102 protein-coding genes and 1 tRNA gene (1 of these 103 cut by a window edge) are annotated in these 114,751 nt (G+C 66.4%); 52 read left to right on the top strand and 51 right to left on the bottom strand.

All coding sequences use genetic code 11. The features are described 5' to 3' along the window. The 4 genes from VGV37_RS24140 to VGV37_RS24125 all read left to right on the top strand — a co-directional run. Positions 1-105 carry the 3' end of a cell division protein gene (locus VGV37_RS24140; RefSeq protein ID WP_326882341.1) on the top strand. The gene continues 789 nt to the left of window position 1, outside the view, so only the last 105 of its 894 coding nucleotides appear in the window; its start codon lies beyond the left edge, outside the window; its stop codon occupies positions 103-105. Beyond that, the gene (locus tag VGV37_RS24135) at positions 102-734 is read left to right on the top strand and encodes a YdcF family protein (RefSeq protein ID WP_326882340.1); all 633 of its coding nucleotides are present in this window, start codon (positions 102-104) and stop codon (positions 732-734) included. Before VGV37_RS24140 ends, VGV37_RS24135 begins: the two co-directional genes overlap by 4 nt. Further along, on the top strand, positions 731-1,492 hold the full coding sequence (locus VGV37_RS24130) for a lysophospholipid acyltransferase family protein (RefSeq protein ID WP_326882339.1): 762 nt from the start codon (positions 731-733) through the stop codon (positions 1,490-1,492). Before VGV37_RS24135 ends, VGV37_RS24130 begins: the two co-directional genes overlap by 4 nt. Before the next feature lie 226 nt (positions 1,493-1,718). Further along, positions 1,719-4,037 (top strand): adenosylcobalamin-dependent ribonucleoside-diphosphate reductase, encoded by a 2,319-nt coding sequence (locus VGV37_RS24125; RefSeq protein ID WP_326882338.1) that lies wholly within the window; start codon positions 1,719-1,721, stop codon positions 4,035-4,037. 39 nt (positions 4,038-4,076) lie between these two features. Here VGV37_RS24125 and VGV37_RS24120 read toward each other — a convergent pair whose 3' ends face one another. The 8 genes from VGV37_RS24120 to VGV37_RS24085 all read right to left on the bottom strand — a co-directional run bounded on the left by VGV37_RS24120 (position 4,077) and on the right by VGV37_RS24085 (position 10,750). Continuing rightward, positions 4,077-4,622, bottom strand: a complete 546-nt coding sequence (locus tag VGV37_RS24120; protein WP_326882337.1) for a cytochrome b — start codon at positions 4,620-4,622, stop codon at positions 4,077-4,079. Then, positions 4,619-5,629, bottom strand: a complete 1,011-nt coding sequence (locus tag VGV37_RS24115; protein WP_326882336.1) for a catalase family peroxidase — start codon at positions 5,627-5,629, stop codon at positions 4,619-4,621. The genes VGV37_RS24120 and VGV37_RS24115 overlap by 4 nt, the downstream gene beginning before the upstream one ends. A gap of 185 nt (positions 5,630-5,814) precedes the next feature. Further along, a complete protein-coding gene (locus tag VGV37_RS24110) occupies positions 5,815-6,486 on the bottom strand; it encodes an amino acid ABC transporter permease (RefSeq protein ID WP_326882335.1) in 672 nt (223 codons plus the stop codon). Continuing rightward, the gene (locus VGV37_RS24105; protein WP_326882334.1) at positions 6,479-7,141 is read right to left on the bottom strand and encodes an amino acid ABC transporter permease; all 663 of its coding nucleotides are present in this window, start codon (positions 7,139-7,141) and stop codon (positions 6,479-6,481) included. Before VGV37_RS24105 ends, VGV37_RS24110 begins: the two co-directional genes overlap by 8 nt. After that, complete coding sequence (locus VGV37_RS24100; protein WP_326882333.1) at positions 7,141-7,947, bottom strand: transporter substrate-binding domain-containing protein; 807 nt, start codon at positions 7,945-7,947, stop codon at positions 7,141-7,143. Before VGV37_RS24100 ends, VGV37_RS24105 begins: the two co-directional genes overlap by 1 nt. Further along, positions 7,944-9,098, bottom strand: coding sequence for a pyridoxal phosphate-dependent aminotransferase (locus VGV37_RS24095; RefSeq protein ID WP_326882332.1), 1,155 nt, complete (start codon positions 9,096-9,098; stop codon positions 7,944-7,946). Before VGV37_RS24095 ends, VGV37_RS24100 begins: the two co-directional genes overlap by 4 nt. A gap of 63 nt (positions 9,099-9,161) precedes the next feature. Then, complete coding sequence (locus VGV37_RS24090) at positions 9,162-10,031, bottom strand: ABC transporter substrate-binding protein (RefSeq protein ID WP_326882331.1); 870 nt, start codon at positions 10,029-10,031, stop codon at positions 9,162-9,164. Then, positions 10,028-10,750: a PIG-L deacetylase family protein gene (locus tag VGV37_RS24085; RefSeq protein ID WP_326882330.1), complete on the bottom strand. Its 723-nt coding sequence runs from the start codon at positions 10,748-10,750 to the stop codon at positions 10,028-10,030. The genes VGV37_RS24090 and VGV37_RS24085 overlap by 4 nt, the downstream gene beginning before the upstream one ends. A 207-nt stretch (positions 10,751-10,957) precedes the next feature. On the opposite strand from VGV37_RS24085, the gene VGV37_RS24080 reads away from it, so the two are divergent. The 6 genes from VGV37_RS24080 (at position 10,958) to VGV37_RS24055 (ending at position 18,863) form a co-directional block, all read left to right on the top strand. After that, complete coding sequence (locus VGV37_RS24080; protein ID WP_326882329.1) at positions 10,958-11,173, top strand: hypothetical protein; 216 nt, start codon at positions 10,958-10,960, stop codon at positions 11,171-11,173. Between the two features lie 271 nt (positions 11,174-11,444). Next, a complete protein-coding gene (locus VGV37_RS24075) occupies positions 11,445-12,080 on the top strand; it encodes a TetR/AcrR family transcriptional regulator (RefSeq protein WP_326882328.1) in 636 nt (211 codons plus the stop codon). A gap of 112 nt (positions 12,081-12,192) precedes the next feature. Next, the gene (locus VGV37_RS24070; RefSeq protein ID WP_326882327.1) at positions 12,193-14,178 is read left to right on the top strand and encodes a DUF1302 domain-containing protein; all 1,986 of its coding nucleotides are present in this window, start codon (positions 12,193-12,195) and stop codon (positions 14,176-14,178) included. 29 nt (positions 14,179-14,207) lie between these two features. Further along, positions 14,208-15,548, top strand: coding sequence for a DUF1329 domain-containing protein (locus tag VGV37_RS24065; RefSeq protein WP_326882326.1), 1,341 nt, complete (start codon positions 14,208-14,210; stop codon positions 15,546-15,548). After that, positions 15,538-16,518 carry a WD40/YVTN/BNR-like repeat-containing protein gene (locus tag VGV37_RS24060; protein ID WP_326882325.1) on the top strand — a complete coding sequence of 327 codons (981 nt, stop codon included), beginning with the start codon at positions 15,538-15,540 and terminating at the stop codon, positions 16,516-16,518. Before VGV37_RS24065 ends, VGV37_RS24060 begins: the two co-directional genes overlap by 11 nt. After that, complete coding sequence (locus VGV37_RS24055; RefSeq protein WP_326882380.1) at positions 16,518-18,863, top strand: efflux RND transporter permease subunit; 2,346 nt, start codon at positions 16,518-16,520, stop codon at positions 18,861-18,863. Before VGV37_RS24060 ends, VGV37_RS24055 begins: the two co-directional genes overlap by 1 nt. On the opposite strand, the gene VGV37_RS24050 is transcribed toward VGV37_RS24055, so the two are convergent. Then, positions 18,864-19,946: a hypothetical protein gene (locus tag VGV37_RS24050; RefSeq protein WP_326882324.1), complete on the bottom strand. Its 1,083-nt coding sequence runs from the start codon at positions 19,944-19,946 to the stop codon at positions 18,864-18,866. Between the two features lie 151 nt (positions 19,947-20,097). Here VGV37_RS24050 and VGV37_RS24045 point away from each other — a divergent pair, with 151 nt between their 5' ends. Continuing rightward, positions 20,098-21,141: a phytanoyl-CoA dioxygenase family protein gene (locus tag VGV37_RS24045; RefSeq protein ID WP_326882323.1), complete on the top strand. Its 1,044-nt coding sequence runs from the start codon at positions 20,098-20,100 to the stop codon at positions 21,139-21,141. A 32-nt stretch (positions 21,142-21,173) separates the two neighbouring features. Further along, a complete protein-coding gene (locus VGV37_RS24040) occupies positions 21,174-22,388 on the top strand; it encodes an acyltransferase (protein WP_326882322.1) in 1,215 nt (404 codons plus the stop codon). 7 nt (positions 22,389-22,395) lie between these two features. Here VGV37_RS24040 and VGV37_RS24035 read toward each other — a convergent pair whose 3' ends face one another. Further along, complete coding sequence (locus VGV37_RS24035; RefSeq protein WP_326882321.1) at positions 22,396-23,271, bottom strand: class I SAM-dependent methyltransferase; 876 nt, start codon at positions 23,269-23,271, stop codon at positions 22,396-22,398. Between the two features lie 9 nt (positions 23,272-23,280). Beyond that, on the bottom strand, positions 23,281-25,683 hold the full coding sequence (locus VGV37_RS24030) for a CmcI family methyltransferase (RefSeq protein ID WP_326882320.1): 2,403 nt from the start codon (positions 25,681-25,683) through the stop codon (positions 23,281-23,283). Positions 25,684-25,989: 306 nt separating this feature from the next. Here VGV37_RS24030 and VGV37_RS24025 point away from each other — a divergent pair, with 306 nt between their 5' ends. Beyond that, the gene (locus VGV37_RS24025) at positions 25,990-28,197 is read left to right on the top strand and encodes a glycosyltransferase (RefSeq protein WP_326882319.1); all 2,208 of its coding nucleotides are present in this window, start codon (positions 25,990-25,992) and stop codon (positions 28,195-28,197) included. Positions 28,198-28,206: 9 nt separating this feature from the next. Here VGV37_RS24025 and VGV37_RS24020 read toward each other — a convergent pair whose 3' ends face one another. Together VGV37_RS24020 and VGV37_RS24015 are read right to left on the bottom strand one after the other, a co-directional pair. Then, the gene (locus tag VGV37_RS24020; protein WP_326882318.1) at positions 28,207-29,172 is read right to left on the bottom strand and encodes a hypothetical protein; all 966 of its coding nucleotides are present in this window, start codon (positions 29,170-29,172) and stop codon (positions 28,207-28,209) included. Positions 29,173-29,459: 287 nt separating this feature from the next. Then, positions 29,460-30,443 carry a GDP-mannose 4,6-dehydratase gene (locus tag VGV37_RS24015; protein ID WP_326882317.1) on the bottom strand — a complete coding sequence of 328 codons (984 nt, stop codon included), beginning with the start codon at positions 30,441-30,443 and terminating at the stop codon, positions 29,460-29,462. 255 nt (positions 30,444-30,698) lie between these two features. Here VGV37_RS24015 and VGV37_RS24010 point away from each other — a divergent pair, with 255 nt between their 5' ends. From VGV37_RS24010 to VGV37_RS24000, 3 genes are read left to right on the top strand one after another with little or no spacing between them, the layout of a single operon-like run. Then, positions 30,699-30,989, top strand: a complete 291-nt coding sequence (locus VGV37_RS24010; protein WP_326882316.1) for a hypothetical protein — start codon at positions 30,699-30,701, stop codon at positions 30,987-30,989. Then, on the top strand, positions 30,986-31,834 hold the full coding sequence (locus VGV37_RS24005) for an ABC transporter permease (RefSeq protein WP_326882315.1): 849 nt from the start codon (positions 30,986-30,988) through the stop codon (positions 31,832-31,834). The genes VGV37_RS24010 and VGV37_RS24005 overlap by 4 nt, the downstream gene beginning before the upstream one ends. A gap of 6 nt (positions 31,835-31,840) precedes the next feature. Beyond that, complete coding sequence (locus VGV37_RS24000) at positions 31,841-32,593, top strand: ABC transporter ATP-binding protein (RefSeq protein WP_326882314.1); 753 nt, start codon at positions 31,841-31,843, stop codon at positions 32,591-32,593. 36 nt (positions 32,594-32,629) lie between these two features. Here VGV37_RS24000 and VGV37_RS23995 read toward each other — a convergent pair whose 3' ends face one another. From VGV37_RS23995 to VGV37_RS23985, 3 genes are all read right to left on the bottom strand, one after another. Next, positions 32,630-33,403 (bottom strand): SapC family protein, encoded by a 774-nt coding sequence (locus VGV37_RS23995; RefSeq protein ID WP_326882313.1) that lies wholly within the window; start codon positions 33,401-33,403, stop codon positions 32,630-32,632. Between the two features lie 73 nt (positions 33,404-33,476). Beyond that, on the bottom strand, positions 33,477-34,079 hold the full coding sequence (locus VGV37_RS23990) for a gamma-glutamylcyclotransferase (RefSeq protein ID WP_326882312.1): 603 nt from the start codon (positions 34,077-34,079) through the stop codon (positions 33,477-33,479). Continuing rightward, positions 34,079-34,981: a DMT family transporter gene (locus VGV37_RS23985; RefSeq protein WP_326882311.1), complete on the bottom strand. Its 903-nt coding sequence runs from the start codon at positions 34,979-34,981 to the stop codon at positions 34,079-34,081. The genes VGV37_RS23990 and VGV37_RS23985 overlap by 1 nt, the downstream gene beginning before the upstream one ends. A gap of 202 nt (positions 34,982-35,183) precedes the next feature. On the opposite strand from VGV37_RS23985, the gene VGV37_RS23980 reads away from it, so the two are divergent. Next, the gene (locus VGV37_RS23980) at positions 35,184-36,323 is read left to right on the top strand and encodes a patatin-like phospholipase family protein (RefSeq protein ID WP_326882310.1); all 1,140 of its coding nucleotides are present in this window, start codon (positions 35,184-35,186) and stop codon (positions 36,321-36,323) included. Positions 36,324-36,416: 93 nt separating this feature from the next. After that, entirely contained in the window at positions 36,417-37,427 is a 1,011-nt protein-coding gene (locus VGV37_RS23975; RefSeq protein WP_326882309.1) for a DUF2125 domain-containing protein, read from the top strand. Positions 37,428-37,439: 12 nt separating this feature from the next. Here VGV37_RS23975 and VGV37_RS23970 read toward each other — a convergent pair whose 3' ends face one another. From VGV37_RS23970 to VGV37_RS23960, 3 genes are read right to left on the bottom strand one after another with little or no spacing between them, the layout of a single operon-like run. Further along, positions 37,440-38,324: a prephenate/arogenate dehydrogenase family protein gene (locus VGV37_RS23970; protein WP_326882308.1), complete on the bottom strand. Its 885-nt coding sequence runs from the start codon at positions 38,322-38,324 to the stop codon at positions 37,440-37,442. Continuing rightward, positions 38,321-39,415: a histidinol-phosphate transaminase gene (gene hisC / locus VGV37_RS23965; protein ID WP_414638089.1), complete on the bottom strand. Its 1,095-nt coding sequence runs from the start codon at positions 39,413-39,415 to the stop codon at positions 38,321-38,323. The genes VGV37_RS23970 and hisC overlap by 4 nt, the downstream gene beginning before the upstream one ends. 58 nt (positions 39,416-39,473) lie before the next feature. Next, the gene (locus VGV37_RS23960; protein ID WP_326882306.1) at positions 39,474-40,328 is read right to left on the bottom strand and encodes a chorismate mutase; all 855 of its coding nucleotides are present in this window, start codon (positions 40,326-40,328) and stop codon (positions 39,474-39,476) included. A gap of 257 nt (positions 40,329-40,585) precedes the next feature. On the opposite strand from VGV37_RS23960, the gene metX reads away from it, so the two are divergent. Continuing rightward, positions 40,586-41,740: a homoserine O-acetyltransferase MetX gene (gene metX / locus VGV37_RS23955; protein WP_326882379.1), complete on the top strand. Its 1,155-nt coding sequence runs from the start codon at positions 40,586-40,588 to the stop codon at positions 41,738-41,740. A 44-nt stretch (positions 41,741-41,784) separates the two neighbouring features. Further along, positions 41,785-42,357 (top strand): methionine biosynthesis protein MetW, encoded by a 573-nt coding sequence (gene metW / locus VGV37_RS23950; RefSeq protein WP_414638088.1) that lies wholly within the window; start codon positions 41,785-41,787, stop codon positions 42,355-42,357. Between the two features lie 7 nt (positions 42,358-42,364). Here the strand turns inward: metW and VGV37_RS23945 are convergent, their stop codons facing one another. Beyond that, entirely contained in the window at positions 42,365-43,333 is a 969-nt protein-coding gene (locus tag VGV37_RS23945; RefSeq protein WP_326882304.1) for a DUF3298 domain-containing protein, read from the bottom strand. 14 nt (positions 43,334-43,347) lie between these two features. Then, entirely contained in the window at positions 43,348-44,067 is a 720-nt protein-coding gene (locus VGV37_RS23940) for a class I SAM-dependent methyltransferase (RefSeq protein WP_326882303.1), read from the bottom strand. Between the two features lie 99 nt (positions 44,068-44,166). Between VGV37_RS23940 and gloB the strand changes: the two genes are divergently transcribed. From gloB to VGV37_RS23895, 9 genes are all read left to right on the top strand, one after another. Then, on the top strand, positions 44,167-44,934 hold the full coding sequence (gloB, locus tag VGV37_RS23935) for a hydroxyacylglutathione hydrolase (protein ID WP_326882302.1): 768 nt from the start codon (positions 44,167-44,169) through the stop codon (positions 44,932-44,934). A gap of 23 nt (positions 44,935-44,957) precedes the next feature. Then, positions 44,958-45,563: a glutathione S-transferase gene (locus tag VGV37_RS23930; protein ID WP_326882301.1), complete on the top strand. Its 606-nt coding sequence runs from the start codon at positions 44,958-44,960 to the stop codon at positions 45,561-45,563. Continuing rightward, a complete protein-coding gene (locus tag VGV37_RS23925) occupies positions 45,560-45,997 on the top strand; it encodes a cupin domain-containing protein (RefSeq protein WP_326882300.1) in 438 nt (145 codons plus the stop codon). The genes VGV37_RS23930 and VGV37_RS23925 overlap by 4 nt, the downstream gene beginning before the upstream one ends. A gap of 73 nt (positions 45,998-46,070) precedes the next feature. Then, complete coding sequence (locus VGV37_RS23920) at positions 46,071-46,268, top strand: DUF1059 domain-containing protein (RefSeq protein WP_326882299.1); 198 nt, start codon at positions 46,071-46,073, stop codon at positions 46,266-46,268. A gap of 212 nt (positions 46,269-46,480) precedes the next feature. Continuing rightward, on the top strand, positions 46,481-46,684 hold the full coding sequence (gene rpmI, locus VGV37_RS23915; protein WP_326882298.1) for a 50S ribosomal protein L35: 204 nt from the start codon (positions 46,481-46,483) through the stop codon (positions 46,682-46,684). Positions 46,685-46,688: 4 nt separating this feature from the next. Next, positions 46,689-47,069, top strand: a complete 381-nt coding sequence (gene rplT / locus VGV37_RS23910) for a 50S ribosomal protein L20 (protein WP_326882297.1) — start codon at positions 46,689-46,691, stop codon at positions 47,067-47,069. A 187-nt stretch (positions 47,070-47,256) separates the two neighbouring features. After that, positions 47,257-48,351 (top strand): phenylalanine--tRNA ligase subunit alpha, encoded by a 1,095-nt coding sequence (gene pheS, locus VGV37_RS23905; protein WP_326882296.1) that lies wholly within the window; start codon positions 47,257-47,259, stop codon positions 48,349-48,351. Next, a complete protein-coding gene (pheT, locus tag VGV37_RS23900; RefSeq protein ID WP_326882295.1) occupies positions 48,348-50,756 on the top strand; it encodes a phenylalanine--tRNA ligase subunit beta in 2,409 nt (802 codons plus the stop codon). Before pheS ends, pheT begins: the two co-directional genes overlap by 4 nt. A gap of 131 nt (positions 50,757-50,887) precedes the next feature. Beyond that, a complete protein-coding gene (locus tag VGV37_RS23895; protein WP_326882294.1) occupies positions 50,888-52,972 on the top strand; it encodes a HAMP domain-containing methyl-accepting chemotaxis protein in 2,085 nt (694 codons plus the stop codon). 10 nt (positions 52,973-52,982) lie between these two features. Here VGV37_RS23895 and VGV37_RS23890 read toward each other — a convergent pair whose 3' ends face one another. Then, positions 52,983-53,879, bottom strand: coding sequence for an EamA family transporter (locus tag VGV37_RS23890; RefSeq protein WP_326882293.1), 897 nt, complete (start codon positions 53,877-53,879; stop codon positions 52,983-52,985). 237 nt (positions 53,880-54,116) lie between these two features. Here VGV37_RS23890 and VGV37_RS23885 point away from each other — a divergent pair, with 237 nt between their 5' ends. The 9 genes from VGV37_RS23885 to VGV37_RS23845 all read left to right on the top strand — a co-directional run bounded on the left by VGV37_RS23885 (position 54,117) and on the right by VGV37_RS23845 (position 62,342). After that, positions 54,117-54,896, top strand: coding sequence for a transporter substrate-binding domain-containing protein (locus VGV37_RS23885; RefSeq protein WP_326882292.1), 780 nt, complete (start codon positions 54,117-54,119; stop codon positions 54,894-54,896). 97 nt (positions 54,897-54,993) lie between these two features. Next, entirely contained in the window at positions 54,994-55,644 is a 651-nt protein-coding gene (locus tag VGV37_RS23880) for an ABC transporter permease subunit (RefSeq protein ID WP_326882291.1), read from the top strand. Further along, a complete protein-coding gene (locus VGV37_RS23875; protein ID WP_326882290.1) occupies positions 55,644-56,417 on the top strand; it encodes an ABC transporter permease subunit in 774 nt (257 codons plus the stop codon). Before VGV37_RS23880 ends, VGV37_RS23875 begins: the two co-directional genes overlap by 1 nt. A 124-nt stretch (positions 56,418-56,541) precedes the next feature. Continuing rightward, a complete protein-coding gene (locus tag VGV37_RS23870; RefSeq protein WP_326882289.1) occupies positions 56,542-57,306 on the top strand; it encodes a class II glutamine amidotransferase in 765 nt (254 codons plus the stop codon). 10 nt (positions 57,307-57,316) lie between these two features. Then, positions 57,317-58,105 (top strand): hypothetical protein, encoded by a 789-nt coding sequence (locus VGV37_RS23865; RefSeq protein WP_326882288.1) that lies wholly within the window; start codon positions 57,317-57,319, stop codon positions 58,103-58,105. 269 nt (positions 58,106-58,374) lie between these two features. After that, entirely contained in the window at positions 58,375-60,177 is a 1,803-nt protein-coding gene (gene lepA / locus VGV37_RS23860; RefSeq protein WP_326882286.1) for a translation elongation factor 4, read from the top strand. A 31-nt stretch (positions 60,178-60,208) separates the two neighbouring features. Then, complete coding sequence (locus VGV37_RS23855) at positions 60,209-61,174, top strand: GlxA family transcriptional regulator (RefSeq protein ID WP_326882285.1); 966 nt, start codon at positions 60,209-60,211, stop codon at positions 61,172-61,174. A gap of 109 nt (positions 61,175-61,283) precedes the next feature. Then, positions 61,284-61,925, top strand: coding sequence for an HD domain-containing protein (locus VGV37_RS23850; protein WP_326882284.1), 642 nt, complete (start codon positions 61,284-61,286; stop codon positions 61,923-61,925). Positions 61,926-61,991: 66 nt separating this feature from the next. Beyond that, positions 61,992-62,342, top strand: coding sequence for a hypothetical protein (locus tag VGV37_RS23845; protein WP_326882283.1), 351 nt, complete (start codon positions 61,992-61,994; stop codon positions 62,340-62,342). Between the two features lie 181 nt (positions 62,343-62,523). On the opposite strand, the gene VGV37_RS23840 is transcribed toward VGV37_RS23845, so the two are convergent. Together VGV37_RS23840 and VGV37_RS23835 are read right to left on the bottom strand one after the other, a co-directional pair. Beyond that, positions 62,524-63,180, bottom strand: coding sequence for a glutathione S-transferase family protein (locus tag VGV37_RS23840; protein ID WP_326882282.1), 657 nt, complete (start codon positions 63,178-63,180; stop codon positions 62,524-62,526). 73 nt (positions 63,181-63,253) lie between these two features. After that, positions 63,254-63,820 carry a hypothetical protein gene (locus tag VGV37_RS23835; protein ID WP_326882281.1) on the bottom strand — a complete coding sequence of 189 codons (567 nt, stop codon included), beginning with the start codon at positions 63,818-63,820 and terminating at the stop codon, positions 63,254-63,256. A gap of 141 nt (positions 63,821-63,961) precedes the next feature. On the opposite strand from VGV37_RS23835, the gene VGV37_RS23830 reads away from it, so the two are divergent. Next, positions 63,962-66,334 carry a mechanosensitive ion channel domain-containing protein gene (locus VGV37_RS23830; RefSeq protein ID WP_326882280.1) on the top strand — a complete coding sequence of 791 codons (2,373 nt, stop codon included), beginning with the start codon at positions 63,962-63,964 and terminating at the stop codon, positions 66,332-66,334. Between the two features lie 3 nt (positions 66,335-66,337). Here the strand turns inward: VGV37_RS23830 and VGV37_RS23825 are convergent, their stop codons facing one another. Further along, complete coding sequence (locus VGV37_RS23825; protein ID WP_326882279.1) at positions 66,338-66,943, bottom strand: regulatory protein RecX; 606 nt, start codon at positions 66,941-66,943, stop codon at positions 66,338-66,340. 100 nt (positions 66,944-67,043) lie between these two features. Here VGV37_RS23825 and VGV37_RS23820 point away from each other — a divergent pair, with 100 nt between their 5' ends. The 7 genes from VGV37_RS23820 (at position 67,044) to VGV37_RS23790 (ending at position 73,610) form a co-directional block, all read left to right on the top strand. After that, positions 67,044-67,847 carry an ABC transporter permease gene (locus tag VGV37_RS23820; RefSeq protein WP_326882278.1) on the top strand — a complete coding sequence of 268 codons (804 nt, stop codon included), beginning with the start codon at positions 67,044-67,046 and terminating at the stop codon, positions 67,845-67,847. A gap of 109 nt (positions 67,848-67,956) precedes the next feature. After that, the gene (locus tag VGV37_RS23815; RefSeq protein ID WP_326882277.1) at positions 67,957-68,487 is read left to right on the top strand and encodes a sigma-70 family RNA polymerase sigma factor; all 531 of its coding nucleotides are present in this window, start codon (positions 67,957-67,959) and stop codon (positions 68,485-68,487) included. Next, positions 68,484-69,311 carry an anti-sigma factor gene (locus tag VGV37_RS23810; RefSeq protein ID WP_326882276.1) on the top strand — a complete coding sequence of 276 codons (828 nt, stop codon included), beginning with the start codon at positions 68,484-68,486 and terminating at the stop codon, positions 69,309-69,311. Before VGV37_RS23815 ends, VGV37_RS23810 begins: the two co-directional genes overlap by 4 nt. A 478-nt stretch (positions 69,312-69,789) precedes the next feature. Continuing rightward, complete coding sequence (locus tag VGV37_RS23805; protein ID WP_326882275.1) at positions 69,790-70,962, top strand: aspartate aminotransferase family protein; 1,173 nt, start codon at positions 69,790-69,792, stop codon at positions 70,960-70,962. A gap of 2 nt (positions 70,963-70,964) precedes the next feature. After that, positions 70,965-71,879 carry an ornithine carbamoyltransferase gene (gene argF, locus VGV37_RS23800; protein WP_326882274.1) on the top strand — a complete coding sequence of 305 codons (915 nt, stop codon included), beginning with the start codon at positions 70,965-70,967 and terminating at the stop codon, positions 71,877-71,879. Positions 71,880-71,915: 36 nt separating this feature from the next. Beyond that, entirely contained in the window at positions 71,916-72,845 is a 930-nt protein-coding gene (locus tag VGV37_RS23795) for an Hsp33 family molecular chaperone (RefSeq protein ID WP_326882273.1), read from the top strand. A gap of 117 nt (positions 72,846-72,962) precedes the next feature. Then, positions 72,963-73,610 carry a glutathione S-transferase family protein gene (locus tag VGV37_RS23790; RefSeq protein ID WP_326882272.1) on the top strand — a complete coding sequence of 216 codons (648 nt, stop codon included), beginning with the start codon at positions 72,963-72,965 and terminating at the stop codon, positions 73,608-73,610. A gap of 52 nt (positions 73,611-73,662) precedes the next feature. Here the strand turns inward: VGV37_RS23790 and VGV37_RS23785 are convergent, their stop codons facing one another. Genes VGV37_RS23785 through VGV37_RS23770 form a run of 4 tightly spaced genes read right to left on the bottom strand, consistent with a single transcriptional unit; the run spans position 73,663 to position 82,602 of the window. Next, the gene (locus VGV37_RS23785) at positions 73,663-75,084 is read right to left on the bottom strand and encodes an efflux transporter outer membrane subunit (protein ID WP_326882271.1); all 1,422 of its coding nucleotides are present in this window, start codon (positions 75,082-75,084) and stop codon (positions 73,663-73,665) included. Next, positions 75,081-78,341: an efflux RND transporter permease subunit gene (locus tag VGV37_RS23780; RefSeq protein WP_326882270.1), complete on the bottom strand. Its 3,261-nt coding sequence runs from the start codon at positions 78,339-78,341 to the stop codon at positions 75,081-75,083. The genes VGV37_RS23785 and VGV37_RS23780 overlap by 4 nt, the downstream gene beginning before the upstream one ends. Continuing rightward, entirely contained in the window at positions 78,338-81,448 is a 3,111-nt protein-coding gene (locus tag VGV37_RS23775) for an MdtB/MuxB family multidrug efflux RND transporter permease subunit (RefSeq protein ID WP_326882269.1), read from the bottom strand. Before VGV37_RS23775 ends, VGV37_RS23780 begins: the two co-directional genes overlap by 4 nt. Then, entirely contained in the window at positions 81,445-82,602 is a 1,158-nt protein-coding gene (locus tag VGV37_RS23770) for an efflux RND transporter periplasmic adaptor subunit (protein ID WP_326882268.1), read from the bottom strand. The genes VGV37_RS23775 and VGV37_RS23770 overlap by 4 nt, the downstream gene beginning before the upstream one ends. A 449-nt stretch (positions 82,603-83,051) precedes the next feature. On the opposite strand from VGV37_RS23770, the gene VGV37_RS23765 reads away from it, so the two are divergent. Together VGV37_RS23765 and VGV37_RS23760 are read left to right on the top strand one after the other, a co-directional pair. Further along, entirely contained in the window at positions 83,052-83,648 is a 597-nt protein-coding gene (locus tag VGV37_RS23765) for a hypothetical protein (RefSeq protein WP_326882267.1), read from the top strand. 31 nt (positions 83,649-83,679) lie between these two features. After that, positions 83,680-84,108 (top strand): hypothetical protein, encoded by a 429-nt coding sequence (locus VGV37_RS23760; protein WP_326882266.1) that lies wholly within the window; start codon positions 83,680-83,682, stop codon positions 84,106-84,108. A 1-nt stretch (position 84,109) separates the two neighbouring features. Here VGV37_RS23760 and VGV37_RS23755 read toward each other — a convergent pair whose 3' ends face one another. The 6 genes from VGV37_RS23755 to apaG form a co-directional block, all read right to left on the bottom strand. After that, on the bottom strand, positions 84,110-85,045 hold the full coding sequence (locus tag VGV37_RS23755) for an SMP-30/gluconolactonase/LRE family protein (protein WP_326882265.1): 936 nt from the start codon (positions 85,043-85,045) through the stop codon (positions 84,110-84,112). 190 nt (positions 85,046-85,235) lie between these two features. Continuing rightward, the gene (locus tag VGV37_RS23750; RefSeq protein ID WP_326882264.1) at positions 85,236-85,916 is read right to left on the bottom strand and encodes a MarC family protein; all 681 of its coding nucleotides are present in this window, start codon (positions 85,914-85,916) and stop codon (positions 85,236-85,238) included. Positions 85,917-86,012: 96 nt separating this feature from the next. Further along, complete coding sequence (gene ada, locus VGV37_RS23745) at positions 86,013-87,110, bottom strand: bifunctional DNA-binding transcriptional regulator/O6-methylguanine-DNA methyltransferase Ada (RefSeq protein WP_326882263.1); 1,098 nt, start codon at positions 87,108-87,110, stop codon at positions 86,013-86,015. A 108-nt stretch (positions 87,111-87,218) separates the two neighbouring features. After that, entirely contained in the window at positions 87,219-88,382 is a 1,164-nt protein-coding gene (gene argE / locus VGV37_RS23740) for an acetylornithine deacetylase (RefSeq protein ID WP_326882261.1), read from the bottom strand. Continuing rightward, positions 88,382-88,987, bottom strand: coding sequence for a GTP cyclohydrolase I FolE (gene folE / locus VGV37_RS23735; protein WP_326882260.1), 606 nt, complete (start codon positions 88,985-88,987; stop codon positions 88,382-88,384). The genes argE and folE overlap by 1 nt, the downstream gene beginning before the upstream one ends. 76 nt (positions 88,988-89,063) lie before the next feature. Next, entirely contained in the window at positions 89,064-89,456 is a 393-nt protein-coding gene (apaG, locus tag VGV37_RS23730; protein ID WP_326882259.1) for a Co2+/Mg2+ efflux protein ApaG, read from the bottom strand. A 259-nt stretch (positions 89,457-89,715) separates the two neighbouring features. On the opposite strand from apaG, the gene VGV37_RS23725 reads away from it, so the two are divergent. Then, positions 89,716-89,789, top strand: a tRNA-Gly gene (locus tag VGV37_RS23725). A 103-nt stretch (positions 89,790-89,892) separates the two neighbouring features. Here VGV37_RS23725 and VGV37_RS23720 read toward each other — a convergent pair. Continuing rightward, positions 89,893-91,755 (bottom strand): ATP-binding protein, encoded by a 1,863-nt coding sequence (locus VGV37_RS23720; protein WP_326882258.1) that lies wholly within the window; start codon positions 91,753-91,755, stop codon positions 89,893-89,895. Between the two features lie 644 nt (positions 91,756-92,399). Between VGV37_RS23720 and VGV37_RS23715 the strand changes: the two genes are divergently transcribed. Then, the gene (locus tag VGV37_RS23715; RefSeq protein WP_326882257.1) at positions 92,400-94,730 is read left to right on the top strand and encodes a response regulator; all 2,331 of its coding nucleotides are present in this window, start codon (positions 92,400-92,402) and stop codon (positions 94,728-94,730) included. A 341-nt stretch (positions 94,731-95,071) separates the two neighbouring features. Here VGV37_RS23715 and VGV37_RS23710 read toward each other — a convergent pair whose 3' ends face one another. The 4 genes from VGV37_RS23710 to VGV37_RS23695 all read right to left on the bottom strand — a co-directional run bounded on the left by VGV37_RS23710 (position 95,072) and on the right by VGV37_RS23695 (position 101,053). Next, positions 95,072-96,541 (bottom strand): hypothetical protein, encoded by a 1,470-nt coding sequence (locus VGV37_RS23710; protein WP_326882256.1) that lies wholly within the window; start codon positions 96,539-96,541, stop codon positions 95,072-95,074. 372 nt (positions 96,542-96,913) lie between these two features. Continuing rightward, entirely contained in the window at positions 96,914-98,506 is a 1,593-nt protein-coding gene (locus VGV37_RS23705; protein ID WP_326882255.1) for a long-chain-fatty-acid--CoA ligase, read from the bottom strand. Between the two features lie 28 nt (positions 98,507-98,534). After that, entirely contained in the window at positions 98,535-99,416 is an 882-nt protein-coding gene (locus tag VGV37_RS23700) for a MaoC/PaaZ C-terminal domain-containing protein (RefSeq protein ID WP_326882254.1), read from the bottom strand. Further along, a complete protein-coding gene (locus VGV37_RS23695; RefSeq protein WP_326882253.1) occupies positions 99,407-101,053 on the bottom strand; it encodes a class I adenylate-forming enzyme family protein in 1,647 nt (548 codons plus the stop codon). The genes VGV37_RS23700 and VGV37_RS23695 overlap by 10 nt, the downstream gene beginning before the upstream one ends. A 186-nt stretch (positions 101,054-101,239) precedes the next feature. Here VGV37_RS23695 and VGV37_RS23690 point away from each other — a divergent pair, with 186 nt between their 5' ends. Continuing rightward, positions 101,240-101,863 carry a 2-hydroxychromene-2-carboxylate isomerase gene (locus tag VGV37_RS23690; RefSeq protein WP_326882252.1) on the top strand — a complete coding sequence of 208 codons (624 nt, stop codon included), beginning with the start codon at positions 101,240-101,242 and terminating at the stop codon, positions 101,861-101,863. A 1-nt stretch (position 101,864) separates the two neighbouring features. On the opposite strand, the gene VGV37_RS23685 is transcribed toward VGV37_RS23690, so the two are convergent. After that, positions 101,865-102,695 (bottom strand): enoyl-CoA hydratase/isomerase family protein, encoded by an 831-nt coding sequence (locus VGV37_RS23685; RefSeq protein WP_326882251.1) that lies wholly within the window; start codon positions 102,693-102,695, stop codon positions 101,865-101,867. Positions 102,696-102,846: 151 nt separating this feature from the next. On the opposite strand from VGV37_RS23685, the gene VGV37_RS23680 reads away from it, so the two are divergent. Then, positions 102,847-103,770 (top strand): nitronate monooxygenase, encoded by a 924-nt coding sequence (locus VGV37_RS23680; protein WP_326882250.1) that lies wholly within the window; start codon positions 102,847-102,849, stop codon positions 103,768-103,770. Here the strand turns inward: VGV37_RS23680 and VGV37_RS23675 are convergent. The 10 genes from VGV37_RS23675 to VGV37_RS23630 all read right to left on the bottom strand — a co-directional run. Next, complete coding sequence (locus VGV37_RS23675) at positions 103,767-104,519, bottom strand: TetR/AcrR family transcriptional regulator (RefSeq protein WP_326882249.1); 753 nt, start codon at positions 104,517-104,519, stop codon at positions 103,767-103,769. The genes VGV37_RS23680 and VGV37_RS23675 overlap by 4 nt on opposite strands. An 81-nt stretch (positions 104,520-104,600) precedes the next feature. Beyond that, positions 104,601-106,208 carry an acyl-CoA carboxylase subunit beta gene (locus VGV37_RS23670; RefSeq protein WP_326882248.1) on the bottom strand — a complete coding sequence of 536 codons (1,608 nt, stop codon included), beginning with the start codon at positions 106,206-106,208 and terminating at the stop codon, positions 104,601-104,603. 2 nt (positions 106,209-106,210) lie between these two features. Then, the gene (locus VGV37_RS23665; protein ID WP_326882247.1) at positions 106,211-106,714 is read right to left on the bottom strand and encodes an acetyl-CoA carboxylase biotin carboxyl carrier protein subunit; all 504 of its coding nucleotides are present in this window, start codon (positions 106,712-106,714) and stop codon (positions 106,211-106,213) included. A 9-nt stretch (positions 106,715-106,723) separates the two neighbouring features. Next, positions 106,724-108,202 (bottom strand): acetyl-CoA carboxylase biotin carboxylase subunit, encoded by a 1,479-nt coding sequence (locus tag VGV37_RS23660; RefSeq protein ID WP_326882246.1) that lies wholly within the window; start codon positions 108,200-108,202, stop codon positions 106,724-106,726. Between the two features lie 60 nt (positions 108,203-108,262). Further along, positions 108,263-109,447 (bottom strand): ABC transporter substrate-binding protein, encoded by a 1,185-nt coding sequence (locus VGV37_RS23655; protein ID WP_326882245.1) that lies wholly within the window; start codon positions 109,445-109,447, stop codon positions 108,263-108,265. A gap of 68 nt (positions 109,448-109,515) precedes the next feature. Then, positions 109,516-110,562, bottom strand: a complete 1,047-nt coding sequence (locus VGV37_RS23650) for a branched-chain amino acid ABC transporter permease (RefSeq protein WP_326882244.1) — start codon at positions 110,560-110,562, stop codon at positions 109,516-109,518. Position 110,563: 1 nt separating this feature from the next. After that, positions 110,564-111,436, bottom strand: a complete 873-nt coding sequence (locus VGV37_RS23645) for a branched-chain amino acid ABC transporter permease (protein ID WP_326882243.1) — start codon at positions 111,434-111,436, stop codon at positions 110,564-110,566. Further along, the gene (locus VGV37_RS23640) at positions 111,436-113,289 is read right to left on the bottom strand and encodes an AMP-dependent synthetase/ligase (protein ID WP_326882242.1); all 1,854 of its coding nucleotides are present in this window, start codon (positions 113,287-113,289) and stop codon (positions 111,436-111,438) included. The genes VGV37_RS23645 and VGV37_RS23640 overlap by 1 nt, the downstream gene beginning before the upstream one ends. Beyond that, the gene (locus tag VGV37_RS23635; RefSeq protein WP_326882241.1) at positions 113,286-114,065 is read right to left on the bottom strand and encodes an ABC transporter ATP-binding protein; all 780 of its coding nucleotides are present in this window, start codon (positions 114,063-114,065) and stop codon (positions 113,286-113,288) included. The genes VGV37_RS23640 and VGV37_RS23635 overlap by 4 nt, the downstream gene beginning before the upstream one ends. Next, positions 114,062-114,751, bottom strand: a 690-nt coding sequence (locus VGV37_RS23630; RefSeq protein WP_326882240.1) for an ABC transporter ATP-binding protein, incomplete at its 5' end; no start/stop codon positions are given. The genes VGV37_RS23635 and VGV37_RS23630, both read right to left, overlap by 4 nt.

Below are 114,751 nucleotides of genomic sequence, written 5' to 3'. Positions count from 1 at the left end.
CTCCTAGGCTGGATCGCGATCCTGGCGCTGCCCCTCGCCATGGGATTGGTCGGTCTGGTGACGGCGCGACGGACGGTGCTGCGCACGCTCGGGCGGATGCCGTGAGGCGGCTGATCCGCCGCTTGCTGCGTTCCCTGGCCCAGGCGATCGGCGCCGTCGTGCTGCTGACGGCCATCTGGGCCGGCGGTCTCGCCTGGTTCGCGGCCGGGATCGACACGCCGATCGAGGATGCGACCAGCCCGACCGACGCGATCGTGGTGCTGACCGGCGGCAGCCAGCGCATCGACGAGGGGTTTCGCCTGCTGGTCGATGGCAAGGCCAAGAAGCTGTTCGTGTCCGGCGTCCATGAAGGCGTCGACATGTCCGAGGTGCTGAAGACCTCGCCGCAGACGCCCCACTGGGTCGAATGCTGCGTCGTGCTGGGCCATTCGGCCGACAGCACCGCCGGCAATGCGCTGGAAACCGCCGACTGGCTGCGCGCGGAGCATTACAGCTCGATCCGACTGGTGACGGCGGGCTACCACATGCGCCGCAGCCTGCTGGAGTTTCGCCGGCTGCTGCCACCCGACATCACGATCATTCCCCATCCGGTGTTTCCGGAGGCCGTCGCCCCCGGCCGCTTCTGGTTTTCGCGCGCGGGCGCTGGCGTGATCGTCGTCGAATATGTGAAATACCTGGGCGCGCTCGTGCGTCCGTATTTCGTTCCCAAACCCACGGTATCCTCCTCGCCATGAAAGCGCTTCGAGCCCTGGTCTACAACATCGGCTTCTTCGGCGGCTCCGGCCTGCTGATGACGCTCGCCTTGCCGCTGCTGGTGTTTCCGCGACGCTGGACCAACGGGCTCGCCCATCTGTGGACCTGGCTGATGTTCACCTGGCTGAGGCTCGTGGTCGGTCTCGACTACGAGGTGCGGGGCCGGGAAAACCTGCCGGCCGGACCGGCGATTCTGGCGATGAAGCATCAGTCGGCCTGGGACACGCTTGCGATCTTCGTGCTGTTCGACGACCCGGCCGTGGTGCTGAAGCGCGAGCTGTGGCTGATCCCGGTGTTCGGCTGGTTCCTGCGCAAGCACGGCACCATCGCCATCGATCGCGACGGCAAGGCCGCCGCCCTGAAAAAGCTGCTGGCGGATGCCGAGGTGGCGAAGGCTGCCGGCCGGCCGATCGCGATCTTCCCGGAAGGAACGCGCGGTCCGGTCGGCACCAAGTTGCCCTACCAGGCCGGCGTCGCGGCACTCTATACACAGCTGAAAGTCCCGATGGTGCCGATCGCGCTCAATTCCGGCCTCTACTGGGGACGGCGGGCATTCATGAAGCGGTCGGGCACGGTGCTGGTCCAGATCCTGCCGGCGATCCCACCGGGGCTCGACCGGCGTAAGATGATGGCGCGGCTGGAGCAGGACATCGAAACGACGACGAACGCGCTGCTGGTCGAGGGCGGCTGGGAAAAGCCTGTGGAAAACTCTGTGGATCAGTTGGCGTCCAACCGCTGAATGGCTTGGGAAGACTACGGAATCGGCCTGACCAGTTTACCGCTGCGCGCCGGGTGTAAGACGATCGATGCCGAACCGGCGGGCCGGCCCCGGATGCCGAGCCGATAGCAGGTTGATGTCGATGCCCGGCAAGGTTGACCGGCCGCAACCGGGCGGGAATGGCCGGTTTATCATAGACTGCGGCTGCGGCGGCTGCTTGCCGTCCACCGCGTGAGGAGTTGAGGCCATGGTCGATATCGCCGCCATCTCCCAGCAGATCTGGGACATGAAGTACCGGTTCAAGACGCCGGAAGGCGAGCCTGTGGATAAAACCATCGAGGACACGTGGCGACGCATCGCCCGTGCGGTGGCGACTGTGGAAAAACAGCCGGAGGTTTGGGAAGAACCCTTCTATCGCGCGCTCGAAGACTTTCAATTCCTGCCCGCCGGGCGGATCGTGGCCGGCGCCGGGACCGAGCGGACTGTGACGCTGTTCAACTGCTTCGTGATGGGCACGATCCCCGACGACATGGGCGGGATCTTCGACCAGCTGCGCGAGGCGGCGCTGACCATGCAGCAGGGCGGCGGCATCGGCTACGACTTCTCGACCATCCGTCCCAAGGGCGCGCGGGTGAAGGGTGTCGGCGCCGATGCTTCGGGTCCGCTGTCGTTCATGGACGTGTGGGATGCCATGTGTCGGACCATCATGAGCGCCGGCTATCGGCGCGGCGCCATGATGGCGACCCTGCGCTGCGACCATCCGGACATCGAGGCCTTCATCGAGGCCAAGCGCGAGCCGGGGCGCCTGCGCATGTTCAACCTGTCGGTGCTGGCGACCGATCCGTTCATGGCGGCGGTCAAGGCCGACGGCCCCTGGGACCTGACCTTCGGCGGCACGGTCTTCCGCACCGTCCGGGCTCGTGAGCTGTGGGACCGGATCATGCAGGCGACCTACGACTATGCCGAGCCGGGGGTGATCTTCATCGACCGGATCAACCGCCGGAACAACCTCGGCTATTGCGAGACGATTGCGGCGACCAACCCGTGCGGCGAGCAGCCGCTGCCGCCCTATGGCGCCTGCCTGCTGGGCTCGATCAACCTGGCCTCGCTGGTCCGGACCCCGTTCGAGCCCGGCGCCGCACTCGACCTGGACCGGCTGGGCGAACTCGTCCCGCTCGCCGTGCGGATGATGGACAATGTGGTCGACGTCTCGCGCTTTCCGCTCGACGCGCAGGCGGCCGAGGCCCGGGCCAAGCGCCGGATCGGCCTGGGTGTCACCGGGCTGGCCGACGCGCTCATCATGTGCGGCGAGCGCTATGGCTCGCCCGCCGCGGTGGCACTCACCGAGCGCTGGATGGCGGCACTGCGCCGTGCCGCCTATGCCGCCTCGATCGACCTGGCGAAGGAGAAGGGCGCCTTTCCCCTGTTCGACCGCGACGCCTACCTGGCCGGCGAATCGATCGGTGAGCTCGATGCCGACATCCGGGCCGGCATTGCCGAGCACGGCATCCGCAATGCGCTGCTGACCTCGATCGCGCCGACCGGCACGATCTCGCTGATGGCCGACAATGTCTCGTCAGGGCTGGAGCCGGTGTTCAGCTTCCGCTACACGCGCACGGTGCTGATGCGCGACGGCACCCGCAAGGACGAGGAGGTGAGCGATCATGCCTATCGCCGGTTCCGCGCCCTCAAGGGCGACGACGCGCCGCTGCCAGACTGGTTCGTCGATGCGCAGAGCCTGACGCCGGACGACCACGTCGTCATGCAGGCGGCCGTGCAGAAATATATCGACAGCTCGATCTCGAAGACGATCAACGTGCCGGCCGATATCGCGTTCGCGACGTTCAAGGGCGTCTATCTCAAGGCCTACGACCTCGGTTGCAAGGGCTGCACGACCTATCGGCCGAACGAGGTGACCGGCTCGGTCCTGTCGGTGCGCGCGCAGAGCGAGCCCGCGGCCGAGCCGATGGAAGCGGTCAAGCCCGTGGCGGGCGTTGCCGAGCAGGCGGCGCGGCGGGTCGAAAGCGGCGACGTGATCCAGCTGATGGAGCCGCTGTCGCGCCCCGACGCGCTGCAGGGCCAGACCTATAAGCTGCGCTGGCCGGAAAGCGACCACGCGATCTACATCACGATCAACGACGTGATGCAGGACGGAAGGCGGCGGCCGTTCGAGGTGTTCATCAATTCCAAGAACATGGACCATTACGCCTGGACCGTCGGCCTGACGCGCATGATCTCGGCCGTGTTCCGCCGCGGCGGCGACGTCAGCTTCGTGGTCGAGGAATTGAAGGCCGTGTTCGACCCGCGGGGCGGCGCCTGGATGGACGGCCGCTACGTGCCCTCGCTCTTGGCTGCGATCGGGGACGTCATCGCCCGCCACCTGGTCGAAACCGGCTTCACCGCCGGCGAACCCGACGACCTGCCGATCCCCCAGCGCCAAGTGGCCATCCCCGGCGAAGGTGCCGCCCCCCGCCTCGCCCAATGCCCGAAATGCGGCGTTGCGGCCCTGGTGCGGCAGGAGGGGTGCGCGCAATGCACGAATTGCGGATATTCGAAGTGTGGGTGATCCATGACGCGCTTTTGGGCGCGAGCGCCTGGCCGCGGGTTAGTCGTTAGTCGATCCCGGTGCCATCGTGTCGAACACACCATCGCGCCGGACCAAAGCATGAAACAGGGCCGCCGCGACATGCAGCAGGATCAACGCGAAGAACGCGAAGGCCAGGTAAAAATGCGCGTCCCAGAGCAGGGCGTGCAGGCTGTCGCTGTGCGGCAGGATCGCCGGCAGGTGCCAACTGCCGAAGAGCACGATCGGATAGCCGGCGGCCGACAGCATGCCCCAACCGATCAGGGGCATGCCGATCATCAGGAGATAGAAGGCAAAGTGGGACAGATAGGCCGCAAGTTTCATCGGTTCGGGCAGATCGGCCGGCAGTGCAGGCGCACCGTGGCGCAGACGTAGCACCAAGCGGATCAGCACCAGCACCAGAATGGCGATGCCGAGCGGCCGATGCAGCGAAATCAGCGTCAGGTGGATCGGCGCAATGGTGGACACCATGCCGACGCCGATGAACAGCATCGCCAGGATGCAGGCTGCCATGAGCCAGTGCAGCACGCGCTGCGCCGGGGTGAAGCGACGGCGGATCGCGGTCATGGCTTGGCTCCCGTGGCGGCGCGGGGATAGTCGGCGGCTTCCGCGGTGCGGCGGTCGAACGATTTCGCGTAGGTGGCAGAGCGGGCGGCGGGAAACGGATCATCCGATGTGCGCATGCCGGCAGGCAGGACGGTCGGATCGAAGTTGATGTCTCGACAGGGGCCGTCGCTCTCGGCCTCGATCTTTTGCACCGTCAGCGTGCCGACTTCGGTCGTGGGCCGGTCGTCCGGCCAGGCCTTGCTCGGGTCGGCGGTCGGATCGCCCGACCTGGCGGGCGTCACGACCATCGTCCAGCGCTGTGGTGCGCTGCCGACCCGTTCGACGATCTCCTTTTCGAGAAAATCGGGATCGCGCTTCGCCAGATCCTCGGGCGGCACGGCAACCGGCTGGGCTACCGGCAGCAACGACCAGCGCACGACATGGTCGGCACCGGCGCTATCGACGAAGACGAAGCTGTCGATGCTGTTGAAGCGCTCCTCGGCATAGCTGCCGGTCCAGGGCGCCGTTTTAGCCCAAGCGCCGAACGTGCCGATCTCCGGATGCGCCGCGGCAAAATTCTTCATCGCGTCCGGCGCCTTGCTCGCCGACGCGGTCAGCAGCTCGTAGAAAGCTTGAGGGGTGGCGACCGGGAAGAACGGCAGGTCGATGGTGGCGCTGCGCCACTCCTGCCCGTCAGGCGTCGAAATCTGCAGGCCCAGGCCGCGCACGCGGACGGTCGCGTCGGCTGCGACCGGACTGGGAGTGGCGAGATTGAAGCGGCCCAGCACCGGATATTGGCCCTTGGCAAGTACCGTGGCCTTCGAGAGGGCGGATCCGGCGCCGTTCGCCTCGAACACGCCGGTGAAGCAGATGCCTTTGGCGTGATTGCGCCGATGACCGAGCGCCGGGCCGCCGGGCGGCGCCAAGGCATCCACCAGCTTGTCGGGGGTGACGCGTTGCGGCGAAAACCAGCCTGCCGTGTAGGCGAATGCCGCGGCGCCGGCGCCGATGATGGCGGCAATCAACACCAGCGATCCTAAGGCGGGCCGCGCAGGCGATCCGGGCTGGGGCATTCGAACCTCACTGCTTGGGAGACAAAGCCCGGACGAGCCTATCATCTGCGTGCCGAAAAGTACCAGGCTTCGCACCCGTCCATCAGCTTGACCGTCGATGGAGGGCGGCTTTCGCCTCGACCGCCGAACGGGGTGAGAACTCAACCCTTCGGCGACAATCCCACGACCCCCGGCACCAGCCGCACCTGCGCCCATCGCCCGAGCATCGAAATACTCAGGCACACCACCAGGTAAACCACCGCCGCGATGCCCAGCAGCGGCAGGGGCTGAAACACCCGGCCGTTGACCAGCAGCACGCTGCCGGTCAGTTCCGTGGCACCCAACGCCGAGGCGACCGACGTGTATTTGAACATGCGCACGTATTGGCCGAACAGGGCCGGCACGGCGATGCGGGCGCCGAGCGGCACGACGATCAGGCGGATCACCTGGAGCCGCGTCAGCCCGAGCGCGGCGCCGCCTTCGAGCAGGGTGCGCGGCACGGAATGCAGGCCGGTCAGCATGTCCTGAGCCGCGTAGGCGGCCAGGAACACGACGAAGCCGACCAGGGCGGCGGCCGAAGCGGTGGTGTGGTAGCCGAACAGCGCCGGCAGCGCGAAATAGCACAGCAGCAGCACGACCAGCAGCGGCGTGCCGCGGATGAACCAGATATAGGCGGCACAGGCACGGCCGAGGACCGGGACGTCCAGATAGCGCAACAAGGCCACCGGCATCGCCAGGATCGTGCCGAAGAGCGCGGTCCATCCGGCGAGTGCCAGGGTGGCGCGCAACCCGGCCAGCAGGAACGGCGCGTTGCGCACCAGCAGATCACCCATGGCTGCGCTCGCCCACCGTTGGCACCAGTCGCAGGATCAGGTGGCTGCTGATCGTGACCAGCAGCAGGTACAACACCGTGATGGTGGCATAGACCTCGAAGGTCCGGAACGTGTCGGCGTCGATCGCGCCGGCCTCGTAGGCGAGTTCGCCCACGGCGACGACCGAGGCCAGCGAAGAATCCTTGACCAGTTGCGAGCTGAGGCTGGCCAAGGACGGCGCGATGGCGCGGAACGCCTGGGGATAGATCACCTTGCGCAGGATCGTCCAGCGCCGAAGGCCGAGGGCGGCGGCCGCTTCCGACTGCTGCGCCGGCACGCCGGTGAGGCCGGTGCGGAACAGCTCGGCCGCGTAGGCGCCCGAATAGATCGACAGACCCAGCGCCGCGCATAGGAAGGCCGGCAGCTGGATCGCGGAAAAGCCCAGGAACCACAGATAGATGTGCAACAGCAGCGGCACGTTGCGCACGCCTTCGACATAGAGCACCGCAAACACGCGCAGCGGCCGGGCGCGCGCGGCGCCGGCCGTGCCGACCGCCATGCCGATCGCGAGCGCGCCCAACAGCCCGACGATCGACAGCGCGATCGTGATCGCGAGACCGCTCAAAACCTGGTCGCGATGGTGCCAGATCGGATTCCAGTCGAACCGATAGCCCATTACTGCGGATACACTTCGATCGGCTCCGACGGTGCGCCGCCGAACCAGGTCTGGTACAGCTTGGCATAGGCGCCGGACGCCCACAGGTCCTGCAGCGTCGCGTTCACCGCGTCGCGCATCGCCCAGTCGCCATGGCGCATGCCGACGCCGAACGGCTCCTTGCTCAGCAGCCCGCCGACGATCTTGAAGCCGTCGTTGTTCTTGGCGAAGCCCTCGAGGATCGACAGGCTGCCGGTCAGCGCGTCGGCCCGGCCCTGGGCCAGTGCCAGCCAGGCGGCGTCATAGTCGCGGAACGCCGTCACGTTCGCCTTGGGGGCAAGCGCGGCGATGTTCTTGGCGAGCGTGGTGCCCTGCTGCACCGCCACCCGCTTGCCGTCCAGCCCGTCGACGCCGGTGATGGCGCTTGCCTTCGGCACCAGCAGGGTTTGGCCGCCGGTGTAGTAGTCCTCGCTGAAGTCGATGGTGTGCTCGCGTTCGCGCGTGTGGGTCATCGAGGCCGCGACCACGTCGACATTGCCGCTCAGCAGCAGCGGGATGCGCGTGACCGAGGTGACGCGCACGAACTCGATCGGCACGCCGATCGTGGCGGCCACCGCGCGCAGGATATCGAGGTCGAAGCCGGCCGGCTCGTTCGACTCGTTCAGGAAACCGAATGGCGGCGTGTCCATCTTGACGCCGGCCAGCAGCTTGCCGCGCGCCTTGACCGCCGCGACCGAATCCGGCACGTCGTCGGCCCGGGCGAAGACCGGCCACAGGACGAACGCGGGCGCGAGGCTGGCGAGCGTCAGAAAATACCGGCGTTTCATCGGGACGCTCCCTCCTGCTGGGCCAGGCGCTGGATCCGGTCCATGGCCTCGACGAGATCGGCATCGCTGGTCGACAGCGACAGGCGGACATGCCCGGCCCCGGCGGCCCCGAAGGCCGAGCCCGGAACGCTGGCGACGTCGAGCGCATCGAGCCAGCGCGCCGACACCGCGGCATCGGCCGGGCCTACGGCGGGAAAGACGTAGAAGCCGGCGGTCGGCGCCACGCAAGTGACGCCCGGGATGGCGTCGAGGCGGGCGGCCGCCAAGGTCTGGCGCGCCCGGAACATCTCGCGATATTGCGGCACCAGCTCGTCATAGAGCGAGAGCGCCACCTCTCCGGCCTGCTGGACGAAGCCCGGCACGCAATAGACCGAATGCTGCATGAAGCGCTGGAACGACTTGATCAGCCCGCCTGGCACCGCGAGCGAGCCCAGCCGCCAGCCGGTCATGCCGAAAGTCTTCGAAAAGCTGTCGACCACCAGGGTGCGCGCCGATCCCTCGGGCGTCGCCTGCGGCGCGCAGAACCGGCCCTCATGCAGCAGGTCGGAATAGACCTGGTCGAACACGATCCACAGATTGTGCCGCTCGGCCAAGGCCACGACAGCTGCGATCTCGTCCTGCGGCAGCACGCGGCCGGTCGGGTTGACCGGCGAATTGAGGATGATCGCGACCGTGCGGGGCGTGATCGCGGCGGCCAGCTGGTCGATGTCGATCCGGTCCAGCATGGCGAGCGGCACCGGCACGCCGCCGCACAGCTGGATGCAGGGGCCATAGCTGACCCAGCCCGGTTCCGGCACCAGCACCTCGTCGCCGGCCGAAACGACCGCCATGAGCGCGGCGAGCAGGGCGAACTTGCCGCCGGGCGTGATCAGGATGTCGGTCGGGGCATAGGACGCCCCGGTACGCAGCAGCTCGCGCGCCGCCACCGCGTCGCGTAAAGCCGGGTTGCCGTTGGAAGAGACATAATGCGTGTCGCCGTCGCGCAGCGCCTTGGTCGCGGCATCGACGATCCGGGGGTCGGTCGCGATGTTCGGGTCGCCGCTCGACAGGCCGATGATCTTGCGGCCGGCGGCGCGGGCGGCGCGGACCCGTTCGGTCATCTCGACCGTGGCGGAGGCTTTGAGGTTGGTGACGCGCGGTGCGAGGCGCATCGCGGGGGCCGGTCCGGAATCATTCAAGGCAGGTCACTTTCGATAAAGCCGCAAAACGTTCGTTCAAGCCGTGGGAGGGCCGGGCCACAGCGCCTCCGCCGACACTGTTTCCGGCAGCAGCCCCTGTGCCATGCAATAGCGGGCGGCAAGGGTCCAGGAAGGGGCGACCGCGGCGTAGCCGATCGGTGGAGCCGGGCTGCCGCCCGGGTCTGCCGCATCCCGCGAGCGTTCGAACAGCCGGACCAGCTCGGCGATCAGCGCCGGATCCTCCTCGGCCAGGCTGCGGCGCACCACGACCAGGTGGTTGACCGGCATGAAGCCATGGGTGGCGCGGAATCGGGCCGCCGCGGCGGTCGGGTCGGCAAACAGGGTGCGGAACGCGGGATCGTCGGGCACATCGTTGCCGACGATCGCGGCATCGAGCGTACCGTCCCTTAGCATGTCGAGCAGGTTGGCCCCCGGCGGCGCCCGTTCGGCCCAGGGCGGATCGCCATATTCGGCGACATGGGCCTCTTCGAACGTCGTCCAGCGGGATGCTGCCGGATCCAGGCCATCGCCGTCGGCCAGGATGCCGCGCAGCCACATCGCCGTGGTCTGGCCATAGGCGCGCACGCCGATCCGGCGCCCGACCAGGTCGGCCGGGTCGCGCATGTCGCTGTCGGTCCGGCACAAGAGCGCGCCTTCCTGAAAGCGTGCGGCGACGGCGACCGGCAGCACGGTGATGGGCTTGCCATAGGCCAGGGCCTGCAGCGCCGTCGCGATGGCCATTTCCGCGACGTCGAAGCGCTGCTGGCGCACCATCGGTGCGAAGGCCCGGCTGATCGGGGTGATCTCCGCGAACTCGAATGCGATCGAGGGTGACGAGACCTCGCCGTCGCGCAGCGCCGCCGTGTGGCGGTAGCGGCCGAGCGCCGCGGTGAGCGTCCGGGTCACGCCAGACTCTCGACGACGTGGGGGAATACCGCCTCGTAGCCTTCGCCATAGGTGATCTTCTTGTCGGAATTGCGGGCCGCCTGCGCGCCGCGCTGCCGGGCGACGCGCTCGTAATATTCCCAGAGATGCTCCTGGCCGGCCATGCACTCGATCGCGGCGCGCTTCTTGTCCCAGACCGGGGTGATGTCCAGCAGCATGTCGGGCTTCCAGTCGCATTGCTCCGGCTGATGCGGCTCGAACAGGAATACCGGCGGCGCGCCCAGGACCTTCTGCCCCGGGTTATGGCCATGGGCCTGCGCCACGATGCGGGCGTGCTGGGCGAATTCGGTCGTGGCCGGATGATCGTGGTTATAGATGTCCTGGTGCGAATGGGTCAGGACGAAGGCCGGGCGGATGGCGCGGTAGACGTCGACCAGGCGGAACAACGACTCCTGAGTCAGGGTCAGCGGATAGTCGCCCAGGTCCCAGAACTGGATGTCGGCGGCGCCCAGCGCTTGGGCCGCCCTCTCGGCCTCCTTGCGGCGGTCGGTCTTGACCCGGTCCAGCGTCATGCCGGGCAGGCGCCATAATTTGGCGGATTCTCCGCGTTCGCCGTAGGACAGGCAGATCACGGTCACGGCGAGGCCACGTTCGGCGTGAAGCGCTATCGCGCCGCCGGCCCGCCAGACGAAATCGGCGGAATGGGCGCTGACCACCAGGGCGGTGCCGGCTTCGGTCATGATGGTCTCCTGAAGAACGACTTTCCGAGCCCCCGACTATCGATGAGGACCGGCATGCCTGTCGTATCGTTTCTTCCGGCCCACCTATAGCCCCCGGCTATAGGTGGCATGGACACCAGACGAAGTGCCGCGCCGATGGCACCCAGATCAGAGTATCGATTGTTCTCGATATGTTCTATAATGGGTGATCTGGGCAGGAGAGGTGAAATGGACGGGCACGACATCCTGGGTGGCATTCTGGCCGTGAAGGCTGCGGTCGATACGTTACGCACCTTGGGTACCCTGCCGTTCGGCCGGAAAGGCAACCCGGGCATGATGCCGGTCTTCCGGCTGGTGGTCCGGCCGGCGGGCCAGGTGGATCGGTTCCGGGCCCCGCTGTCGGAACCGTCTCGCGGCGTTCGCATCGAGCCGAAGTTCCTCTAACCGATCAAATCTTACGCTCTTGAAAATGCGGCAGACGGCAGCGTGCGCGGCATGAAGGCCGCCATCGCCGATTGCTTCGACTGGCGAGCGGGCGCTTCTTTCATTTTGCGCTGCACAAATATTCGCGAAGAATTCGCCTGGAATCAGCAGTAACTTGAGAAGGCCGCAAGTTTCTGTTGCGTAAAAGCGCAATGGAAGCTTGCTGCCTTCTTGACAGCCGGATTCCGCGTGTCACTCTAGACCGACCAGTCGGTTTTTTGGGTTGATCCGCGTGTCGAAACTCGTCAGGCCACCACAGGAGAGAAGCCGCCAGACCCGCGATCTGCTGGTCGATGCGACGCTCGACTGCCTGCAGGAGTTCGGTTTTCATGGCGCCAGCCTGTCGCGGATCCTGGAGCGGGCCGGCGTGTCGAAGGGCACCTGGGCGCATCATTTCGCGACCCGCAACGAACTGATCGCGGCCGCGGCGGAAGTGATGATCGCCGAGACGCGACGGGCGGCGGACGAATTCGCGGCGGCCGAACGGCATCATGATCCGGTGCTGATCGAGAAGATCTGGCAGAAATTCTACCAGAGCCGCTACCGCGACGTGCTGTTCGAACTGACGGTCGCCTGCCGGACCGAGGCGGATCTGCGCGGCCGTCTGGGACCGGTGTTCGCCGGCCTGATCGGCGGCATCCAGGAGGCCTGGCGCGGCAGCGGCGACGATGCCGCCCAGGACATGGCGGCAAATATCGCCACGCTGACGGTCTACATGCTGCGCGGCATGGCGGTGCAGGACATGCTGGCCGGCGATCCGACCGGGGGCGCCACCTTGCGGCGCCTGTGGTCGGACCTGATGCAGCCATTCATGAGCGCAGGGGCGGGCGGAAAGATCGCACCGATGAAACGGGCGGTCGACGGCTGACCCGAGGATGAAGGACGGCGCACGGCTTCACGAGAGAGCCGGTGTCGGGACGATGAGGGTTCTTGCGACAAAACATTGGGCGCGGGCAACGCGTTCGACAGGGGGGGATGAGATGGCAAGACGTCGGCAGGATTTTGCAATCCGTGGACTGCTGGTCGGGGCGAGCGCGTCCGCGCTGCTGTGGGCGGCAGGTCCGGCACACGCGACGGATTTCACGCTCGGCGGTTGGGAGGGCAGCTTCGACACGACCGTGTCGATCGGCGTGCTCGACCGCGTGCAGGGCCGCAACCCCGACCTGATCGGGCGGGCCAACGGCGGCCGTGCGGCGAGTACCAACCAGGATAACGGCGATCTCAACTACGGCACCGGTCCAGTATCGGCGCCGTTGCGGGCGACCGAGGAACTGAAGCTCGACAAGAACGACTTCGGCTTCTTCGCGCGGGCGACGGAGTTCGTCGATTTCATCAACTACGACGCGCACAATACCGATTTCATGCCGCTGTCCCACCAGGCCGTCGACCAGGCCGGCTTCGGCGGCCGCCTGCTCGACGCCTACGGCTATGGGCACTTCGACCTGTTCGACCATCGCGTCGATGCGCGTATCGGCCGGATGGCGCTGAACTGGGGTGAGAGCACCTTCATCCCGGGCGGCATCAATGCCTTCAACCCGTTCGACGTGACCGCGCTGCGCTCGCCGGGATCGGAGCTGCGCGAGGCGATCCTGCCGATCCCGGTCACGGATTTCTCGACGCAGATCACCAAGGACCTGTCGATCGAAGCCTATTACCAGTGGCAGTGGCAGAAGACCGACATCGATCCGAATGGCACCTATTTCTCGACCCAGGACCTGGTTTCGCCCGGCAGCAACTACGTGACGCTGAACGGCGACACGTTCGCCGATCGGCGCTTCGCGGCCGACCAGCCGCTCATTCCCGGCTTCGTCAACCTGCCGGGCAATCTGGTGGCACCGCGCAGCAGGGACCACGAGCCGACCAACTGGAACCAGTATGGCGTGGCGCTGCGCTACACCGCGCCCTGGCTCAATGCCACGGAATTCGGCTTCTACTACATCCAGGCCGCCAGCAATCTGCCGATCCTGAATTTCCAGTCGGGTTCGCAGGCCGCAAGCCTCGCGGGCGTGAACAAGGGTGTGGCCGCGGTCGTGGGCGGCGTCGTCAAGGCGCTGGCGAGCGACCCGGCGCTCGTCGGACCGATCCTGGCCAACCAGGCGTCGATCGCCGGCGCCTATGCGATCCAGGGCGCCGGTGCCGCGGCGAACTACTACGCGAGCTATCCGCAGACCATCAAGACGCCGGCCGTCAGCTTCAGCACGCAGATCGGCGACTGGTCGTTCCAGGGCGAATACAGCTACAAGCTCGACGTTCCGCTGCAAATCAACTTCGCCGACGTGCTGCAGGCCGGCCTGGCGCCGACTTTCGTCGACCTTGGCAAGGCATCGGGCTCGGTGGCGACCCTGAACGCCATCCTGGCCGGGCTCAATACCAATGCGCTGATCAAGCGCGCCGGCGGCATCACCGCCGCGAACTACACCAAGTTCTATAGCTACAACTGGCAGGGCTACGAGAACCACGACGTCCAGCAGCTGCAGTTCACCGGCACCAAGGTGATGGGCCCGCATCTGGGCGCCGATCAGCTGGTGTTCGTGGGCGAGGTCGGTGCCGACTACGTGCCGGGGCTGGAGAGCCACGAGGCCCTGCCGTACAACGGGCCGAACACGCCGGTCAGCGGCAACCCGAACTATCCGAACACGGCGGCGCAGGACGTTCAGGTCGGCGGCTTCCCGACCAAGTTCTCCTGGGGCTATCGCTTGCGCGTCAGCGCCGACTATCTGGCGGCGATCGGGCCGGTCAACCTGACCCCGTCGCTGTCCTTCGCCCAGGACATCAACGGCATCTCGCCCGGTCCCGGTCCCGGCAATTTCATCGCGGGACGCAAGGCGGTTGGTCTCGCCCTGACGGCGACCTACCAGAACGCCTGGGCGGCCGAGGTGTCCTACACGAACTACTTCGGCGGCAAGGGCCAGGATCTGCTGACCGATCGCGACTTCTTGGCGCTCAACGTCAAATATTCATTCTAAGAATAATAATCCCAAGGGAGGGCCGGTCGATGACCTGGGCTTTGAAGACCTACCGTACGGCATTGCTGGCGTCGGCGCTGTTCATCGCCGCGCCGGCGATGGCGCAGACTGCCGCCGATCTCGGCAAGACGCTGACGCCGATGGGCGCCATCAAGGCGGGCAACGCCGACAAGACGATCCCGGCCTATGAGGGTGGCATCGCAACGCCGCCGGCCGGCTACAAGCCGGGCGACCATCTGGCCGATCCGTTCGCGGCCGAGAAGCCGCTTGCCAAGATCAACGCCGCCAACATGGCGCAATATGCCGACAAGCTGACCGAAGGCCAGAAGGCGATGCTGGCGCGCTATCCGGACTTCTTCCTGAACGTCTACCCGACCCACCGCACGGCGGCGATGCCGAAGGTGATCGAGGACGCGGCCATTGCGAACGCGTCCAGCGCCAAGCTGACGCCCGATGGCAATGGCGTCGAAGGGGCGAAGCGCGGCGTGCCCTTCCCGATCCCCAAGAGCGGGCTCGAGGCGATCTGGAACCATCTGCTGCACTTCACGGGCTTCGCCTCGCACCGCACGGTCCTGCAGGTCAACCCGACCGAGGGCGGCGATTACACGCCGATCACCATCGAGGAAAAGATCCTGTCCGCCTATGCCTCGGGTCTGGATACCGGCAATATCCAGACCTTCTTCGAACAGGCGGTGACCGGTCCGGCCCGCCTCGCCGGCGAAGTGCTGCTGGTCCATGACACCATCAACCAGGTCGCCGAGCCGCGCCAGGCCTGGACCTACAATCCCGGTCAGCGCCGGGTCCGTCGCGCGCCCAACGTTGCCTACGACAATCCCGGCACGGCATCGGACGGCTTGCGGACCAACGACCAGTTCGGTTTGTTCAACGGCTCGCCCGACCGCTACGACTGGAAGCTGATCGGCCGCAAGGAACTCTACGTTCCCTACAATGACTACAAGCTCGCCTCGGACACGACGAAGAGCGCCGATGCGATCAAGCCGAAGTTTCTCAATCCCGACCTGCTGCGCTTCGAACTGCATCGTGTCTGGGTCGTGGAAGCGACCTTGAAGCCTGGTGTCAGTCACCTCTACGCCAAACGCGTGTTCTATCTCGACGAGGATACCTGGCGAGCCGTCACGTCCGACAGCTACGACCAGCGCGGCCAGCTGTGGCGCGTCGGTGACAGCTACGGCATCGAGTACTGGCAAGTCCCGGCCTCCGATAGTGCCGTCGATTCGATCTACGATCTCCAGTCCGGCCGATATACCGCCATCGGCTTCAATAACGAATCTGCCCCGATCGATTTTTCCGTCAAATACACTCCGGAAGATTTCACTCCGGAAACGCTCAGGAATGCTGGTGTTCGCTAATCTTTTCAAAGGGGCGTCACTGGTTGCGGTACTCCTCCTCGGTTGCGGCGCTGCCGCGGCCGAGGATCATCCGCCAATTCCGGCGGAAATCGTGCCGCTCGCCGCCCAGAGCCTGCTGCTGGGCGTCGCCCGTGCCGGCTCGGCCCTGGTCGCGGTCGGCGAGCACGGTATCATCCTGCTTTCTCACGACGACGGCACGAGCTGGGTTCAGCAGCCCAGCCCGGTCGACGTGTTGCTGACCGCCGTCAGCTTTGCGGGCGACAAGCACGGTCTCGTGGTCGGTCATGACGGCACGGTGCTCCGGACCAACGACGGCGGCCAGCATTGGCAATTGATCGAACGCGACCTCGATGCCGGACCATTGCTGACCGTGGCGCTGGCGTCCGACGGGCTTCACGGCGTCGCCGGGGGTGCCTATGGACTGCTGCTGGTGACTGCGGATGGCGGGGCGAGTTGGCAGCCGGCCAAGCTGCCCGACGCGGACGATGACGGCGCCGATTCCCATCTCTATGCGGCCGCGATTGCAGCGGCAGACCGTTGGGTCGTGGTCGGGGAGGCGGGCCGCATCCTCGTCAGCGGTGACCAGGGCACGACCTGGCGGGTCGTGAAGGCGTCCTATGCCGGATCCTTCTTCGGGATCACGGCCAAATCGGCCGACGATTGGCTGGTTTTCGGATTGGAAGGCAAGATGCTCGAGACGGCGGACGCCGGCGCCACCTGGCGGCCGATCGAGACCGGCCAGAGTTCCGGCCTGACCTCGGCGGCGCTGCTCGAAGACGGCCGCCTGATTGCGGTCGGGCTCAATGGTACGATCCTGGTCGAAGACGGCGCGGGCGGCCATTTCCTGCCGCGGCATCTGAAGACGCCGACGGCGCTGACCGCCGTGCTACCGGTCGACGGTGTCGCGGTGCTGCTGGGCGAGCGGGGCGCGAGCCGGCTCGACGCGGCGACGCTGCGGGCCGCACCGTGATGGCCAGGGCCTTCATTCCCCGCCTGGGCGACGCGTTGTTCGCCTATCGCCGGACCCTGCTGATCCTGTTCGCGCTCGTGACCCTCGGCCTCGGCTGGGCCGCGTCGGGGCTCCGGATCGACGCGTCGTTCGACAAGACGCTGCCGCAATCCCATCCCTACATGGCGACCTTCAAGCAGTATCAACAGCAGTTCGGCGGCGCCAACCGCATCCTGATCGCGCTGCATTCGAAAAGCGGCTCGATCCTCACGCCCGAATTCCTCGACGTGCTGAAGAAGGCGACCGAGGAGACCTATTTCGTGCCCGGCGTCGACCGGTCGCGGGTCACCTCGATCTTCACGCCGAACGTCCGCTTCATCGAGATCGTGCGCGACGGTTTCGCCGGCGGCAACGTCGTGTCGGGCACGTTCAAGGCCACCCCCGAAGGCATCGAGGAGGTCCGCAAGAACATCCTGAAGTCGGGCCAATTGGGCCGGTTGGTTTCGGCCGATTTCTCGAGCGCCATGATCTCGGCCGAGCTGGTCGAGCGCGACCCGGCGACGGGCGAGCGGCCGGACGTGTTCAAGGTCGCGGCCGAGCTCGAGAAGAACCTGCGCGGCAAATACGACGGGCCCGTTGCAGACGTCCATATCCTGGGCTTTCCCAAGGTTATGGGCGACATTGCGGATGCGGCCGGCGGCGTGCTGAAGTTCTTCGGCCTGGCCTTCCTCATCACCGCCGGCATCGTGACGCTCTATGGCCGGTCCCTGGCACTGACCGTGACCCTGCTCGGCGTCTCGGTCGTCACCGTGATCTGGCAGCTGGGGCTGCTCGTCCTGCTGGGTTTCGGCATCGACCCGCTGTCGATCCTGGTGCCGTTCCTGGTCTTCGCCATCGCGATCAGCCATGGCGTGCAGAACATCGGCACCTTGACCCAGGAAATGGCGAAGGGCCATGGCGTCAAGGCGGCGAGCCTCGCCGGGTTCAACCGGCTGCTGATCCCCGGGGTGGGCGCGCTGGTGGCCGATGCGCTGGGTTTCCTCACCATCACGCTCATCGACGTGCCGTCGATCCGTGAGCTGTCGATCGCGGCCAGTCTCGGCATGGTGCTGATCATCGTCACCCACCTGTTCATGTTGCCGCTGCTCATGAGCCTGCTGCCGCTCGGACCCGAATACAGCCAGCGCATGGCGAAGACCTATGGGCGGCTCGACGGCGTCTGGCGCGCGATCGCCGTGCTGGCGACCCCCAAGGGCGCCATTCCGGCGGTGGCGATCGCCGTGGCCGTGTTCGGCTTCGCCTCGATCGAGGCCAAGCACCGCGCGGTCGGCGACCTCGACGCCGGGGTGCCGGAGCTGTGGGGCGACAGCCGCTACAACAAGGACGCAGCCTTCATCACGCGGACCTTCGCCATCGGCGTCGACATCATCCAGGTCATCGCCGAAGGGCCGAAGAACGGCTGCGTCGACCATGACGTGGTCGAGACGATCGACCGCTTCGACTGGCACATGCGGAACGTTGCCGGCGTGCGCTCGACCCTGTCGCTGCCGACCGCCATGAAGATCGTCAATGCCGGATGGAACGAAGGCAATCCGAAATGGCGCGAGCTGCCGCGCGACAGCCGGGTGCTGGTGCGCGCCTCGGCGCCGATCGAGACCTCGACCGGCCTCCTGAACGACGATTGCTCGGTCATGCCGATCATCATGTTCACGGTCGACCATAAATCCCAGACGATCGACCGGGTAACCACCGAGGCGGAGGCCTGGTTCAAGGCGCATCCGTCGCCCAAGGTCACGTTCCGGCTGGCGACCGGCAACGTCGGCGTGATGGCGGCAACCAACCAGACGGTGCGTGCGGCCGAGACGCCGATGCTGCTCTACGTCTACGGCGTCGTGCTGGCGGCTTGCCTGGTGATGTTCCGCGGGCTGGCACCGTCGATCTGCGTGATCATCCCGCTCGTGCTCGTCTCGGTGCTGACCGACGCGATCATGGCCATGCTGGGCATCGGCCTGAAGACCTCGACCCTGCCGGTCGCGGCGCTCGGAGTCGGCATCGGCGTCGACTATGGCATGTACATGTTCAGCCGGCTCAATTCCCACCTGGGCGGCGGCCGCAGCTTCGCCGAGGCCTATTTGCAGACGCTGCGCGAGACCGGCAGCTCGATCCTGCTGACCGGGCTGACGCTCGCGGCCGGCACCTGCACCTGGATCCTGTCCGGCCTGCGCTTCCAGGCCGACATGGGCCTGCTGCTGACCTTCGTCTTCGTGGCGAACATGCTGGGGGCGGTGCTGCTGTCACCGGCGATCGCCGGTCTGATCGATCGCGTGCGACCGTTCCATCGGGTCGAGGGTGTGATCGGGCACTGACTAGCCGTCGAACGACAGCAATCCGCGGGACCGGGCAGCGGCGGCTGCTTCCGGGTATCGTCGGATGAAATCGGGCGCGCTTACGCGATCTGCGAAGGCTTGGCGGATCTCCGGCGGGATCCGGCCGAACGCGGGCAGGAACGGCCGGTCCGGCACAGTACCTGTGTCCTGCGGAATGAAGGTAAATCCGGTCCGTCGGCCGATCGCTTCGATGTCGCGATTATAGAGCGCCGCGAGTTCCTTGGCCTGGGCCGGTGTCAGGTATTGCACTTTCGGATCGAACGCCGGCCGTGCCGTCAGGCAATCCTCGAACACTTGGCGCAGCGGTTGGGCGATGGCCCAACCGGCTTCGCTCCAAGGCTCCTCCAGGTTCCGGACGATCAGCGCGCGCAGCAACTCGATCGTCGACCAATGGGGCGCCTGGTTGCTGGCGGGCGCCGACTTGCCCAGCCTGGGATCCAGGCCCATGGCGGCGAGGCAGTCTGGAACGAGCCCAGCCCAGCCCGCTCCCCGGCCATCGATCGAGCGGACGCGGACCCGGTCCCAGCCCAGGCCCTCGCCCCAGGCTTCCAGGTAGGGCCATGCCGAGATGCGCGGACGGACCCAATCGAAATAGCTGTCGAAATCGCGCAGGCTCTCGCCGTTGCGCACGTCCTGGGCATAGCTCGAGCAGGTCCAGGCGTCGTAGGGCCGGATATAGGCGATGACCCGCACGTCCAGCCCCTTGAGCCCGGCGACCATGCTCTCGGTATATTCGCGCGGCCAGCCGAACATGAATTCGTTGGAAACCAGGATGGCCGCATCGGGATGGGCGCGCGCAAAGGCCGCGAGCTCGTCCTGGTGGCCGAAGCCCACGATGCCGGGTACGCTGTCCTTCATGTGCCCGAACAGGGCGTAGCGTACGCCGCCTGCTGCCAACGCCGCGCGATGGTCGCGGAAGAAGTCCTGCAACGTAGTCGAGCCGACCTTGTTGCGGCCGATGTGCAGATAGATCCTCGCCGCCGCCGGTGGCCGCCCGACGATGCGGCGACCCCAAGCAGCGGCGCGGGCGAGGGCGCCATTCGCGCGATATGCGAGACTCACGCTTGTTGTCCTATCGGGCGTCGATCCGGCCCATTCTAGAAAGGCGATCGGGCGGTGGCCAGGAGATCCGCAGCGCTTTGCGCTTGACTATCCCGGCCGCGGCTCCAGCATGTCCCTCGTATTTTCGCATCCGGCAGGAGCAGGCCCGGCAATGTCGCTTTCCCCGATCGACACGACATCGACCGACGTGTCGGTCATCCTCGATCAGGCCCGGTCGATGGTGGCAGAAGGCGCGATCCTGCGGGCGGTGGACTGGGTGACGAAGGCCAATCGCACCTTGCGGGCACCGGAACTGGAACGCCAGCTCGTCACCTGGCGAACCGCGGCTTTCGCGGCGCTCGATGCCGCGCGCCCGCGCGTGGTTTGGCCCCCCGAATATGCCGATCCCTTTCCCGGTCATCCAGGCCTGCCGCAGGTCGAGGCCGAGGCGCTGACGGCCGAGATCCTGGGTGGCGCCATCCTGCACCATGGCGCCCTCTGGGTGCGCGGGCTGGCCTCGGCGGGCGAGGCCGAACGGTTGCGTCAGGACATCGACCGGGCGTTTGCGGCACGCGATGCCTTCCATGCCGGGGCTCCGCTCGACGAGACGAACCCCTGGTACGCCCAGGCGGTCACCGAGGAAACGCTCGCATCGCGCCGCGGTTGGGTCGAAAGCGGCGGCGGTGCCTGGACGGCGGATTCGCCCCGGGTGCTGTTCGATCTGGTCGAGCTGTTCAACGGCAAGGGCATTGTCGACGTGATCGCGGGCGTGCTCGGCGAACGGCCGGCCCTGTCGATCGGAAAATCCACTCTGCGCCGCGTCCCGTGTACGACGAATACCGACTGGCATCAGGATGGCTCGTTTCTCGGACCGTCGGTGCGGACGGTCAATGTCTGGCTCAGCCTGTCCGATTGCGGCGAGGATGCGCCGGGGCTGGATGTCGTGGCCCGGCGATTGCCCTATGTCGTGCAATGCGGATCCCACGGCGCCTATTTCGACTGGTCGGTCGGGCCGGGCATGGTCGGGATCCTGGAACAGGGCGGGGCCGAGGTCGTCAGCCCGGTGTTTGCCGCCGGCGACGCCCTGTTGTTCGATCAACTGATGCTGCATCGGACCGGCGTCCGTCCCGGCATGACCAAGAGCCGCTGGGCCGTCGAAAGCTGGTTCTTCGCGCCGTCCAGCTTTCCGATGGAACAGGCGCCGATCGTCGTTTGATCGAGCAAATGGAAAGGACTAGGATAACGCGGATGCACGCGAGCCGTCGAATTTCCGATATCGAATGCCTGCGCGGCGTCGCTGTGATCTTCGTCATTCTCTTCCATGCGCGGAACAGCTTGTTCCCGTGGAAGATTCCGGCCTGGGATCACATCTTCGACAATTATTTCAGCCTGTGGCCGGGCGTGGATCTGTTCTTCGCGATTTCCGGCTTCGTGATCGCCCGCACCCTGTTGCCGAGCCTGCGTCAATGCGAAAGCTCGCTGGAATTCGTCCGCGCCGTGCTGGTCTTCTGGGTGCGTCGGGTCTGGCGGCTGCTGCCGTCGGCCTGGCTATGGCTGCTCATCATGTTGGCGGGGTCTGCGGCTTTCAACCGATCGGGCGTGTTCGACACGTTCCATGCCAATTTCGAATCGACCATTGCCGGCATGCTGAGCATCGCGAACGTCCGGTTCGCCGCCGGCTTCAAGCAGTTCGGCTATGGTGTCAGCACCCACTATTGGAGCCTGTCGCTGGAGGAGCAGTTCTACCTGGTCCTGCCGCTCCTGGTCTTCCTGTCGCGCCGCTGGCTGGCCGTTGCGGTGCTGGCGATCACGTTCGGGGTCTTCCTGTTGCCGCAGACCACGCTGCTGATGACCTTCCGCGTCCATGCAATTCTGGTGGGCGTCCTGCTCGCCATTTTCAGCGAGCAGGCGGCTCATGCCCTGTTCGAGCCGGTCGTACTGCGAAGTCATCGCGCTCTCGGCTTGGTCGCTCTCGTGGTGCTTCTGGGCTTCATCAGTTCGCTGGCGGTGTTCGGACAGTTGATCGTATCCCACAACGTCGATGTCATCGCCGTGCTCTGCGGGGCGCTGGTCCTGATCGCGTCCTATGACCGGGATTATCTGTTCCCCTACCCGGTGCTGCAGCGGGTGCTCGGATGGATCGGCAGCCGGTCCTATGCGCTCTATCTGGTCCACCTGTTCGCGTTCGTCGTCACGCGCGAGTTCTGGTTCCGGACGGTGCCTGCCGGGACGGTGTTCACCTCGACCTACACGCTGAGATTCGTCGCGACCGGATTGTTCCTGCTCGTGGCGCTGGCCGAACTCAACTATCGCTTCGTCGAACGGCCTCTGCGCAAATACGGCAAGGATGCAGCCGCCCGGCTGGCGCGGCGGCCGCTGTTCGGGATGCCGGCGGCGACGGGGCAGGATGCGACCGTGTCGGCCGACATGCTCATCGAACGGGAAGCGCCGGCCGCGCCGTAAGGCCGGTTCAGTCGACCGGGCTGGACCGGCGGGCACCGTCCAGTTCCTGCTGCAACTCGACGATCAGCGCGCGGGCGCGCATCAGTGCCTCGGTCTTCCGCGTCAGATTGGCCTGCATCGTCGCAAGCTCGGCCCGTACGGTCATGCCGTCCCGTTCCAGCTGGACGCAGGTCTCCATCAAGGCGGTTCCGGAAAAGAACCCGTCGATGACCGCCTGGAGCGCGGGGGTCATCCGAACGTCCGGCGCCAGGATGCCGAGACCGTTGAAGAATGGCAGCTGGTAGAGCGCCATCGGCACGCCGGAACTGGCCTTGAAGTCCTCGACCGCGGTCAGGACGCCATTGCACGGGCCGCCCTCGTGCAAGGCATTGGCGAAATGGCCGTTGAGGCCGGTATCGATCAGGGCCGATCGACCGGGAAGCATGCCCCGATAGGCATAGGGATGCCGGTCGGCCTCGAGCAGGCTCGTCGGCGCGTAATACATGTCGCGGCGGGCATAGGGCCAGGCGACGTCGTGGAACAGCACGACGGGGGGCGGAGTCCCGGTCTCTGCCGCGCGAATGAAGATCAGGGCCAACTCGTTATAGACCGTGTGCCAATTGTGGTCGCCGTCCAGCAGGACCAGATCGGCCGGTGCCACGAGCGGCAGGGCCTCCACGCTCTTCAGCGGGTGATAGGCGTGCTCTTCGGAATAGGCCGCTCGCACATCGTGCAGCGCCGGGTGCGGTGCCGGATCGATGATGTCGATCCGGCAGCCGGTCTCGCGGCAATAGGCCAGGAGATGGCGTGTGTTCCAGCCGAATTCCGCGCCGACCTCGATGATCCGCCGGGGTGCCAGCGTTTCGACGATCGGCTTGATGTGGCGTGCCCAAAATCGATGCATGTCGTGTTCTCACCGAACGGTCGAAGCGTCGAACGCATCGGCGTCGTGGCTGGTTGAGGCGAAATCTCCGATGCGCTGCAGGAAGCCCAGCGGACAGGTGGTGATCAGATGCGGCGTCCAGGTCTCGTCGATCGCGAACGGCGCTTGCTCGGTGAGGGTGCGTAGGGCTTTCGCGTACCAGTTCTTGGAATAGCCTAGCCAGGGCTGACCGAAGACCGAGCCCAGGAACACCAGGTAGGATCGGGGCGAAACGAAACGCGCGTAGGTCCGCAGTGCCGCGATCGGGAAATGGTCGCCGGCGCTGGGCTGAAACAGCACGAGCACGCGCTCGGCGGCGCCCAGGGCGCGGTCGATGGCGGCGAGCGTCTCGGGGGTGCCCGCCGCGCCGACGATGGGCCGCACGGTCGCGGGGAGGTGCTCCGCCGGCGATACCTCGTCGCCGACGCCGACGATCCGGCTCAGGGGCAGGTCGGCGAGGCGCAGGGCCGCATCGGCCAGATGCAGCACGCCCGGCTCGACATTGACCGTCACGATCCGGTCCGGCCGTTGCTGATGGATGATTTCCTGAATTGCCAGGACGTCGGACGGCGCCAGCGAGAGCTCATGGCCGAGCCATCGGGTCGTGCGGTTCAGCCCGCATTCGGCATAGGTCGAGCGCAGATAGTCGACTGCCATGTCGCCCAGATGGAGCGGCGGCGATCCCGGTCGGACCCGCTCGGTGATCCCCATGCGGGCCGGAGACAGGGGCCGGTGGCGAGCGATGACGCCGGTGATGACGCGATGCTGACCACGGAACCGGATATCCTGCTCCTTCACTCCCGAGAACATCTGCCCTTGGATCTGGGCGTAATTGTTCTCGTACATCCGGACGCGACGGTCTTTCTCGTCCCCGGAAACGTTGGTCGTCGTGCCGCCGTGGAACTGGTGGAACGACGCTTCCCCCAGCAGCGCCACGACCGGCTCGTCGACCGCGGCGACCGCCCGCTTGAACAGATCGAGATTGGCATAGCCGGCGCCGGGCTCGCCGAACGCCTCATTCATGCCGCCGATCCGCTGATAGACCGTGCGCGGCAGGAACAGGCAATTGCTCTCGATGATGCCGTTGAACCAATGGTACGGGCTTTCCCAGACCGGCGTCCCGATCCTGAACAGCCTGTACCCGTCGATCGGCCAGCCGATCTTGTCGAACAGCGTGTCTTCCTGGGACGTCGTATAGCCGACCGACGCCAGCCAGCGCTGGTCGCCGCCGACGAACCATTGCCGCAGCGCGATGACCGCATCCGGCGTCTCTTCGACGGCGTCCCAGACTTCGCGGAAGACCCCCGGAGTCAGCAGATGCGCCCCGTCGATCATGATGGCGACATAGCGCCCTTTGGCCTCCGCCGCGGCCTGGTTGAGCGCGCGACAGGGCGACGGCAGGGTCTCGACCGGTCGGATCAGGCGGAATTCCGGTCCGAAGCTCTCGACCCAGTCGGCTTCGAGCGGTGGCGAGGATCCGTTGTCGATACACAGCACTTCATAGGGCAGGTCGCCGATGCCGCGTTGGTAGTCGCGGGTAAGCGAGGTCAGCGTGCGCGCGGCCTCGCGGCGCATGTTGTAGAAATTCACGATGATCGTGAACAGGGGCTCGGCGGGGGCCGGCCGCCGCAAGGGGCGACTGCGTGCCGCGCGGCTGTCTTCGTCGACATCGGGCCGCGGACGCGGCAGCTCCGGCCCCCGCTCGCGTGCGGGAAATCGCAGCGACAAGGGTTCGGACAGGATCGAGGCATCGCCCAGCCGCAGGTCGATCGTATGCGGTTCGCCGTCCTCGAGCGCCTGCGGGAAGTGCGCATCGAACCCCCAGCGCCCATCGCCCTGGTGCAATTCCTCGAGATCGGTTCGCCAGATGTCGGCGATGAAGCTGCCGACCAGGCGCTCCCCCTCCCACAGGTCGATCTTGACCGGATCGGACGGGTGTTCCGGATGAAATACCCAGCCGAAGATCAGGTCGGGTCCGAAACGGTCGAGATAGCCGGTCACGCCGGCAGCACCACCCAGGCGCGCGGACAGGGGCGTGGCGTCGCGCCCGCCCGGCGGATCGGAAGGCGGCGCCTGAACGGCCTGATCGACGGTGAGTGCGCCGTTGGGCAGAAGATCACCATCTTTTGCCCGGACCATGAGATCGATCTGGCCCGCCGCCTCGAGCGCGAGCGGAATGATAAAGCCGCAGGGGCCTTTCCCGGCGCTGATCAAGTCTGCGCGCATCATGTCGGCGACGCCGCGCCCGACCACGGTATCGCCGATCAGGACCTCGATCTCGACCGGTTGGTCCCGATCCTCCGGTCGCCAGGCCCAGCCTTGGATCTCGCCCTGAAGATAGCCGTCGACCCAGCCTTCCACGCTGTCTGGCGAACCGGCTTTTTTTTCAGTCATCGATCAACACCTGCTGGGCCGTGACGGTGACGGTCCAGGCCGTCCTCTCGCTTGGAACCGGCATAGCACATGGGTGAACGAGCTTCCGCGAAATTCCGGGAAACTGGCCGGCGGTGCCGCCCCTGGCCTGACGCCGACGGCGGAAATATTCGAGACTGGCCGGCGCCTGAGCAACCTCGCAAAACTTCAGCAACTATTCCGTCTCCGGCAGTCTTCGTCCGGTGTCGTCGTTTACGCGAACAAGCGCCCACTCTATACAAGGCGAGACGGGCGGCATGGCGGAGAAGACGACTTATAATGGTATCGATGGAGATTCAGGCTGAGCATTTCGCGCGCCCGGTGCCGCCCGCGAGTGCCGAGCGATCGGTGCTGATCGCCATTCCTTTCTATAAGAACGAGTTGCTGGTCGAATCGGTCGTAGGTTCGCTCATCGCCTGCAGCGCGGATGTCGCCGCGATCCGGGCCGAAGTGATCTTCTATGATGATTCGCCGGACTACCTGCCGCTCGCGGCAGCGCTCGACGCGATGGTGCCGCGGGCAGCGGCGATGTTCCCGTGCCGCCTCGTCCGCAACCCCGTCAACCTCGGTTTCGTGAAGACCATGAATCGGGCGATCGCGGAAGCGGTCGAGCGCCGTTGCGATCTGCTGCTGCTGAATTCCGATACCATCGTCACGCCCGGCGCCTTGACGGAGATGGTCCGGATCGCGGCGTTCGATCCGATGATCGGCTTCGTCAGTCCGCGCTCGAACAACGCCACCCTGACCACGCTGCCGGTTCCGCCTGCCCGACTGGAAGACGCGCCCGATGCTGCCCGCGAGGCCTACGCGGCGCTCGCGGCCCGGCTGCCGGCCTTCAGCTATGCTCCGACCGCTGTCGGGTTCTGCATGTTGGTCCGCTGGGCCATCCTCGCCGAGTTCGGCGGGTTCGACGAAATCTACGGCCATGGTTACAACGAGGAAAACGACCTCGTCATGCGGGCCAGCCGTTGCGGCTATCGCGTTGCCCTGGCGAACAAGGCGTTCGTCTGGCACGAAAGCGAGCGCTCCTTCAGCAGTGCCGGTGTGACCAAAGCCGAGTGGGAGCCGGTCAACCGCGCGATCCTCGACACGCGCTATCCAGAATATGGCGCCTATACCGGCGCGCATTTCCATGCGCCGGAAACGTTGGCCGAAACGCTGCTCGGCACCTTGACGCCGGACCGGGCGGGGCGGCTCGACCTGGCGTTCGATTTCTCCACTTTCGGGCCGCAGCACAATGGAACCTATCAGGCCGGCAAGCAGTTGCTGCAGGCTGCGGTCGCGGCGTGGGCCGATCGGTTCAAGATCCATGTGCTGTGTTCGCAGGAAACCCATGATTTCCACGGCTATGGCGGGCTCGGCGCCGTGCATTGCGATCCTCACGGGCCGGAACGCTTTGCCGTCATCTTCCGGGTCGGCCAGCCGTATGATTGGGAGACCATCCAGCGGCTTGTGATCAAGGGTGCCGTGCTCGGCATCTACATGCTCGACACGATTTCCATCGATTGCACCCAGCTGACGTCGCCCCACCTCTACAATCTCTGGCAATTCGCGCTCACCCATACCGACGTGATGGTGGCGCTGAGCCGGCAGACCAGCGAGCAACTGAGCCACCGCTTCCGGATTCCGGATCATGTCGTCCAGGTCCAGTCGCTGCTGTCCCTGAATGTGGCGGACTATCGCCTGACGGATTGCGCACGTGTTTCCGGACGCCATCCGGGTTCGCCACCGATGCTCCTCGTCATCGGCAACCATTTCCCGCACAAATATACCGCCCCTACGGCGAACGCGCTGGCCGCGGCTTTTCCGGATCGGTCGATCGTGGCACTCGGGCAGATCAAGTCGGTCGCCCATGCCAAGGCCGATCCCCTGGCGCCGCACGGGCTGGACGATCTGGAAAACCTGACCGGTGTCGTCGTGGGAACGCTCAGCGAGGCGGAGCTCGCGGCGTACTATGCCGATGCCGACGCGATCGTCTTCCCGTCCCACTACGAAGGATTCGGGATCCCGGTCCTGAACTCTCTCGCAGCGCGCCGCCCGCTCTATGTGCGTCGACTGCCGGTGTTCGAGGAATTGTGGGACAGCCAGGATCGCACGCCCAACATCCATTTCTACGAAACCACCACCGATCTGATCCAGCAATTGCGGACGATTGCCCGGTGGGACGATTCGGTGCCGTTGCCTGCGCCGGACAACGGGGCCGACCGATCTGCCCGGGAGATCCGCGCCGGGTTGGAAGCGGCCCTTCGGCAAATCGACTATCAGCGCATCGTCGACCGGCTTCGCGCAATCCAGTTTCCGGGGCAGCTCGGGGTCCGAGCGCCTCAGGCGTCCGGGGCGGCGGCGAACACGGCGGCGGCCTTCGCGGCGCATTTCCTGGCCGTCCGGGTCGAGCATGTCGCGCGGATGCTGTTCGATCGACCGCTGCTGTTCGCGGCAGCCCGGCTGGTCGCCCGCATCCTGCGTGCCGGGTTCCGCGCGCTGCGCCGCGTCTGAACGGAGGTCTCAGGACGCGCCGGTCGTCGCAAGATTGCGCAGGCGGGCGGCGGCGGCGCGTCGAAGCCGTCGCAGCAGGGCGTGGGCCAGCGCAGCTGCGCGGGCCTCTCCAGCCTCTTCGGAGGGGGCGGCACTTTGTTCGGCGCGCAACGCCTGGTGCAGAGCGTCGTTGCGATAGGTCGCCTGGACAAGCGCCTGGCGCAGGGCGATGCCGTCGATCTCGAGCGCGACACGCGCTGCCTCGAGTTCGACCGCAAGGGCCATCGCCGATCGTCCGAGCGCAAGGATGGACAGGATCGACTGCAGTGCAGGCTCGGCCGGGCCGCCGGTCGGCCGCAGCAGCGTCAAGCCATGGAACATCGGCAGATGGCTCATCGCGAAGAGGCCCGGCCGATCGCCGAGGAAATCCTCGAGCGCGGTCAGGACGCCGCTCTGGGCTTCGTTCTCCGCTGCCGCGTTGAAGCGATCGCAGAAGATCCCGTGCTGGGCAGACAAAGTGCTGCTACCCGGGACGATGCCGGCCCGCTCGTAGGCTTGGCGAAAATGTTCCGGAATGGCGCTCGGCTCGTCATAGGAATCGCGACGGCCGTAGGGCCAGCCGGTCTGGGTCACCAGGACGGTCGGGAACGGCCGGTTGCCGCCTCGAGCCTGCCGTTCCACGGCGGTCAGCAGACCGTGGACGTTGTACCAGTTGGGATCGTCGTCGATCAGGATCAACTCGGGCGTGGCCAGCAGCGGCACCACGTCCCGTCCGCGGGCCGGATGCACGACGAGGCGATCGCCGGCGTCGCGCCGGGCCGCCGCAACGTCGAAGGCAGGATCGAGGGCGGCGACATGAACCGTGGCACCGATCCGGATGGCCGCTTCGATCAGCTTCCGCGTGGCATGCTCGTCCTTGGCACCGATCTGCAGGATGGTGCGGGGGCGAAGCGCATCGATCACGGGCGCGGTCACGCGGTCCCAGAAATGAATCATCGGGCCGCTCTCATCGTCCGCAGGTGGTGGGAATGGCAGAATGGCATGAAGAAAATACTCGGTGGACGGCATGGGACTGTCAATCGACACGGCTGCCCATCCGCCCCTTCCAAAGAGATATCCGGCTCCGCGACGGGACACATGCCGGGCGGGTGCTTGTCTGGACCCGGCGCCGGCCGCAGGCTTCGCCGACGGCCTGGCAGATCCGACGGAAGTGCGCGCGCGTGCCGGGTCGGTGGCGGTGGGCGCGTTGCTCCACGAGCTGCCTCATCGATGTCGTCCGACGGCTAGCGGATTTGCAGGCTGCGGCGAATGAGCTCTGCCTCGACCAGCTTGTCCACCAGGTCGGGCATTTTCGTCGTCGCGGCCCAGCCGAGCAATCGCTTGGCTTTGGATGGATCGCCAACGCTGCGCGAGATGTCCGACGGGCGCATGAAGGCGGAGTCGCTTTCGACATGCTTGGTCCAGTCGAGGCCGAAACAGCGGAAGGCCGTATCGACGAAATCCTGCAGCTTGTAGGCGACGCCGGTGGCGATGACGAAATCTTCCGGCGTGTCTTGCTTCAGCATCCGCGCCATAGCATCCACATAATCCGGAGCCCAGCCCCAGTCCCGCGTCAGGTCGAGCGCGCCCAGCGTCAGCGTGTCGGTCCGGCGTTCCGCGATGTCGGCCGCGCCCTGGATGATCTTCTGGGTCACGTAACGGGTCGGACGCAGGGGCGACTCGTGATTGAACAACAGGCCCGAGCAGGCGAACAGGTCGTAAGCTTCGCGATAGTTGGCGACGGCCCAGAAAGACGCGGCCTTGCCGACGGCATAGGGGCTGCGCGGGTGAAAAGGGGTTCTCTCGTTGGCCGGCACCTCGGTATTGCCGAAACATTCGCTGGAAGACGCACTGTAGAAACGCGTTTCGAGCCCGAGGAAGCGGATCGCCTCCAGAATGTTGATCGTGCCGTGCATGATGCTGTCGATCGTCTCGACCGGCTGCTGAAACGACAGGCCGACGGAAGATTGTGCCGCGAGATTGAAGATTTCGGACGGACGCACGTTCTGCACCGTCTGCGCAACGCTGCGGAATTCCGACAGCGTCGCGGAATGCAGCCGAACCTGGTCGAGGATGCCGAGGGCGCGCAGACCGGAAAAGGAACTGCCGTCGGCATCGCGGGAGGTGCCGTGAACCTCGTAGCCTTGATCGATGAGCAATTTTGCCAGATAGGCGCCGTCCTGCCCGGAAACGCCGAACGCCAGGGCGGTGCGGGATGCCGGCTTCATGATGGGCGCGCCCGCTCGCCGGGCAGAAACGCGAATCGTTCGATCAATTGTCCTCCCCGCCGGCTGGGCGCCGATCGATCCTCCAGGCGAGCATAGCCGAATTGCGCAGTCGGGAAAGACTTTGACGGTGCATTGCCGCGGGTTGTGCCATGCGACCGCTTGCTGCGGGCATGTCCGGAGCAGCTGGAAAAGACGGGGTCGCTTGCGGATTTTCCCGTTGAGCTTGATTGCGGAAGCCGATGGTGCCGGCGGGCCATGCAGTTGGGCAAACGGGTGATCGCGACCGGATGGTTCGGCAATCTGGATTTCATGAACCGCGACAATTCGATGCTGATCGATTATTCACTGGTGCCGGCCTGCGATCCGCAACAGACCTATGACTATCGTGATATGGATCGGCGGATCCGTCGATCGAACATGCGGCCGGGCGCATCGCCCGACAGTTCAGCCGCGACGTCTGGCCCGGGTTCGGTGGCTGGAGCATCACGAGGAGCGGGCGCGGGGAATATGAGCGGCATGATGATGGTGGAGTGGTTTTGCCGGTGACCGGTTTCGATCTAGCCGATGCGCCGTCCGTACGGCAGGTGTCTCTGGGGCGGCCGCTGCCGCGCGCCACCTTGGCCTTTCGGGATATCGTCAGCGGGTTGGTGCACTGGTGGCTGTGGGGCCTCGTCGCCTGGTGCGACATCAAACAGCGCTATCGGGGTTCCGTACTCGGGCCGTTCTGGCTGACGCTTAGTACCGCCATCATGATCGGCAGCCTGGGGATGCTCTATTCCCGGCTCTTCAAGATGGATATCGAGACCTATCTGCCCTATCTCTCGCTCGGGATCCTGACCTGGGGACTGGTCTCTGCCCTGCTGACGGAATCCTGCACAGCCTTCATCGCGGCTGAGCACGTGATCAAGCAGATCCGCATGCCGCTCACCGTTCATCTCTATCGGGTGATCGCGCGCAACCTGATCGTGTTCGGCCATAATCTCGTCGTGTTCCTCGTCGTCGCCGTCTGGTTCCGGGTGACGGTCGACTGGGCCGATCTCATGGTCCTGCCCGGCATGCTGCTGCTGCTGCTCGCGATGGTGCCGGCCGGCCTGATTCTGGCGGCGGTCTGTGCGCGCTTCCGCGACGTGCCGCCAGTCGTCGCCAGTCTGCTGCAGGTCATTTTCTTCATGACACCGATCATGTGGCGCCCCGACCTGCTCGGCGAGAACATCGCGCTGGCGCTCTACAATCCGTTCAATTGCTTCATCGATCTCGTCCGCGCGCCATTGCTGGGCGAATGGGCGTCGGGAACCTCCTGGGCCATGGCGCTCGGCGTCACCGCGCTGTCCTGGCTGATCGCCTTTCCGTTCTTTGCCCGCTTCCGCGCGCGCATAGCCTACTGGGTGTAAGGTTTCTTGACTGCGATCCGACTCCGCGACGTCTCCGTCGATTTCCCTGTCTACCAAGGCGGCAGCCGGTCGCTGAAGAAGACCCTGATGCGCGCGGGCGCCGGCGGGCGGATTCTGGCCGACGCCAGCCATCGCCTGGTGGTCCATGCGCTGGACAGCATCAACCTCGATATCGAGGAAGGCGACCGGGTGGCGCTCATCGGTCCGAACGGGGCCGGCAAGACAACGCTGCTGCGCGTGCTGGCCGGCACGTTCGAGCCCAGCGTCGGCCTGGTTCAGGTCGACGGCAAGGTGGCGCCGCTGTTCGATTCGGCGCTGGGCCTCAATCACGACGCCACCGGTTATGAAAACATCATCCTGCGCGGCGTCTACATGGGAATGGCGCCCAAGGAAATGGCCGGCAAGCTCGATGAGATCGCCGCCTTCACGGAACTGGGCGATTATCTGCGCATGCCGATCCGCAGCTATTCATCGGGCATGCTGATGCGGCTCGCGTTCGGCGTCGCGACCTGCGTCCATCCGGAGATTCTGCTGATGGACGAATGGCTGCTGGCCGGCGACGCCTATTTTCTGGAAAAGGCGCGGCACCGGCTGGCGAGCTTCGTGTCGGGATCGAAAATCCTGGTCCTGGCATCCCATTCCGAGCTGATCGTTCGGGAATGGTGCAACAAGGCCTTGTTCCTGGAGCGCGGCCAGGTCCGACTGTTCGGGGCGGTCGACGACGTCCTTGCGGCCTATGCCGAGAGCGCACATGCCTGAAACGGGCCCGTCCCGAACGGGCCTCGTTTCTCGGATCTAGGCTTTCGCGGCCGCTTCGGCGGCGCGGCGCTCGCTCTCCAGGTCGCCGAGCATGGACCAGGAATCCATCGATTGCAGGTACTGGAACATCGGCAGGATCCAGCCCTCCTTGCGCCAGCGCAGGAAGATGTTGTTGGCGGCCTCATCGATCTTCCCCGGCGACAGGGTGAGGAAATTGTCGACCCGGAACTTGCTGCCGTCCTGCAGCGTCAACTCGACACCGCGCGCCTCCACCATCTTGTGCTCCGCCAGCATCTTGCCGAAAGCGATCGTCCGAATCATGCCGGCCCGGAATGTCTGGGTCAGTTCGATGATCCGGTTGAGGACCGGCGTAGGCTTGCCGTCGGCGAACAAGGCTTCGCCCGTATCGCCCAGGCACTTGGCACCCGGATCGACCACGAGCGAGATCTCGTCGGAATCCTTGGAGATCGGCAGCAGGATGAACGGATAGGTGTGGATGGCACCCGGAATATAGGTCCGATTGCGCCACTGGTTGTCGGCACCCACCATCAGGTTGGTGCCTTCGCGCAGTCCCAAGACGGCGAAGGGCATCGGAATGGCGCCGCTGCTGAAGATGATCGGGTATTGCCGGGCAACGTAGCGGAACTCGGAAATCGTGATCGGGACCAGGTGCGCGCGCGCCGCGAACTCGAAACCGCTGTTCGTATCGAGTTTCAGGTTGGCGTGAATCTCCCGGTCGAACGTCATCAGCTTGTTGAAGAACATCGGCCGTGTCGACTGGCCGTCCGTGTTCTGCGTCTGCTCCGTCATCCCTTGGCGTCCCCACCCTGTCCTGCTCCACCCGGCGGGAGCGTGGGGCAGATTGCGCAGACGGCGGTGGCAGTCAACAGGGGAATTGCGGATCGGGCCGGCAAGCGAGGGCGACGACGGCTTCGCCGAGTGCCGTCAGCCCGGGATCCTGGATGCCGAGCTCGGTCAGGCGGGCCAGCGTGCGCGCCAGATAGTCCCGATTCGTGCCGCGCTGGCCCTCTGCCGTGGCGATGCGTCGGGCCGCCTGTTCGACCGAGAGCGCGCCGGCATAGGCCTCGTGCTCCAGGTCGGCGACGAAGGTCAGCGCGCGGATCGTCCGTCCATCGTCCAGCCGTGCGACCACCCGCTGCGGTGCGTAGCCGTCCGCCAGGGTCATCTCGCGACGCCAGAGATAGTCGAGGATCGAGGCCTTGTGCCGCGCTTCCGCCCTGATGGCGAGGCCGCGGCATCGACCGCCCGGCTGCAGCCCGACCACCAGCCCCGGCCGCACCGGCGAGCCGCGATGCCCGTGCGAGCGCACGCAGAAGGCACGGCTGTATCCTTCGATCTCTGCCGGTACGATCGCGTCGTGCGGGAAGCCTGGGTCCCACATCAGCGAGCCGTAGCCGAACACCCATAGATCGCCGTCCGGAACCGGCAAGGCGGGCGGGGCCGCGGCGTGTTCGGACCAGAGCATCAGTCCCGGCCGCTGCTGTTGACCGCCCATACGCCGGCCGCCGCCAGCGCCATGCCGACGAGCGCCAGCGGGCTCAGCCGCTCGCCGAACAGCAGGAAGGCCATGACGGCCGTCACCGCCGGGGTCAGGTAGAACAAGCTCGACACGCGCGAGGCGGCGCCGTGGCGGATCAGATAGAACAGCAGCATGGTGGCGCCGAGCGACAGCACGATCGCCAGCCAAGCCATGGCGAACAGAAAGCGGGGCGACCAGTCGATGACCGCGGACTCGAAGATCAGGGCCGCCGGCACCATGGCCAGGCCGGCGGCAGCGTTCTGGATGACGACGGTCGCCCGCAGGTCGATCCCGGTGCAGAAGCGCTTCTGGTACAGCGTGCCCACGGTGATGCCGATCATCGCGACGATGGTGATGCCCGCGGCCCCCAGCCGATCGCGATCGAACAGCGCCGGGTTGACGACGACCAGCGCCACGCCCACCAGACCCAGGGCCAGGCCGAACCATTGCCGCGGCCGGATCCGTTCGCCCAGCACCAGACCGGCGAGGGCCGCGGTCAGGATCGGTTGCAATCCGACGATCAGCGCCGAGATGCCGGCCGGCACGCCGTGGGCGATGCCGATGAACACGCCGCCCAGGTAGATGAATTGCATCAGCAGCCCGACGATGGCGACGTGCAGCCAGTCGACCAGGCGGCGCGGCCAGCGCGCGCCCAGCAGCACGGCGAGCGGGGCGGTCAGAGCCACCACCAGCACGAACCGGAATCCCAGGAACGTCAACGGGCCAGCATAGGGCAGGCCGAGCTTCGCGCCGATGAAGCCGGTCGACCACAGCAGCACGAACAGGACCGGGGCCGCCCGCTGAAGCGGCGAGACGGGCAGGGCGGTGACGGACTGAGGCACGATCATCGTTCGGTCCCGGAGGGGCAGGGATGGGGAGCTTCGCGCGGCGCGGTCGGCGGCGGCAATCGCCGGGCATGCCGGGCCGCCATGTGCAAGACGCGGGACGGCCGGGGCGATACCGCAAACTTTACTTCTCCCGCCGGCCGCCTTCTGTCCTGATGAAGGCGGCCAGCCGCCCGGTTTCGCGCCACGACCAGGAGACGATCCCATGGCACCGTTCGCCGCACCGCCCCGACCAGCCTCCTACGACAAGAAGGTCGCCCTCGTCCTGCAGGGCGGCGGTGCGCTCGGCAGCTACCAGGCCGGTGTCTACGAGGCGCTCGCGTCCTCCGATTATGCTCCGGACTGGATCGCCGGCATCTCGATCGGCGCAATCAACGCGGCATTGATCGCCGGCAATGCGCCGGAAGACCGGGTCGACCGCCTGCGGGCCTTCTGGAACGAAATCACTTCGCCGCCGCCGCTCTGGCCCGGCCTGCCCAAGGCGCTCGATACGCCCAGCCTCAGCGCCGCCCATGCGGTGCTGTTCGGCCAGCCTGGTTTCTTCGCACCGAAGCCGGTGCTGAGCTGGCTGCTGAATCCGCCGCCGCTCAGCTACTACGATACGACGGCGCTCAAGGGCACGCTCGAGCGTCTGGTCGATTTCGATCGGATCAATGCAGGCGAAGTCCGCTTCAGCGTCGGTGCGGTCAATGTGCGCACCGGCAATTTCGCCTATTTCGACAATGCGGATATCACGATCCGGCCCGAGCACGTCATGGCAAGCGGCGCGCTGCCGCCGGGCTTCCCGCCGGTCGAGATCGACGGCGAGTTCTATTGGGACGGCGGGCTCGTCTCGAACACGCCGCTGCAATACGTCATCGATACCCTGCCGCGGCGCAGCCGTCTGACCTTCCAGGTCGATCTGTTCAATGCGCGCGGGCCGTTGCCGACCGACCTCGATACGGTCGGCGAGCGCGAAAAGGACATCCGCTATTCGAGCCGCACTCGCGCCGGCACCGAAACGGCCCGGACGATGCACGACGTGCGGCACATCATCAACGATCTGCTGGAACAGTTGCCGGAGGTGCGCCAGACGCCCGAGGGCCAGATCCTCTACGAATTCGCCTGCGTCACCACCATGGACATCGTCGAGCTGATCTACCGCCCGACCCACGACCAGGGGTCGGCGAAGGACTATGAATTCGGCCATGCGACCATGCTGGCTCGATGGGCCCAAGGCCTGTCGGATGCGCAGGCGACGCTCTCAGCGTCGCCCTGGCTTGCCCCCATGCCGCCGGAAGTCGGCGTGCGGACCTTCGACGTGCTCGGCGACGCGGCGCCGACGAGGCATGCCCGAACCGCGTGAGACCCCTGGGCGGGGCCGCCGCCGGCGCGACGCCTTGCCCATCGACCCGGCATCCGAACGCGCGTATAACCGCGCGCCATGTTCCGCCCCCGCTTGAATCTGACCACCGGCGTCGCCGTCATCGTCGCGCTTGTGGTCCTCTATTCCACCGCCTGGCTGATGCTTGCCCATCGGGCGCGCAGCCGCGTGGACACCTATATCGCCCGCGAGCGCGACCGAGGGACGAACCTGTCCTATGGAGCAGAGACGACCGGCGGCTTTCCCCTGCGGCTCGAGGTCCGGTTTTCCGATCTCGCGGTAGACGGGTTGCCCCACATGGCCAAGGCCCGCCTGACGGCCCCGACGGCGATCGCATGGGCTCGGCCCTGGCAGCTCGATGCCTGGCGCTTCGCACTGCCCGCGGGCGTTTCGATCGATGCGCCGCAGGGAACCCTCGTGCTGGGCAGCCTCAAGGGCACCCTCGGCACGGTGTTGGGGCCAGGCGCCACACCGGGCGGCCAGCTTGCCGATATCCAGGTCGAGAGTCTGTCGATCACGTCGGGTGACCGGACCGCCAAACTGGCAGCCGCCACCCTGGACCTGCGCCTGCCGCCGACGCCGCCGCATGCGCACGAAGAACCCCTGTTCTCGATCAGTTTACGGGCGCACCAGATCACACTGGCGGCCGGCGTGGTGCCGCTCGGCCAGCAGGTCGACCATCTGAAGCTCGATGCCACATGGCGCGGACCAGTGCCGCCGGGCAAGCTGGCGGACGCGCTGGCGGGCTGGCGGGACGACGGCGGCACCATCGAGCTGCAGAGCGTCGATCTCGCCTGGGGACCCCTCAGCCTCGCGGCGGACGGCACCTTGACCCTCGACAAGGACATGCAGCCGCTGGGTGCGTTCAGCGCCCGCATCATGGGCTACGACGCGATCCTCGATGCGCTGATCGCCAGCGGCGGCATCAAGCAGAACGACGCGGCGCTCGCCCGCATGGGGCTGTCGATGATGGCCCAGCGCGGCGCGGACGGCACACCGCAGCTCAAGACCCCCGTTTCGGTCCAGGCCAACGCGATTTTCCTGGGACCGGCCCGGCTACTCAAGCTGAACCGGATCGACTGGTAAGGCGCCGGCCGTTCAGGCCTGCTTCGCCTCGATCACGCTGCGGCGGACCGCCCGGGCGCGGGTGAAGCGCTCGTGCAGGAAATCGCCCTCGCCCCAGCGGATCGCCCGCTGCAGCGCGAACAGGTCCTCGGTCAGGCGTTGCAGCATTTCCAGCACCGCCTCGCGATTGTTCAGGAAGATGTCGCGCCACATGGTCGGATCGGACGCGGCGATGCGCGTGAAGTCGCGAAAGCCGCTCGCCGAGAACTTGACGACCTCCGACTTGATGTCCTCTTCCAGGTCGACCGCGGTACCGACGATCGTGTAGGCGATCAGGTGCGGCAGGTGCGAGGTGATCGCCAGCACCTTGTCGTGATGATCCGCGTCCATCTCGACCACGTCGCTGCCGATCGCATGCCACAGCGCGTTGACCGCGGCGACGGCGGCCCGGTCGGTCGCCGGTTCCGGGGTCAGGATGCACCAGCGGCCCTCGAACAGGCTCGCGAACCCGGCGCCGGGGCCGGATTTCTCGGTGCCGGCGATCGGGTGGCCGGGCACCAGATGGACATGGGCCGGCAGGACCGGTGCCAGGTCGCGCAGGACCATGCGCTTGACCGAGCCCACATCGCTGACGATCGCCCCTGGCTTCAGGGCCGGCGCGATGGTCCGGCCGATTTCCGCATAGGTGGAGACCGGCGTCGCGAGGATGACGAGGTCCGCATCGGCGACGCCACCCGCCAGATCGCCGCTGATCTGGTCGGCCAGGCCCAGCGTCTCGATCTCGGCCCGGGCGGCCGGGTCGCGGTCGACGGCGACCAAGGTACCGGCCAGCCCGTGCTGCCGGATCGCCCGGCCGAGCGACGAGCCGATCAGGCCGAACCCGATGATCGCGATGCGCTGGAAGGCGGCGGCCGTCACGACTTGCCGAGGAACAGGCTGAGGGCGTCGACCACTGCCTTCATCTCGTCGCCGGTGCCGATGGTGATGCGCAAAGCGTTCGGCAGGCCATAGCCGCCCATCTTGCGGACGAGGATGCCGCGCGACTTCATATATTCCCAGGCGGCATCGGCATCGTGCCCGGCCGCCTCGGGAAATTCCGCCAGCAGGAAATTGCCGACGCTGGGCGTCAGTTTGAGGCCGAGCCTAGTCAGCGCGGCACTGGTCCAAGGCAGCCATTTGTCGTTGTGCGCGCGGCTGCGTTCCGCGAATTCCACATCTTCGAGCGAGGCCACGGCGGCCGCCTGGCCGGCGGCATTAACGTTGAACGGATTGCGGATCCGGTTCAGCACGTCGGCGATGTTGTCCGGGCAATAGGCCCAGCCGACCCGCATGCCGCCCAGCGCGTAGATCTTGGAGAAGGTGCGGATCATCACCGTATTGGTGGTGCGCCGGACCAGTTCGATGCCGGGCTCGTAGTCGTGTTGGCCGACGAATTCGGCATAGGCCGCGTCGATCACCAGTACGACATGGGATGGCAGCCCGGCATGAAGCCGTGCCATCTCGGCTGCGGGAATGTAGGTGCCGGTCGGATTGTTCGGGTTGGCGACGAACACCAGCCTGGTCCGTTCGGTCACCGCGGCCAGCAGGGCGTCGACGTCGGTCGTGAGGTCGGTTTCCGGCGCCGTGACCGGCGTGGCGCCCACGGCTTTGGCCGCGATCGGATACATGAGGAAGCCATGCTGGCTGTACAGCACTTCGTCTCCGGCGCCGGCATAGGCGCGGACCAGCATGGTGATCAGCTCGTCCGACCCGCCGCTGCACACGATCCGCTCCGCCTCGAGCCCGAAGCGGGTGGCGAGGGTGGCACGGAGTTCTGCTGCCCCACCGTCCGGGTAGCGATGGATCTCGCCGGCCAGCGCCTTGTAGGCCTCGATCGCCTTCGGGCTGGGCCCGAGCGCGCCTTCGTTCGAGGCGAGGCGAATGACGCGATTGACGCCGGGCACCTTGGACTCGCCGCCGACATAGGGTGCGATGTCGAGTACGCCGGGGCGGGCGACGGGTTGCAGCAGCTCGGTAGACGAAGTCTCGGAGTTGGTCACGGCGAAAGGCCTCTTCAGACGGGTGGTATCAGGCGCGCGGCGTGGTCACGAACGGCTCGGCATAGCCGCCCAGGTGGGACACGCGGTCGATCGGTTCGCCCAGCTGTGCCGACAAGTCGCTAAGGCGCGCGTCGTCGGGCGCCACGGCGCCATGCAGCTCCGCCAGCGCCAGGCACAGGCCGTCGCTGGTCCAGACCGCCAGCAGGTCGCAGCGGAAGCCGGCGGCGGCGAGGCAGGATTGCAGCCGGGCCCGGCTGATCTGCGCCGGCACCTCGACGACGATGAACGAGCGATCGCAGGTGTTGGGCTCGACCGGCTGGCAGGCGATGGCGACCGCGTCGCGCCCTGCGCGCGCATTGCCGCGGCCGGCGAAGGGCAGGCGGCCGATGATGCGCGGCGCGCCGGTATCGCGGGAGATCAGCTGACGCCACCAGGGATCGGCCTCGTCCTCGGACGGCATGGGCAGTACACCGATCGTGGCCGATCGGTCGGTCACGGCGCGGATCACCTGGCTGATCGTGCTGAACGGCGTCATCGGCACCTGGCTGCCATACTGGTCGCGAGCGATGTCCCAGGCGCCCGGCTGGTCATCCGGGGCATAGACGGCGATGGCGAGCGGCTGCTGCAGCGCGGTGATCGCGGTGATGATCTCGCGCCAGATCCGGTGCACCGCGCCCAGCGGGAACGGTCCGCGATGGCGCGCGGCCAGCCGACGGAAGATCTCGGCCTCGCGGGCCGGCTGGATGACCGGCGCACCGGACCGGTTTTTCCGGCCCCGGATTTCTTCGACCAGGCTGGTGCGTTCGATCAACAGATCGTGCATCTGCTCGTCGATCCGGTCGATCTTCTGTCTCAAGCTGTCGAGGCTGGTCTCTGAGGCCATGATGGGAAAGTCAAACAACCACAGTTTCAACGAAAAGGTTCAAGCGTTTCCACGGTCTCAAACTTCGAGACCTTTGCATGTTGCGCTCGCCCGGGGCCGAGCGACAACCCGAATCGCATCCGGATCCGCCGCGGCGGTCCGAGGGGTCCGCCGCATATAAAGCATTTGACATGTCCCGAGGGGCGGCCGAGATACCATCTGCAATTCAGTCGCTCCGGCATGCTTTCCCCTGCGGCCGGCATCACCCCTTGTTCGAGATGAGTTTGTCCGAGACGATCCGCCGAGCGAACGACGCTGCCGCAGGTCAGGTCCTGGTTGTCGACGCCCCGTTGACCCTAGAGTCGGGCGCCGTGCTGCCGTCCTATCGCGTGGCCTACCAGACCTACGGCCGGCTGAACGCGGCGAAGTCGAACGCCATCCTGGTCTGCCACGCTCTGACCGGCGACCAGTTCGTGGCCGACACTCATCCGATCACGGGCAAGCCCGGCTGGTGGACCACCCTGATCGGTCCGGGCCTGCTGATCGATACCGACCGTTATTTCGTCATCTGTTCCAACGTGCTGGGCGGCTGTCTCGGTACGACGGGTCCGCGCGAGGTCAATCCGGCGACCGGGCAACCCTGGGGTCTCGATTTCCCGGTCATCACGATCGGCGACATGGTGGCGGCGCAGGTGAGCCTGATCGACCACCTGGGCATCGACCAACTGTTCTGCGCCCTGGGCGGCTCCATGGGGGGCATGCAGGTGCTGAAATGGGCGACCGCGCATCCGGACCGGGTGTTCGCGGCCGTACCGCTCGCGACCGCCTCGCGCCATTCGGCCCAGAACATCGCGTTCCACGAGGTCGGCCGCCAGGCGATCATGGCCGATCCGGACTGGTGCGGCGGCAGCTATTTTCTTGAGGACAAGCGGCCGGAGCGGGGCCTGGCGGTCGCCCGTATGGCAGCGCACATCACCTATCTGTCCGAGGTGGCCCTGCACCGCAAGTTCGGCCGCAACCTGCAGGACCGCCAGCAGATTTCCTATGGGTTCGAGGCCGATTTCCAGGTCGAAAGCTACCTCAGGCACCAGGGCGCCAGCTTCGTCGAGCGCTTCGACGCGAATTCCTATCTCTACATCACGCGCGCCACCGACTATTTCGATCTGGCCGCCGAACATGGCGGGCGGCTGGCCGAGGCGTTCCGTGGCACCCAGGTGCGCTTCTGCGTGATCTCGTTCACCAGCGACTGGCTGTATCCGACGTCGGAGAGCCGGGTCATCGTCCATGCCTTGAATGCGGTCGCCGGCAACGTCAGCTTCGTCGAGATCGCGACCGATGCCGGTCACGACGCCTTCCTGCTGCACGAGCCGGAATTCTTCGCGACGCTGCAGGGCTTCATCGATGGCTGTGCCCGGCACCGGGGATTGACGTGAGCCTGGGCAACGGCCTGCGCCGGGACCTGCGCCTGATCGCCGACATGGTGGCACCAGGCAGCCGGGTGCTCGACATCGGCTGCGGCGACGGCGCACTCCTGGCGTCTCTCGCGGCGGAAAAGGGTGTCGACGGGCGCGGCATGGAATTGAGCCAGGCCGGCGTCAATGCCTGCGTGCGCTCCGGCCTGTCGGTCATCCAGGGCGACGCCGACAATGATCTGGCGACATACCCGGCCGATGCTTTCGACTATGCGATCCTCAGCCAGACGCTGCAGGCGACGCGCCAGCCGCGCCAGGTGCTGGAACGGCTGACCCGCATCGGTCGGCGCGCCATCGTCTCGGTGCCGAATTTTGGCTATTGGCGGGTCCGGCTCGGGTTGCTCGTGACCGGCCGCATGCCGAGCAGTTCGCTGCTGGCCCACAGCTGGTACGACACGCCGAACATCCATCTGTGCACGATCCGCGACTTCCTCGCACTGGCGGCTGACCTCGGCCTCGTGGTCGAGCAGGCTCAGATGCTCGACCGCATCGGCCAGCCGTGGCGGTGCCGGGCCGATGGCGCCGCCGCCAATTGGCTGGCGGAGCAAGGCGTCTTCCTGCTGCGCCGGGCGGAGTAGCCGGACGCTAAGGCTGCGGGATCGCGAAGGCCGGCGTTGCGGACAGGTAGGGCTTCAGGTCCGCCCAGGGGATCAGGACCTCGTGCGCGCCGGCGACACGGGCGGCAACGCTGCCCTCGTCGAATGCGAGACCGAGGCCGTTCGGATGGATCACCCAGGTGTCGGGATCGGCGACGGTCGTCTCGAGTTCGCCCGGGCTGGAGACCGTGAGCGCCCAGCCGCCGGCCGTCGCCTGTTGCTGCAGGCCGGCAAGGGCGCTTTCGGCCAGAAAGCCGCTCCAGGTCGTGCCGGATTGGAACAGGTCGGTCGGCCGCAACCCTCGCTGCTCGCCCGGCAGATAGGCGAATGCGACCAACCGGCCGGTGCCATGCGCGGCGCCATGGGGAAACGTCTGGACAAGGAAGGCGACGGCCGCCAGGTCGGGCGCCAGATAGGTCGACCGATAGTCGACGACGGCGTCGGTCGCGGGATCTTCCGGCAGCAAGGCTTCGGCCGTGCGGCGGGCTGCCTTCTCGAACTGACCAGCCCATGGCACGGCGGGATGGTCGATCCGTGGAAAGGCGCTCGCGACGCTTGTCTTCGGGCCGTTCCTGCCGACCAGGGTCAGCCGGAAGCGTTCGACCGGCACCAGGGCGGCACCGGCAGGTTGTTCGGCGAATCGCGCAACGCTGCTCAGGCCCTGGCGATAGGCGGCGGCCAGGCAGGCCTTGTCGCTCGATGCGCACAGCTCTTCGGTATACGTGTGCCGGTCGTACTCGCCCCGCCGGATCCGGTCGCGTCCGGTCTCGCCGGCGATGGCGGCGAGCTTGTCATAGGCGGCGGCCAGATCGACATCGAGTTGCCTCAATTCCGGATCGGCGCAGATCGCCTTGTCGTAGGGATATTTCGCCTTGGCGCAGTCGATGCTTGCGGCCAGGACGGCGTGCGGGGAAAACCCGGCGAGGGCCAGGCCGGCGAGAAGGATCGCGATCCGCATGACGGCTCCGGAAATCAAATCGAGGTCGCGGCCGGCTTGTAGACCAAGTGCCGGCGGGGCCGCTTCTCGGGCTTGCTCTTGGCGTAGATCTGCTTGGTCGCCTCGACCATGGTCACCCCGGCAAAGGAATTGAACCAGCGTTCGCCGATGTTCTCCCACGCCCCGGCGGCTGACAGCACCATGCGCGACGCGGTCGGCGGGATATAGAGGGCGGCGGCGCTCGACACCGGGGTGAACGCCATCTCGCGCAGCAGGCGCGACAGCTGGTTCTGGGTAAAAGGATGGCCGGCACCGAACGGCGTGCGGTCGAGCCGCGCCCAGATGCCGCGCCGGTTCGGCACGACCATCAGCACGCGCCCGCCGCCGGCCAGCACGCGCCAGACCTCGGCCAGCATGGGGCGCAGTTCCTCGCTACATTCGAGCGCGTGGATCAGCAGGACCCGATCGATCGAGGCATCCTGCAGCGGCAGTTCGGCCTCGTCGCACAGGGCCGCGACGTTCAGCTCGTCGCGCGGCCATTGCAAGACGCCTTGGGCGGCCGGCATCAAGGCCACGACCCGTTCGGCCTCGTCGCGGAACGGGCGCAGGTAGGGGGTGGCGTAACCGATGCCGAGCATGCGCAGCCCGGTCACGTCCGGCCAGATGATCCGGATGCGGCGGCGGATCATGCGCCGGGCGACCTGGCCCAGGCTCGATTGGTAGAAATCGCGGAGATCGACGACGTCGGAGTACATTGCACCGGAGATTAGCACGAAAACGTGACGGGGAAGGCTTGGCGCGCGCAGGGCTGCGACCCTATGGTGGGACGTCCGAGGCGACTGGGAAGATCCGCGATGGCGCTCGAAATCCGTTTGGTGCCGCTCCTGTCCGACAATTACGGCTATCTGCTGCATGATGCCGGAACCGGTGAGACGGCGGTCGTCGACCCTTCGGAAGCGGCGCCCGTGCTGGCCGTCCTCGAGGCCGAGGGCTGGCGCCTCGGCCATATTCTCAATACCCATCATCATCTGGACCATATCGGCGGCAATGCTGCGCTGAAGGCGGCGACGGGTGCTTTGATCGCGGCACCGCGCGCCGACCTGCACCGCATCCCCGACGTCGACGTACCGCTCGCCGAAGGCGACCGCTACCGGGTCGGCGGCAGCGAAGCGCAGGTCTTCGCGGTGCCCGGCCACACCAGCGGCCATATCGCCTTCTGGTTCGAGGCGGACCAGGCGTTGTTTTCCGGCGATACCCTGTTCTCGCTCGGTTGCGGCAAGCTGTTCGAGGGCACGCCCGCCGAAATGTGGCGCTCGCTCGGCAAACTGCGGTCGCTGCCCGATGCGACGCGGGTCTATTGCGGCCATGAATATACTCAGTCGAACGCGCGCTTCGGCCTGACGATCGAGCGGGGCAATCCGGCGCTGGAGGCAAGGGCGGCCGAGATCGCGGCGCTTCGGGCGGCCGGCAAGCCGACCATTCCGACGATCCTCGGCGTCGAAAAGGCGACCAATCCGTTCCTGCGGGCCGACGTACCGGCGGTCCAGGCCGCGCTCGGCCTTGCCGGGCGACCGGCCACCGAGGTCTTTGCCGCCATCCGTCGCGGCAAGGATAATTTCTGACAACGACGCCGGAAAGGCCGTGCATGAAACTTCTCTATTCAGCGGCATCGCCCTATGTCCGCAAGGTGATGGTCGTGGCCCATGAGACCGGGCTGGTCGATCGCATCGAACTGGTGCCGAGCGCGGTTACACCGACCGCGATCAACCCGGAGGTCGCGGCCCGGAACCCGCTGGTCAAGGTACCGACTTTGCTGGTGGACGACGGGCAGAGCCTGTTCGACTCCCGTGTCATCGCCGAATATCTCGATACGCTGCATGGTGGCAACCGGCTGTTCCCGGCCGCGGGGCCGGCGCGCTGGACCGCGCTGCGGCGCCAGGCCACGGCCGATGGCCTGCTCGATGCGGCGCTGCTGACCCGTTACGAGGGGTATCTCCGGCCCGAGACGCTGCGCTGGAAGGACTGGGTCGACGGGCAGTTCCGCAAGGTGCGCCAGGCCGTGGCGTCGCTCGCGGCGGAGGGCCTCGGCGACAGCCTGACGATCGGCGAGATCGCGGCCGGCTGCGCGCTGGGCTATCTCGATTTCCGTTTTCCCGACGAGGATTGGCGCGGCGACTACGCCGCACTCGCGACCTGGTACGCCAAGGTTTCGGCACGCCCCTCGTTCCAGGCGACCCAGCCCAAGGCATGACCGCCGCCGAGATCATCCGCACCCTCGGGATGCAGCCGCATCCCGAGGGTGGGCATTATGTCGAGACCTATCGCGCACCCGCGGCGCCGGGCGAGCGGGCGGCGGTCACGGCGATCTACTTCCTGCTGCAGGCCGGCGAATCGTCCCATTGGCACCGGGTCGATGCTGCCGAGATCTGGTTCTGGCATGCCGGCGCTCCGCTGGCCCTCACGGTGTCGGAAAACGGCCACGATGCCTGGGGCGTGCATCTGGGCGGCGACCTGGCGCTCGGCTTGAAGCCGCAGGCGGTCGTGCCGCCGGACGCGTGGCAATGCGCAGTCAGCCTCGGGGCCTGGACCCTGGTCAGCTGCACGGTGTCGCCTGGCTTCGAGTTCGCTCACTTCGAACTGGCGCCACCGGATTGGAAGCCCGGCCCTGGTCCCTTGCACGGCTGATCCGAGGAACGGGGTTCAAGCCGGGGCTGTTATCCTTGTGGGGGCCGGTTGTGGCTCCTCGAAGGAGATGGAAATGAGCAAGATCCTCGAATGCGGCTCGGTCTTTCCGGGCTGCGATTACCAGGTCCATGGCCCGACCGATGCCGAGGTGATCGTGAAGGAACTCGACCACGCCCACGGTGCCCACGACATCGGTCCGGTCTCCGAGGCGTTGCGCGAACGCATCCGCGGCGCGATCCGCGAAGACCTGCCGGCCAAGGTTGACGGTTAGCAAACCGACCGGACATCGGTTTCAATTCGAGAGGGGCCCGCAGCCTTGCGCCGCGCGGCCCCCTTCCATGCCGGCCCTACGGGCTGCCGCCGCTTGCGTTCCTTCGACCTATGCCCTATACGAACCGCCTCCATCTCGGTGGCATGGCCGCGCTTTAGCGCCGCAGGGCATGCCAGCCACCGTATCGCAACCTTGGTCAAAGGAACTGAAAAGTGCCCAAGCTGAAGACCAAATCCGGCGCGAAGAAGCGGTTCAGCCGCACCGCGACCGGCAAGATCAAGATGAACGTCGCGCACAAGCGTCATCGCCTGATCTCGAAGCCGCAGAAAATGAAGCGCAAGGCCCGTGGTACCGTCACCCTGCAGAAGGGCGACGCGAATCTGGTCAAGTGGTACATGCCGTATCTGAGGGGCTGAGAACATGGCGCGCATCAAGCGGGGCGTCATCACGCACGCCCGTCACAAGAAAATCCTCGACCTTGCCAAGGGCTATCGCGGCCGTGGCAGCAAGGTCTTTCGCGTCGCGATCGAGAAGGTCGAAAAGGGCCTTCAGTACGCGTACCGCGATCGTCGCAACAAGAAGCGATCGTTCCGCGGCCTGTGGATCCAGCGCATCAATGCCGGCGCCCGCCAGCATGGACTGACCTATTCGCAGTTCATGAACGGCATGAAGCTGGCCGGCGTGGAGCTGGATCGCAAGATCATCTCCGACCTCGCCATCACCCAGCCGGCTGCGTTCCAGTCGCTGGTCGAGACCGCCCAGAAGGCGCTCGGCGAGAAGGCTTCGGCTGCGGCCGAATAACCAACCGATGATGACTCGTTCGCACGCCGCTCGATTTACCACCGGGACCCGTTAACGGCCCCGCCGGTCGAGTATTGTCGCGACGCGCCTTGAGAGCGCGCGCCTCAAGCGAACGATCCGCACGATACCAGGGCCGAAGATCCGATCTTCGGCCCTTTTTTTGTCTCGTTTGATCCCGAGGGAAGCGATGGACGCGTTGGAAGCCTTGCGCAGCCGCCTGCTGGCGGAAATCGCCGCGGCGGACACTCCGGTGGCGCTCGACCAGGTCCGGGTCCAGGCCCTGGGCCGCAAGGGCGAAATCACCGGCCTGATGAAGGACCTGGGAGGCCTCGACGCCGAGGCGCGCAAGACCGCGGGCCAGGCGCTCAATCGCCTGAAGGACGAGATCGCCGCCGCGATCGACGCCGCCCAGTCGCACCTGGGCGAGGCGGCACTGGAGCGCCGGCTGGCGTCCGAGCGGATCGACGTCACCTTGCCCGTCGCCTATGACGGGGCCGGCCGGATCCATCCGATCAGCCAGACCATCGACGAACTGACCGCGATCTTCGGCGCCATGGGCTTTCACGTCGAGGAAGGCCCGCACATCGAGGGCGATTTCTACAATTTCGAAGCGCTGAACATCCCGGCCGACCATCCGGCGCGCCAGGAGCACGATACGTTCTATCTGGCCGACAAGCCGGACGGCACGCGCAAGGTGCTGCGCACCCACACCTCGCCGGTACAAATCCGTACCATGCTGCGCGACAAGGACAAGCTGGCCCAGGGCCAGCCGATCCGGATCATCTGCCCGGGCCGGACCTTCCGCTTCGACCATGACGCGACCCATTCGCCGATGTTCCATCAGGTCGAGGGGCTGGTGATCGACGAGAAGACCCACATGGGGCATCTCAAAGGTTGCTTGACCGAGTTCCTGCGCGCGTTCTTTGACATTGACGACCTGCCGCTGCGCTTCCGGCCCAGCTATTTCCCGTTCGTCAAGCCCGGCGCCGAGGTCGATATCGGCTGCCTGCGTTCCGGCGGCGAGCTGAAGCTCGGCAATTACGGCGAATGGCTCGAAATCCTCGGCTGCGGCATGGTCCACCCCAAGGTGCTGGCCAACTGCGGCATCGATCCGACCCGCTACCAGGGCTTCGCCTTCGGCATGGGCATCGAGCGCATCGCGATGCTGAAATACGGCATTCCGGATCTGCGCACCTTCTATGAGTCCGACCTGCGCTGGCTGCGTCATTACGGCTTCCTGCCGTTGGAACGACCGAGCCTGACGGGAGGGCTCAGCCGATGAAAACCACGCTTTCCTGGCTCAAGCAGCATCTCGAGACCGACGCCGACCTGGCGACGCTCTCGGCCCGTCTCACCATGCTGGGCCTCGAGGTCGACGGCATCGAGGATCGCGGTGCCGCCTTGGCGCCGTTCACGGTCGGCTATGTCGTGTCGGCCGACCAGCATCCGAATGCCGACAAGCTGCGGCTGTGCAAGGTCGATACCGGCAACGAAACGGTACAGGTCGTCTGCGGCGCACCCAATGCGCGGGCCGGCCTCAAGATCGTGTTCGCGCCGTCGGGCTCGACCATTCCGCGCACCGGCCTGGTGTTGAAACCGAGCGAGATCCGCGGCGTCGCGTCCAACGGCATGATGTGCTCGGCCTATGAGATGGGGCTGAGCGACGACCACGAGGGCATCATCGAGCTGCCGGCGGATGCGCCGGTCGGCCAGCCGTTCGCCGCCGTGATGGGCCTCGACGATCCGATGCTCGACATCAAGATCACGCCGAACCGGGCCGATTGCCTGGGCGTGCGCGGCATCGCACGCGATCTGGCGGCAGCCGGCGTCGGCAGCCTGAAGCCGCTCGCGGTCGAGAAGATCGCCGGTCGGTTCGCGAGCCCGGTCCGGATCCACATCGCCGATGCGGCCGCCAAGGACTGCCCGCTGTTCGTCGGCCGGGTCATCCGCGGCGTCAGGAACGGCCCGAGCCCGGCCTGGCTGCAGGAGCGTCTGACCTCGATCGGGCTGCGTCCGATTTCGACCCTGGTCGACATCACCAACCTCGCGACCTTCGACCTCAACCGGCCGCTGCATGTGTTCGATGTCGGCAAGCTGACGGGCGACCTGACCGTGCACCCGGCGGCGGGCGGCGAGACGATGCTGGCGCTCAACGGCAAGGAGTATGCGCTCGAAGCCGGCATGATCGCGATCTCCGACGAGAGTGGCGTGGTCAGCCTGGGCGGCGTGATGGGCGGCGAGGCGACGGGTTGCGACGAGAATACCGTCGACGTGCTGATCGAGGCGGCGCTGTTCGATCCGATCCGCACGGCCGAAACCGGGCGCCGGCTCAACGTGCAGAGCGATGCGCGCTATCGCTTCGAGCGCGGCGTCGATCCGGCCTTCGTGTTCGACGCGATCGAAATCGCGACGCGGCTGGTGCTCGACTTGTGCGGCGGCGAGCCGGGCGAGGTCACCGCGACTGGCGCCGAGCCGGATTGGCGGCGCAGCATCACCCTGCGGCCTCAGCGGGTCCAGAGCCTGGGCGCGGTCGCGGTGCCGGACGAGGCGATCTCGCGCATCCTCAGCCATCTCGGCTGCTCGGTCGTCAAGACCGGGGCGGATTTCACCGTCTCGCTGCCGTCATGGCGCGCCGACATCGAAGGCGAGGCGGACCTGGTCGAGGAGGTGCTGCGCCTCCATGGCTATGACCATATCCCCGCCGTGCCGCTGCTGCCGGTCGGCGCCCTGCCGGGCCAGGCCGTCGATGCCAGCCAGCGCCGTGCCGGGCTGGTCCGGCGGACCCTGGCAGAGCGCGGCCTGAACGAGGCGGTGACCTATTCCTTCATGTCTAGCGTGCTGCTCGGTGTCGGGAATCACAGCCTGTTCGGCACGGTGGACCCGTCGCTGATGGTTGCAAATCCGATTTCGAGCGACCTCGACATCATGCGCCCGACGATCCTGCCCAACCTGCTGACCGCGGCCCAGCGCAATGCCGATCGCGGCTATGGCGACGTGGCGCTGTTCGAGCTGGGGCCGCAGTATCGCGACGACACCCCGGGCGGCCAGTCCCTGGTCGCGGCGGGCATCCGGCATGGCCGCACGGCCAGGAAACTGTGGCGCGACGCCGGCGCGCCCGTCGACGCGTTCGACGCCAAGGCCGACGCGTTCGCGGCGCTTGCCGCCGCCGGTGCGCCGGTCGAGAACCTGCAGGTCACGGCCGACCCGCCGGGCTGGTATCATCCGGGGCGGGGTGGCTCGATCCGCCTCGGCCCCAAGAACGTGCTGGCGCATTTCGGCGAGATCCATCCGCGCCTGGTGGGCGAACTGGGCCTGAAGGGGCCGGTGGCAGGTTTCGAGGTCTATCTCGATGCGGTGCCGCCCGCCAAGGCGCAGAAGGGCCGGCCGCTGTTGAAACCGTCGCCCTTCCAGCCGATCGAGCGCGATTTCGCCTTTCTGGTCGATACGGCGGTGACCGCCGAGGCGGTGCTGCGGGCAGCCAGGGGCGCGGACAAGAAGCTCGTCACCGAGGTCCGCCTGTTCGACGTCTATACCGGCCAGGGCGTGCCGGAGGGCAAGAAGTCGCTGGCCCTGACCGTGACCCTGCAGCCGGTCGAGGCGACCTTGACCGATGAAGCGATCGAGGCCGTGTCGAAGACGGTCGTCGCCCAGGTCGTGAAGCTGACCGGCGCCAGCCTGCGCGGATGACGCGACCCCGGGGGTCGGTGCCTCGTGTCGGGGTGCCGAATCTCGGGTCGTGTAACGATTTGTCAAAACTTTAATGTAAAGTCAGCCCCTTGGGGGGCGCGCGACGCAAGCGCGCCGATGGGGAGGGCGGCATGAGTCTTGGGCTTCGTCTACGTGTCGGCAGCCTGCTGACAGCCGCGTTCGTCGCCCTGTCGGCGTTGCTCGTCATCGTGCTGGGCCTTCAGGTCGTCACTGCCATCCGCGAGACGTCCGAGGCCAGTCGTCTGGTTACGCTCGCCGAGGCCGATCGCACCGTATTCGGTTCGATGCAGGCGCTGCGCGTGTCGCGCGGCGACATCCAGACCGCGCTACTCAATCTCGACGATCCGAAGCCGAAATTGGCCGAGGTGCGCGCCCGCGACGCCAACGAGTTCCAGGCGGCGGTCAGGGTCCTGCCGCGCATCGGCGGCGCCGGGCTGGATCGGCTTACCGTGGAGCTGCAGCAACGCTGGAGCGCCGTCGGCCAACTGTGGGACCAACTCGATGCCTATGCCGCCAAGCCAAAGGCGGAGCGCGACATCAAGGCGACCGAGGCCTGGTACAAGGGACTGGGTGCGGTCATCGATAGCCTGAACGAAGCGTCGCTCAATGTTGCCGGAGAGGCGCGGATCGCCGATCCGTTCGTCGGCGAACTGGTTGGCGCCCGACAGACGGCCTGGGGCATCCGCGATGCCGCCGGCTCCGAATGTTCGGCCTCGCGCGGGGCCGTCGCCGGCGGCAAGAAGCTTTCGGCCGACGTGCGGGCGGGCGTCGACCGGCTGCGGGGATCGGGCGAGGCCGGTTGGACTTCGCTCAAAGGCCTGATGGTGCGACCCGGCGTGCCCAGCGCCCTGCGAGGCGCGCTGGCCGAAGCGGACGCAGCCATGGGAAAATCGATTGCCGAGCGCGACGCGGTCTATCGGAAGCTCGACGACAGCGGTACGGCGCCAGTGACGCCGGGGCAATGGACGACGCTGTGCAACGCGCCGTTCGAACCGATCCTCAAGATCGCGCTGACCGCCCTCGACCTGATGCAGCGGCGTGCCGAAGACCAGCGCGCATCGGCGCGCTTTTCCCTGGCGGCATCGAGCGCGGTGCTGTTGCTGGCGCTGGCCGGTGCCGCCTTCGTGCTGCGGTTGATCCGCCGCCGGGTGGTGACTCCGGTGCGCAGCCTGAGCGCCGCGATCGGCCATCTGTCCCGGCGCGACTATGCGCAACCCGTGCCGCTGGTCGGTCAGGACGACGAATTCGCCGAGATGGCGGTGACACTGGAAGCCCTGCGGCAAGGCGCGCTCGACGCAGACCGCCTCGCGGCGGAACGCTTAGGCGCGCAGGAGGCCGATCTCGCGCGGGCCGGACGGCTGGGCTTGCTGTGCCGTGGCTTCGAAACCTCGGTCGGCCGCACGCTGGACGCGGTCGGGCAGGCGACCGGGCGCATGATCGATGCGGCTGGCGCCATGACCGGGACGGCCGGCGATGCGACCCAACGCACAGAAGAGATCGCGCGCGCGGTCCAGCAGGCGGCGGAAAGCATCAATGCGGTCGCCGGTGCCGCCGAGGAGATGCGGGCCTCGCTGTCCGAAGTGTCCGACAAGGTCGAGCAATCCTCGCGCCTCACTGCGCGGGCGGTCGGCGATGCCGAGGCGACCAACCGGGAAGTCGCCCAATTGTCGGACGCGGCCGCCCAGATCGGCCAGGTCGTGGGCGTGATCAGTGCCATCGCGGCCCAGACCAACCTGCTGGCGTTGAACGCCACGATCGAGGCGGCGCGGGCCGGCGAGGCCGGCAAGGGCTTCGCCGTGGTCGCGAGCGAGGTCAAGAACCTGGCCTCGCAGACGGCGGCGGCGACCGAACAGATCACACGACAGGTCGCCGCGATCCAGCAGGCGACGGAAACCGCGGTGCAGGCCATCGGCGGCATCGGCGCGCGCATTCGCGAAGTCGATGGATTGACCGGCGCCATCACCCAGGCGGTGCAGGGGCAGGTCAGCGCCATGAACCAGGTCGCGCGCGATGCCCAGGACGTGGCGACGGTGACCGGCCGGGTCTCGAGCCAGCTGGACGAGGTGCGCACGGCCGCCGCGGAGACGGGTGTCGCGGCCGGGCAGGTGCGCCAGACCGCCGACGATCTCAGCCATCAATCGACCGCGCTCAACCGCGAGGTCGAGCAATTCATCGCCGGCGTCCAGACGGCCTGAGCGGCGACGCTCAGACCGCCTGCCGCTTCAGGCGCAGCCAGCCGATCGGAAATGACGCGACGGCAAGGCCGCTCATGATCAGCGCCATCCCCGCGAGGCGTGCGGGGCCGAAGCTCTCGTGGAACACAAGGGCCGCCGACGCGGCCCCGAAGATCGGCACCAGCAGCGAGAAGGGCACGACCGTGGACGCGCTGTAGAGCGACAGCAGCCGGCCCCAGATGCCGAAGCCCACCAGGGTCGACAGTGCCACGATATAGAACAGCGAGCCGAAGCCGACCCAGCCGGCGTTGGCGAGCGCGTCCAGGATGCGGGCCGGCCCCTCGAAGCCCAGCGACAGGGCGAAGCACGGCAGGGGCGGCACCAGGCTCAACCAGACGATCAGGTTCAGCATCTTGACCGGCCGCCCGTCCTGCGGCTTCGGCATGCGCTTCAGCAGCAGGTTGCCGCCGGCCCAGCTGAGGGCGCTCAGGGTCGTCAGGCCGAGCCCGAGGCTGGTTACGTCGCCGCCGACCGTCGATCCGATCGCGGCCAGGCCGGCGAAGGCGACGGCGGCGCCGGCCCATTGCCGCAGCTGCGGCCGCTCGCCCAGGGTGACGACCGCCAGCAGCATGGTGAAACAGACCTGCACCTGCAGCGTGATCGACGCCAGGCCGGGCGGCATGCCCTGGCTCATGGCGACGAACAGCAGGACATACTGCCCGACGAACAGCGCGGAGCCGGTCAGGATCAGGTGACGCCAGGGCACGGCCGGCCGTTCCAGGAACAGCGCCGGCACTGCGGCGAAGGAAAAACGTAGCGCGGTCAGCAGCAACGGCGGAAAGCTGCCGAGGCCGACTTTGATGACGACGAAATTGAAGCCCCAGATCGCAGTGATGAAAATCGCCCACAGCAGGTGGATCGGTCGCATGGTCTCGGTTTCCGTCCTGGATTGAGGGACCGACATCGTCGCGGGCCGGCCGCCCGGCCACAACGCCCAAGGCGGCATCGCAGCCCGGCTCGCGCGCGACCCCTTGGCCCACTCAAGGATGTTTCAACCTTTTGTTACGTCTTTTGATTGTGTCGGGGGCATCGCAGGTATTCTGGCACGCAACTTGCGGGATGGCGGTCGAACGATCGTTGATCGGATGAACGCGGGGAGCTTGCAATGAGAACGGCGCATTTCTTGTCGATACTGGGTTTTGCGACATGCCTCGTCGGTGCCGGCGCGCAGGCGAAGGAATGGAAAACCGTGCGTTTCGGCATGGATGCGACTTATGCGCCGTTCGAATCGGTCAACGAGAAGGGCGAGATCGTCGGCTTCGAGGTCGATTATGCCAAGGCGCTGTGCGCGAAGATGCAGGTGACCTGCACGTTCCAGAACCAGGATTGGGACGGTGTCATTCCAGCCCTGCTGGCCAGCAAGTTCGATGTCATCTTCTCCAGCATGAACGAGACCCCGGCACGGGCGCAGAAGGTCCTGTTCTCCGACGTCTATTATGCGACGGCACCCGTCATCATGACGGCGAAGGCGAACAAGAGCGACGACGTGTCGCCGGCGATGCTCAAGGGCAAGCTGGTCGGTTCGCAATCCTCGACGACTTTCGCCGACTACATCCAGAAGACCTATCCGGATGCGACCTACAAGGGTTATCCGGGCGCCGACGAGCCGAACCTAGATCTGGCCAGCGGTCGTCTCGACTATGTCGTGACCGATATCCTGGTGGCCCAGACCTTCATGGAAAAGAGCGGCAACGATTGCTGCCGGATCATCACCGAGATCAAGCGCACGCCCGACATCTTCGGCCCGGGCGTCGGTGCTGCGTTCCGGCCCGAGGATACCGACCTGAAGGACATGTTCAACAAGGCGATCAAGGCGCTGGACGACGACGGCACCTATAAGAAGATCGAGACCGGCTATTTCAAGATCGATATCCGCGGCAAGTAAGCCGGCCTCAGCCCTCCGTGCCTGATCCGCGACACGAGGTCGGACGATGAACTGGTTCGATCTCCTGTTCGGCCCGCGGGGTTGGAGCTCCCTCTTGTTGACGGGGGCTCTGACGACGCTGGCGCTGGCCGTTGCCGTGGTGCCGTTCGGCTTCGGCGGCGGGCTGGTGCTGGCCTTGCTGAAATCGTCGCACCGCCGCCTGGTTAGGGCACTGTGCGACGCTTTCACGACGTTTTTCCGTGGCATTCCGGACCTGCTGGCGCTGTTCCTCATCTATTTCGGCCTGCAGGCGCTGATCGACAAGCTGAGCCACCTGTTCGGCGACGCGGTGCATATCGAAGTGAATGCCTTCGTCGCGGGCGTCATCGCGCTTTCCGTCGTCGTCGCCGCCTATTCGAGCGAGGTCTGGATCGCCTCGCTGAAGGCGATACCGTCCGGGCAGATCGAGGCGGCGCACGCGCTGGGGCTGGAGCGCCGGCGCGTGTTCTTGCTGGTGGTCCTGCCGCAATTGGGCCGCGTGGCCTTGCCGGGCCTGGGCAATATCTGGACGATCCTGGTCAAGGACACCTCGCTGGTCTCGACGTTGGCGCTCATGGACCTGCTGCGCGCGGCCTCCGAAGCCAGCAAAGCCACCACGCGGCCGATCCTGTTCTACTCGGTGGCGGCGGCGGTCTATCTGGTCGTCAGCATCGGGTCGGCCCTCGTCCAGGGCTATCTCGAAAAGCGCGCCAACCGCGGATATGCCTGATGGACGGGCTTCTGGGCTTCTTGTTCAACATCGACATGCTCCAGACCTGGGGCTGGCGGATCCTGGGCGGGCTGCAGATCACCGTCGAGATGGTGCTGATCTCCTGCACACTGGGCTTCCTGCTGTCCTATCCGCTGTGCCTGGCGCGGATGTCGAACAATCCGGTGCTGTCGAAGCTGGCGCTCGCCTACGTCACCGTCTTCCGCGGCACACCGCTCCTGTGCCAGCTGTACCTGGTCTATTACGGCGCCGGCGAGATCCGGCCGTTCCTGACGTCGGTCGGGCTGTGGAGCTTCTTTCGTGAAGCCTTCTACTGCGCCATTTTTGCCTTCTCGCTGAACACGGGGGCTTACCAGGCCGAGATCATGCGCGGCGCGCTGGCATCGGTCTCGCGCGGTCAGACGGAGGCGGCGCGGTCGCTGGGCCTGTCGTCCTACCGGACCTCACGCCATGTCGTCTGGCCGCAAGCGTTCCTGGTCGCGCTCAGGCCTTATGGTAATGAGCTGATCAGCATGATCAAGGCCAGCGCGCTGACCGCGATCGTCACTTTGCCGGACCTGCTGGGCATCACGCGCATCATCTTCGCGCGGACGTTCGACTTCTCGATCTACCTCTATTGCGCGCTGATCTACCTCGCCATGACCGAGGGGATCCGCCGCCTGTGGAACGTGATCGAGCGGATGCTGTCCCGGCACCTGGCCCTGGCGCGTGGCCGTGGCGCCTTCACCGCCACGGCGGCGATGCCGCCCTCCGAAGGAACGATCGACGCCTGAACCGGGCGACCCGCCTTGAGCGCTCGATCGAAACTTGCCTATTATCCAGTCGATGAGCGGCAGAAAAGATGAGCGGATGCCGGTTCCACGGACATCCGGGATCAGAACGATCGGGTACGTTTAGATGTGCGAGCTGCTGGGCATGAGCGCCAACGTGCCGACCGATATCTGTTTCAGCTTTGCCGGCCTCGTGCGGCGAGGTGGGGGAACGGGGCCGCACGGCGACGGCTGGGGCATCGCGTTCTACGATGGCAAGGCGTGCCGCACCTTCCATGATCCGCAGCCGAGCGCCGGGTCCGAGATCGCGAAATTCGTGCGCTCCTATCCGATCAAGAGCCGCATCGCGATCAGCCATATCCGCCGCGCCAACCGCGGCCGCGTCTCGCTCGAGAACACCCACCCCTTCACGCGCGAGCTGTGGGGGCGCAGCTGGACCTTCGCCCACAATGGCCAGCTGCGCGGCATCAAGCGCTGGCCGCTCGAGTACTATCGCCCGATCGGTGGCACCGACAGCGAGCATGCCTTCTGCTGGATGCTCGACCAGTTGCGCGCCCGCTGGAAGGATGCGCCGAAGCCGGCTGCACTCGATGGCGCCATCCGCGAGCTGTGCCGGCAGATCGAGGCGCTGGGCGTGTTCAATCTGCTGCTGAGCGACAGCCGCTCGCTCTATTGCCATTGCAGTTCGCGCCTGTCGCTTCTGACTAGGCGCTCGCCGTTCGGCCCGGCAACCTTGATCGACGAGGACCTCAAAGTCGATTTCGCCAGCGAGACCGGACCCGACGATGTGGTCACCATGGTCGCGACCCGGCCGCTGACCAAGGATGAAACCTGGACCGAACTCACCCGAGGCACGCTCTCGGTGCTGCGCGGCGGCGAGCTCGTCGGCTGAAGAGATGAGTATGGTGCGCCCCAACCCCATCCCGTCGATCTGGTCGGCGGCGACACGCGCCTGGGTCGATGCGTTCCACGCGATCAACCGGATGCGGGCGCTGACGTTCAGTGTCTGCGTGATCCTGCTGCTGTTTCATGCCGCCGAATGGGGCATCGGGATCGGCTTTGCCGATCCGGCCGCGTCCGCCCGATCCTATTTCGAAACGGCCTTGACCCAGGTGCTGGTGGCGGTCGTGCAGGCCGTGCTCCTGGCGCCCTTCGCCATTGCCGTACACCGTTTCATCCTGCTGGGCGAAGTGACCACCGGCTATTGGCTAAATCCGGGCGATCGACGGTTTCGGGGATTCGCCTTCAATGCGGCGCAATTGGCGCTCCTGAGGCTGGCACCCGGCCTGATCACGGCAGTCGTCGCGCGGCATTCGATGGGTCTCGGGGCGCTGCTGGTCATCGTCCTGAACATCGTGGCGATCGTCATTTCGGTTCGCATCGTCATTCTGTTCCCCGCACTCGCGGTAGATGCGGCCCGGCCGACCTGGCGACATGCGGCCGACGACACGCGGGGCTATTCCTGGCGCGTATTTTTCGCGCTTTTCGTCGTGGCATTGCCCCTGCTGCCGCTGATGGCGATCCTGGTCGCCCCTTTCCTGGTCGGTGCGATAGGCCCCGGCGGATTTCATGCGGGCCTTCCGCTCGTTTTAGCCGCGGTCGGCGCCTCCGTCCTGGCGGTGATCATCACGGCCGTGCTCGTGGCACTCGCCTCGCGCCTCTATCGCGCACTCGGCAACGCGCTGGCCTGAAACGGCATCCGCCGCCCGAGCGGGATGCTTCGGGCGGCGGACATAGGCTTTCTTGGATTTGACGACCCGCAGTCGGTATTTCGGCGACCGCAGGTCCTTGGCGATCGCGTTTTTCTTCGCGGTCATCGTGGACTCCTCTCGTCGGTCGGGATCGACGGCGCTGCTATACACCCAAATGCGCGCATGGCGCCATGCGATGCCTGCGCTTTTGTTGCGCGGCAACACGGCTGGCCCTATGGTCGCGGCCAATCCTGCAACAGCGGCGTCCCATGACCGATCTCTCGCATATCCGCAATTTCTCGATCGTCGCCCACATCGACCATGGCAAGTCCACCCTTGCCGACCGGCTGATCCAATATTGCGGAGGCCTCGAGGCCCGCGAGATGCGCGAGCAGGTGCTCGACAGCATGGATATCGAGCGCGAGCGCGGCATCACCATCAAGGCCCAGACCGTCCGCCTGCTGTACAAGGCGAACGACGGCCAGACCTACACGCTCAACCTGATGGACACGCCGGGCCACGTCGACTTCGCCTATGAGGTCAGCCGCTCGCTCGCCGCCTGCGAGGGCTCGTTGCTCGTGGTGGATGCGAGCCAAGGCGTCGAGGCCCAGACGCTCGCCAACGTCTATCAGGCGATGGACGCCGGCCACGAGATCGTGCCGGTCCTGAACAAGATCGACCTTCCGGCGGCCGAGCCTGAACGGATCAAGCGCCAGATCGAGGACGTGATCGGCCTCGACGCGTCCGATGCGGTCGAGATCTCGGCCAAGACCGGGCTCAACATCGACAAGGTGCTGGAAGCGCTGGTCGCCCGCCTGCCGGCGCCCAAGGGCGATGCCGAGGCACCGCTGAAGGCGCTGCTGGTCGACAGCTGGTACGATGCCTACCTGGGCGTGATGATCCTGGTGCGCGTGCGCGACGGCGTGCTGAAGAGCGGCATGCGCATCCGCATGATGAATTCGAACGCGATGCACACGGTCGAGCGGGTCGGGTTCTTCACGCCGAAGCCGGTGCTGACCGGCGTGCTGAACCCGGGCGAGATCGGCTTCATCACCGCCGGCATCAAGGCGGTCGCCGATACCAACGTCGGCGACACGATCACCGACGAGCGCCGGCCGGCCGCCGAACCGCTGCCGGGGTTCAAGCCGTCCGTGCCGGTCGTGTTCTGCGGGTTGTTCCCGGTCGATGCCAACGACTACGAGCATCTGCGCGACAGCATCGCGAAGCTGCGCCTCAACGACGCCAGCTTCGCGGCCGAGGCGGAGACGTCGGCCGCCCTGGGTTTCGGCTTCCGCGTCGGCTGCCTGGGCCTGCTGCATCTGGAGATCATCCAGGAGCGGCTGGAGCGGGAATTCAACCTCGACCTGATCACGACGGCGCCGAGCGTCGTCTATCACGTGTATCTGAACAACGGCGAGATGATGCAGCTGCATAATCCCGTCGACATGCCCGATCCGGTCAAGGTCGAGCGGATCGAGGAGCCCTGGATCAAGGCGACGATCCTGGTGCCGGACGAGTATCTGGGCACGATCCTGGCGCTGTGCACCGAGCGGCGCGGCATCCAGGTCGACCTGACCTATGCCGGCAACCGGGCCATGCTGGTCTACAAGCTGCCCTTGAACGAGGTAGTGTTCGACTTCTACGACCGCCTGAAGTCGGTCAGCCGCGGCTATGCCAGCTTCGACTACCAGATCGACCATTACGAGGAAGGCGACCTCGTGGTCATGAACATTCTGGTCAATCACGAGCCGGTCGACGCGCTGGGCACCATCGTCCATCGCAGCCAGGCGGATTATCGCGGCCGCGCGTTGGTCGCGCGCCTCAAGGACCTGATCCCGCCGCAGCTGTTCCAGATCGCCATTCAGGCGGCACTGGGCGGCCGGGTCATCGCCCGCGAGACGGTCCGCGCCATGCGCAAGGACGTGCTGGCCAAATGCTACGGCGGCGACATCAGCCGCAAGCGCAAGCTGCTCGACAAGCAGAAAGAGGGCAAGAAGCGCATGCGGCAGTTCGGTAAGGTCGAAATCCCGCAGTCGGCCTTCCTGGCCGCCCTCAAGATGCACGACGACTAGGCACCGAACGACGCAACGGGGGAGGGTGTCGATGCGGACGATCGCGATCGCCATTTTCCCCGGGGTCCAGGCGCTCGACGTCGCGGGTCCGCTCGACGTGTTTGCCGAAGCGAATGGTTTCCTGCCGGCTGACGCCGGCTACGACATCACCGTGGTCGCGGCCGAGCCGGGCCCGTTCCGCGCGTCGAACGGCCTGCTGATGAGCCCGGACCGGCTCGTGGGCGCCTCCGGTGACCGCTACGACATGATCCTGGTGGCCGGGGGGCCGGCACTGCCGACCAATGCCAGCGACCCGCGATTGACGGATTGGCTGATCGAGGCGACGCCGCGCTGCGGGCGTTATGGGTCGGTCTGCACAGGCGCCTTCGTCCTGGGCGATGCCGGCCTGCTCGATGGCAAGGCGGTCACGACCCATTGGCAGGATGCCCGTGCGCTGGCCGGACGCTTTCCCGAGGCGCGGGTCGATTTCGACCGGATCTATCTGCGCGACGGCGCGCTGGTCACCTCGGCCGGCGTCACGGCCGGCATCGACCTGGCGCTGGCGCTGGTGGCCGAGGACCATGGCTCGGCGGTGGCGCTCAAGGTGGCGAAGCGCCTGGTGGTCGCGGCCCAGCGCCAGGGCGGCCAGTCCCAATTCAGCCCGTATCTGACCGCGCCCGGCGACGAGGCGTCACCGATCGCCCGGGTCCAGGCCCATGTCATGGCCCATGTCGCCGACCGGTTCACGGTAGAGCGGCTCGCCCAGATCGCCGGCATGAGCGTGCGGAACTTCGCCCGGGTCTTCGCCCAGGAAACCCAGGCCACCCCCGCCGAATTCATCGAACGCGCGCGTGTCGATGCGGCCCGCCATCTGCTGGAAGGCAGCGAACTGGCGCTGAAGGCCGTCGCCTACCACAGCGGCTTCGGCAGCGCCAACCGGATGCGGGCGGTCTTCGCCAAGCGCCTGGGCATCACGCCGGCGCAATACCGGGCGAGCTTTCTGCGCCCTTTGGCCTGACGGGCCGAAAACCGGCCTTGTTTGGCCGAAAACGCACCAGCGCGTCGGATGAGTGCCGGCGCAGTCCATGGGACAGTCTTCTCACCAGACCCTCTTTGGGAGAAACGCCATGGACACCACGATCGCCGGCATCAAGATCCCCGACAGCAAGATGGCGCGGGAGCTGACGCAGCTGATCCGCGATACCGAGCCGGACCTGCTGTTCCACCACTCGACCCGCGTCTATCTGTTCGGCGCGCTTGCCGGGCAGCGCAAGGGGCTGAAGTATGATGCGGAGCTACTCTATGCCGGCGCCATGTTCCACGACATCGGTCTGACCCGGCGCTATCGCCAGTCGCAGCTGCGCTTCGAAGTCGACGGCGCCAATGCCGCGCGCGAGTTTCTCAGTGGCTACGGCATTCCGGAGGCGGCACTGGAGACCGTCTGGGACGCGATCGCGCTGCACACCACGCCCGGCATTCCCGAGCACAAGAAGCCGGAAGTGGCACTCGTCACCGCCGGCGTCGAGATGGACGTGCTGGGCATCGCCTATGACCAGTTCGGCGAGCATGAACGCGCCCAGGTCGTGGCCGCCCATCCGCGCGGCAGCCACTTCAAGGACGAGATCATTCAGGCGTTCTACGACGGCATGAAGCATCGGCCGGACAGTACCTTCGGCACGGTCAACGACGACGTGCTGGCACTCAAGGACCCGTCCTTCGAGCGGACCAATTTCTGCAGCATCATTCACGGCTCGCACTGGCACGGGTGAGGCGGCACCATCCTTCATCCGGCACCCGCGGAACTTTCGGCTTTTCACCGCCGTTTTCCGGCTACTATGACAAAGCTCAGCTCCATCGCGGGTGCTGGTCTGCTGCTGCTTGCGGCCGGCTGCACCGAAACCAGGGTTGTAGCCAGCAACTACGATGCTCAGCTCAACCAGTTCCTCAACCAGCCGGAAAGCTCGGTGGTCGCCAGTTGGGGCGCGCCATCGGTGCGGACCAAGCTCTCGAACGGCGGCGACGCGCTCGTCTGGGTCGTGCTCGACACCACCGGCACCGCCGCCTGTTCGACCGTGCTGACGGCCGACAGCGGCCAGACCGTGCGCAGCTACAGCTACGCCGGCAACGGCTGCCACGCGCCGACACGCACGGCCGACGTCGTCAGCGTCACCCGGGTCTCGCAGTAGCCGGGATCCTCGTTGCCACGCTGCCTCGGCAGCTACGGCGCCGTGCTCCAGGCCTTCGGGCCGCGCATCGACCATCCCATAGGCAGGCCATGAAACCCCTGTCGGGGAACAAGCATCTTAAGAGAGATCGCCGGTATCCATTCGCCTTTGCCGGGCTCCGCTGTCCGGCGAAGGCGCGATCCTAGAACTCGCCTTCCAGCTCCTCGATCTCGTCATGCTCGCCAGTCGCCGCGGCGATCCATTCGACCATGTGCGGCAGGCCGAGAATCCGGCGGCAATAGTCGGCGCTGGCGGCGTCGACGCGGACATCGTAAGTCTTGAAGCGTGTGGTGACTGGCGCGAACATCGCGTCCGCCACCATCGGCCGTTCGCCGAACAGGTACGGTCCGCCGGACAGCGCCAGGCATTCGCGCCAGATCGCGGTGATGCGATCGATGTCGGCCTGGGCGCCGGACCAGATGGCGAAGCCCGGGCTGAACTTCCGGAGATTGACCGGCAGGCCGGAGCGCAGCGCGCTGAAGCCGGAATGCATCTCACCGGAAACCGAACGGCACCGCGCGCGTGCTGCGCGTTCCTGCGGCAACAGGCGCGCTTCGGGGCGGATTTCGTTCAGATATTCGGCGATCGCGAGCGTGTCCCAGATCGTCATGCCATCATGGATCAGGCAAGGCACCAGGGTCGAGGGTGACAGGACCAGCAACTCGGCCCGCATCGACGGGTCGTCGGACGAAATGATCTCCTCGTCGAAATCGAGGCCGGCCATGCGCGCCAGCAACCAGCCCCGAAGCGACCAGGATGAATAGTTCTTGCTGCTGATGACGAGCTTTGCCTTGGCCATGACGGGAAGCTCCTTGATGGGACGGACCCTGGTTCAGCGAACCGTCAAGCAAGATCAGGACCAGCAGTCGGGATCAGGGCGGATCGTTGCCGGCGCCCCCGCCCATGCTGGGGTTCGTCGCCGGGAAGATCTGCCGCATGAAGGCCTGGATCGAACCTTTGACGGCGGGATCGTTGGCGGCGACCGCTACCGGCAGGGTGCCTTCGGCACCGCCCATCAGCTTGTCCGCGCGGCAGAATACGGCGGCGAGCCCGATGCGTGCGTCTGACGGTGCGCTGGCGACTGCGGGCAGGCTCGGCAGCGTGCGGGCATCGATCTCGCACAATTGCTGCAGCCCCGTTCCGGGCGTGGGCGCGAACACCATCAGCACCCGATAGGGCGAGCGGCCGACGGTTTCGGTCGTGAACAGGGTCTGCGAGAAGCCGCCGTCCTGCATGTCGGCCAGGACGGCACCTGTCGCCGCCGCCGGCTGCAGACCGGGGAAAGGCGCGCCGCGCACGAAGGTCTGGATCGTGGGTCCATAGAGCTGGTGCTCGCCCGGCACATACGAGCTGTCGTAGCTGTTGATGCCGATGAAGCTCTGATTGTCGGCGCATGAGGTCAGTGCCAGAGCGATGATGGGAGCAAGCGAGCGTTTCATGCGCAGACCTCCAGGCGAAACTAGCCGATTTTACCGCGCCTTGGTGGCTTGCGGGAGAAAACATTCACGCTTTGGGCATTCTTGCGACAATCCGCCCGGCGGCCTTGGCGCCGCTCGCCGTCCTTGGTTAGAGTGCCGGCCATGTCGAACCCTTCAAATCTGCTGCGCCGGATCCTCTTCTGCGCTCTCGTCCTTGTGGGCTTCGGCCTCGCGCAGCAGCCGGTGGCCGCCGCGACCGCGGCCAGCCCGAAACAGGTCACCGACCAGGCCGGCGTCTCGGCTGACGACCTCGACAAGCTGGTCAGTACGTTGCAGGACGACCAGAAGCGCCAGCAACTGATCAAGCAGCTGCAGACCTTGAGTACCGCGGAAAAGGGCGCGGCTCCGCCGCCACCGCCGCCGACCCCGTCCGATCTCTTGTCCGTGGTGACCGAGCATCTGCAAGGCATCGGTTCAGACATGGTCGACGCGACGACCGTGCTGATCGGCGCCCCGCACCTGATGGGCTGGTTCAATCGGCAGGTCTACGATCCCGCCGCGCGGACGGTGTGGGAAGAGGTCGGGCGCAACATCGGCCTGATCCTGGCCGCTGCGATCCTATCGGATTTCGTGATGCGGCAACTCGCCCAAGCGATCCATCGGCGCGCCACCCGGCGCAATCCAAAGACTTGGCTCGGACGGATCGGGCTGCTGCTGCTCGCGATCCTGCTCGCAGGGTTGCCGTTCTTCGCGTTCCTCATCGCGGCCGACCTGACCGCCGACTATCTGCAGCCGCGCGAATCGACCCGGCGCGTGGCGATCGTGCTGATCCATGCCTTCGTCTATGCCCGGCTGATCATCGTGACTTCGTGGACCCTGCTGCTGGCGCCGCGCGCCGCCGGCTGGACATTGGTGCCGGTCACTGAGGAAACGGCGAACTACCTGTTCATCTGGGTACGCCGCTTTACCCAGGTGGCGTTCTACGGCTTTGCGCTCATCCCTGCTGCCTGGTGGCTGGGCGCGCCCGGCGCGGTGAGCGCGATCGTGCAGAAGCTGGTGGCATTGCTGCTGACCGTGCTCGGCATACTGTTCGTGCTGCAGAACCGCCAGTCGGTCGCGCAATGGCTGCGGCCGCACCGGCGCCCGGTGGCCGATCCCGAGGCGGCTGCCGACGCCTCGGCGACCCGGGACACGGCGGGCGAGGTGCCGGAACCGGCCAGCGGCACGATTTCCATCATCCGCCATCGCCTGGCCGAGGTCTGGCACATCCTGGCGATCGTCTACATCGTGACGATCTTCGCGGTCTATGCGCTCAAGATCGAAGGCGGCTTCATCTTCGTCTTCCGCGCGACCGCCTTCACCATCGCCATCCTGATCGCCGTCCGTCTGTTCGGCCGCGGCATCAAGCGCTTGACCGAGCGCGGCTTCGCCATTCCGGGTGATCTGCGCGAGCGCTTCCCGACCTTGGAGGCACGGGCCAACCGCTATGTGCCCGTGCTGAACCTCGCCGCGATCGTGGTGATCTGGGGCTTCGCGATCCTGGGCTTTCTCGAGGCCTGGGGCTTCGGTTCGTTCGCCTGGCTGCGGAGCGCCACGGGACGGCAATTGACCGGATCGACCATCACCATCGCGCTGATCCTGGCGGTCGCGTTCGGCTGCTGGGAAATCTTCAATGCCGCAGTCGACCGATACCTGGCCGGCGTCGATTCGCGTGGCCAGCGCATCTCGCGCAGCGCCCGGGTCCGCACCTTGCTGCCGTTTGCCCGCAACGCGGTGTGGATCCTGCTGCTGCTGCTGGTCGTGCTGCTGGTGCTGTCGGAACTGGGGATCAACATCGCCCCGCTGCTGGCCGGCGCCGGCGTGGTCGGCCTCGCCATCGGCTTCGGCTCCCAGGCCCTGGTCAAGGACATCATCACCGGCCTGTTCATGCTGGTCGAGGACACGATCGCGGTCGGCGACATCGTCGACCTGGGCGGCGGCAACACCGGCGTGATCGAGGCGATCTCGATCCGGACCATCAAGCTGCGCGACAATGCCGGCAGCGTGCATACCATCCCGTACAGCACGGTCACCCAGGTGCGGAACCTGACCAAGGATTTCGCCTACCACGTGATCGACCTGACGGTCGCCTACGGCAGCGACCCGGACATCGTCATCGCCATCCTGCAGGCGGTCTATGAAGACATGAAAGGCGATCCGGCGTTCGGGCCGTTCATGCTCGCCGAAATCGAAATCTTCGGCCTCAACGGCTTCGCGCCGAACGCGATGAGCTTCCAGGGCCGGATCAAGACTCTGCCCATGAAGCAATGGGCGATCGGGCGCGAGTTCAGCCGACGGCTGAAGCGCGCGCTGGACGACGCCAAGATCTATCTGCCGGGCATGGTGCCGGGCGCGATCCAGACCATCGATTTCGGCGAGCGCGCGGCCAAGGTGTTGAGCCAGCTGCAGTTCGCCATGCCGCAGGCCGCACCGCCGCAGCCGATCGAGGAGCCGCCGAACCCCGCACCGGGCAAGCCGGCGGCCGAGCCGGCCTGAGCCTCAGCCTTCCTCGACCAGATCGCGCAGGGCGTCGGGGGTTTCGGCGCTCAGCACGCGCTCGGCGATCGCCCGGCCGAAGCCGGCGCGGGCGAGGGTGCCCAGGTCCTTCTGGCGGAATTCCGCGCGCATTTCCGGCAGCCGGTAGGGCCCGAGCCTTCGGCGGCGGGCGAGGGCGGCGGCGGCGACGAGGTCACCGCCCGGTCGTACCGAATAGCCGTCGTCGCCATCGGCCTCGTCGAGCGTAGCGCTGATCACTTCCCGGTCGATGCCCTTTTCGGCGAGCGAGGCGGCGATCTTGCGGGCCGATGCGCCGCGCCGGTGCAGCCGCGCCGTGCGCGCCTCGGCATAGAGCTTGTCATCGAGCAGGCCGTCCTGGACGAAGCGGGCGACGAGGGCCTCGATCGCCGCAGCCCCGGCGGCAGGGTCGGTGCCATGCAATTGGGCGGAGCGCTGGACCCGGCGCAGCAGCACGCGCTTCAGATTGGCGGCCGAACTGGCGAAGCGCTCCAGGTGGAACAGCGCGATCGCTTCCAGCCGTTCGGGCGTCGCGGGCTTCGGCAGCTTGCGCGGCGGCCGGGTGTTTTTCGGGGCTTCGCTGTTCGTCACTTTACGAGGCTAGCATGCGTCCGCCGAGGCGGGGGAGGCTTGTTTCACGCCGGCCCCGGGTCTAGGGTCGCCGCCGTTTGGGGCTTCGGGAGATACGGGCGTGGCGCGTGCGGCGGTCGGCGAGATCAGGCGGTTCGGAGCGGTCAACTGGCTGGGATTCTGGACGCTCTACGAGAAGGAGGTCCGGCGCTTCATCAAGGTCTATACCCAGACCCTGCTGGCGCCGATGGTGACCACGCTCTTGTACCTGTCGATCTTCCTGCTGGCGCTGGGCGGCGCCGGCCGCACCGCCGGCGGCGTGGCCTACGGCATCTTCCTGGCGCCCGGCCTGATGATGATGTCGATGACGCAGAACGCGTTTGCGAACACCTCGTCCTCGATCGTGATTTCGAAGGTGCAGGGCAATATCGTCGACCTGTTGATGCCGCCGATCTCGGCAGCTGAGGCGGTGCTGGCCATGGCCCTCGGGGGCGCCACGCGTGGCGTGGTGGTCGGGTGCGCCGTGGCGCTTGCGGTCGTGGTATTCGTGCCGCTGCCGCTCCATTCCCTGGGGCTCGTGCTGTTCTTCGGTTTCTTCGGGTCGCTGATGCTGTCGCTGCTCGGCATCGTCGGCGGCATCTGGTCGGAGAAGTTCGACCATATCGCCGCGGTCACGAACTTCATCGTGACGCCGGCCTCGTTCCTGTCGGGCACGTTCTATTCCGTCGAGGCGCTGCCGGAACGCTGGCGCTTCATCGCCCATCTCGACCCGTTCTTCTATATGATCGACGGGTTCCGCGCCGGTTTCATCGGTCACGCCGATGCCGATCCGGTGCTCGGCATGGCGGTGATCCTGGGGCTCGATCTGGCGCTGCTGGCGCTCGCGTACGGCATGTTCGCCCGCGGCTACAAGCTCAAGGCCTGACGAATGTCGCCCGGGGAATAAATCGGCCGCCCGACCGGTATCAAGGTATGAGCATGGCGGATCGGATTTGACCGAAGTGGACGCAGGAACGAGAAGAGCGTTTGAGGAAATGGTGCTGCCGCATCTGGATGCGGCCTACAATTTCGCTCGCTATCTGACGCGCAACCCCGACGATGCGGCCGATGTCCTGCAGGAGGCCAGCATCCGGGCCTTCCGCTTTTTCGGCGGCTTCAAGGGCGGCAGCGTCCGGACCTGGCTGCTCACCATCGTCCGCAACACCGCCTATACCTGGATGGCGAGCCATCGCCGCGGCACGGTCAACGCCTCGGTCGAGGACTATGGCATCGAGCGGCCGCTCGAACCGTTCGCAGTGGTTCCCTGGGAGCGCCTGCCCGACGACCCGGAAACGCGGCTGCTGCTGGCCGAGGATCAGGCGGCGCTGATGGATGTGATCGATCGGTTGAGCCCGGAATTTCGGGAAGTGCTGGTGCTGCGCGAGATCGAGGAGCTGAGCTATCGCGAAATCGCCGAGGTGACGGGGGCGCCGGTCGGTACCGTAATGTCGCGGCTCGCCCGGGCGCGCCGCCAGGTTCAGAGCGGTTGGCGCCGTCACGTGGCACTCGAAGGAGGGGGGCGATGAGCTGCGACGACAAATGCCTCCTGGTCGAGCTGGCCCTCGACGACGAGCTCGACCCGCCCGGTCTCGCGGAGTTCGAGCGGCACCTCAAGGAATGCCCCGATTGCGCCGTCGCGTTCGCTCGGCAGAAGGCGCTGAAAGGTGCACTGCGCGCCCAGCTACCGCGCCATCGTGCGCCGTCGGCCCTGGTCCAACGCATCCGCACCGCCTTGCCGGATCTGCCGGAAGTGGCCGCGCCGTCGGCCGAGGCGGCCCAGGCAACCGAACCCGCTTCGCGAACCGCGACCGTTGTCGCCTTGCCGGCGTGGCCGCCGCTCGTCACCCGGGCCCGGGTCGGGATGGCGCTGTCCGCCATCGGCGGCGCACTCGCCGCCGGGTTGGCGACGATCTGGCTGATGCATGTGACGCCCGAGGAACGGATGACCCAGGCGGTCGTCGAAAGCCATGTGCGGGCGCTGATGAGCGGTCGGCTGCTCGATGTGGCGAGCGACGATCCCAAGACGGTCCGGCCCTGGTTCACCGGCCGGCTCGACGTCTCGCCGCCGGTCAAGGATCTGTCCGCCCACGGCTATCAACTGGTCGGTGCGCGGCTCGACTACGTCGACAACAAGCGGTCGGCCGCGCTGGTCTACAAGCGCAACGAACATGTCATCACCCTCTATCTGTTCTCGACGCCGAATGCCCCGGTCTCCGAATCCGACGCGGTCGTGCGGCAGGGCTATTCCGTCTGCCACTGGTCGCGCCACGGTATTACCGATTGGGTGGTGTCGGATGTGGACCCGGACGAACTCGAAGCGTTTGAGGATCTGGTGACCGGCTCGGTGTAGGCGGGGCTGTTTCGGGTTCAGCTCACAGCAGTCTCACCCGACTCTGCTGTCATTCCGCGCAGGCGGGAATGCGGCCAGAGCCGCGTCTGTGGCGATAAGGACCCTTTCCCCACGCTGCCGCGCGTAACGCCGGATCCCAGTCTGCGCGGGGGCCACGACGAAGCTGTGGATGTATCGCCGGCCCGCCATGCTGCGTCGCATGGTAGCCCTGCGTCGTTTGATTGACACGCTTGCACCCCCTCACCATACTCTCGCGCTTCCTCCAGACGGATCCGGCAACCGAAGGGTTGGCCGTGGAGCGGAGCTGGCGATGGGTATTGTCACGGGCCGGTTAGGCCGGGTTGGCGGGCGCGAGGCAAAACGCGCCGAGCCGCGACGACGATAGGGGCGGTGCCGGGTCACCGCCCGGCTGCCTTTGCTCGTTCCCTGATTTAAATATCACGATCGCCCTCGTCGATCTCACGGAGACCGATTCACGATGATTCCCGCCGTTCTGCCGACCTATGCCCGTTCCGAACTCGCTTTCGAGCGGGGTGAGGGCGCCTATCTGATCACCGCCGATGGCGAACGCTATCTCGATTTCGCCGCAGGCATTGCGGTGAATTCGCTGGGCCACAGCCATCCCCACCTGGTCGAGACCCTGATCGAGCAGGGCAAGAAGCTCTGGCACACCTCGAACCTCTATGAGATCCCCGAACAGACGCGGCTGGCCGAGCGCCTGGTCGCCAACACGTTCGCCGACAGCGTGTTCTTCGGCAATTCGGGCGCCGAGGCCGGCGAATTGGCGATCAAGATCGTCCGCAAGTACCACGACGACACCGGCCATCCCGAGCGCTACCGGATCATCGGCTGCCAGGGCGCGTTCCACGGCCGGACGCTCGCGACCCTGGCCGCCGCCGGCAACGAGAAATACCTGAAGGGCTACGCGCCCAACGTCGACGGTTTCGACAGCGTCGCGTTCGGCAACCTGAACGAACTGCGCGCCGCGATCACGCCAGAGACGGCGGCGATCATGGTCGAACCGGTGCAGGGCGAGGGCGGTGTGCGTCCCGGCAGCATCGATTACCTGAAGGGCCTGCGCGCCGTCGCCGACGAGTTCGGCCTGCTGCTGGTGTTCGACGAGGTCCAGTGCGGCATGGGCCGGACCGGCAAGCTGTTCGCCCATGAATGGGCCGGCGTCACGCCCGATGTCATGATGGTCGCCAAGGGCTTGGGCGGCGGCTTCCCGGTCGGCGCGGTGCTGGCGACGGAGAACGCGGTGCAGGGCTTCGCCCCCGGCGCCCACGGTTCGACCTTCGGCGGCAACCCGCTCGCCATGGCCGTCAGCAATGCCGTGCTCGACGTCATGCTGGCGCCGGGCTTCATGGCGACGGTCGACAAGAACGCGCGGATCTTGTGGAACAAGCTGCAGGCGCTCGCCGACCGCTATCCGCAGGTGATCGCCGAGGTGCGCGGCGCCGGGCTGCTGCTGGGCATCAAGTGTGTCGTGCCGAATGGCGAAATGGTCGACAAGCTGCGGGCCCAGAAGCTGCTGACCGTGGGTGCCGCCGACAATGTCGTCCGGCTCGTGCCGCCGCTGACCATCGGCACCGCGGAAATCGATCAGGCCGTGGCGGCGATCGACGCCGCTTGCCGGACGTGGAGTGCTTGAGCATGGCGTCGCCCAGGCACTTTCTGGATCTCGATCTGCTTAAGTCGGACGAGCTTCGGCGCATTCTCGACATGGGGCATGCCTACAAGCACCCCGCCGCCGGTGCCGCCGCCAAGAACCAGCCGCTGGCCGGCCGGACCCTGGCGATGGTGTTCGAGAAGCCTTCGACCCGCACGCGCGTCTCGTTCGAGCTGGCCATGCGCCAGCTCGGCGGGGACGTGGTCGTGCTGTCGGCGGCCGACAGTCAGATGGGCCGGGGCGAGCCGGTCGCCGACACGGCGCGCGTGCTGTCGCGCTATGTCGACGCGATCATGATGCGCACGACCGAAAAGTCGAAGCTCGACGAGATGGCGGCCTATGCCACGGTCCCGGTGATCAACGGCCTGACCAACCTCAGTCACCCGTGCCAGATCATGGCCGACCTGATGACGCTCGAGGAGCACAAGGGCGGCCTGAACGACAAGGTCGTGGCCTGGAGCGGCGACGGCAACAATGTCGCGACCTCGTGGATCCACGCCGCCGCCCGCTTCGGCTTCGAACTTCGGGTCGCGAGCCCGGAACCGCTGCAGCCGGCCGACGAACTGATCGAGTGGGCGCGCGCCCAGGGCGGCAAGGTATCGGTGCTGAACGATCCGGAAGCCGCCGTGCGCGGCGCCGATTGCATCGTTACCGACACCTGGGTCTCGATGGGCGTCGAGGCGAGCGTCAACCGGCACAACATGCTGGCGCCCTACCGGGTCGACGAACGCCTGATGGCGGCGGCCAAGCCTGACGCAATCTTTATGCATTGCCTGCCGGCGAAGCGCGGCGAGGAAGTCTCGGCCGCGGTCATCGACGGTCCCCAATCGGTCGTCTGGGACGAGGCGGAAAACCGCCTGCATGCCCAGAAGGGCATTCTGGCCTGGTGCCTCGCCTGACGCCCGCACACACTCTCCGGCGGAAGGCCGCGTTCCATGGATGATCTCATTCTGCCGTTCCAGATCGAGGCGACCGCATTGCGCGGTCGCCTCGTCCGCTTCAATACGGCGGTCGACAAGATCATTACCCAGCACGGCTATCCCGACGCGGTCGCGAGCCTGCTGTGCGAGGCGGTGACCTTGGCGGGCCTGCTTGCCGGCGCGCTCAAGTACGACGGCGTATTCACGCTGCAGACCAAGGGCGAGGGGGCGGTCCGGCTGATCGTCGCCGACGTGACCTCGAGCGGTGCCGTGCGGGGTTACGCGCAATATGACGCCGAGGGTGTGGCCGCGGCGGCAGCGCTCGACGGGCCGCCGGTGCCGCGCCTGCTGGGCAGCGGCTATCTGGCCTTCACCGTCGACCAGGGCGACGACAACGAGCGCTACCAGGGCATCGTGGCGCTCGAGGGCGGCACGCTCGCCGAATGCGCCGCGCATTACTTCGCCCAGTCCGAACAGATCGCGACAGGCATCAAGCTGGCCGTAACGCGCGGCACACCCGATGCCGAGGGCAAGCCCGGTCCGTGGCGGGCCGGCGGCATCATGCTCCAGCGCCTGCCGACCGAAGGCGGCGAGGCAGAGAACGAGCCCGAACGCGAGGAAGAGACCGAAGACGAGGGCTGGAACCGCGCGCTGAGCTTCCTCGGCAGCTGCAGCTCCGCCGAACTGACTGACCCGGCGCTGCCGGCCGAGGACCTGCTGTTTCGCCTGTTCCACGAGGACGGCGTGCGTGCCTGGCCGGCGCAGCGTCTGCAGGCGCTATGCCGGTGCTCGCGCGAGCGCATTTCTCGCGTTCTGCGCTCCCTGCCGCGCGAGGAACTGGTCGGCCTGGAAGTCGACGGCAAGGTCTCGGTCAATTGCGAGTTCTGCTCGACCGACTACGACTTCACCCCGGCCCAGATCGAAGCGCTGTTCGACGAAGAGTAGATGTCGGCGCGCGCCCTCATCAATGAAATAGTTCGAGACCGATGTCGGTTTCCGGGAGGCTGATTCGTCATCACGATAGGAAGGCGAAGAAATTCGTCGCAGCAAGGAACCGATGTGATGACGATCACGATCACGGCATTCGAACGATCGCCCGATGGCGGCAAGGGCCTGGCGCGCGATACGCGCGTTCGCTGGGCGCTCGAAGAAGTGGGTCAGCCTTATGCGGTTCGTCTGGTTTCCTTCGCAGCGATGAAGGCGCCCGACCATCTGGCAATCCATCCCTTCGGCCAGATTCCCACCTATGAGGAAGGCTCCCTCTCGCTGTTCGAGACCGGCTCGATCGTCTTTCATCTTGCTGAACGGCATGCGGGGCTGCTGCCGAAGGATCGCGATGCCCGTGCCCGCGCGATCACGTGGATGTTCGCCGCACTCAACACCGTCGAGCCGCCGATCCTCGAATTGACGACAGCAAGAATATTTGAGAGCGACAAGCCTTGGAGCGAGCAGCGCTTGCCGTTGATCAAGGACCGCCTTCGCGCGTGTTTGGACAAACTCTCGGCTCACTTGGGCGTCGCCGAATGGCTCGATGGTGCGTTCAGCGCCGGCGATCTATTGATGGTATCCGTGCTGCTACGGCTAAGAATGTCAGGCGTTTTGGACGAATTTCAAAACCTGGCCGCCTATGTCGCTCGCGGAGAAGCTCGGCCCGCTTATGGTCGGGCTTTCGCCGCGCAATTTGCGATCAACGCCCCATCGACCAACTGACCGTTCGCCAATGAGCCGACGGCAGGCCTTCATGTTACGCCGAAATCGACTGCTACCGGGACGGTAGGTCCGCCGCCGTCCAGCCGCCACCCAGCGCCGCGACCAGGGTGGCGCTCGCGACCATACGGTTTTCCTGCACGGTCAAGGCCGCTTCCTGGTCGCCCAGCAAGGCGGTCTGCGCGGTGACCACCGTGGTATAGGCGACGGTGCCGGCGCGATATTCGTTGAGCGCGATGTCGCGGGATCGGCTGGCGGCGCGCACGGCTTCGGTTTCGGACACGGACTGCTGCTCGAGGATCCGCAAGGCGGACAGCTGGTCCTCGACCTGCTGGAACGCGGTCAGCACCGTCTGGCGATAGGTTGCGACGCTGCTGTCGTAGGACGCTTCGGCCGCCCGGACCGCGGCACTGCGCTCGCCGCCGTCGAACAGGGTCTCGCTGGCACTGGCGCCCAGCGACCAGAGCCGGTTCGCGGCGCGGAACAGCTTGCCGATCGGGTTGCCCTCGAAGCCATAGTCGGCCGACAGGGAGATATCCGGGTAATAGGCCGCGACCGCCACACCGATCAGCGCGTTCTGCGCGGCCATCGCACGCTCCGCCGCCGCGATGTCGGGTCGGCGTTCCAGCAAGCTCGAGGGCAGGCCGGCGGGTACCACCGGCACCTCTGTGGCGAGCGTGCCGGGCGGCAGTGTGAGGGCGGCGGGCGGCACGCCGGTCAGCACGGCGATGGCATGCTCGAAGCTCTGCCTCTGCACCCCCGCCGCGATCAATTGTGCCTGGGCCGCCGCCAGCTGGGTCTCGGCCTGCGCCACGTCGGACGGCGCCGCGGTGCCGGCGTTGTACTGGTTCTGCGTGATGCGCAGCGCTTCCTGGTCGGCCTTGACCGTATCGGTCAGCAACTGGGTCAGGGCGTCCTGGGCGCGCAGCTGGAAATAGTCGGTCGCGAGCGTCGATTGGGCCGAGAGCGTGGCATTGGCCAGATCGGCGGCACTCACCTGGGCGCCGGCGACGTCGCTCTCGGCCTGGCGCCGGATGCGGCCCCACAGATCGAGATCCCAGCTGGCGCTGGCTTCGGCCGTGAACAGCGTGCGCGCCCCACGACCGCCGGCTGAGCTCAACCCGCTGCTGCCGGTGCCGCCACTGTGGCTGCGGGTGACGCCGCCGGACACGCCGACCGTCGGGAATTCCTGGGACCGGGCCTCGTCGGCGATCGCCTGGGCCTGGCGATATTGCGCTTCGAAGCTCTTCACGTTCTGGTTCGATATGGCGACCTGGCGTTCGAGCGCGTCGAGCGCCGGATCCCGATAGATCGCCCACCAGTTGCCCTTCGGCAGCGCGTCGACCGGCGTGCTGAGTTTCCACCCGGCAGGCGCCTCCTTGAAGGCGGGGGCATCGGGCGCGTCGGCGCGCTGATAGTCCGGCCCGACCATGCAGCCCCCGAGCAGCGCCAGGGCGATCAGCGGAATTCGTCTCATCGTGCGGGCTCCGCCTGCAGGACATGCCGCGCACGCGGTCGCAGCCGGTCGAGATAGAGATAGACGACCGGGGTCGTATAGAGCGTCAGCATCTGGCTGAAGATCAGGCCGCCGACGATCGACACGCCGAGCGGCTGGCGCAATTCGCTGCCGTCGCCATAGGCGAAGGCGAGCGGCAGGGCACCCAGCAGGGCCGCGGCGGTGGTCATCATGATCGGGCGGAAGCGCATCAGGCAGGCCTGGGTGATCGCGGCCCTGCTGTCCAGCCCGCGCACGCGCTCGGCCTCCAGCGCGAAATCGATCATCAGGATCGCGTTCTTCTTGACGATGCCGATCAGCAGGATGACGCCGATCATCGCGATGATGGTGAAATCGATCTGGAACAGCATCAGCGCCAGCACCGCGCCGACGCCGGCCGACGGCAGGGTCGACAGGATGGTCAACGGATGGACGTAGCTCTCGTAGAGCACGCCCAGCACGATATAGACGGCCGCGAGTGCCGCACCGATCAGCAGCTTCTCGTCGTCGAGCGAGGATTGGAACACCTGCGCCGTGCCGGCGAAGGTGCCGATCATGTCGGCCGGCATCTTGAGATCGGCCATCGCCTTATTGATGGCGTCGCTGGCGTCGCTCAGCGACTTGCCGGCCGGCAGGTTGAACGAGATGGTCGTCGCCACGAACTGGCTCTGGTGATTGACCGCGAGCGGTGTGTTGCCGGGGCCGAAATGGGCGATGGCCGACAGCGGCACCATGGTCTCCTTGCCGGTGCTGACGGCGGCACCCGCCGACCCGCTGCCTTTGCCCGTTGAACTGATCGAATTCTGCGCCGCATTGCGTGCGGAATCGCTGGCGCCGCTGCTCGATCCGGCCGTGCCGGCGGCGGTGACCAGGCCACCTGGCAGGTTCGTGGTGGCACTGCCGCTGGCCGCGCCGCCCGAGGTGCTGACCCAGATCTGGTTCAGCATGTCCGGGCTTTGCCAATAGCGCGGTGCCACCTCCATGATCACGCGGTACTGGTTCAGCGCGTTGAAAATGGTCGAGACCGCGCGCTGGCCGAACGCGTCATAGAGCGTGTTGTCGATTTGCGCCGCGGTGATGCCCAGGCGCGAAGCGGTCGCACGATCGATGATCAACTCGGTCTCCAGCCCCTTCTGCTGCTGGTCGGAATTGACGTCGACCAGGGTCGGATCCTTCTGCAGCGCATCCAGCAGCTTGGGCGCCCAGGCGTAGACCTCTTCGGTATTGTCGCCCTGGAGCGTGAATTGATAGGCGGCATTGCTCTGCCGGCCGCCGACCCGGATGTCCTGGACCGGCTGCAGGAACAGGCGACCGCCCGGCACATGGGACAGGTTGCGGCGCAGCCGGGCCATGACGACATCGATGCCGTCCCGGTCGCTGCGCGCCTTCAGGGCGACGTAGACGCTGCCGGTGTTGGCCTGCGAGGCGCCACCGCCGCCGCCCGCCCCGGTCGAACCCACGACGGATTCGACCGCCGGGTCTTTGCGGACGATGTCCATCATCTGGGTCAGCTTCTGGCTCATCAGCTGGAAGGATGTGCTCTGGTCGGCCTGCAGGCTGCCGGTCATGCGGCCGGTGTCCTGGGTCGGGAAGAAGCCCTTCGGGATGATGGTGAGCAGGAAGACGTTGAGCGCCACGGTGGCGATCAGGGTCAGCAGGACGAGGAAGCGATGGTCCAGCGCCCAGCCGAGCGTCCGCCCGTAGAAACCCTGCGCCCGGTCGAACAGGGTCGGCTTGCGCCCGGCGTCGCGCCGGCGCGGCTCGACCTTCAGGAACAGCGCACACAGCATCGGCGTGGTCGTCAGCGAGATGACCATCGAGATCAGGATGGCGAGCGACAGGGTGAGCGCGAATTCGCGGAACAGCCGGCCGACGATGCCGCCCATCAGCAGGATCGGCAGGAACACGGCGATCAGTGACAGGGTGATCGAGATGACGGTGAAGCCTACCTCGCGCGCGCCGCGCAGCGCCGCCTCCTGGCGCGACAGCCCGGCCTCCATGTGGCGCGAGATGTTCTCCAGCACGACCACCGCATCGTCGACCACGAAGCCGGTCGCGATGGTCAGCGCCATGAGCGACAGGTTGTCGAGGCTGAAGCCCAGCAGATACATGGCGCCGAACGTCCCGATGATCGAGACCGGCACGGCGACGGCCGGGATCAGGGTCGCGCGGATGTTGCGCAGGAAGGCATAGACCACGAGGGTCACCAGGATGACCGAGATGATCAGCGTGCGCTCGGTATCGCTCAGGGACGCGCGGATCGTAGTCGTGCGGTCGCTGGCGAAGGTGATGGCGACGTCGTGGGGCAGGGCGGCCTTCAGCTTGGGCACGCTCGCGCGCACGCCGTCGACCGTGGTGATGATGTTGGCGCCGGGCGAGCGGAACACGATGACCAGCACGGCCGGCTCGCCGTTTGCCAGGCCCAGGTTGCGCAGGTCCTGCACCGAATCCTCGACGTCGGCGACGTCCTGCAGCATGACCGCGCGGCCGTTGCGATAGGCCACGATCAGCGGCTTGTAGTCGGCGGCATGGGTCGCTTGGTCGTTGGTGTAGATCTGGAACCGCTCGTCGCTGAGCTCGATCGTGCCTTTGGGCGCGTTGGCATTGGCGGAGGACAGGGCTGACCGCACGTCCTCCAGGCCGATGCCGTAGTTGAACAGCGCCTGCGGATTGAGTTCGACCCGCACGGCCGGCAGGGCGGCGCCGCTGATGATGACCTGGCCGACGCCGGAAAGTTGCGACAGCTGCTGGGCGAGGATAGTGCTGGCCGCGTCGTACATCTGGCCGCGGGTGAGCGTCTTCGAGGTCAGCGCCAGGATCAGCACCGGCGCGTCGGCCGGGTTGACCTTGCGATAGGTCGGGTTGCTGAGCAGGTTGGACGGCAGGTCGGCGCGCGCTGCGTTGATCGCGGCCTGCACGTCGCGGGCGGCGCCGTCGATGTCGCGGCTGAGGTCGAATTGCAGGGTGATGCGCGCCTGGCCGGTCTGGCTCTGCGACGTGATCTCGGTCACGTCGGCGATCTGGCCCAGATGGCGCTCCAGCGGGCTCGCCAGGCTGGTCGCGACCGTTTCCGGACTGGCTCCGGGCAATTGGGCCGAGACCGAGATGGTCGGGAAATCGACCTCGGGCAGGGGGGCGACCGGCAGCTTCGCATAGGCCAGGAAGCCTGCGAGCGCGATGGCGATGGTCAGGAGCGTGGTCGCGATCGGCCGCGCGATGAAGGGGGCGGAAATGTTCATGACGGCCGCGCCGCCCGGTCACCCTGAAAGCGCCTGGACGTCCAGACGGCGATCCGGTCGAACGCCAGATAGATCACCGGCGTGGTGAAGAGCGTCAGCACCTGGCTGAAGATCAGGCCACCGACGATGGCGACGCCCAGCGGCTGGCGCAGTTCCGATCCGGTGCCGTGGCCCAGCATCAGCGGCAAGGCGCCCAGCAGCGCCGCCATCGTGGTCATCAAGATCGGGCGGAAGCGCAGCAGGCAGGCCTGGTAGATCGCGTCGCGCGGATGCTTGCCCTCCTCGCGCTCGGCGACCAGCGCGAAGTCGATCATCATGATCGCGTTCTTCTTCACGATGCCGATCAGCAGGATGATGCCGATGATGCCGATGATGTCGAGGTCCGATCCGAACAGCCGGAGCGCCAGCAGGGCGCCGACGCCGGCCGACGGCAGGGTCGACAGGATCGTGATCGGGTGGATGAAGCTCTCGTAGAGCACGCCCAGCACGACATAGACCGCGACCAACGCCGCCACGATCAGCATCAGCTCGTTCGACAGGGACGCCTGGAACGCGGACAGCGCGCCCTGATAGGCGGTGAGGAACGTATCGGGCAGACCGATGTCCTTTTCCGCCTGGTCGATCTCGGTCACGGCCTGGCCCAGCGATGCGCCGGGCGCGAGGTTGAACGAGATGCTGGTCGACGGAAATTGGCCGAGGTGCTGGATCGACAGCGGATTGCTGCGCTCGGTCGCTGTGACGATTGCCGACAGTGGGACTTGCGTCGTGGTCGAGGTCGCCGACGGCAGATAGAGCCCGTCGAGCGCCTGTTGCACGGTCTTCGCATCCTGGGTCTCGGCACGCAGGATCACGCGGTACTGGCTCGATTGGGTATAGAGGGTCGAGACGATGCGCTGGCCGAACGTGTCGTAGAGCGCGTTGTCGACCGTCGCGGGTGTGATGCCGAAGCGCGCCGCCGTCGCCCGGTCGATCGTCAGGTCCAGCGCCTTGCCATGTTCCTGCAGGTCGCTCGCCACATCGGCGAATTCCGGCAACTGCTGCAGGCGCGCCACCAGCTTCGGCAGCCAGGTGTCGAACAGCGTGTTGTCCGGGTTTTCCAGGAAGAACAGGTATTGGGCACGGCTGACCGTCGAATCGATCGTCAGATCCTGGACCGGCTGCAGATAGAGCTGGATGCCGGTGACCTGCTGGACCTCGTCGTCGAGGCGCCGGATGATCTCGCTGGCGCTCGCGGTCCGCTGGTCGCGCGGCTTGAGGTTGATCAGCAGGCGCCCGGCATTGATCGTGTTGTTGCTGCCGTCGACGCCGATGAAGGACGACAGGTCGTCGACGTCGGCATCCTTCAGGATGACGTCGGCCAGCTTCTGCTGATTGGCCGCCATGGCGCCGAACGAGATGCTTTGCGAGGCTTGCGAGATGCCCTGCAGCGCGCCGGTATCCTGGACCGGGAAGAAGCCTTTCGGGATCCAGACGTACAGCACCACGGTCAGGCCCAGGGTCAGCACGGCCACGATCAAGGTCGCGACCTGGCGGTCCAGCACCCAGTTCAGCGCATGGCCGTAGCGGTCGATCAGCCGGTCGAACGCCCGCTCCGCCCATAGGTCGAACCGGTTGCGGCTCGCCTCCGGCCGGTGTTTGACCAGCAACGCACACAGCATGGGCACCAGCGTCAGCGAGACTACGGCCGACAGCACGATGGTGACGGCGAGCGTGATGGCGAATTCGTGGAACAGCCGTCCGACCACGTCGCCCATGAACAGCAGCGGGATCAGCACCGCCAGCAGCGACACGGTCAGCGAGATGATCGTGAAGCCGATCTCCTCGGACCCGCGCAAGGCGGCATTCAGCGGCGTTTCGCCCTTTTCCACGTAGCGCGCGATGTTCTCGATCATGACGATCGCGTCGTCGACCACGAAGCCGGTCGAGATGGTGAGCGCCATGAGCGACAGGTTGTCGAGGCTGAAGCCCAGCATGTACATGGCGGCGAGGGTGCCGACCAGCGACAGCGGCACCGACAGGCTGGGGATCAGGGTCGCCGGCAGGTTGCGCAGGAACAGGAAGATGACGAGCACGACCAGTGCCACCGCCAGGCCCAGCTCGAACTCCACGTCGGAGACCGAGGCGCGGATCGTCGTGGTCCGGTCGGTCAGCACGCGCACGTCGAGGGCGGCGGGCAGGGTCGCCTGGAATTTCGGCAGCAGCGCCTTGATGCCGTCGACCACCTGGATCACGTTCGACCCGGGCTGGCGCTGCACGTTCAGGATGACCGACGGCGTGCGATCGGCCCAGGCCGACAGCTCGGTGTTCTCGGCCCCGTCCTCGACCGTGCCGATGTCGGACAGGTGGATCGGCCGGCCGTTCTTATAGGCCAGGATCAGGCCGCGATACTGGTCGGCGCTCTGCAATTGGTCGTTCGCGTTGATCGTCGTCGATTGCGTAGGGCCGTCGAAGCTGCCCTTCGGCGTATTGACGTTCTGGTTGCCGATGATGGTGCGGATGTCGTCGATCGCCAGGCCGTAGCTGGCCATGGCGCGCGGGTTGACCACGACGCGTACGGCCGGGCGCTGGCCGCCGCTGATGCTGACCAGGCCGACACCCGGCTGCTGCGAGATCTTCTGCGCCAGGCGGACGTCGACCAGATCCTCGATCTTGGTCAGCGGCATGGTCTTGGACGAAACGGCGATGGTCAGGATCGGCGTGTCCGCCGGATTGACCTTGGCATAGATCGGCGGCGCCGGCAGGTCGCTGGGCAGCAGGCTGTTGCCGGCATTGATCGCCGCCTGCACCTCCTGCTCGGCCACGTCGAGGTCGAGGTCCAGGTTGAACTGCAAAGTGATGACCGACGCGCCGCCCGAACTGATCGACGACATCTGGTTCAGGCCCGGCATCTGGCCGAACTGACGCTCCAGCGGTCCGGTGACGGCGGTCGCCATCACCTCGGGACTGGCGCCCGGGTAGAAGGTCTGGACCTGGATGGTCGGGTACGAGACCTCGGGCAGGGCTGAGATCGGCAGGAAGCGATAGGCGACGATGCCGACGAGCAGGATCGCCGCCATCAGCAGCGAGGTGCCGACCGGCCGCAGAATGAACGGACGGGATGGGCTCATCCTTTATGTCCGGCCTTGGCGCCGTTCGGCTTTGCCGGGACCTGGTCGGGCGTGGATCCGGGCGGGGGCGGAATGGTGATCTTGGCGCCGTCGCGCAACCGGTCCGACCCGTCGACGACCACCTGGTCGCCGGCCTTCAGCCCGTCGGTGATCTGGATCATGCCGCTGTCGGAGATGCCGGTCTTGACCAGTTGCACCGCGACCGTGTTGTCGGGCTTCACCAGATAGATGAAGGCGCCGGGCGCGCCCTGCTGCACGGCCGCGACGGGTGCCGCGATGGCGCCCTTCACGGTCTGGACGAGCAACTGGGCATTGACGAACTGCTGGGGGAACAGGGCGTTGTCGTCGTTGGCGAACTGTGCGCGCAGCTTGACCGTGCCCGTCGTCGTATCGATGGCATTGTCGATCGTCTGCAATGTGCCGGCCGCGACCTGGGTCGTGTTGGCCCGGTCGAACAGGGTCACCGGCAATGGGCCCGCCTGCATGCCCTTGGCGACGGCCGGCACGTTGTCTTCCGCCACCGTGAAGATCACCGTCATCGGCTTGGTCTGGGTAATCGTGACCAGGCCGGTCGCATCGCTGGTCTGGACATAATTGCCGGCATCGATCAGGCGCAGGCCGACGCGGCCGTCGACCGGCGAGACGATATGGCAATAGGCGAGGTTCAGCTTGGCGCTGTCAATCGCCGCCTGGTCGGTGATCAGGGTCGCCTGGTCCTGCTGCACCAGATAGACCTGATCCTCGTACTGCTGCTTGGAGATGCTGTTCTGCCGGTTGAGCGTCTCGAATCGCTTGAGGTCGGTCTGGGCCTGTTTCAGCAGTGCGGTGTCGCGCGCGAACTGGCCCTGGGCCTGCTCCAGCGCGACCTGATAGGGGCGGGGGTCGATCTGGGCCAGGAAATCGCCCTTCTTGACGGTCTGTCCTTCCTGGTAGCCGACGCTCATCAGCTGGCCGGCGATCTGGGTCTTGACCGTGACGGACGCGAGCGGTGTCACCGTGCCCAGGCCGTTGAGCAGGACGTGGAGGTCGGTTGTGGCGATGGTTGCGACGCCGACCGGCTGGGCGGCGCTGTCCGCGTTCCGGGCGGGCTTGCCCTGCCCCCCGCCACCAAGGAAATGCCAGGCGACGAGCGCGATGACGGTCAGCAGCAGCAACCAGAGAATCGGCCGCAACCAGGAGCGGCGGGCGAGAGTGGCGACGGCGGCGGGTTGCCCGGAGGGCCTCGGCCTCGGTTGGTCACCCTGAAGATCCATTCGTCGCCTTCCCACAATGGCCTTGAAAAGTCCGTCCGGCCCGACGAGCCGCTTTCGGCACAGCCATCGGCCCTGCACCATCAACGTCAAGATCGCAGAACCGTGCCCGAACCCGTCCAGAAAATTGCAGGCCGTCCGGAATCAAAAAAAAGCGCGGGCGGCCCGGGCGAGGGGATGGTAGCGGCGCTCATGTTCCCGCTTGATGTCTCGATCCGGCCGAACTGTAACGCTAGATTTCTATCCGCGCGGCGCTTCGTCGCGGTCGACGGCTTGAACCGCCCGCGCCGGCATGCCAGTGTCCGGGCTAGCGCTTTTCCGCTGTCTCCGATCGCAGGCTTGTCCGTCGCATCATGTCCCATCGTCTTCGTCAGCTCCTCGCCGTCGCCCTGGTGGCGACCGCGGCCTCCTGCGCCAGCGCGCCGCCGCCGCCGCCGAAATTCGCCGACATCCATTTCCTGGCGCTGCCGCCGTTCCGCCTCAACGTCAGCCAGGTTCAGGTCGACAGCCAGTTCCGGCCGACGTTCCAGGAGCCGGACGTCGAGCACGAATTCCCGGTGCCGCCGCAGCGCGCGCTGGAGAACTGGGCGCACGACCGATTGCTGGCGGTCGGTCCCACAACCGGCTTCGTCGCGCGCTTCACCATCCTGGACGCGAGCGTGCGCGAGTCCGACCTGAAGAAAAAGGAAGGCCTGAAGGCCGTCTTCACCACCCAGCAGAACGAGCGCTACGACGGCCATGTCGCGGTGCTAGTTCAGCTCATCGACCCGCAGGGCATCGCCGAGCGGACTGCGACCGCGGAGGCCTCGATCAGCCGTAGCGTGCCGGAGGGCATCACGCTCAACGAGCGCGACAAGGTCTGGTACGAGCTGACGCGTGATCTGATGGCCGATCTCGACCGGCAGCTCCAGCGGCAGATCGAGCTGTCGTTCCCGCCGTTCCTGCTCTGACGCGATGACGGTCCGGTCGCTGGCCAGGCGCATGATTCTCCCGGCTGTGCTGGGCCTGGGTGCTTGCACGGCCCCGCCTGTGCCGGCCGACCTGGCGCCGCGCTTCGGCGAGGTCAAGGCGCATTTCGTGACCGGCCGGGACATCGACGTGATTGAGGTGCGCGCGCTGGAAACCTCCGCCATCCGGGCCGCGACCCTGGTCATGCCGGACGGCTCGCGTGTAGCGGCCGAACAGATCGACGCCGAGGGTTCGCCTCGCCTGCCCGGCGCGCCGACCAGCGGCATCGGCCTCAGCACGACCAACACCACCCTGGTCGGGCAGATTGCGTCCGCCGCGCTGATCCGCCTGCCGGAGCCGCCGGCCTATCGCCGGGGATGGCAGGGTGGTGTGATCGAAGTGACGCTCGGTGACGGTGCCGGCTGGATCGTCGAACGCGTGGCCGCACCGCCGCCGCCGTAACTCACCAGCAGGCGGCACCCCGGGTATTGACGTAGAGGGCGTAGACCGACTGGCTCGCCGCCATGAACAGGCGGTTGCGCTTGCGCCCGCCGAAACACAGATTGGCACAGCGCTCGGGCAAGGCGATGCGCCCGATCGGTTCGCCCGTCGGCGCAAACACCATGACGCCGTCGAGCGCCGGGTCGCCCATGCCCCAGCCGCACCAGAGATTGCCGTCCTCGTCGACGCGGAAGCCGTCCGGCGTGCCCGGGCCGGCATCGATCAGGATGCGCCGGTTCGCGAGCCGGGCGCCGTCGACCACGTCATAGGCCAGGATATGGCGCGGCGTGGTACGGCACTCGACGACATAGAGGATTTTTTCGTCCGGTGAGAAGGCGAGGCCGTTGGGTCCCTCGATCTCGCCGCCGACCACGGTCGTCTCGCCGGTGCGCGGATCGAAGCGATAGAGGTTCTGCGGCAATTCCTGGGGCGACTTGTGGCCCTCGTAGTCGCCGAGGATGCCGAAGGGCGGATCGGAGAACCAGATCGTGTCGTCCGACTTCACCACCACGTCGTTGGGCGAATTCAGCGGCTTGCCGTCGAACCGATCGATCAGCACCGTGATCGTCCCGTCATATTCGGTCCGGGTCACGCGCCGGCCGCCATGCTCGCAGCTGATCAGGCGGCCTTGCCGGTCGCGGGTATGGCCGTTGGCGAAGTTCGAGGATTTGCGGAAGACACTGGTGGCGCCGGTTTCCTCGTCCCAGCGCAGGATCCGGTCGTTCGGAATGTCGCTCCACAGCAGATAGCGTCCGTCGCCGAACCAGACCGGTCCCTCTGCCCAGCGACAGCCGGTCGACAGCCGCTCGACCGCAGCCAGGGTGATGCGATATTTGGCGAAGCTCGGGTGCAGGATCTGAACGGCGGGATCGGGATAGGCGGTGGCGGGTTGCCACATGCGGGCCTCCAAAGCAGGGACGGGAAGCAGTCAGGCCGATCCGCGTATCATGGCGGCGGCAGGCGGGGTTTCCGTGTCGATTTCATGGATCACGGCCGAGGTCGTGCACCCGATCGGTCGTCAAGCAGCAGCAGCAACAGTGTCCTCGGCCAGCGTCATTTTCTCAGGGCCTCCCGCGCGGGTTTCGATCCTAGTGCTGATCGAGGCGACCCAGGAACAGCGGTCGAAGCGCGTCCTCGGCGCCGTTCAGCAGGATCTGCGCCCCGATGCACAGCAGGATGAACGCCGACAGTCGCGTGAAGATACGTGTACCGGTCTGGCCCAGGAACTTGGACAGGCGGTCGGCATAGCGATAGATGCCCCAGATCACCAGGCCCATCAGCACCGCCGCACCGGAATTGCCCAGGAAGAACGGGATCAGTTCATGCACGCCGGACGGCCGGTTCGAGCCCAGGGTGATGGCGACCGAGATCGTGCCGGGACCGGTCGTGAACGGCATGGTCAGCGGGAAGAAGGCGGCATCTTCGGGATTGGCCGCGTGCACGGCCTGCTCCTGCTTGCGCGCTTCCTGCCGCTCTGGCGCGAACAGCAGGCCCCAGGCGCTGGCGACCACGACCAGCCCGCCGGCGAGCCGCAGCGCGCTCAAGGTGATGCCGAAGAAATTCATCACCGCCGTGCCGAGCCAGAGCGCGGCCAGCATGATGAAGGTGGCGTAGAGTGCTACCTTGCCGGCCAGCAGGCGACGTTCGACCGGTGTATTGTCGGCGGTCAGCTGGCTGAAGATCAGGGCGCAGGCGATCGGGTTGACGATCGAGAACAGGGCTGGAAAAGCCAGCAACAGGCTGTTGGTCGCACTGGTCCAGCTGTTCATCGCTTGTCGCTTACCTTTTCTTTGGAACGGCCTCGTCCAAGCGTTAACCGCTTCCGCAGACGAGGCCAAGTCCAAAGCGCGCCAGTCGACGCCTTACTACCCCGCCTTCTTTTCCCCTGCGAGCAGCGCCCGTTTGCGCTCCAGGCCCCAGCGGTAGCCGGCAAGCCGGCCGTCGGACCCAACGACCCGGTGGCAGGGGATGGCGAGCGCGATCTCGTTGGTGGCGCAGGCGCGGGCAACGGCGCGGGCGGCCGTCGGCTGGCCCAAGGTGGCGGCGACCTCGCCGTAGCTCGCGGTCCGGCCGGGTGGGATCTCCTGAAGGGCACGCCAGACCCGGCGCTGGAACGCCGTGCCTTGGACGTCGAGCGGCAGGCTGAGCCCACGGGACGGGGTCTCGATATAGGCGGTGACGGCGGCGACGTGACGATCCAGTGCCGCATCGGCCCGGCTGCGCTGCGCCGACGGGAAGCGCTGGGCCAGCTCGCCCTCCAGCACCGCTTCGTTCTCGCCGAACTCGATCATGCAGACCCCGTCGCCGGTCGCCGCGATCAGCAGCGGGCCGAGGGCGGTCGCAGTTACGGTCCAATCGATCTGTTTGCCCTTGGCTCCGCGCTGGAATGCAGCCGGCGTCATGCCGAGCGTCGCGTGGGTCGTCTCGTAGAGCCGGCTCGACGAGCCGAACCCGGCGCCATAGATCGCCTGGGACACCGGCGTACCGTCGTCGAGTTCCTGCTTCAGCCGTTCGAGCCGGCGGGCGGCCGCATAGTCCTTGGGCGTCAGGCCCAGCACCGCCTTGAACACCCGATGGAAATGGAACGGGCTCATGCCGACCGCCTCGGCGAGGACGTTCAGGGTCGGCGGCGTCTCGGCCTCGTCGATCATGCGGCAGGCGCGCTGGACCGCGTCGGCCTGGGTCTGCTCGATCGACTTGCCGGTCGGACGGCAGCGCTTGCAGGCGCGGAAGCCCGCGGCCTCGGCTGCCGCGATCGTGTCGTAGAAGCGCACGTTCTCGCGCCGGGGCTGGCGCGCGGCGCAGTTCGGCCGGCAATAGACGCCGGTCGTGGCGACGGCGAAATAGAACTGTCCGTCGGCCGCGCGGTTGCGGTCGCATACGGCTTGCCAGCGCGCTTCGTCGGACGCGAACGGCTTGGCTTCGATGGCGGGCGCGGTCTTCTCCTGGGTCATGGCCTGCATGTTCCGTCTCCTGATGCAAGGGACGGGGCGAGGGGCCTCACGTCCTTCTGGTCATCCGGAGCATCGCCTATCCGAGGCAGGCCCGACATCCGGGCCTTGCTCTCGAATTCACTGTCGGGCGACCCAGTCCCCCAAGCGATCCAGGAAGGCGCCGCCCTGGGCATATTGGTCGAGCGAGATGAATTCGTCGGGCTTGTGGGCCTGCTCGATCGAGCCCGGGCCGCACACGACGGCGCTCATGCCGGCTTCCTGGAACAGGCCGGCCTCGGTGCCGAACGAGACGACGCTGGTGCCGTTGGCGCCGGTCAGCTCGCGCACCAGCGCCTCGGCGGCGCCGTCCGGTTCGGGCACCAGGCCGGGCAGGTCGATCTCGACGTCGGTGACGACGGTGGCGCCGGGATGGATCGCCCGCATCCGCGGCAGCAGATCGTCGGTGACGAAACGGTCGAGCCGCTCGTGGATGTCGTGGTCGTGGTCGCCGGGCATCAGCCGGTACTGCCAGACGATGCGGCAATCGCGCGCGACGATGTTGTGGGCAGCACCACCCTCGATCACGCCGACGTTGAAGGTGGTGTAGGGCGGCTCGAACGGGCTGTTTTCGATCGGGTTGGTCCGCCGCTCCTCGGCGAGCTTGCCGATCAGCTGCAGGATCTCGGCGCCGGCCATGATCGCGTTCACGCCCTTGTCCGGCGCGCTCGAATGGCCTTCGAGCCCGGTGATGCGGGTCGTCAGGATCGTCGCCCCCTTGTGCGCGGTGGCGACGGTCATCAGCGTCGGCTCGCCGATGATGGCGAGGCGCGGGCGGCGCTCGCCGGTCGGCAGGTCGGCCAGCAGGTGCCGCACGCCGTGGCAGCCGATCTCCTCGTCGAACGAAAAGGCGTAATGGACCGGCATGCGCCGGGCCTGCTGCTTGAATCGCGTCACCCGGGCAAGTGCCAGGGCGATGAAGCCCTTCATGTCGGCGGTGCCGCGGCCGAACAGCTTGCCGTCGCGCTCTTCCATGCGGAACGGGTCGCTCGACCAGGCCTGGCCCTCGACCGGCACCACGTCGGTATGGCCCGACAGCACGATGCCGCCGGGGATCTCCGGACCGATCGTCGCGAACAGGTTGGCCTTCTGCCGCCCCTCGTCATAGGTCAGGTGCGCCTTGATGCCGTGGCCGTCGAGATAGTCGGCCGCCCAGTCGATCAAGGCCAGGTTTGACTTGACCGAGGTCGTGTCGAAGCCGATCAGCCGGTCGAGCAGGGCGCGGTCGTCGAGGGCCGCGGCCATCAGACGTTGGCCGAATGGTTGGGCGTGTTGAGCATGGCCAGGAATTCCCGCCGCGTGGTCGCGTCGTCGCGGAACGCGCCCAGCATGCGGCTGGTCATCATCGACACGCCCGGTTTGTGGACGCCGCGCGTGGTCATGCACTGGTGCGCCGCATCGATGACGACGGCGACGCCGCGCGGCTGCAGCACCTCGTTCAAGGTATTGGCGATCTGGGCCGTCATCTTTTCCTGGATGGTCAAGCGCTTGGCGTAGATCTCGACCAGGCGGGCCAGCTTGGAGATGCCGACGACCCGGCGGTCCGGCAGATAGGCGATGTGCGCCCGGCCGATGATCGGTGCCAGATGGTGCTCGCAATGGCTTTCGAAGCGGATGTCCTTCAGGAAGACGATCTCGTCATAGCCTTCGACCTCGGAGAAGGTCCGTTCCAGGATCGCATGCGGGTCCTGGTCATACCCGGCGAACCATTCCTCGAACGCGCGCACGACCCGGTCGGGCGTGCCTGTCAGGCCTTCGCGCGCCGGGTCGTCGCCCGCCCAGCGCAGCAACGTCCTCACGGCGGCTTCGGCCTCGGCCCGGTCGGGCTTCTCGATCGGATGATCCGACATATTGGTTCCTTCGAAGGCTAACGCTCCGCTGATACCGGAGCCCCCATGGCATATCTAGGGCAATGGGGATGAGGCGCTAGTGCCGTTGGGTTGGCTGATGGGGCGAGTCGAGGGAGAAAGCGGGGATGCGCACGTCGAACGCCTCGCCTTCCGACGTCTCCATCTGATAGGTGCCGTCCATGATGCCGGACGAGGTCGAGAGCGGCGTGCCGCTCTGGTATTCGAACGATTGGCCGGGCGCCAGCACCGGTTGTTCGCCGATCACGCCGGCGCCCTTCACCTCCTGGCGACGACCGACCCCGTCGGTGATGCGCCAATGGCGGCTGCGTAGCTGCACGGTCTCCTGGCCCAGATTCTCGATGAGCACCCGATAGGCCCAGACGAAATGATTCTCGTCGGGTGAGGACTGGTCTTCGAGGTAGCTCGGGCGCACGGTAACGCGGATGTCGCGGGTCGTCTCAGAATACATGGGCGTTCACTTCTTCGCCGGGCGGGCGTCCGGTCCGGGCATTCTTTCGAGAGAGGGTGGGGGCGGAGCCGGACGGATGCAAGCCCGGTCGTGCCGAATGGCTCCTCTGTCTTGCGCCGCTCCCCCCGCCGCGGACAACCCCCGGCCAAGCCGATGCCGACCGCCGTCCAACCCTCTTGCCAGGCCCAAGGCCGCTCCCTATAGTCCGCCGCCGTGCCCCGAGACGCATCGGTGGTACGCTCGGCCCCCGGGGTCCGACGCGGGTGTAGCTCAATGGTAGAGCAGAAGCTTCCCAAGCTTACGACGAGGGTTCGATTCCCTTCACCCGCTCCAATAAACGACTTAGACGAAACCATCCCTGCTGTCAGTTCCCGTCGGGCAACTCCTTCCAATACGACGCCGGCGGGCGCAGCTTGGCATTATCGCCTGAGCCGTCTCACGCGCGGGCCGACGGAAGGGATACGGTCACGGTCGTGCCGCTGCCTTTCCGGCTGCGCACGACCAGCGAGCCGCCATGGAGTTCGGCCAGGCCGTTTGCGATCGGCAGTCCCAGGCCCGAGCCCTCGTGCTTTCGGGCGACGGTGCTGTCGATCTGTCCGAAGATCTCGAGCGCGATCTTGAGTTCGTCCTCGGTCATGCCGCTCCCGCTATCCTCGACGACGATCTCGACGAAACCGCCGCTCGCACGACGCGCCGACAGCGCGATCCGACCCTGCGCCGGCGTGAACTTGGTGGCGTTCGACAGAAGGTTCAGCAGGATTTGCCTCAAGCGAACCCGGTCGGCCGGAATTTCCAACCCCGGCGGGTCGCAGTCGATCGACAGGGCCAGTTCTCCCTTCTCGATCATCGGCGCGATCAATTCCCGGCATGAACCGAAGATGTCGGCCAGCTTCACCGGTTCGAGCGCCAGATCGACCCGGCCGGCCTCGATCTTCGACAGGTCGAGCACGTCGTTGATGACCGAGAGCAGGTGCCGGCCGGCGTCGTTGATATGACCGGCATAACTGACCCAGGCGGGTCCGGGCGCACCCGCATAACCGTCGTGCAGCATCTCGGAAAATCCCAGGATCGCGTTGAGCGGCGTGCGCAGCTCATGGCTCATGTTGGCGAGGAACGCCGACTTGGCCAGGTTTGCCCGCTCCGCCTCGGCGTGGGCGCTGGTAAGCGCCAAGGCCTGCTTCATCAATCGGCCATTTAACAGATCGAGTTCATTGGCGATGTGCCGTTGCGCTTCGGCCTCCGCCCGTGCCCGTTCGAGACCGATCCGCGCCGCCATGTGCAGCGCATATTGTCTGGCCGCCGAGGCATCGAGGCGGGCGCGCAGCCGATGGTGCTCCTCGATGCTGGTTAGCGCTCCCTGCGCGTCGCCCAGCGCGCGCTGCACATGCGACAGGACGAGGAGCACCGCCGCCCGGTCGACGACCTCTTCGTTCCGGTCATGGGCGGCAAGGGCAGCGCGAGCATGAACCAACGCCTCGGCGGGGCGGCCCAGAGCCAGCAGGGCTTCCGCCAGGCCTCGTTGAACGGTGCCTTCTTGCCACTGATCTTCGCCGGCCTCTTCCATCAATGTCTGGAAGCACCGGAGCGCGTCCTCCGCCCTGCCTTCCAGCAGCAGATTGCGACTGAGCGCCTCCACATAGTCCCGTTGCGCGCTCGGCGTCACTTTCGACGATTTGGCGTTTTGCGCCTTGTCGGCAGCGATGATCCTGGCCGCCCGCGTCTCCAGGAGGCTCCGGGCTCGCGACAGTTCCTCGGCAGGATTTTCCCCGACGGCAATCCGGTCGCGTGCCGCCTGTTGCAGGAGGGCGACCAGGTTGCCGATGGTGAAGATGATGTCTTCCGGCACATCGAGAAGGGTCTCGGGATAGGTGTCGGCGACCTCCAACGCCCGCTGGAGCGCCTCCGCGGCACCGACCATCTCGCGCATGCTCGTCAACGCGAAGCCCATGTTGTTGAGGCTGCGGACGAGCGCGCTGGCAGCAGGAATGGAACGGGGAACGTCGCCATCCGTCAATTCGCCGTCGAGGCCCCGCTGCGCAATCTCGATCGATCGCTCCAGCAGCGGCAGCGCCGCCGCTATGTTGCCGAATTTCACCTGGGCGTTCCCGGCGACGCGCCACGCCTCGGCATGCGGACCGGCCAATTGCGCGGCGACATCGCCATCCAGGCCCGCGAAAACCGCAAGCGCCTCTTCGATCGTGGCTATGCCGGTGTCGTGGCGCCCTTCGACCAGTTCGACCCGCGCTGAAAGCGAGAGCGCCCGGGCGAGCAACGCGGTCGCGCCCAACCGCCGCGCCATCGCGAGGGCCGATGCGACGGGTCCCAATCCATCGGGAATCAGACAGACGAACCACCTCTCGAGTCGCGAAATTTCTTCGGACAGGTTCTGTCGTTCGAGATCGACCGCCCGACGCTCAGAGGGCGTCGCCAGTTGCTTGCACACGCGAATGTTTCCGGGTTATCGCCCATCCATGATCCAGGAAGCTTGCGCGCATGATTTTAACAACAGATCAATGTTCGACCGCATAGCGCGCAGGGTCGATCCCTCCAGTCGCCGCCGATCGGGGCAGGCCCCGCTGGCCGCCACACGGTCCTGGGTGGACAGCGGCCGCACCAGCAGGTCGCGTAGCGACGACGCCCGCGCTGCCCAGCACTCGTGTCAGCGGTTCAAGTCCCTCTCGAATAGACGTTCGGGGGGGCTTTTTGCCGTTTCGCTTCCGGGCATTGGTGGGGCAATGGCAGACGTCGGACTCACGCCCGGAAGCAGCCCAAGTGCATGGAAACGACCAATGCTAGGCGGTCGCCGACGAAGCGAGCGGGGCCGCCGTAAGCCGTCAACAGACGCTGTGACAAGGCCGTCGGTCGGACGAAATGCAGGGGCTCAACCTTAATCCGTACTTCATTCTATTCAGCCACTATTTCCGCGGTCACTGGAGGAAACCGATGGACGACAACAGCCAGCCGGATGTCGAGCGGGCTACGATCCGGCAAGACCCCTCGCTATCGTTCTCCGGGCTCCGCCTGCCCAGCCGTTCGCTGCCGCCGGGTATTCAGAGGCATTTGATCGACAGCCTCTTCCAGCAAATGGCCCCTCTCGCGGTCGGGATGTGTGGCCTTGTGGGTATTGCCGGGATGTCCTGGTACCGATCCCATGCCGGGTGGCTGCTGTGGTGTATCGGTCTGTCGGTCTGTGTCTCGGCTTGGCGCCTGCTGCTGGTCCATCGCTATCGTCGCCATCGGCTTCGAGACGCTCCGGACGTCTGGGTCCGGCGACATGCCATTGGTGCCCTCGCAATGGGTATGTGCTGGGGCTATTTGGGTCTTGTTGTGTATTTAGTGCCAGATCCAGTCGTGCATTTCATCGTCGTTACCACGTGGTCGGGGTTCGTCTCGGGCTTGGCCGCCCGCAACAACACGGTTCCGCGAACCACGCTTTGCCAGATCTACCTCGGAAGCTTCCCTCTGCTGATCGCGGCAGCCGCGACCGGCGACACAGCCTACATAATCTTCGCCGGATTGATCTTCCTGCACGGCATCGCCATGACATCCGTGGTGCTTCATGGCTACAACCAAATGGTCGACCAGCTTCTGTCGAACCACAAGGTCAGATCCTTGTTGGCCGAGGTCGAACGGCAGAAGACCGTCGAGGAGCAGGCGCGCGAAGCCGCTGAAGCCGGGAACCGCGCCAAGTCGGAATTCCTCGCCAACATGTCCCACGAAATCCGGACGCCGATGAACGGCATCATCGGCATGAATGGTCTGTTGTTGCGCACATCTCTTGCTCCGGAACAGCGGAGATTTGCCGAAGCCGTTCGCCTCTCCGCCGATTCCCTGCTCGCGATCATCAACGACATCCTCGACATCTCGAAGCTGGAAGCCGGCAAGTGCGAACTTGAGGAAATCGACTTCAGTCTCGAGACGATGATCGAGGACGCGGTCGAACTCATGGCGCCGAAAGCTCAAGAGAAGGAACTGGAACTGGCGGTGTTGCTTGACGAATCCACGCGGAACCCGTTGCGCGGGGACCCGGCCCGTCTCCGCCAGATCGTCCTCAATCTCGTTTCCAACGCCATCAAATTCACCGACCGCGGCTTCGTCGCCGTCGAAGCGCAAACCGTTCCCGACGGTCCGGGCCGGACCAGCATTCGCCTTGAGGTCCATGACACCGGGATCGGTCTGAACGATGTTGCCAAGGCAAGACTCTTCCAGAAGTTCGAACAGGCCGATAGTTCGATCGCCCGGCGCTTCGGTGGGACCGGGCTTGGGCTGGCGATCTGCAGGCAGTTGGTCGAACACATGGGGGGCCAGATCGGCGTCGACGACCGGCCCGGCGGCGGGAGCATTTTTTGGATCGAGTTGTCGTTGCCGACGGCGACTGGGCGCGCAGCGCAGGCATCGCCTACATCGGAGCCGCTCGCCGGTATACGGGTTCTGATCGTCGGCGACATCGCGATGAACCGGACCAGCGTCAGCCGACAGCTCGGCTCACAAGGAATGATCGTCGAGGAGGCCCCAAACGCGATCGCGGCACTCCAGGCCCCCCTCGCGGCCCGACGCGCCCGCACTCCCTTCGATATCGTGGTGGCCGACCATACGATGCCGATCCTTTCAGGTGAGGATCTGGCCGAGAAGATCCGCGTCGGCAAGGACTGGCCGCAGCCCAAGCTTGTCCTCCTCTCGTCGGCGAGCGTGCCGCAAGGCAGCGCCGCGGCCACACTCGGCTTCGATGCTGTCCTCACCAAGCCTATCCGTCGAAAGGCCCTGTCCGATTGCCTCCTGCGCCTGGTCGGCGGCGAGTTCGATGGAGAAATCGTTCCCGATCCCGCGATCAGCGCCGTGGTGCCAAGTAGGGGCATCGGCCGAATCCTTGTCGTCGATGACAATCTGATCAACCAGCAGATCGCGTTCGCCCTGTTGTCCAGTGCCGGTCATGAGGTTGAACTGGCATCGGACGGGCGGCAGGCGATCGATGCCTGGCGGCACGGCAACCACGACGTGATCCTTATGGACGTGCAGATGCCGGTCGTCGACGGACTCCAGGCAGCCCGCGAAATCCGGGCGCACGAAAGGGCGGGGCGGCACGTGCCAATCATCGCGATGACGGCGAACGCGATGCGCGGCGACCGGGAAACCTATCTGGCCGCCGGCATGGATGACTATGTGTCAAAGCCGTTCGAGACCGCCCAGTTTCTTGGTACGGTCGCGTATTGGCTTGGCGCGATCGCTGACGTCCATCCAGACAAGGGGCTCGCAAAAGATAAAATGCCGGTTTGATCGGAACTGTCGCGAGATTGGGGGCGGCTCGCCAAATGAAGCGCCCGATGCCATCTGATTGATACGGTTGCTCGCCTGCCGGCGTAAATTATCTGACTGAGAGCGGATTGGAATGAGACTGTATTATTTGGGTCTGGATCTCGTCCGATCCCGGCGGGCCGACCATTCCGGGCAACCCTCTTGGGGGCGCTAAATCTGTCCCATGCCGTCCGACCCGTTCGGGTGCACGCTGATGAGGCTGGCACCGGGGCTGAGCGGCTTCGCGATGATCCGCTTTCAAGTATGGAATCGGCACCAACGCGCCTTCAACTGCGCACGAGTCCGTTCGCGGCGCTCTGCGACTATTCAACGAGGTCATAGCCCAGCAGCGCCTCCATCCGGCCTTTGCCGTCACAATCTGCCTGATTGGCGGCGAAATGCGAATGGTCGGCATCGGAGTAGCATTGATAGAGCGGCTGGGTACCCGGCTTTTGCGCGGTGAAGATCCACCCTGCAGTGCGGAGACGTTGATAGGCGTGCGCTTCGCAAAAGCCCCTCTTGGCCAGCAGATGATCCGGATGCCCGGGACGTTCGCTGACGCAGTCCTCCAACTCGACCGACCGTTCGCCTGAAGGAGCCGCCGTCATCAGATACCCGGACGCGGCTTCAAGCTTGTAGGTGACATCGTTTCCCGGCACGGCCGCCGTCGTTGACCAGCGATCGTGCAGGGCTGCGTCGTTCCAACGGGCGAGTAGCACGCCGACCTGCGGGGAAACGGGCGCCTTGGAGACGGACACCGCAACATCCCGAAAGACGAGATATTTTTGACCGCCGCCTTCATTGGGCTGGATGTAGGCATAGACCAGCATCCATGAATTGGAGAGTTGATTGGCCCCTGTCCCGGCGTCGAGGATGACCGGATAGAAAATGAGTTCCGATGGCGCCGGTCGTCGCCACTCTCCGGGATCTACCGCAAGCAGCGGTTCGGTCAAAGGCGCAAGCGTTGTGTGATCGCTGCTCAGGAACACGCCCAAGCCGCCACGCACCCAGCCCGTCAGCACCACTTGGCCTGAGGTCAGCCAGCGGGCCGAACTGACACCTGATCCCGCCATGAGGCGCGTTGCGTCTCCACCCAATCCTGGCTGGGCCCATTTGCCCTGGAAGAACTTCCACCAGTTTCCTGGACCCGGGTCGGAAACGGGCGCGCGTGCGACGATCAGTGCCCCGTCTCTCGGGCGGAAACAGTAGGCGTAATAATAGCTGTCCGCCCCGTTGACGGCGGTACAATCGCCTTCGCCGGTGTTTCTGTTGGCGGCGGGAGCATCGGTGCCGGTGATGATTTGTCCAAGACTATTCCATGTCAGGCCATAATCGGCCGAGGTGGCAACGGACATGGATTTATGGGTTTGGCCAACCTGGTATTTGCACGCGGTTTCATCGTGGATGAAGCCGAGAACGGAGGCGCCGGTAAGCTCGGCGTGGTTCAGCCATTGTCCACATGAATCGGATGTTCCAGGCTGGCCCGGACGAAGCACGGTGCGCTCCGGACCGCCCATATCCGACGGGCGCCGTCCATCGATCGCACGGGTATCGCCGTGGGCGTCAAAGCCGCGAAAGCCGCCGCCGGGGACCTGGATTTCGGTAAAGCGATTGTCGGCCATGTCGGCCGCCGGCCCTCGAACCACATGCGGAAGTCCGACCCGAATCCTGAGGCATGTATCACAAGGTCGGTCGATCGTGGTCTCGGCGATAGCGTTCGGGAGTTGAAAGCTCACGGCAAGGGCGAGCAGAAGCAGCTCAATCAGGAAGTGGTGACCAAACAGGCGTGCCATTGTGGGCCTTTCCCAGCGAAGCCGAGGCTCAGTTCACGAGGAGAGAATTGTATCCACGGATGGGCAGGGGGTCGAACTCGTTCGATTCCCTTCACCCGCTCCAACTAAATCAATGATTTGGACGAAGCTAAAGTAACAGGGCACGACCCCGGGCGTGATTGTTGGTGGGGCAAACTGACTTGGCCGTGTTGGCGCTTCCCGCGGCGGTCTCTATCGGATTCGTTATCTGGACGCCGCCGCCCATCGCTCTTGATGATCTTCCCGCTACCGAGCGGAAGTCTTTGCTTCTTCGGCTGCTGGGCGAGACGTCGGCACTTCTGATCGGGCCGCTTTCATCCTGACGGAACGCCGCGTTCGATCCTCCGGCCACCTTTATTTGTCAGTCCGATAGAAATCGACCAGGTCCTTGCGCAATTTCGCTTTCTGGATCTTGCCCGTCGCGGTCTTTGGCAGGGCCTCGGTGAAGATGACCCGCTTCGGGCATTTGAACGGGCTCAGATGGTCGCGCACCTTGGTCAGCAGCGTCTTCTCGTCGAGCGCCTCACCTGTCTTCACCACGACGACGGCGGTGACCGCCTCGTCCCAGCGATCGTGCGGCAGCCCCACCACGGCCACTTCCTGTACGGCGGGGTCGGCGGCATAGAGCGCTTTTTCCACCTCGATCGAAGCGACGTTCTCGCCGCCGCTCTTGATGACGTCCTTGAACCGATCCTCGAACCACAGGATGCCATCCGCATCGAAATAGCCGGAATCGCCCGAATGGAACCAGCCGCCGGCGAAGGCGGCGTCGGTCGCTTCGGGATTGTGCAGATAGCCCGTCAGCACCTGCGGGCTGCGATAGACGATCTCGCCCGATTGCCCCTCGGCGAGGAAGCCGCCGGCCGGGTCCATGATCGCGATCTGGACGTTGACCGACGGTGTGCCGACCGCGCCCGGGTGGCTCAATTGGTGCTCCGGCCGGAAATAGGCGGAGAGCGGATTCATTTCGGTCTGGCCGAACATCAGGGCGAAGTCGCAGCCCAGCTTGTCGATCGCGTTGCGCAGTTCGTGGGTCGGCATCGGCGCCATGGCGTAGATGGCGAGGCGCAGGCTCGCGACGTCGCGGCTCTCCCGGGCCAATTGTTCGAGCAGCGCGCGATACATCATCGGCAGCGCGAATAGCAGGGTCAGGCGTTCGGCTTCGATCAGATGCGCGACCCGGGCGGCGTCGAACCCGCGCTGGATGAAAATGGTGGCGCCGACGGCGATCGCCGGGGTCGCGATCACGTTCAGCTGTGCGGTATGGAACAGCGGCAGAATCGCCGTCACCCGGTCGTCCGCCGTCATGCGCGTGTCGAGTGCCACGCCAAGCGATTCCAGGTAGATCGCCAGATGGCTGCTGACCACGCCCTTGGGCGCCGAGGTCGTGCCGCTGGTGTAGAGGTAGGAGATCGGATCGCGATCCTCGACCAGGGCCTCGGGTTCCGCGGCGGGCATGCCGTCCTGCAGGTCGTCGAACCCCAGCGACTGGCGCCCGGCGACGGCCGCTTCCGGACGATCGCCGATGACGACGACGTGATCGACGGTCGAACATTCGGCGAGTGCGGGCTGCAATTGATCGAGCAGGCCGGCCTCGACCACCATGCCCTTGATCGCGGCATGACCCAGCACATAAGCCAGTTCGGTATGGCGCCAGAACAGGTTGATCGGCACGCAGATCAGGCCCAGCTTGGCGCAGGCGAAATAGGTCGCCAGGAATTCGGCATTGTTGGTCGACATCAGGCCCAGCGCATCGCCGCGCTGGTAGCCGAGCGCCGCCAGCCCGTGCGCGGTGCGGTTCACCCAGTCGTTGAGCGCGCGATATCCCAGCCGCCGGTCGCCGTCGACGATGGCGATTTGCTTCGGTGACCGGGCGGCGCTGCGCACCAGCAGGTCGCCGACGTTGACGCGCGAGATCAGGTTCCGTTGCAGGTTCTGCTCAGCCATTTCCGCCTCCGCCAGGAATTCGACATCGTCATCGGCGCAGCGTTGCCGTACCGCGCATCACCACGCGCCCGGCCTCGTCGAGCGCCGCCATCGCGACCTCCTCGCCGGCGACGCGGCCGGCCAGGGTCAGGCGGTTGCCGCCATAGGCGGGTCGTTCGGCCTTGACGCGGAAGCGGGCGACGGCCTCGCCGCCGACATGCCCGGCACAGGCGTCGAGCAGCAGTGCCGCGGTCAACGGCCCATGCACGACCAGGCCGGGGAAATGCTCGACCGCGGTCGCGTAAGGCTGGTCGTAATGGATCCGGTGCGGGTTGAAAGTCAGGGCGGAAAACCGGAACAGCATCGTCTCCGTCGGGGTGACGGTGCGGCTGAAATCCCAGGTCTCGCCGGCCTGTTCGTCCGGACCCGGCGGCGGCGGGGCGGCCACGGGGTTGCGGAAGGCGATGGTCTGGACCTCGCTGACGCAGGCCTGGCCGCGCACGACATACTCGTGCTGCAGCCGCGCAAACACCAGGCGTCCCGACCGGCCGTTCTTTTCGGTCAACCCGACCAGCCGCGAGACGCGCTCGACCGGATCGCCGACACGCAACGGCTGCTGGAACGCGATCTCGCCACCGCCCCACATGATGCCGGTCAGGATGCGGATCGGCGGAATGATGCCGCCGTCGGCGGGCAAGCCGTCCGGACCCAGGCTGTCGGCCTCGACCGCCTCGGGCGCCAGGCACCAATGCAGGCCCAGCGGCGCCGGGTCGCCGGACTCGCCCGGCAGGATCGGCCGGCCCAGGGTCGCGTGGAAGCGCTCGACCAGGCCGGCGGTGACGACATCGTTGCCGCCGCGACGGGCAGCTTGCCAGGCGGCAACCTCGCCGGCCGAGGCGAGATCCGGCGACAGGCCTTCGCCTAGAGCCATTTCTCGACCTCGTGGCGCTGGATCTTGCCGGTCGTGCTGCGAGGGAAGGTGTCGAAACTGATGAAATGGACTTCCTTCGGCCGCTTGTAGCCGGCTAGCGAGCGGCGGCAGATCTGGTCGACATCGTGGGCGGTCAGCGTGCCATCGCTCGTCGAGACGAAGGCGACCGGCACCTCGCCCCATTTCTCGTCCTTCCGGCGGACGATGACCGCGTCGGTGATGCGGGTGTCGGCCAGCAGCACACGCTCGATCTCGGCGGGATAGATGTTCTCGCCGCCGGACTTGATCATGTATTTCGCCCGGTCGACGAAGTCATAGGTGCCATCGGAATTCCGGCGGAACAAGTCGCCCATGCGGAAGCCGCCGTCGCCGAAGTCGCGGGCGTTGGTGGCCGCCGCGTTCCAATAGCCGCTGAACACCGTCGGTCCGCGAATGGCGATCTCGCCCGTCTCGCCGTCCGGCACTTCGTTGCCATCGAGATCGAGCAGGCGGACCTCGCAGAGCGAGCTCTGCTGTTTGGACAGGCTTTCGGGTAATTCACCGGGCGGAAACAGGCGGCGCGAAGCCGGCGGCAGGCCGGTCTCGGTCGAGCCAAAACTGTTCAGATAGGGCGCGCGCAGCGCGCGGCTGAACTCGGCGATCAGGGCTTTCGGCACCAGGTCGGGCATGGCGCCCGCCGCCTTGATGCCGCGCGGCACCACGCCTTCGGCCCGGACCATGTCGAGCACCGGCTCGATGGTGCCCGGCATCAGCAGCAGCCAGCCGAGCTTGTGGTCGCGGATCGCGTCGACGATGATTCGGCAATCGAAGCCGTCGACGACGATGACCGGTGCGCCGCCCATCAGCGCGCCCAGCACCTGATCGGCCGAGCCCATGTGGAACATCGGTGCCCAGGCGACGAAGGCGTCCTCCTCGGTCACCCGCATGTCCATGCGCAGCACGGTCATCCGCGCGATCTCGGCGCGATGGCTGATCAGCGCGCCCTTGGGCATGCCGGTCGTGCCGCTGGTATAGATGATCAGCAGGCCATCCTCGGGATCGACGACGGCATCGGGCAGCATCTCGTCGCCCGTGGCGATCAGGGCCTCGTAGGCGTCACCGAATTCCAGCACCTCGGTGACATCGGCCTGGATCGCCGCGAGGGCAGGGGCGAAACGCGGGGACACGATGGCCAGCTTCGGCGTAACGAGGGTCACGCAATGCTCGAGCTCCGTGGTCGACAGGCGCCAGTTCTGGCATGCCACGATCGCGCCCAGGACAGCGGCGGCCAGCATGCATTCGATGAACTCGGGCCGATTTTCCGACAACAGGGCGATCCGGTCGCCGCGGCCGATGCCCTTGTGATGCAGCCGGTTGGCCAGGCGCCGAACCCGGCGATCGAGCGCTCCCAGCGATATCCTTCTGTCGCCGGCTTCGATGGCGAGATTGTCCGGATGAGCGCGAACGGACGCACGAAACAGATCATAGACGGTCAGGCGCCCGGCCTGGCGGATACCGGGAATGCCGGTTGTCGTCTCGTTGACCTGCCCGCTGGATGAACCCGTACGGGGCATCTCCTCGTCCTCCCTGGTCGTGCCGATGATGCCGGCACCCAGCGTCGGCTTCGGCCGCGCCGCTTGCTGATAAGCTATGCTCACTTCCGGCGGAATGTCACGCCCCTGGATGAGCGCTCCCCCGGATAAATCCATGTCGCGGTGCGGCATTTCATAACGATATCCCGCCGAATCTGAGGACGGGATCGACATGATGAGGCTTACTCAATAAGATTGGATGCGCCGCCTCGGAAACATGCCCGGGCACGATCGATCGGAGCATTCGGGGTGATGAGCGAAACTTCGGCAGCGCCGATCGATTTCTACTTCGATTTCATCTCACCGTTCGGCTATTTCGCCAGCCTGCGGATCAACGCGCTGGCGGCGGCCCACGGGCGGCCGGTCGACTGGCGCTCGATGCTGGTCGGCGTGACCGTGCTCAAGGTCATGGGCCTGAAGCCGATGCTCGATATTCCCTTGCGCGGCGCCTACCTGAAACACGATGCCGCCCGCTACATGCGGCGCCACGGGATCGTACTGACGCGGCCGATCGACCGGCCGCCGACGAGCCCGCTGCTGGCGGGCCGGGCGTTCCACTGGCTGCGGACCCATGCGCCGGATCGCGCGCGCGCCGCCGCGGCGGCACTCTATGCGGCCTACTGGATGGAAGACATCGCGCTCGACGATGCGGAGCGTGTGGCCGAGATCGCCGGATTGGGCAACGCGGCCGATCGGCGCGGGATCCTCGATGGGCTCGCGAGCGGCGAGGCAGCGCTGCTCCTGCGCCAGGAAGTCGATGCCTCGATCGCGCGGGGCATCTTCGGGTCACCGTCGTTCCTGGTCGATGGCGAATTGTTCTTCGGGGTCGAGAAGCTGGAACTGCTCGACGAGTGGCTCGAAGTCGGCGGCTGGTGACCTACTCGAACCGGGGCTTGCGCTTTTCGACGAAGGCGGCCATGCCCTCGGCCCAATCGGTCGAGCCGGCCAACACCGTGAGCGACTCCAGGCCGAAATCGCGTGCGCTCTTCAGATCGACATTCTCCGACAGGTAGATGTTCGCCTTCGCCTGGGCGACCGCAAACCGGCCGCCGCGCAGGACCTCCTGTGCCAGGGCCAGGGTCGCGGCCGGCAGGTCGTCCGGTTCGACCACGGCATAGGCCAGGCCCAGCCGATCGGCCTCCGCGGCTGCGATCTGGCGACCCAGCAGGATCAGTTCCAGCGCCTTGCCGCGCCCGATCAGGCGATGCAGCTTCTGCACCCCGCCCGCGGCGGGAAAGGCGCCGACGCGGACCTCCGTCAACCCGACGCGGGCCGAGGTGGCGATCACGCGCAGGTCGCACGAGAGCGCGAGTTCGAATCCGCCGCCCAGCGCGTGGCCGTTGATCGCGGCAATGGTCACGAACGACGCCGCCTCCAGCCGGTCGAACAGGCGGGTGATCGGCACCAGGTAGCGGTCGCGGATGCCGATCGGGGTGTTCAGCGGCGATTCGGGATCGGTGAAGTATTTCAGATGCGCACCGGCACAGAACGCGCTGCCCTCGCCGGTGAAGATCAGCACCCGGGCCCGCCCGGTCTCGGCCGTGTCGATCACCCGGCCAAGTTCGGCGAGGAATTCGAAGCTGAGCGTGTTCATCTCGGCGGGCCGGATGAAGCGCGCCCGGGCGACGCCGGGGTGCGGCCAATCCAGCGACATGGCTGCGCCGTCGAAGGGTCCCGATCCCGCCGAATCCTCGCGTAGGGGCTGCAAGCGACGTTCCTCCGGATTTTCTAATAAATTCTGTTTATCCTATCATGGAGGCGGGATGGTTTTGCGATAGAAATACGATGATTAGCGCTGAAATACGGTATTGAGCAGCATTTATTAGTTGGTATCGACTCTCGTCGACGAGGAGGACAGCATGTTGAAGAATGGCTCGTTCGCATGGGATTTGCGCGTGCCCGTGATCGCGGCGCCGATGTTCCTCGTCTCGGGGCCGGATCTGGTGGTCGAGGCCTGCCGCGCCGGGATCGTGGGCACGTTTCCGGCGCTGAACCAGCGGACGAGCGACGGCTACGCCGCATGGCTCGACGAGATCGAAGGGCGGCTTGCCGTGCCATCGTCGGAGGCAATCGCGCCGTTCGGCGTCAATCTCGTGGTCCATCGCAACAACGAGCGGCTGGCGGCCGACCTGCGCATCACCGTCGAGCATCGCGTGCCCCTGGTCATCACCTCGCTGGGCATCGACGCCGGCGTGATCGAGGCGATCCAGGCCTATGGCGGCCGCGTGTTCCATGACGTCGTCACCCTGCGCCACGCGGAAAAGGCGGCCGCCGCCGGGGTCGACGGGCTGATTGCGGTCTGTGCCGGCGCCGGCGGCCATGGCGGCCTGCTCAACCCGTTCGCCTTCGTTTCCGAAATCCGCAGCTTCTTCGACGGCACGATCGTGCTGGGTGGGGCGATCTCGACCGGTCGCCAGGTCGCCGCCGCGCGGATGCTGGGCGCCGACTTCGCCTATATGGGCACCCGCTTCATCGCGACGCGCGAAAGCATGGCGCCCGATGGCTACAAGGCAATGCTCGTCGCCTCGACGGCCGCGGCCATCGTCTATACGCCCGCGGTCAGCGGCGTGCCGGGCAATTTCCTGCGCCCGAGCCTGCTCGCGGCCGGCGTCGACCCGGACCGGACCGAACGGGCGGAAGCGTTTGATTTCGGTACGGGCGAGATCAAGGCTTGGCGCGACGTCTGGTCGGCGGGGCAGGGCGTCGGCCAGATCCGAGACATCCCGACAACCGCCGCCCTCGTCGCCGCACTGGCGGACGACTACCAGGCGGCCCGATCCTAGGAACGCGCTTTCGCCAATCCGCTGCGCTTCGTTGCCAGAGCGGCAGGGACCTCTAGGCGGTCCGCGATCTTCTCCAGCCGCTCGATCGCCTGGGTCAGTTGATGGGCGTCAGGGACGGGCGCTTCGACCCTGGGATGGGTCGCGAGCGCGCGATAGACCATATCGGCCAGGCTGTCGGCGACCTGGTCGGCCGAGAAATCGCCTTCGCCGCGCAGATAGGCCCAGGTGTGATGCTCGATCGCGCCATAGATCATGTCGCGCACCAGGGCGAGCGACAGGCCGCTCCGGAACTCGCCGCTCGCGACCGCCGCCTCGATGATCTCGATCGTGCGCAGCGTGTATTCGCGGTTCATGTCGAACACGATGGTCTGGCGATAGTCGGGCGCCGGTCGCATCTCCAACAGCACCAGCCGGCACAGCACGGGCTCCAGATGCAGCACCGACAGATGGTGCCAAACCATGAAGCGCAGGCGGTTCCAGGTGCCGGAAACATGCTTCAACTGCTTCTCATAGTCCGAGATGATCTCGACGTACCATTGCTCGAGCACTTTGATCAGCAGGTCGCGCTTATTGTCGAAATAGCGGTAGATCGTGCCTTCCACCACCCCGGCCCGTTCGGCGATCTCCGAGGTCAGCGCGTCGGCATAACCCTTCTCCTTGAATACGGCGCGCGCGGCGGTCATCAGCTCCGCGATGCGCAACTCCCGTGGCAACCGGGACACCTGACGGCGAACGGCCAACTTCTTCATCCATAGACTCCGGCCTGGGCGGGCGCGCCGGGGCGCCGACCCGCCCTGTTTATACCGGCTCCGCCAAATAGCAACGAGGCGTCAGAAACGGAAGACGCCATAACCCGGCTCACCGAATGGTGCGTTGAGCGAGGCCGAGATGGCGATGCCCAGTGCGTTGCGCGTATCGACGGGGTCGAGGATGCCGTCGTCCCATAGCTCCGAGGTCGAATGATAGGCCGAGATCTGGTCTTCGTAGGCCTCGAGCGTCGTGCGGTGGATCTCCTGCAGCACGCCGTCGCCCGCGACCTCGCCCTTGCGCTGGAGCTGGCGGACCTTGACCTCGACCAGGGTATTGGCGGCCTGCTCGCCGCCCATCACGCCGATCTGGTGGTTGGGCCAGGTGAACAACAGCCGGCCGTCATAGGCCCGGCCGCACATGCCGTAATTGCCGGCGCCGAACGAGGCATGGCACATGATGGTGAATTTCGGCACGTGGCTGCAGGCCTGGGCCATGATCATCTTGGCGCCGTCTTTGGTGATGCCGGCGGCCTCATACTCCTGGCCGACCATGTAGCCGGTGATGTTCTGCAGGAACACGATCGGCGTGTTGTTCTGGTTGCACAGCTCGATGAAATGGCCGCCCTTGAGTGCGCTGTCGTTGAACAGCACGCCGTTGTTGGCCAGGATTCCGACCCGGAAACCCCAGATATGGGCGAAGCCGCAGATCAGCGTCGTGCCGTAGGCCGGCTGGTATTCGTGGAAGCGGCTGCCGTCGACCAGCCGGGCGATCACCTCGCGGCTGTCGAAGCTCTTCTTGATCGTGTCGGGCAGGATGCCATAGAGCTCGTCCGGATCGTAGAGCGGCGGCTCCGGCGGTTCGCGATCGACCGCTGTCTTCCGCGGATGCTCCCATTGCGCGATGATTTCCCGGCCGATGGTGATGGCTTCGTCCTCGGTCGCCGCGGGATAGTCGCAGGTGCCGCTGGTGCGCGTATGCAGATCGGCGCCCCCCAAGTCGTCGGCCGTGACGATCTCGCCGGTCGCGGCCTTGACCAGCGGTGGGCCGGCCAGGAACACGGCGCCGGTGCCGCGCACGATGACGTTGTAGTCGCTCAGGGCCGGGATATAGGCGCCGCCCGCCGTGCAATGGCCGAACACCAGGGCCAGCTGCTTCACGCCCATCTTGCTGAGGATCGCCTGGTTCCGGAAGATCCGCCCGGCCATGTACTTGTCCGGGAACACCTCGGACTGCAGCTGCAAAAACCCGCCGGCGGAATCGCACAGATGCACGACCGGCAGCCGGTTCTCGATGGCCACTTCCAGGCAACGCACGATCTTCTTGACGGTCAGCGGGTACCAGGCGCCGCCCTTGATCGTGGAATCGTCCGCATGGATCACGACCTCGCGACCGGCGATCACGCCGATGCCGGTGATGCAGCTGGCGCCCGGTGCCTCGCCATCGTAGGCCACGTTCGCCGCGAGGCTGGAGAATTCCAGGAACGGCGTGCCCGGATCCAGCAGCTTTTCGATCCGCTCGCGCGGCAGCATCTTGCCCTGTTTGCGTACGCGATCGACGTCGCGCGCCGGCCGGTCGGCGCGGGCCGCACCCTGGCGTCGGCGGAAATCCTCGACCAGCGCCTTGTTATGGGCATAGCGGATGCGGAATTCCTCCGATCCGGTATCGATCGTCGAACGAATGACCGCCATTGCTATTTCTCCTCGCCGGCGATCGGCACCAGGGACACGAGCACGGCGCCCCGTTCGAAGGTGACGTTCTCGGCGACATGGATCCGGGCGATCGTGCCGGCGCGGGGCGCGGAAACGGTCATCTGCAATTTCATGCTTTCGATGGTGACGAGCCGATCGCCTGGGGCGACCGCCGCGCCGGCCTCGGTGTGGCAGGCGACGACGGTGCCGGGCATGTCGGCCCGGACCTCGTCGCCGGTGGCGGCCGAGGTGTCGATGCCGCGGATGCCGTGCAGCCGCCGGAACACGAAAGTCTGTCCATCCAGCCGGATCTGGATCTCGTCGCTGGAAATCGTCCGCCGGCCGCGGAAGGTGCGGCCGTCGACCCGCAGTTCGAAATCGTCCGCGCCATGGCGGATTTCCTCGACCTGGTGGAGGAGGCCTTCGATCGCTACTGACAGAGCCGGACGGCGGGCGACGATGCCGAGGCTGACGCGGTCGGCGCCGCGCTGGAGGTCATAGCTCATGTCGTTCGCTCAATTGCGCCACAGGCCGATCGTGGCGTGGGGCTCGGGAATGCCGAAGGCGAGGTCGCGGAACGCCTTGTCGCCCAGCGCCGCCGCGATCAGGGCCGCGACAGATGTCGGGCTGTCAGCAGGCGGAGCGGAGAGGTCTTCCGCATGGAGCGTCAGGAAGCCGGTATGGAGCCGGCCCGTTTGAAAGGCCGGATGGCGAACGATGCGCAGCAGGTAGTCGAGGTTGGTCGGCACGCCCAGCACGGCGGTCTGCTCCAGCGCCCGTTCCAGCCGCTTGACCGCGTCCGCGCGGGACGGGCCATGGGCGATCAGCTTCGCCAGCATGGAATCGAATGCCGGCGTTACCGCTTGCTTCGCCAGGATGCCGCCGTCGAATCGGATGCCCTCGCCGGACGGCAGGTCCAGCAGCGCGATGCGGCCGGTCGCCGGGCGGAAATCCCGGTCCGGCTCTTCGGCGCAGATCCGGCATTCGATGGCGCTGCCGGCGATGCGGATCTGCTCCTGGACGAACGACAGTCCTTGGCCGGCGGCGATGCGGATCTGCTCCTCGACCAGATCGATGCCGGTGACCATCTCAGTCACCGGGTGCTCGACCTGCAGCCGGGTGTTCATCTCCAGGAAATAGAATTCGCCGTCGGCACCCAGGATGAACTCGACCGTGCCGGCGTTGCGGTAATTGGCGGCGGCGGCGAGCCGGACCGCGGCGGCACAGATCCGATCGCGCAACGCGGCCGGCAGGTTCGGCGCCGGCGCCTCTTCGACGATCTTCTGGTAGCGCCGCTGCAGCGAGCATTCGCGTTCGTAGAAATGCACGACATTGCCATTGCCGTCGCCCATCACCTGCACCTCGATGTGCCGGGGCTCCTCGACCAGCCGTTCCGCGAAGATGCGCGGGTCGCCGAAATAACGGCTGGCCTCGCTGCGGGCGAGGGCGGCGTTTTCGGCCAGCTCCGCCGTGTTGCGGACGATCTTCATGCCCTTGCCGCCACCGCCGGCCGATGCCTTGATCAACAGCGGAAAGCCGATCGCGACGGCGCGCGCCAGGAACGCTTCTCCCGCCTCGTCCTCGGTGACGCTGGGTGCCACCGGTACGCCGTGTCCGGCCGCGAATTCGCGCGAGCGGATCTTGTCGCCCATCAGCCGGATCACGTCCGCCCCCGGGCCGATGAAGGCGAGGCCGGCCGCCTCGACTGCCTCGGCAAACCCGGCATTCTCCGACAGGAAACCATAGCCCGGGTGGATCGCCTTGGCCCCGGTCGATCGGCAGGCGGCGATGATCTGGTCGCGGTCGAGATAGGCGCCGCTCGGCACCGGGCCGTCGAGGCGGATCGCCTCGTCCGCCATCGCGACATGCGGCGCGTTCCGATCCTCGCGGTGATAGACGGCGACGCTGGCGATGCCGAGCCGCCGCAAGGTGCGCAGCACCCGGCACGCGATCTCGCCGCGGTTCGCCACCAGTACTTTCCGGAACAGGATCATCCGATCAAACCCTTACCCTCGAAACGAGGCCTGCCGGCGGAACCCGCCGGCAGGCCTCGGTCAATATTGCGTGTAGCCGGTCAGCGTCTTGAAGCTCACGTCCGCCAGATTGACCTGGTAGACCTTGACCTCGGTGCCGCCCAACTGCTTCTCGTTGTCGAAGCTGATCGGCGCGGTCAGGCCCCCGGTCTCGAAGCCATGGGTCTTCTTGAGGTTTTCGACCGTGCAGGCACGCGTCAGCTCCTTGCCGCAGGCCGCCATCGCCTTGGCCAGCACCTTGAGGCCGGCATAGGTGATGAAGGTGTAGCGGTTGACCGCCTGCCGGTCGGTGTCGGACATGTATTGCTTGGTCCGCTCGAGCCAGCTCACCGCCGCCGGATCGGTCATCGACGCGATATAGTCGCCGACGAAGAAGGAATATCCCGCCGGCGCCAGCAGCTTCGCCGACGGCGGCATGATCTCGCTCCACACATCGGCGACCTGCAGATCGAGGCCCAGCTTGCGCGCCTCGCTCAGCACGTTGGCGGCGCTGGCGATGATGGCGCCGTTCGCCAGCACGGTGACGCCGGCCTCGCGCATCTGCAGCAACTCGGCGCCGAAGTCGGTCTGGCCCTTCTTGTACTTCAGGCGGATGCCGTCCTTCAGCCCCAACTCCTTGATCGCCCGGCTGTAGCCGTTCTCGACCGCGACGCCGAAATCATCGTCCTGCCGGATCAGGCCGTAGACCGGGGTCTTCGGTTCGTTGTGCTCGTGGATGTATTTCAGCTGGGCGAAGAAGGCCGCCTCGTAGGAGGCCCCGATGGTGAAGACCGACGGGCGGACCGGGTTGTAGACCAGTTCGTTGGGCGCGGTCGTCACCACGGTCGGCAGGTTGGCTTTGGTGATCAGCGGCATCATGGCCAGCACGTTGGCGGTGCCGGAGGTGCCGTTGAGCGCGAAGATGTCGTCGACCTCGATCAGCTTCTTCAGCGCCTGGAACGAGCGGGCCGGCACATAGCCGTCGTCTTCGGTATGGATGACGATCTTGCGGCCGTTGATGCCGCCGGCCGCGTTGATCTCGGCCGCGGCGACTTTGGAGCCAACCGACACGGCCTGGCCGATGAAGGACGCCGGCCCGGTCATGATGTTGACGTCGCCGATGCGGATCTCGGTGTCGGTGATGCCGGGCTCCGCCGCCCAGGCCGCGGTGCCGCCGGCCGACAGAGTGCCCAAGGCCAGCAGCGCGAATTTCAGCATGCCTCTCATCTGTTCCCTCCCGTTGGATCGCGGACCCGTTCGGCCGTCCGTCGTGGTTCGGTCATTCTCGGCCTGGCTCAATAGGCCAGGGGCCAGTTGACGAAGAACTTCTTCGCGTCGCGCCACAGCCCGATCAGTCCGTCCGGCTTGAAGCGCAGGAACAGCACCATCACCACGCCGTAGGTGATGCCGCGGATTTCATAGATGTATTTGGAATAGGTCGAGGCGTTGGGATCGACGATCAGCGAGAGCGCAAGGCGGATCGCCTCGGGCAGCAGCGTCAGGAAGACCGTGCCCAGGATGGCGCCGGCCACGGATCCCAGCCCACCCAGGATGATGATCGCAAGGGCCTCGATCGACAGCAGGAAGCCGAAGATGTCGATGTTGATGAAGCGGATCTGCAGCGACATCAGCGCGCCGGCGATGCCGATGAAGAACGAGCTCATGAAGAAGGCGAGCAGCTTGTAGCGCACCAGGTCTATGCCCATCGCCCTGGCCGCGATGTCGTGGTCGCGGATGGCGAGCCAGGCGCGGCCGATACGGGTGCGGCCCAGATTCAGGGCCCCCAGCGCCACCAGCACGGTGATGGCCAGGGTGAAATAATACAACGGCCGGTCGGCCGACAGGTCGAAGCCGAAGATCGTGACATCGCCCAGGAAGATGCCGTTGGACCCATGGGTCACGCCTTCGAAGAACAGGATCAGGTAATTGACGATGAATGAGAAGGCGAGCGTGGTGATCGCAAGATAGAGCCCCTTGAGGCGCAGCGAAGGAATGCCGACCAGCAGGCTGATCGCGGCCGCGACCAGCCCGGCCGCCGGTAGGGACGCCCAGATCGGCCAGCCATGGTCGGTCAGCAGGATGCCGTTGGTATAGGCGCCGATTGCCAGGAAACCGGACTGGCCCAGCGAGATCAGGCCCGTCGTCCCGGTCAGCAGGTTGAGCCCGATGGCGCCGACGATCGCGACCAGGATGGTGACGGCCAGCGTCAGGCTGTAGGCGCCAACCAACAGCGGCAGGGCCAATAGTGCCAGCGCCATGAGGCCGGTCCAGACCCAGGCCGTCCGGCTGTCGCTCAGGGCCACAAGGCTGGCATAGCTGTCTTTGAAATGACCCGTGCGCATCTCAGACCCGCTCGATCTGGCGGTCGCCGAACAGGCCGTAGGGCCGGACCATCAGGATCAGCACGATCACCACGAAGCCGGCGATCTCGCGCAGTCCCTGGCCCAGGTAGCCTTGCGCCATGTTCTCGATCACGCCCACGACGAGGCCGCCGAGTGCTGCCCCCAGCACGGAATCGAGGCCGCCCAGGATGACGGCGGGGAACGAGCGCAGCCCTTCGAACCAGATGGTCGGACCCAGTTTGAACATCGCTGCGAACAGCACGCCGGCAAGGGCCGCGATGGCGGCGGAGAAACTCCAGGCCAGCATGTGGATGCGGTCGACCCGGATGCCCATCAGCAGCGCCGCCGCCTCGTTCGAGGCCACGGCCCGCATCGCGATGCCCAGGCGGGTGAAGCGGAAGAACGCCCAGGCACCGCCGGTGGCGATCGCCAAGCTGCCCAACGCATAGAGCTGCACCGGATAAAACGGTACCGGGCCCAGGTGCACGACCGTGGTCGACAGGCCGATCGGGAATTCATGGGGATCCGGCCCCCAGATCATGATGGTGAGGCCACGCAGGATGACCGAAAGTCCGACCGTGACCATGACGATCGAAAAGGCCGGCTCCCCCAGCATCGGCCGGATGAAGATCCGTTCCAGCAGCACGCCCAGCGCCATGGCGATCGGCAAGGTGACCAGCAGCAGCGGGAAGAACGACAGCGCCAGGCCCTGGGTCAGGGAAAAGGCGATATAGGCGGTCAGCATCAGCAATTCGCCCTGGGCGAAATTCACCACGCCCGTCGCCTTGTAGATGATGGCGAACCCCATCCCGACCAGCCCGTAGGTCGCGCCGATCACGAGGCCGCTGCCCAGCAGCAGCGCGAAATATTCCATCAGGCGGCACTCCCGTAGATCCGGCCGATTTCCTGATGGAACCTCTGCTCGATCGCCTTGCGCCGGACCTTCATGGTCGCGGTCAGCTCGCCGTCGTCATGGTCGAGCTGCTTTTCCAGGATGACGAACTTGCGGATGTTCTCGACCCGGGCGAAACGGGCGTTGACCGCGGCGACCTCGGCCTCGACGAGGGCGAACACCTCCGGCAGCGTCGCCAGGTTCTGATAGGTCGTATAGGGCAGGTTGTGGTCCTGGGCCCATTTGCCGACCGTGTCGTATTCGATCTGGATCAGGGCGGAGAGGAAATGGCGCCCGTCGCCCAGCAGGACCGCCTCGCGGATGTAGAGCGAGTCCTTGAGCGCGTTCTCGATCAACGACGGCGTGATGTTCTTGCCGCCGGAGGTGATGATGATGTCCTTCTTGCGATCGGCGATCCGGATCTCGCCGTTTGGCTCGATCTCGACGATGTCGCCGGTATGCAGCCAGCCGTCGTCGAGTGCGCGGGCCGTCGCGTCCGCATCGAACAGATAGCCTTTGAACACGGTCGGTCCGCGGATCAGCAACTCGCCGTCCGGCGCCAGCTGCTGCTCCAGGCCGGCGATCGCGCGGCCGGCACAGCCGGCCTGCGTGAAACCCGGCTGCTGCAGGTGGGACACCCCGGCGCTCTCGGTCATGCCGTAGATCTGGTAGATCGGAATGCCGAGGGTGCGGAAGAACAGCAGCACTTCCGGCGACACCGATGCGCCGCCGCAATAGCAGGCGCGCACCCGGTCAAGGCCGAGGAAGCGCTGCAGGCTGCGGAAGCAGACGAGCCATAGCAGCCGGAACAGGATGCGATCCCGCCAGCCGGCGCGGTGTCCGCCCGTGGCCATCGCGCGTTCCGCGATCGGCCGGCCCAGCGCCATGGCCCGCTCGTAGACGCGGCGCTGCAACGGCGTCGTGTCGCGCAGCCGGAACAGGATGCTCTGCTGCATCTTCTCCCAGATCCGCGGCACGCCCAGGAAACCCTTGGGCGCGATCTCGCGCAGGTTGATCACGATCGTGTCGATCGATTCGGCGAAATTGACGACCGCGCCCGACAGCAGCTGCATGCAGGTCGAGAAGCTGCGTTCGGCGACGTGGCACAGCGGCAGATAGCACACGACGGAGTAGGTGCTGGCCGATAGGCCCATCGTCCCGACCACGGCGGCGGCGGAGCTCAGCATGTTGCGATGGCTCAACATCGCGCCCTTGGGCATACCGGTCGTGCCCGAGGTATAGACGATGAGCGCCACCGCATCGGGATCCAGCGCGTCCAGCAGCGCGTCGACCGTGGCGCCCAGCCGCGCCTCCGCCTCGCGGCCCAGCGCCAGGACGTCGTCGAACGACAGCAGGTCGGCCCGGTCGTACGACCGCATGCCCTTCATATCGACGGTGATGGTCTTCGCCAGATCGGGCAGGCCGTCGCCCTGGCGGCGGGCCTCGATGATCTTGTCGGTCTGCTCCTGGTCCCCGGCCACGACGAACTTGGCCCGGGAATGGGCCAGGATGTAGCGCAGTTCGGGCCAGGGATTGGTCGGATAGATCCCGAGGCAGGCACCGCCCAGCCATTGGGCGGCGAGATCGGCGAAGATCCATTGCGGGCTGTTCTCGCCGGCCACGGCCAACCGGTCGCCCGGCCGGAAGCCCAGGGCATGAAGTCCGATCGCGAAGCAGCGGACCGTGGCGTGATACTCGCCCCAACTGGTCCGGTGCCAGACGCCACGTACCTTCTCGCGCATGGCGAGCGCGGTCGGATCCGCCGCCGCGCGGGCCTGCAGCACCCTCGGCATCGGCAGGGTCGCCAGGATCGCGGGATCGAGCGCCGGCGTCATGCGCGATCCTCGCGCCGGGTGCCCAGATAGGCCTCGATCACACGAGGATCCGCCGCGACCACGGCCGGCACGCCCTCTGCGATCTTTTCGCCATGGTTCATGACGCAGACCCGGTCCGAGATGTCCATTACGATGCCCATGTCGTGCTCGACCATCATGATGGTCACGCCCAGCTGTTCCTTGAGGTCGAGGATGAAGCGCGCGATATCTTCGCGTTCTTCCTGGTTCATGCCGGAAACCATCTCGTCGAGCAGCAGCAGCTTCGGGTCGATCGCGAGCGCGCGGCCGAGCTCGACCCGCTTCTGCAGGCCGTAGGACAGGGTGCCGACGGCCATGTCGCGGATATCCTCGATCTCGAGAAACTCGATGATCTCCTCGACCCGCTCGCGCGCCCGGATCTCCTCGCGCCGAGCCGGTCCCCAGAAGGCGAGCGCAGACAGCGGGTTGGCATGAAGGTGGGTATGCAACCCCACCAGCAGGTTGTTCACCACGCTCTCGTGCTTGAACACGGCCAGGTTCTGGAACGTCCGGGCAATGCGCAGGCGGGCCAGCGCATAGGTCGGGCGGCCGGTGATATCCTGGCCCTCGAACCGGATGTTGCCGCCGGACGGCTTGAAGATCGCGCTGATCAGGTTGAAGAGCGTCGTCTTGCCGGCGCCGTTCGGCCCGATCAGGCTGAAGATCTCGCCCGCCTCGACCGAGAAGCTGACCTCGTTCACCGCCTTCAGGCCGCCGAAGCGCTTGGAGACGCCGGTCAGCTGCAGCATCGGGCTCATGCCAGCCACCGCTTGCGGCGCTTGTAATGCTTGACGTCGCGCATGCTCTTGCGCTCGCCGCCGCTGCCGAAACCCAGGTAGAATTCCTGGACGTCCGCGTTGGAGCGCAGCTTGTCCGACGGGCCGTCCAGCACGATGCGGCCGTTCTCCATGACATAGCCGTGGCTGGCGACGCCGAGCGCCAGCTGGGCGTTCTGCTCGACCAGCAGCACGGTCAGGCCGGTCTCGCGATTCAGGGTCAGGATCGTGTCGAAGATCGCCTCGATGATCTGCGGTGCCAGGCCGAGCGAGGGTTCGTCGAGCATGAGCAGGCGCGGCTTGGCCATCAGCGCCCTGCCGACCGCGACCATCTGCTGCTCGCCGCCAGAGAGGTAGCCGGCGGTTTCGTGACGTCGCTCGAACACGCGCGGGAACAGGCCGTAGATCCAGTCGAGCCCGCGCTGGCTGTCGCGCGCGCTTTGGCAATAGCCGCCCATCTGCAGGTTTTCCAGCACGGTCAGGGTCGGGAACAGCGCCCGGCCTTCCGGCACCTGGACCAGGCCGCGGCCGACGATCTCGTGGGCCTGACAGCGCGTGATCGGCTGGTCGGCGAAGCGGATCGTGCCGTGGATGACCTCGCCGTCCTCGCGCTCCAGCACGCCGGAGATCGCCTTCAGTACCGTGGACTTGCCGGCACCGTTGGAGCC

The sequence above is a fragment of the Aliidongia sp. genome (assembly GCF_035943795.1).
GTDB lineage: Bacteria > Pseudomonadota > Alphaproteobacteria > ATCC43930 > CGMCC-115725 > Aliidongia.
This window is presented reverse-complemented; position numbering and strand designations above follow the sequence as displayed.

Excerpts from the sequence above, each read along its gene's own strand:
- VGV37_RS23675 (WP_326882249.1), bottom strand. The coding sequence starts at position 104,519 with ATGAAGAAGTTGGCCGTTCGCCGTCAGGTGTCCCGGTTGCCACGGGAG.
- VGV37_RS23760 (WP_326882266.1), top strand. The coding sequence starts at position 83,680 with ATGATTCTCCCGGCTGTGCTGGGCCTGGGTGCTTGCACGGCCCCGCCT.
- VGV37_RS24085 (WP_326882330.1), bottom strand. The coding sequence starts at position 10,750 with ATGACCGAAGCCGGCACCGCCCTGGTGGTCAGCGCCCATTCCGCCGAT.
- argE (WP_326882261.1), bottom strand. The coding sequence starts at position 88,382 with ATGGCCGCGGCCCTCGACGACCGCGCCCTGCTCGACCGGCTGATCGGC.
- VGV37_RS23885 (WP_326882292.1), top strand. The coding sequence starts at position 54,117 with ATGAGAACGGCGCATTTCTTGTCGATACTGGGTTTTGCGACATGCCTC.
- VGV37_RS24020 (WP_326882318.1), bottom strand. The coding sequence starts at position 29,172 with ATGATTCATTTCTGGGACCGCGTGACCGCGCCCGTGATCGATGCGCTT.
- VGV37_RS23870 (WP_326882289.1), top strand. The coding sequence starts at position 56,542 with ATGTGCGAGCTGCTGGGCATGAGCGCCAACGTGCCGACCGATATCTGT.
- VGV37_RS24125 (WP_326882338.1), top strand. The coding sequence starts at position 1,719 with ATGGTCGATATCGCCGCCATCTCCCAGCAGATCTGGGACATGAAGTAC.
- VGV37_RS23680 (WP_326882250.1), top strand. The coding sequence starts at position 102,847 with ATGTTGAAGAATGGCTCGTTCGCATGGGATTTGCGCGTGCCCGTGATC.
- lepA (WP_326882286.1), top strand. The coding sequence starts at position 58,375 with ATGACCGATCTCTCGCATATCCGCAATTTCTCGATCGTCGCCCACATC.
- VGV37_RS23655 (WP_326882245.1), bottom strand. The coding sequence starts at position 109,447 with ATGAGAGGCATGCTGAAATTCGCGCTGCTGGCCTTGGGCACTCTGTCG.
- VGV37_RS24065 (WP_326882326.1), top strand. The coding sequence starts at position 14,208 with ATGACCTGGGCTTTGAAGACCTACCGTACGGCATTGCTGGCGTCGGCG.
- VGV37_RS23670 (WP_326882248.1), bottom strand. The coding sequence starts at position 106,208 with ATGGCGGTCATTCGTTCGACGATCGATACCGGATCGGAGGAATTCCGC.
- VGV37_RS23635 (WP_326882241.1), bottom strand. The coding sequence starts at position 114,065 with ATGAGCCCGATGCTGCAGCTGACCGGCGTCTCCAAGCGCTTCGGCGGC.
- VGV37_RS23875 (WP_326882290.1), top strand. The coding sequence starts at position 55,644 with ATGGACGGGCTTCTGGGCTTCTTGTTCAACATCGACATGCTCCAGACC.
- apaG (WP_326882259.1), bottom strand. The coding sequence starts at position 89,456 with ATGTATTCTGAGACGACCCGCGACATCCGCGTTACCGTGCGCCCGAGC.
- VGV37_RS23755 (WP_326882265.1), bottom strand. The coding sequence starts at position 85,045 with ATGTGGCAACCCGCCACCGCCTATCCCGATCCCGCCGTTCAGATCCTG.
- argF (WP_326882274.1), top strand. The coding sequence starts at position 70,965 with ATGGCGTCGCCCAGGCACTTTCTGGATCTCGATCTGCTTAAGTCGGAC.
- VGV37_RS23785 (WP_326882271.1), bottom strand. The coding sequence starts at position 75,084 with ATGAGACGAATTCCGCTGATCGCCCTGGCGCTGCTCGGGGGCTGCATG.
- VGV37_RS24030 (WP_326882320.1), bottom strand. The coding sequence starts at position 25,683 with ATGACTGAAAAAAAAGCCGGTTCGCCAGACAGCGTGGAAGGCTGGGTC.
- VGV37_RS23705 (WP_326882255.1), bottom strand. The coding sequence starts at position 98,506 with ATGGCTGAGCAGAACCTGCAACGGAACCTGATCTCGCGCGTCAACGTC.
- VGV37_RS23640 (WP_326882242.1), bottom strand. The coding sequence starts at position 113,289 with ATGACGCCGGCGCTCGATCCCGCGATCCTGGCGACCCTGCCGATGCCG.
- VGV37_RS24080 (WP_326882329.1), top strand. The coding sequence starts at position 10,958 with ATGGACGGGCACGACATCCTGGGTGGCATTCTGGCCGTGAAGGCTGCG.
- VGV37_RS23895 (WP_326882294.1), top strand. The coding sequence starts at position 50,888 with ATGAGTCTTGGGCTTCGTCTACGTGTCGGCAGCCTGCTGACAGCCGCG.
- VGV37_RS23945 (WP_326882304.1), bottom strand. The coding sequence starts at position 43,333 with ATGCGGATCGCGATCCTTCTCGCCGGCCTGGCCCTCGCCGGGTTTTCC.
- rplT (WP_326882297.1), top strand. The coding sequence starts at position 46,689 with ATGGCGCGCATCAAGCGGGGCGTCATCACGCACGCCCGTCACAAGAAA.
- VGV37_RS23805 (WP_326882275.1), top strand. The coding sequence starts at position 69,790 with ATGATTCCCGCCGTTCTGCCGACCTATGCCCGTTCCGAACTCGCTTTC.
- VGV37_RS23650 (WP_326882244.1), bottom strand. The coding sequence starts at position 110,562 with ATGCGCACGGGTCATTTCAAAGACAGCTATGCCAGCCTTGTGGCCCTG.
- VGV37_RS23855 (WP_326882285.1), top strand. The coding sequence starts at position 60,209 with ATGCGGACGATCGCGATCGCCATTTTCCCCGGGGTCCAGGCGCTCGAC.
- VGV37_RS23645 (WP_326882243.1), bottom strand. The coding sequence starts at position 111,436 with ATGGAATATTTCGCGCTGCTGCTGGGCAGCGGCCTCGTGATCGGCGCG.
- VGV37_RS23720 (WP_326882258.1), bottom strand. The coding sequence starts at position 91,755 with ATGGCGCGGCGGTTGGGCGCGACCGCGTTGCTCGCCCGGGCGCTCTCG.
- VGV37_RS23795 (WP_326882273.1), top strand. The coding sequence starts at position 71,916 with ATGGATGATCTCATTCTGCCGTTCCAGATCGAGGCGACCGCATTGCGC.
- VGV37_RS24025 (WP_326882319.1), top strand. The coding sequence starts at position 25,990 with ATGGAGATTCAGGCTGAGCATTTCGCGCGCCCGGTGCCGCCCGCGAGT.
- VGV37_RS23990 (WP_326882312.1), bottom strand. The coding sequence starts at position 34,079 with ATGCTCTGGTCCGAACACGCCGCGGCCCCGCCCGCCTTGCCGGTTCCG.
- VGV37_RS24040 (WP_326882322.1), top strand. The coding sequence starts at position 21,174 with ATGCACGCGAGCCGTCGAATTTCCGATATCGAATGCCTGCGCGGCGTC.
- VGV37_RS24045 (WP_326882323.1), top strand. The coding sequence starts at position 20,098 with ATGTCGCTTTCCCCGATCGACACGACATCGACCGACGTGTCGGTCATC.
- VGV37_RS23715 (WP_326882257.1), top strand. The coding sequence starts at position 92,400 with ATGGACGACAACAGCCAGCCGGATGTCGAGCGGGCTACGATCCGGCAA.
- VGV37_RS23830 (WP_326882280.1), top strand. The coding sequence starts at position 63,962 with ATGTCGAACCCTTCAAATCTGCTGCGCCGGATCCTCTTCTGCGCTCTC.
- VGV37_RS24095 (WP_326882332.1), bottom strand. The coding sequence starts at position 9,098 with ATGCGCCTCGCACCGCGCGTCACCAACCTCAAAGCCTCCGCCACGGTC.
- VGV37_RS24070 (WP_326882327.1), top strand. The coding sequence starts at position 12,193 with ATGGCAAGACGTCGGCAGGATTTTGCAATCCGTGGACTGCTGGTCGGG.
- VGV37_RS24130 (WP_326882339.1), top strand. The coding sequence starts at position 731 with ATGAAAGCGCTTCGAGCCCTGGTCTACAACATCGGCTTCTTCGGCGGC.
- VGV37_RS23920 (WP_326882299.1), top strand. The coding sequence starts at position 46,071 with ATGAGCAAGATCCTCGAATGCGGCTCGGTCTTTCCGGGCTGCGATTAC.
- VGV37_RS23815 (WP_326882277.1), top strand. The coding sequence starts at position 67,957 with ATGGTGCTGCCGCATCTGGATGCGGCCTACAATTTCGCTCGCTATCTG.
- VGV37_RS24100 (WP_326882333.1), bottom strand. The coding sequence starts at position 7,947 with ATGAAACGCCGGTATTTTCTGACGCTCGCCAGCCTCGCGCCCGCGTTC.
- VGV37_RS23710 (WP_326882256.1), bottom strand. The coding sequence starts at position 96,541 with ATGGCACGCCTGTTTGGTCACCACTTCCTGATTGAGCTGCTTCTGCTC.
- gloB (WP_326882302.1), top strand. The coding sequence starts at position 44,167 with ATGGCGCTCGAAATCCGTTTGGTGCCGCTCCTGTCCGACAATTACGGC.
- VGV37_RS23960 (WP_326882306.1), bottom strand. The coding sequence starts at position 40,328 with ATGGCCTCAGAGACCAGCCTCGACAGCTTGAGACAGAAGATCGACCGG.
- pheS (WP_326882296.1), top strand. The coding sequence starts at position 47,257 with ATGGACGCGTTGGAAGCCTTGCGCAGCCGCCTGCTGGCGGAAATCGCC.
- VGV37_RS24055 (WP_326882380.1), top strand. The coding sequence starts at position 16,518 with ATGGCCAGGGCCTTCATTCCCCGCCTGGGCGACGCGTTGTTCGCCTAT.
- VGV37_RS24120 (WP_326882337.1), bottom strand. The coding sequence starts at position 4,622 with ATGACCGCGATCCGCCGTCGCTTCACCCCGGCGCAGCGCGTGCTGCAC.
- VGV37_RS23845 (WP_326882283.1), top strand. The coding sequence starts at position 61,992 with ATGACAAAGCTCAGCTCCATCGCGGGTGCTGGTCTGCTGCTGCTTGCG.
- VGV37_RS23930 (WP_326882301.1), top strand. The coding sequence starts at position 44,958 with ATGAAACTTCTCTATTCAGCGGCATCGCCCTATGTCCGCAAGGTGATG.
- VGV37_RS23780 (WP_326882270.1), bottom strand. The coding sequence starts at position 78,341 with ATGAACATTTCCGCCCCCTTCATCGCGCGGCCGATCGCGACCACGCTC.
- VGV37_RS23865 (WP_326882288.1), top strand. The coding sequence starts at position 57,317 with ATGGTGCGCCCCAACCCCATCCCGTCGATCTGGTCGGCGGCGACACGC.
- VGV37_RS23765 (WP_326882267.1), top strand. The coding sequence starts at position 83,052 with ATGTCCCATCGTCTTCGTCAGCTCCTCGCCGTCGCCCTGGTGGCGACC.
- VGV37_RS23690 (WP_326882252.1), top strand. The coding sequence starts at position 101,240 with ATGAGCGAAACTTCGGCAGCGCCGATCGATTTCTACTTCGATTTCATC.
- metX (WP_326882379.1), top strand. The coding sequence starts at position 40,586 with ATGAGTTTGTCCGAGACGATCCGCCGAGCGAACGACGCTGCCGCAGGT.
- VGV37_RS24035 (WP_326882321.1), bottom strand. The coding sequence starts at position 23,271 with ATGCATCGATTTTGGGCACGCCACATCAAGCCGATCGTCGAAACGCTG.
- VGV37_RS23660 (WP_326882246.1), bottom strand. The coding sequence starts at position 108,202 with ATGATCCTGTTCCGGAAAGTACTGGTGGCGAACCGCGGCGAGATCGCG.
- VGV37_RS23750 (WP_326882264.1), bottom strand. The coding sequence starts at position 85,916 with ATGAACAGCTGGACCAGTGCGACCAACAGCCTGTTGCTGGCTTTTCCA.
- VGV37_RS23665 (WP_326882247.1), bottom strand. The coding sequence starts at position 106,714 with ATGAGCTATGACCTCCAGCGCGGCGCCGACCGCGTCAGCCTCGGCATC.
- VGV37_RS23700 (WP_326882254.1), bottom strand. The coding sequence starts at position 99,416 with ATGGCTCTAGGCGAAGGCCTGTCGCCGGATCTCGCCTCGGCCGGCGAG.
- metW (WP_414638088.1), top strand. The coding sequence starts at position 41,785 with ATGGTGGCACCAGGCAGCCGGGTGCTCGACATCGGCTGCGGCGACGGC.
- VGV37_RS23850 (WP_326882284.1), top strand. The coding sequence starts at position 61,284 with ATGGACACCACGATCGCCGGCATCAAGATCCCCGACAGCAAGATGGCG.
- VGV37_RS23790 (WP_326882272.1), top strand. The coding sequence starts at position 72,963 with ATGACGATCACGATCACGGCATTCGAACGATCGCCCGATGGCGGCAAG.
- VGV37_RS24105 (WP_326882334.1), bottom strand. The coding sequence starts at position 7,141 with ATGGGCTATCGGTTCGACTGGAATCCGATCTGGCACCATCGCGACCAG.
- VGV37_RS24015 (WP_326882317.1), bottom strand. The coding sequence starts at position 30,443 with ATGAAGCCGGCATCCCGCACCGCCCTGGCGTTCGGCGTTTCCGGGCAG.
- VGV37_RS23840 (WP_326882282.1), bottom strand. The coding sequence starts at position 63,180 with ATGGCCAAGGCAAAGCTCGTCATCAGCAGCAAGAACTATTCATCCTGG.
- VGV37_RS23925 (WP_326882300.1), top strand. The coding sequence starts at position 45,560 with ATGACCGCCGCCGAGATCATCCGCACCCTCGGGATGCAGCCGCATCCC.
- pheT (WP_326882295.1), top strand. The coding sequence starts at position 48,348 with ATGAAAACCACGCTTTCCTGGCTCAAGCAGCATCTCGAGACCGACGCC.
- VGV37_RS23980 (WP_326882310.1), top strand. The coding sequence starts at position 35,184 with ATGGCACCGTTCGCCGCACCGCCCCGACCAGCCTCCTACGACAAGAAG.
- VGV37_RS24010 (WP_326882316.1), top strand. The coding sequence starts at position 30,699 with ATGCAGTTGGGCAAACGGGTGATCGCGACCGGATGGTTCGGCAATCTG.
- VGV37_RS23940 (WP_326882303.1), bottom strand. The coding sequence starts at position 44,067 with ATGTACTCCGACGTCGTCGATCTCCGCGATTTCTACCAATCGAGCCTG.
- VGV37_RS23810 (WP_326882276.1), top strand. The coding sequence starts at position 68,484 with ATGAGCTGCGACGACAAATGCCTCCTGGTCGAGCTGGCCCTCGACGAC.
- VGV37_RS24110 (WP_326882335.1), bottom strand. The coding sequence starts at position 6,486 with ATGGGTGATCTGCTGGTGCGCAACGCGCCGTTCCTGCTGGCCGGGTTG.
- VGV37_RS23985 (WP_326882311.1), bottom strand. The coding sequence starts at position 34,981 with ATGATCGTGCCTCAGTCCGTCACCGCCCTGCCCGTCTCGCCGCTTCAG.
- VGV37_RS23890 (WP_326882293.1), bottom strand. The coding sequence starts at position 53,879 with ATGCGACCGATCCACCTGCTGTGGGCGATTTTCATCACTGCGATCTGG.
- folE (WP_326882260.1), bottom strand. The coding sequence starts at position 88,987 with ATGTCGGATCATCCGATCGAGAAGCCCGACCGGGCCGAGGCCGAAGCC.
- VGV37_RS23775 (WP_326882269.1), bottom strand. The coding sequence starts at position 81,448 with ATGAGCCCATCCCGTCCGTTCATTCTGCGGCCGGTCGGCACCTCGCTG.
- VGV37_RS23835 (WP_326882281.1), bottom strand. The coding sequence starts at position 63,820 with ATGAAACGCTCGCTTGCTCCCATCATCGCTCTGGCACTGACCTCATGC.
- ada (WP_326882263.1), bottom strand. The coding sequence starts at position 87,110 with ATGCAGGCCATGACCCAGGAGAAGACCGCGCCCGCCATCGAAGCCAAG.
- VGV37_RS23995 (WP_326882313.1), bottom strand. The coding sequence starts at position 33,403 with ATGACGGAGCAGACGCAGAACACGGACGGCCAGTCGACACGGCCGATG.